The 115,343-nt window shown below is 66.6% G+C and carries 95 protein-coding genes and 1 tRNA gene (2 of these 96 only partly in view); 54 read left to right on the top strand and 42 right to left on the bottom strand.

Annotated elements, in window-relative coordinates:
- A protein-coding gene (locus KF715_04500) for a UDP-N-acetylglucosamine diphosphorylase (protein ID MBX3735930.1) crosses the window boundary here: on the top strand, nt 1–559 show its 3' portion. 122 nt of this gene lie to the left of the window's left edge; only the last 559 of its 681 coding nucleotides appear in the window; its start codon lies off the left edge, out of view; the stop codon is at nt 557–559.
- A gap of 65 nt (nt 560–624) precedes the next feature.
- Nucleotides 625–1,593, top strand: coding sequence for a tryptophan--tRNA ligase (gene trpS, locus KF715_04495; GenBank protein ID MBX3735929.1), 969 nt, complete (start codon nt 625–627; stop codon nt 1,591–1,593).
- 123 nt (nt 1,594–1,716) lie between these two features.
- Here trpS and KF715_04490 read toward each other — a convergent pair whose 3' ends face one another.
- Nucleotides 1,717–2,286: a hypothetical protein gene (locus KF715_04490; GenBank protein MBX3735928.1), complete on the bottom strand. Its 570-nt coding sequence runs from the start codon at nt 2,284–2,286 to the stop codon at nt 1,717–1,719.
- A 169-nt stretch (nt 2,287–2,455) separates the two neighbouring features.
- On the opposite strand from KF715_04490, the gene KF715_04485 reads away from it, so the two are divergent.
- Nucleotides 2,456–3,733: a lactate 2-monooxygenase gene (locus tag KF715_04485; protein MBX3735927.1), complete on the top strand. Its 1,278-nt coding sequence runs from the start codon at nt 2,456–2,458 to the stop codon at nt 3,731–3,733.
- Here the strand turns inward: KF715_04485 and KF715_04480 are convergent.
- The 7 genes from KF715_04480 to KF715_04450 all read right to left on the bottom strand — a co-directional run bounded on the left by KF715_04480 (nt 3,705) and on the right by KF715_04450 (nt 13,128).
- Nucleotides 3,705–5,447 (bottom strand): autotransporter-associated beta strand repeat-containing protein, encoded by a 1,743-nt coding sequence (locus KF715_04480; GenBank protein ID MBX3735926.1) that lies wholly within the window; start codon nt 5,445–5,447, stop codon nt 3,705–3,707. The genes KF715_04485 and KF715_04480 overlap by 29 nt on opposite strands.
- Nucleotides 5,448–5,589: 142 nt before the next feature.
- Nucleotides 5,590–6,315: a response regulator transcription factor gene (locus tag KF715_04475; GenBank protein ID MBX3735925.1), complete on the bottom strand. Its 726-nt coding sequence runs from the start codon at nt 6,313–6,315 to the stop codon at nt 5,590–5,592.
- A gap of 75 nt (nt 6,316–6,390) precedes the next feature.
- On the bottom strand, nt 6,391–9,504 hold the full coding sequence (locus KF715_04470; protein MBX3735924.1) for a histidine kinase: 3,114 nt from the start codon (nt 9,502–9,504) through the stop codon (nt 6,391–6,393).
- Nucleotides 9,505–9,619: 115 nt separating this feature from the next.
- Nucleotides 9,620–10,252, bottom strand: coding sequence for a 1-acyl-sn-glycerol-3-phosphate acyltransferase (locus KF715_04465; GenBank protein MBX3735923.1), 633 nt, complete (start codon nt 10,250–10,252; stop codon nt 9,620–9,622).
- Nucleotides 10,253–10,285: 33 nt separating this feature from the next.
- Nucleotides 10,286–10,942, bottom strand: a complete 657-nt coding sequence (locus KF715_04460; GenBank protein MBX3735922.1) for a (d)CMP kinase — start codon at nt 10,940–10,942, stop codon at nt 10,286–10,288.
- Between the two features lie 7 nt (nt 10,943–10,949).
- Entirely contained in the window at nt 10,950–12,209 is a 1,260-nt protein-coding gene (gene aroA, locus KF715_04455) for a 3-phosphoshikimate 1-carboxyvinyltransferase (GenBank protein ID MBX3735921.1), read from the bottom strand.
- Between the two features lie 64 nt (nt 12,210–12,273).
- Complete coding sequence (locus KF715_04450) at nt 12,274–13,128, bottom strand: prephenate dehydrogenase/arogenate dehydrogenase family protein (protein ID MBX3735920.1); 855 nt, start codon at nt 13,126–13,128, stop codon at nt 12,274–12,276.
- Between the two features lie 62 nt (nt 13,129–13,190).
- Between KF715_04450 and KF715_04445 the strand changes: the two genes are divergently transcribed.
- Nucleotides 13,191–14,828, top strand: coding sequence for a hypothetical protein (locus tag KF715_04445; protein ID MBX3735919.1), 1,638 nt, complete (start codon nt 13,191–13,193; stop codon nt 14,826–14,828).
- 189 nt (nt 14,829–15,017) lie between these two features.
- Here KF715_04445 and KF715_04440 read toward each other — a convergent pair whose 3' ends face one another.
- On the bottom strand, nt 15,018–15,440 hold the full coding sequence (locus KF715_04440) for an EVE domain-containing protein (protein MBX3735918.1): 423 nt from the start codon (nt 15,438–15,440) through the stop codon (nt 15,018–15,020).
- 163 nt (nt 15,441–15,603) lie between these two features.
- Here KF715_04440 and KF715_04435 point away from each other — a divergent pair, with 163 nt between their 5' ends.
- The 5 genes from KF715_04435 (at nt 15,604) to KF715_04415 (ending at nt 20,540) form a co-directional block, all read left to right on the top strand.
- Nucleotides 15,604–16,617, top strand: a complete 1,014-nt coding sequence (locus KF715_04435) for a TRAM domain-containing protein (GenBank protein ID MBX3735917.1) — start codon at nt 15,604–15,606, stop codon at nt 16,615–16,617.
- A gap of 227 nt (nt 16,618–16,844) precedes the next feature.
- The gene (locus KF715_04430) at nt 16,845–17,228 is read left to right on the top strand and encodes a GntR family transcriptional regulator (GenBank protein ID MBX3735916.1); all 384 of its coding nucleotides are present in this window, start codon (nt 16,845–16,847) and stop codon (nt 17,226–17,228) included.
- Nucleotides 17,229–17,235: 7 nt separating this feature from the next.
- Entirely contained in the window at nt 17,236–18,150 is a 915-nt protein-coding gene (locus KF715_04425; protein MBX3735915.1) for an ABC transporter ATP-binding protein, read from the top strand.
- Nucleotides 18,151–18,167: 17 nt separating this feature from the next.
- Nucleotides 18,168–18,857, top strand: a complete 690-nt coding sequence (locus KF715_04420; GenBank protein ID MBX3735914.1) for a hypothetical protein — start codon at nt 18,168–18,170, stop codon at nt 18,855–18,857.
- Nucleotides 18,858–18,944: 87 nt separating this feature from the next.
- Nucleotides 18,945–20,540: a hypothetical protein gene (locus KF715_04415; protein MBX3735913.1), complete on the top strand. Its 1,596-nt coding sequence runs from the start codon at nt 18,945–18,947 to the stop codon at nt 20,538–20,540.
- A 1-nt stretch (nt 20,541) separates the two neighbouring features.
- Here the strand turns inward: KF715_04415 and KF715_04410 are convergent, their stop codons facing one another.
- From KF715_04410 to KF715_04365, 10 genes are all read right to left on the bottom strand, one after another.
- Nucleotides 20,542–23,049 (bottom strand): helicase, encoded by a 2,508-nt coding sequence (locus KF715_04410; GenBank protein MBX3735912.1) that lies wholly within the window; start codon nt 23,047–23,049, stop codon nt 20,542–20,544.
- A gap of 154 nt (nt 23,050–23,203) precedes the next feature.
- Nucleotides 23,204–26,290 carry an efflux RND transporter permease subunit gene (locus KF715_04405; GenBank protein MBX3735911.1) on the bottom strand — a complete coding sequence of 1,029 codons (3,087 nt, stop codon included), beginning with the start codon at nt 26,288–26,290 and terminating at the stop codon, nt 23,204–23,206.
- A gap of 21 nt (nt 26,291–26,311) precedes the next feature.
- Entirely contained in the window at nt 26,312–27,364 is a 1,053-nt protein-coding gene (locus KF715_04400) for an efflux RND transporter periplasmic adaptor subunit (GenBank protein ID MBX3735910.1), read from the bottom strand.
- 13 nt (nt 27,365–27,377) lie between these two features.
- Entirely contained in the window at nt 27,378–28,778 is a 1,401-nt protein-coding gene (locus KF715_04395) for a TolC family protein (protein ID MBX3735909.1), read from the bottom strand.
- Between the two features lie 33 nt (nt 28,779–28,811).
- A complete protein-coding gene (locus KF715_04390) occupies nt 28,812–29,483 on the bottom strand; it encodes a TetR/AcrR family transcriptional regulator (protein MBX3735908.1) in 672 nt (223 codons plus the stop codon).
- 52 nt (nt 29,484–29,535) lie between these two features.
- A complete protein-coding gene (locus tag KF715_04385; protein MBX3735907.1) occupies nt 29,536–30,156 on the bottom strand; it encodes a hypothetical protein in 621 nt (206 codons plus the stop codon).
- A gap of 74 nt (nt 30,157–30,230) precedes the next feature.
- Nucleotides 30,231–30,905 (bottom strand): DUF502 domain-containing protein, encoded by a 675-nt coding sequence (locus KF715_04380; protein MBX3735906.1) that lies wholly within the window; start codon nt 30,903–30,905, stop codon nt 30,231–30,233.
- Between the two features lie 162 nt (nt 30,906–31,067).
- The gene (ybeY, locus tag KF715_04375) at nt 31,068–31,583 is read right to left on the bottom strand and encodes an rRNA maturation RNase YbeY (protein MBX3735905.1); all 516 of its coding nucleotides are present in this window, start codon (nt 31,581–31,583) and stop codon (nt 31,068–31,070) included.
- A gap of 191 nt (nt 31,584–31,774) precedes the next feature.
- Nucleotides 31,775–32,770 carry a PhoH family protein gene (locus tag KF715_04370; GenBank protein MBX3735904.1) on the bottom strand — a complete coding sequence of 332 codons (996 nt, stop codon included), beginning with the start codon at nt 32,768–32,770 and terminating at the stop codon, nt 31,775–31,777.
- A 65-nt stretch (nt 32,771–32,835) separates the two neighbouring features.
- Nucleotides 32,836–33,333 (bottom strand): HIT domain-containing protein, encoded by a 498-nt coding sequence (locus KF715_04365; GenBank protein ID MBX3735903.1) that lies wholly within the window; start codon nt 33,331–33,333, stop codon nt 32,836–32,838.
- Between the two features lie 107 nt (nt 33,334–33,440).
- Here KF715_04365 and KF715_04360 point away from each other — a divergent pair, with 107 nt between their 5' ends.
- From KF715_04360 to KF715_04350, 3 genes are all read left to right on the top strand, one after another.
- Complete coding sequence (locus tag KF715_04360; protein ID MBX3735902.1) at nt 33,441–34,292, top strand: alpha/beta hydrolase; 852 nt, start codon at nt 33,441–33,443, stop codon at nt 34,290–34,292.
- A gap of 136 nt (nt 34,293–34,428) precedes the next feature.
- Complete coding sequence (locus KF715_04355; protein ID MBX3735901.1) at nt 34,429–35,073, top strand: DUF2238 domain-containing protein; 645 nt, start codon at nt 34,429–34,431, stop codon at nt 35,071–35,073.
- Nucleotides 35,048–36,082, top strand: a complete 1,035-nt coding sequence (locus tag KF715_04350) for an exosortase/archaeosortase family protein (protein ID MBX3735900.1) — start codon at nt 35,048–35,050, stop codon at nt 36,080–36,082. Before KF715_04355 ends, KF715_04350 begins: the two co-directional genes overlap by 26 nt.
- Before the next feature lie 156 nt (nt 36,083–36,238).
- On the opposite strand, the gene KF715_04345 is transcribed toward KF715_04350, so the two are convergent.
- The gene (locus KF715_04345) at nt 36,239–39,061 is read right to left on the bottom strand and encodes an insulinase family protein (GenBank protein MBX3735899.1); all 2,823 of its coding nucleotides are present in this window, start codon (nt 39,059–39,061) and stop codon (nt 36,239–36,241) included.
- Between the two features lie 150 nt (nt 39,062–39,211).
- Here KF715_04345 and KF715_04340 point away from each other — a divergent pair, with 150 nt between their 5' ends.
- Nucleotides 39,212–40,261 carry a deoxyhypusine synthase family protein gene (locus KF715_04340; GenBank protein MBX3735898.1) on the top strand — a complete coding sequence of 350 codons (1,050 nt, stop codon included), beginning with the start codon at nt 39,212–39,214 and terminating at the stop codon, nt 40,259–40,261.
- 100 nt (nt 40,262–40,361) lie between these two features.
- A complete protein-coding gene (locus KF715_04335) occupies nt 40,362–41,636 on the top strand; it encodes a 3-deoxy-D-manno-octulosonic acid transferase (protein ID MBX3735897.1) in 1,275 nt (424 codons plus the stop codon).
- A gap of 229 nt (nt 41,637–41,865) precedes the next feature.
- Here the strand turns inward: KF715_04335 and KF715_04330 are convergent, their stop codons facing one another.
- From KF715_04330 to KF715_04320, 3 genes are all read right to left on the bottom strand, one after another.
- The gene (locus tag KF715_04330; GenBank protein ID MBX3735896.1) at nt 41,866–42,999 is read right to left on the bottom strand and encodes a galactosyldiacylglycerol synthase; all 1,134 of its coding nucleotides are present in this window, start codon (nt 42,997–42,999) and stop codon (nt 41,866–41,868) included.
- A gap of 226 nt (nt 43,000–43,225) precedes the next feature.
- A complete protein-coding gene (locus tag KF715_04325) occupies nt 43,226–44,068 on the bottom strand; it encodes a UDP-2,3-diacylglucosamine diphosphatase (protein ID MBX3735895.1) in 843 nt (280 codons plus the stop codon).
- A complete protein-coding gene (locus tag KF715_04320) occupies nt 44,065–45,291 on the bottom strand; it encodes a glycosyltransferase family 1 protein (GenBank protein ID MBX3735894.1) in 1,227 nt (408 codons plus the stop codon). The genes KF715_04325 and KF715_04320 overlap by 4 nt, the downstream gene beginning before the upstream one ends.
- A 197-nt stretch (nt 45,292–45,488) precedes the next feature.
- Here KF715_04320 and ppk1 point away from each other — a divergent pair, with 197 nt between their 5' ends.
- From ppk1 to phoU, 9 genes are all read left to right on the top strand, one after another.
- Entirely contained in the window at nt 45,489–47,648 is a 2,160-nt protein-coding gene (ppk1, locus tag KF715_04315) for a polyphosphate kinase 1 (protein ID MBX3735893.1), read from the top strand.
- A gap of 5 nt (nt 47,649–47,653) precedes the next feature.
- On the top strand, nt 47,654–48,319 hold the full coding sequence (locus KF715_04310; GenBank protein MBX3735892.1) for a metallophosphoesterase: 666 nt from the start codon (nt 47,654–47,656) through the stop codon (nt 48,317–48,319).
- Nucleotides 48,320–48,438: 119 nt separating this feature from the next.
- Nucleotides 48,439–50,991: a DEAD/DEAH box helicase gene (locus KF715_04305; GenBank protein MBX3735891.1), complete on the top strand. Its 2,553-nt coding sequence runs from the start codon at nt 48,439–48,441 to the stop codon at nt 50,989–50,991.
- A gap of 245 nt (nt 50,992–51,236) precedes the next feature.
- Complete coding sequence (locus tag KF715_04300) at nt 51,237–52,496, top strand: porin (protein MBX3735890.1); 1,260 nt, start codon at nt 51,237–51,239, stop codon at nt 52,494–52,496.
- A gap of 32 nt (nt 52,497–52,528) precedes the next feature.
- Nucleotides 52,529–53,344, top strand: coding sequence for a phosphate ABC transporter substrate-binding protein (locus tag KF715_04295; protein MBX3735889.1), 816 nt, complete (start codon nt 52,529–52,531; stop codon nt 53,342–53,344).
- 133 nt (nt 53,345–53,477) lie between these two features.
- On the top strand, nt 53,478–55,124 hold the full coding sequence (gene pstC, locus KF715_04290; protein ID MBX3735888.1) for a phosphate ABC transporter permease subunit PstC: 1,647 nt from the start codon (nt 53,478–53,480) through the stop codon (nt 55,122–55,124).
- Complete coding sequence (gene pstA, locus KF715_04285) at nt 55,121–56,164, top strand: phosphate ABC transporter permease PstA (protein MBX3735887.1); 1,044 nt, start codon at nt 55,121–55,123, stop codon at nt 56,162–56,164. Before pstC ends, pstA begins: the two co-directional genes overlap by 4 nt.
- 11 nt (nt 56,165–56,175) lie before the next feature.
- Complete coding sequence (locus KF715_04280; protein ID MBX3735886.1) at nt 56,176–57,030, top strand: phosphate ABC transporter ATP-binding protein; 855 nt, start codon at nt 56,176–56,178, stop codon at nt 57,028–57,030.
- 29 nt (nt 57,031–57,059) lie between these two features.
- The gene (phoU, locus tag KF715_04275; protein MBX3735885.1) at nt 57,060–57,758 is read left to right on the top strand and encodes a phosphate signaling complex protein PhoU; all 699 of its coding nucleotides are present in this window, start codon (nt 57,060–57,062) and stop codon (nt 57,756–57,758) included.
- A 28-nt stretch (nt 57,759–57,786) separates the two neighbouring features.
- Here the strand turns inward: phoU and KF715_04270 are convergent, their stop codons facing one another.
- Both KF715_04270 and KF715_04265 read right to left on the bottom strand, forming a co-directional pair.
- Nucleotides 57,787–58,857: an inorganic phosphate transporter gene (locus tag KF715_04270; protein MBX3735884.1), complete on the bottom strand. Its 1,071-nt coding sequence runs from the start codon at nt 58,855–58,857 to the stop codon at nt 57,787–57,789.
- A gap of 19 nt (nt 58,858–58,876) precedes the next feature.
- Nucleotides 58,877–59,512: a DUF47 family protein gene (locus KF715_04265; protein ID MBX3735883.1), complete on the bottom strand. Its 636-nt coding sequence runs from the start codon at nt 59,510–59,512 to the stop codon at nt 58,877–58,879.
- 110 nt (nt 59,513–59,622) lie between these two features.
- On the opposite strand from KF715_04265, the gene KF715_04260 reads away from it, so the two are divergent.
- Entirely contained in the window at nt 59,623–61,518 is a 1,896-nt protein-coding gene (locus tag KF715_04260; protein MBX3735882.1) for a hypothetical protein, read from the top strand.
- On the opposite strand, the gene KF715_04255 is transcribed toward KF715_04260, so the two are convergent.
- The gene (locus KF715_04255) at nt 61,497–63,515 is read right to left on the bottom strand and encodes a response regulator (protein MBX3735881.1); all 2,019 of its coding nucleotides are present in this window, start codon (nt 63,513–63,515) and stop codon (nt 61,497–61,499) included. The two genes, KF715_04260 and KF715_04255, sit on opposite strands and share 22 nt — an antisense overlap.
- A 119-nt stretch (nt 63,516–63,634) precedes the next feature.
- Nucleotides 63,635–63,711: transfer RNA gene (locus KF715_04250), tRNA-His, on the bottom strand.
- A 105-nt stretch (nt 63,712–63,816) separates the two neighbouring features.
- Between KF715_04250 and KF715_04245 the strand changes: the two genes are divergently transcribed.
- The 3 genes from KF715_04245 (at nt 63,817) to KF715_04235 (ending at nt 66,529) form a co-directional block, all read left to right on the top strand.
- The gene (locus tag KF715_04245; GenBank protein MBX3735880.1) at nt 63,817–64,611 is read left to right on the top strand and encodes an endonuclease/exonuclease/phosphatase family protein; all 795 of its coding nucleotides are present in this window, start codon (nt 63,817–63,819) and stop codon (nt 64,609–64,611) included.
- Between the two features lie 182 nt (nt 64,612–64,793).
- Nucleotides 64,794–65,603: a tryptophan synthase subunit alpha gene (locus KF715_04240; protein ID MBX3735879.1), complete on the top strand. Its 810-nt coding sequence runs from the start codon at nt 64,794–64,796 to the stop codon at nt 65,601–65,603.
- A 5-nt stretch (nt 65,604–65,608) separates the two neighbouring features.
- A complete protein-coding gene (locus tag KF715_04235) occupies nt 65,609–66,529 on the top strand; it encodes a diguanylate cyclase (GenBank protein ID MBX3735878.1) in 921 nt (306 codons plus the stop codon).
- Between the two features lie 113 nt (nt 66,530–66,642).
- On the opposite strand, the gene KF715_04230 is transcribed toward KF715_04235, so the two are convergent.
- Nucleotides 66,643–67,542: a diacylglycerol kinase family lipid kinase gene (locus KF715_04230; GenBank protein MBX3735877.1), complete on the bottom strand. Its 900-nt coding sequence runs from the start codon at nt 67,540–67,542 to the stop codon at nt 66,643–66,645.
- Nucleotides 67,543–67,611: 69 nt separating this feature from the next.
- On the opposite strand from KF715_04230, the gene miaA reads away from it, so the two are divergent.
- Nucleotides 67,612–68,544: a tRNA (adenosine(37)-N6)-dimethylallyltransferase MiaA gene (gene miaA, locus KF715_04225; protein MBX3735876.1), complete on the top strand. Its 933-nt coding sequence runs from the start codon at nt 67,612–67,614 to the stop codon at nt 68,542–68,544.
- 251 nt (nt 68,545–68,795) lie between these two features.
- Here miaA and KF715_04220 read toward each other — a convergent pair whose 3' ends face one another.
- The 5 genes from KF715_04220 to KF715_04200 form a co-directional block, all read right to left on the bottom strand.
- Entirely contained in the window at nt 68,796–72,137 is a 3,342-nt protein-coding gene (locus tag KF715_04220; protein ID MBX3735875.1) for a TonB-dependent receptor, read from the bottom strand.
- Between the two features lie 210 nt (nt 72,138–72,347).
- Entirely contained in the window at nt 72,348–73,097 is a 750-nt protein-coding gene (locus KF715_04215; GenBank protein MBX3735874.1) for a tetratricopeptide repeat protein, read from the bottom strand.
- A gap of 139 nt (nt 73,098–73,236) precedes the next feature.
- A complete protein-coding gene (locus KF715_04210; GenBank protein ID MBX3735873.1) occupies nt 73,237–74,625 on the bottom strand; it encodes a tryptophanase in 1,389 nt (462 codons plus the stop codon).
- 180 nt (nt 74,626–74,805) lie between these two features.
- A complete protein-coding gene (locus KF715_04205; protein MBX3735872.1) occupies nt 74,806–76,278 on the bottom strand; it encodes a TolC family protein in 1,473 nt (490 codons plus the stop codon).
- Between the two features lie 285 nt (nt 76,279–76,563).
- Nucleotides 76,564–78,231, bottom strand: coding sequence for a peptidyl-prolyl cis-trans isomerase (locus tag KF715_04200; protein MBX3735871.1), 1,668 nt, complete (start codon nt 78,229–78,231; stop codon nt 76,564–76,566).
- A 56-nt stretch (nt 78,232–78,287) separates the two neighbouring features.
- Here KF715_04200 and KF715_04195 point away from each other — a divergent pair, with 56 nt between their 5' ends.
- Both KF715_04195 and KF715_04190 read left to right on the top strand, forming a co-directional pair.
- Complete coding sequence (locus KF715_04195) at nt 78,288–79,556, top strand: sensor histidine kinase (GenBank protein ID MBX3735870.1); 1,269 nt, start codon at nt 78,288–78,290, stop codon at nt 79,554–79,556.
- Nucleotides 79,519–80,169 (top strand): response regulator transcription factor, encoded by a 651-nt coding sequence (locus KF715_04190; protein ID MBX3735869.1) that lies wholly within the window; start codon nt 79,519–79,521, stop codon nt 80,167–80,169. Before KF715_04195 ends, KF715_04190 begins: the two co-directional genes overlap by 38 nt.
- A gap of 178 nt (nt 80,170–80,347) precedes the next feature.
- Here KF715_04190 and KF715_04185 read toward each other — a convergent pair whose 3' ends face one another.
- The 3 genes from KF715_04185 to argS form a co-directional block, all read right to left on the bottom strand.
- A complete protein-coding gene (locus tag KF715_04185) occupies nt 80,348–81,865 on the bottom strand; it encodes a YihY/virulence factor BrkB family protein (GenBank protein MBX3735868.1) in 1,518 nt (505 codons plus the stop codon).
- A gap of 28 nt (nt 81,866–81,893) precedes the next feature.
- A complete protein-coding gene (locus KF715_04180) occupies nt 81,894–82,661 on the bottom strand; it encodes a hypothetical protein (protein ID MBX3735867.1) in 768 nt (255 codons plus the stop codon).
- 225 nt (nt 82,662–82,886) lie between these two features.
- Nucleotides 82,887–84,641, bottom strand: coding sequence for an arginine--tRNA ligase (gene argS, locus KF715_04175; protein ID MBX3735866.1), 1,755 nt, complete (start codon nt 84,639–84,641; stop codon nt 82,887–82,889).
- Nucleotides 84,642–84,845: 204 nt separating this feature from the next.
- Between argS and KF715_04170 the strand changes: the two genes are divergently transcribed.
- From KF715_04170 to KF715_04160, 3 genes are all read left to right on the top strand, one after another.
- Nucleotides 84,846–86,186 (top strand): thymidine phosphorylase, encoded by a 1,341-nt coding sequence (locus tag KF715_04170; protein ID MBX3735865.1) that lies wholly within the window; start codon nt 84,846–84,848, stop codon nt 86,184–86,186.
- A gap of 190 nt (nt 86,187–86,376) precedes the next feature.
- Nucleotides 86,377–87,603 carry a class I SAM-dependent rRNA methyltransferase gene (locus KF715_04165; protein ID MBX3735864.1) on the top strand — a complete coding sequence of 409 codons (1,227 nt, stop codon included), beginning with the start codon at nt 86,377–86,379 and terminating at the stop codon, nt 87,601–87,603.
- Between the two features lie 104 nt (nt 87,604–87,707).
- Nucleotides 87,708–88,136 (top strand): energy transducer TonB, encoded by a 429-nt coding sequence (locus KF715_04160; GenBank protein ID MBX3735863.1) that lies wholly within the window; start codon nt 87,708–87,710, stop codon nt 88,134–88,136.
- A 10-nt stretch (nt 88,137–88,146) separates the two neighbouring features.
- Here KF715_04160 and KF715_04155 read toward each other — a convergent pair whose 3' ends face one another.
- Nucleotides 88,147–89,277, bottom strand: a complete 1,131-nt coding sequence (locus KF715_04155) for a glycoside hydrolase family 88 protein (protein MBX3735862.1) — start codon at nt 89,275–89,277, stop codon at nt 88,147–88,149.
- Between the two features lie 125 nt (nt 89,278–89,402).
- Between KF715_04155 and can the strand changes: the two genes are divergently transcribed.
- Nucleotides 89,403–90,074, top strand: a complete 672-nt coding sequence (gene can / locus KF715_04150; protein ID MBX3735861.1) for a carbonate dehydratase — start codon at nt 89,403–89,405, stop codon at nt 90,072–90,074.
- A 149-nt stretch (nt 90,075–90,223) separates the two neighbouring features.
- On the opposite strand, the gene efp is transcribed toward can, so the two are convergent.
- Nucleotides 90,224–90,781 carry an elongation factor P gene (efp, locus tag KF715_04145; protein MBX3735860.1) on the bottom strand — a complete coding sequence of 186 codons (558 nt, stop codon included), beginning with the start codon at nt 90,779–90,781 and terminating at the stop codon, nt 90,224–90,226.
- Nucleotides 90,782–90,971: 190 nt separating this feature from the next.
- Here efp and KF715_04140 point away from each other — a divergent pair, with 190 nt between their 5' ends.
- Nucleotides 90,972–92,306, top strand: a complete 1,335-nt coding sequence (locus KF715_04140) for a bifunctional UDP-3-O-[3-hydroxymyristoyl] N-acetylglucosamine deacetylase/3-hydroxyacyl-ACP dehydratase (GenBank protein MBX3735859.1) — start codon at nt 90,972–90,974, stop codon at nt 92,304–92,306.
- Nucleotides 92,307–92,309: 3 nt separating this feature from the next.
- Nucleotides 92,310–93,095 carry an acyl-ACP--UDP-N-acetylglucosamine O-acyltransferase gene (gene lpxA, locus KF715_04135; protein MBX3735858.1) on the top strand — a complete coding sequence of 262 codons (786 nt, stop codon included), beginning with the start codon at nt 92,310–92,312 and terminating at the stop codon, nt 93,093–93,095.
- 430 nt (nt 93,096–93,525) lie between these two features.
- Here the strand turns inward: lpxA and KF715_04130 are convergent, their stop codons facing one another.
- The 4 genes from KF715_04130 to KF715_04115 all read right to left on the bottom strand — a co-directional run bounded on the left by KF715_04130 (nt 93,526) and on the right by KF715_04115 (nt 97,369).
- Nucleotides 93,526–93,834: a DUF971 domain-containing protein gene (locus tag KF715_04130; protein MBX3735857.1), complete on the bottom strand. Its 309-nt coding sequence runs from the start codon at nt 93,832–93,834 to the stop codon at nt 93,526–93,528.
- A 153-nt stretch (nt 93,835–93,987) separates the two neighbouring features.
- On the bottom strand, nt 93,988–95,295 hold the full coding sequence (locus KF715_04125; protein MBX3735856.1) for a hypothetical protein: 1,308 nt from the start codon (nt 95,293–95,295) through the stop codon (nt 93,988–93,990).
- A 107-nt stretch (nt 95,296–95,402) separates the two neighbouring features.
- Complete coding sequence (locus KF715_04120) at nt 95,403–96,494, bottom strand: hypothetical protein (GenBank protein ID MBX3735855.1); 1,092 nt, start codon at nt 96,492–96,494, stop codon at nt 95,403–95,405.
- A gap of 65 nt (nt 96,495–96,559) precedes the next feature.
- A complete protein-coding gene (locus KF715_04115; protein MBX3735854.1) occupies nt 96,560–97,369 on the bottom strand; it encodes a polysaccharide lyase in 810 nt (269 codons plus the stop codon).
- Nucleotides 97,370–97,423: 54 nt separating this feature from the next.
- Between KF715_04115 and KF715_04110 the strand changes: the two genes are divergently transcribed.
- From KF715_04110 to ftsA, 18 genes are all read left to right on the top strand, one after another.
- Nucleotides 97,424–98,623, top strand: coding sequence for a hypothetical protein (locus tag KF715_04110; GenBank protein ID MBX3735853.1), 1,200 nt, complete (start codon nt 97,424–97,426; stop codon nt 98,621–98,623).
- 1 nt (nt 98,624) lies between these two features.
- Nucleotides 98,625–99,017: a DUF1573 domain-containing protein gene (locus tag KF715_04105; protein ID MBX3735852.1), complete on the top strand. Its 393-nt coding sequence runs from the start codon at nt 98,625–98,627 to the stop codon at nt 99,015–99,017.
- A gap of 373 nt (nt 99,018–99,390) precedes the next feature.
- Nucleotides 99,391–99,843, top strand: coding sequence for a mraZ (locus tag KF715_04100; GenBank protein ID MBX3735851.1), 453 nt, complete (start codon nt 99,391–99,393; stop codon nt 99,841–99,843).
- A 163-nt stretch (nt 99,844–100,006) separates the two neighbouring features.
- On the top strand, nt 100,007–100,921 hold the full coding sequence (gene rsmH, locus KF715_04095; GenBank protein ID MBX3735850.1) for a 16S rRNA (cytosine(1402)-N(4))-methyltransferase RsmH: 915 nt from the start codon (nt 100,007–100,009) through the stop codon (nt 100,919–100,921).
- A 27-nt stretch (nt 100,922–100,948) separates the two neighbouring features.
- Nucleotides 100,949–101,365 (top strand): hypothetical protein, encoded by a 417-nt coding sequence (locus tag KF715_04090; GenBank protein MBX3735849.1) that lies wholly within the window; start codon nt 100,949–100,951, stop codon nt 101,363–101,365.
- A 3-nt stretch (nt 101,366–101,368) separates the two neighbouring features.
- Entirely contained in the window at nt 101,369–103,174 is a 1,806-nt protein-coding gene (locus KF715_04085; protein ID MBX3735848.1) for a penicillin-binding protein 2, read from the top strand.
- Nucleotides 103,171–104,763, top strand: coding sequence for a UDP-N-acetylmuramoyl-L-alanyl-D-glutamate--2,6-diaminopimelate ligase (locus tag KF715_04080; protein ID MBX3735847.1), 1,593 nt, complete (start codon nt 103,171–103,173; stop codon nt 104,761–104,763). Before KF715_04085 ends, KF715_04080 begins: the two co-directional genes overlap by 4 nt.
- Before the next feature lie 4 nt (nt 104,764–104,767).
- Nucleotides 104,768–104,944 carry a hypothetical protein gene (locus KF715_04075; protein MBX3735846.1) on the top strand — a complete coding sequence of 59 codons (177 nt, stop codon included), beginning with the start codon at nt 104,768–104,770 and terminating at the stop codon, nt 104,942–104,944.
- Complete coding sequence (locus KF715_04070) at nt 104,937–106,307, top strand: UDP-N-acetylmuramoyl-tripeptide--D-alanyl-D-alanine ligase (protein ID MBX3735845.1); 1,371 nt, start codon at nt 104,937–104,939, stop codon at nt 106,305–106,307. Before KF715_04075 ends, KF715_04070 begins: the two co-directional genes overlap by 8 nt.
- A gap of 3 nt (nt 106,308–106,310) precedes the next feature.
- Nucleotides 106,311–107,426 carry a phospho-N-acetylmuramoyl-pentapeptide-transferase gene (mraY, locus tag KF715_04065; protein MBX3735844.1) on the top strand — a complete coding sequence of 372 codons (1,116 nt, stop codon included), beginning with the start codon at nt 106,311–106,313 and terminating at the stop codon, nt 107,424–107,426.
- Nucleotides 107,427–107,439: 13 nt separating this feature from the next.
- Complete coding sequence (locus tag KF715_04060; GenBank protein MBX3735843.1) at nt 107,440–107,619, top strand: hypothetical protein; 180 nt, start codon at nt 107,440–107,442, stop codon at nt 107,617–107,619.
- Between the two features lie 259 nt (nt 107,620–107,878).
- Complete coding sequence (locus KF715_04055) at nt 107,879–108,811, top strand: LysM peptidoglycan-binding domain-containing protein (GenBank protein ID MBX3735842.1); 933 nt, start codon at nt 107,879–107,881, stop codon at nt 108,809–108,811.
- An 80-nt stretch (nt 108,812–108,891) separates the two neighbouring features.
- Entirely contained in the window at nt 108,892–110,103 is a 1,212-nt protein-coding gene (locus tag KF715_04050; GenBank protein MBX3735841.1) for a cell division protein FtsW, read from the top strand.
- Complete coding sequence (locus tag KF715_04045; protein MBX3735840.1) at nt 110,100–111,239, top strand: UDP-N-acetylglucosamine--N-acetylmuramyl-(pentapeptide) pyrophosphoryl-undecaprenol N-acetylglucosamine transferase; 1,140 nt, start codon at nt 110,100–110,102, stop codon at nt 111,237–111,239. Before KF715_04050 ends, KF715_04045 begins: the two co-directional genes overlap by 4 nt.
- Nucleotides 111,239–112,192 (top strand): UDP-N-acetylmuramate dehydrogenase, encoded by a 954-nt coding sequence (murB, locus tag KF715_04040; protein MBX3735839.1) that lies wholly within the window; start codon nt 111,239–111,241, stop codon nt 112,190–112,192. The genes KF715_04045 and murB overlap by 1 nt, the downstream gene beginning before the upstream one ends.
- 153 nt (nt 112,193–112,345) lie before the next feature.
- Nucleotides 112,346–113,278: a D-alanine--D-alanine ligase gene (locus tag KF715_04035; GenBank protein MBX3735838.1), complete on the top strand. Its 933-nt coding sequence runs from the start codon at nt 112,346–112,348 to the stop codon at nt 113,276–113,278.
- Complete coding sequence (locus KF715_04030; GenBank protein ID MBX3735837.1) at nt 113,275–114,276, top strand: FtsQ-type POTRA domain-containing protein; 1,002 nt, start codon at nt 113,275–113,277, stop codon at nt 114,274–114,276. Before KF715_04035 ends, KF715_04030 begins: the two co-directional genes overlap by 4 nt.
- Nucleotides 114,269–115,343 carry the 5' portion of a cell division protein FtsA gene (gene ftsA / locus KF715_04025; protein MBX3735836.1) on the top strand. The gene runs 137 nt beyond the window's last position, so only the first 1,075 of its 1,212 coding nucleotides appear in the window; it begins with the start codon at nt 114,269–114,271; its stop codon lies beyond the right edge, outside the window. Before KF715_04030 ends, ftsA begins: the two co-directional genes overlap by 8 nt.

Here is a 115,343-nt window from a genome sequence, read left to right as displayed (position 1 = left end):
GTTCGGGCACCTCGCGTTGCACGTCCCGGCGGGCGTCCACATCGAGGGCAAGGTCTGGCTCGACCGCACGGTGAAACTCCCGCCCTATGCCACGATCATCGGCCCGGCGTGGATCGGCGCGCGGACCGAGATTCGCCCCGGCGCCTTCATTCGCGGCAACGTCATCGCGGGCGAGGGCTGCGTCATGGGCAACGCCAGCGAGTTCAAGAACTGCCTGCTGCTCGATGGCGTCCAGGCACCGCACTACAACTACGTCGGCGACACCATTCTCGGCAACAAGGCCCACCTCGGCGCCGGCGTCATCTGCTCCAATCTTCGCCTCGACCAAGCCGAGGTGACCGTCCGCCTCCCGTCCGGCCCTGTTGGCACGGGCCTGCGCAAATTCGGCGCGGTGCTCGGCGACGCGGCCGAGGTCGGCTGCAACGCCGTCCTCAATCCCGGCTCCGTGCTGGGCAAACGCGCCCTCGTGATGCCGTGCATGCCGTTCAGCGGCTACCTGCCGCCGGCGACCATTGCCCACGCCCGCACCTCGGTGACGCAGATTTCGCGCCGCGATTGACTGGCGCTGAACAGGGAGCGGCCTTGCTTTCCCCGCGCCGCCTCCCTTTCACTTCTCCTTTTCCCATGCCTCGCGTTCTCACCGGCATCACGCCCTCCGGCACCCTGCACATCGGCAATTACTTCGGCGCCATGCGCCCCGCCATCGAGCTGCAGGCCGGCGGCGATGCGTTCTATTTCATCGCCGACTACCATTCGATGACCGCGCTGACCGACGCCAAGGAGCGCCGCGCGTTCACGCACGGCATCGCGCTCGACTGGCTCGCCTGCGGCCTCGATCCGCAGAAGTCCGTTTTCTGGCGCCAGAGCGACATCCCGGAAGTCTGCGAACTCACCTGGCTGATCGGCTCGCTCACGCCCATGGGCCTGCTCGAGCGCGCCCACAGCTACAAGGACAAGACCGCGAAAGGCATCGAGGCCAACTTCGGCCTCTTCGCCTATCCCGTGCTCATGGCCGCCGACATCCTCCTCTTCGACACGAACGTCGTCCCCGTCGGCAAGGACCAGAAGCAGCACCTCGAGATGACGCGCGACATCGCGATCAAGTTCAACCACACCTACGGCGAGACCTTCGTCATTCCGGAGGAACGCATCAGCGAGAGCCTCGCCGTCATCCCCGGCCTCGACGGCCAGAAGATGTCCAAGAGCTACGGCAACACGATCGAGATCTTCGGCGACGAGAAGGCGCTGCGGAAAAAGATCATGGGCATCGTCATGGATTCCCGCACGCCGCAGGAGCCGAAACCCGATGCCGACAAGAACCTCGCCGTCCAACTGCTCAAGCTCTTCGCGCCGGCGGACGTCGCGACGGATTTCGAAAACCGCCTCCGCGCCGGCGGACTCGGTTACGGCGACCTGAAGAAGGCGCTCTTCGAGCACTACTGGAATTTCTTCGCGCCCTACCGCGCCCGCCGCGCCGAACTCGTCGCGAACCCGGACTACGTCGAGCAAGTCCTCCGCGAAGGCGCCCAACGCGCCCGCGCCGTCGCCGAAAAGACGCTAGCCCGCGCACGGAAGAATTGCGGGCTGAGGTGAATGGCCCTGTGTGCCGGCGCTCGTTAGTGCCTGGCAATCACTGCGCCAGCTGCCAAAAAATCAGTGCACCAAGTCGGTGTTGAGGATCGCCCATGTTCTAGCCCTTTGTTCGCCTGCTTGGCTCTATGGCACAAGGGCATGCGGATGCTGCTGTAACGTGTCGGCGAAAATGTTCCGACCCTTGGGCGCATAGAGCTGTTTATCCAAATATTCCGTGATAATAGCGATCGCGGCATTCAGCTCGTTAGGATCAACTGGTGGGTGACCGCTGCCGCGTGTCGGATGGCTAGTTGCTTTTGTGCAGCCGAGCCAAATGTCGGCGAGCTTCTGTGCCTCAACGCCCGCCAGGGGGAAAAGTGGAGCATCCAACTTATCGATGCGCCAATCATGGGGCTTTTGCGCCGGCCTGCTTGGGCTACCGTTTTTATCTGAGCTGATTCCGAGAAAGTCGATCAGCCACCGTGTTGCGGTTAAGCGACCTTCCCAGACAGCGTTGTCGATACAGAGAAGAGCGACAGAATCAGCAGGTAAAGCGACCCTCGCCTCGTAGCCAGCTGTCCTGACTTTGTCTTTCCCAAATCGTTCCTGAAGCTTTCGAACAAGCATTTCTGTGCCAGCAATGGCAGCCCGAACACGGTGGGGAATATGCTGCATATACCAATCAAGATACGGGTCTGGATTTGGAGTGGTCATATCGAACCTCCTTTTTTGCCGAACAGTGTTTTTCTCGGTAAGTGAAAGCAGTCACTCAACTGTTGGCCCGTGACGTAAAGGGAGAGCGATACGACGTGCAGCAGCAAGACTGCTCTTTGTCGGTCGCGCATCGACAAGCGCGGTGCTCTGAGCTTCTCTTCGCTTCGTCATGAGCCAACCCCACTCGGACATCGGTCGTGCGCGGCAGCGTGAAGTTTACCTCGCTGGTGTCGGTGGACGGCGTCCGCGCGTGCCGGTGGCGTCGGCGGAATTGGAGAAGGCGGCGCAAGGCGTGATCGCGCCGGAGGCGTTCGCCTACATCGCCGGCGGCGCGGGGCGTGAGGGGACGATGGCCAACAATCGCGCGGCGCTCGACCGCTGGCAGATCGTCCCGCGGCGGCTGCGCGACTGTGAAACGCGCGACACGTCGGTCGAGTTGTTCGGGCGCAAGCTTGCGACGCCGCTGTTGCTCGCACCGATCGGCGTGGCGGAGATGGCACACGCCGACGCCGATCTCGCCGTGGCGCGCGCGGCGGCGCGTTGGGACGTGCCGCACATTTTTTCCAACCAAGCCTCGGTGCCGATGGAGGCGTGCGCGGCGGCGATGGGCAATGCGCCGCGTTGGTTTCAGCTCTACTGGAGCAAGTCGAACGACGTCGTCGCCTCGTTCGTGCGGCGCGCGGAGGCGTGCGGGTGCGACGCGATCGTGCTCACACTCGACACGACGATGCTCGGCTGGCGGCCGCGCGATCTCGACCTCGGGTATTTGCCGTTTCTCGAAGGGAAGGGCATCGCGCAATACACGAGCGATCCGGTGTTCATGCGCGAGGTGCGGGAGGCGGGCGTCGAAGCCGCCGCACCGAAGCCGCCGCTCAATCTCCAGACCATCGCCACGGCGCTGGCGCAGAAGGCGAATTTTCCGGGCGGGTTGCTGAAGAATCTCGCGTCGTCCGACCCGCGCGCGGCCGTGGCGCGATTCGTGGCGACTTACTCGCGCTCGAACATCACGTGGGATGACCTGAAGTTTCTGCGCGAGCACACGAAGCTCCCGATCGTGCTCAAAGGCATCCTGCACGCGGAGGATGCGCGGCTCGCGGTGCAGCACGGCGCGGACGGCATCATCGTCTCTAATCACGGCGGCCGGCAGATCGACGGCGAGATCGCGTCGATCGATGCGTTGCCGGGCATCGTGGCGGCGGTCGGCGGGAAGATTCCCGTGCTGTTCGACAGCGGCGTGCGCGGCGGCGCGGACGTGTTCAAGGCGCTCGCGCTCGGCGCGCGCGCGGTGTGCCTCGGGCGTCCTTACGTCTACGGCTTGGCACTGGCGGGCGAAGCGGGCGTGAGCGAGGTGATCGCGAACGTGCTCGCGGAGTTCGACCTGACGATGGGGTTGGCCGGCTGCCGGAGCGTGGGGGAAATCACGCCCGCGGCGCTCGTGCGCGCCTGACGCGGCGGACGAATGCTCCGCCGAGCGCGGCGAGCCCGGCGAGCAGCGCGTAGGTGGACGGCTCGGGCACGGCGCTGGCGCCGGTGTAGGTGAGCGCGAGGTCGTTGCCGCCGTTGGCGAGCGCGAGCGCCCAGGTGCCGTCGAACGAGTTCGCGAAGCCGGACGTGTTGAGGTTGAACTTGTCCGCGGAGAAACCGCTGATGCCGGTCGTGGTGCTGACCAAGGTGAACGAATAGCTGGCGCTGGTGGAAAACCCGGTTGCGAGCCCGGCGACGTTGCCGGAGGTGAGCGAGGTGAGATCGATCGTGAACGGATCGACGTTGGTGGCGCTGATCGTGAGTCCGCCGGTCACGCTCAGGAGGTCCCAGCCGGGATCGGCGCCGGCGGTGCCGTTGACGTTGTTGATTTCCCAGAGGTAGGTGCCGCCGCTCGCGAAGGTCGTCGCGCCCGCGTGCAACGTGCCGGGCGAGTTGCCCGGTGCGATCGTGCCGCCGCTGTCGACCGTGAGGGCGCCGAGCGTGCCCGAGCCAGACAAGGTGCCGCCGGCGACGGTGAAGGCGCTGTTGGCGGCCGAGCCGCTGAGTTTCAGGGTGCCGCCAGAAAGGGTGGTGGCGCCGTTGTAGGTATTGGTGCCGGACAGTGTCAGCGTGCCGGAGCCCAATTTCGTCACGGCGCCGGAGCCGGAGATGACGCCGCTGTAGGTGAGAGCGTCGGAGCGGTTGAAGGCGAGGGTAGCGTTGTTGGTGATGTTGCCGGCGAGGCTGCCGCTGGTGCCGCCGTTGCCGATTTGCAGCGTGCCGGCGGAGACGGTGGTGGTGCCGCTGGCGGTGTTCGTGCCCGAGAGGGTGAGCGTGCCCGTGCCGCTCTTGGTGAGCCCGCCGGTGCCGCTGAGCGCGCCGGAGAGTTCGGAGTTGGTGGACTGGTTCACGGTGAGCGTGGCGCTGCCGAGGGTGACGTTGCCGGCGCCGGAGAGCTGGCCGATGGTGCGGTTGGTGTTGATCAGATCGAGCGTCGCGCCCGACGAAATCGCCACGGTGCCGCCGGACGAATTGGTGTCCGCAATCTTCAACGTGCCGGCCTGCACGTTGATCCCGCCGGTGAAGCTGCCGCTGTTCAGCGTCAGGGCGCCACTGCCGGCCTTGTTGAGCGCGCCGGAGCCGCTGACTAGGCCGACCAGTGTCACATCGAAGCCGTTGGTATCGATCGTGGAATCGGCTCCGTTGAGCATGAAACTGCCGGTCGCGCTGGTGAACGCAGCGCCCGCTCGAAAGGTGCCGCCGGAATTAAGGGAGAAACCTGAGCCGGTGATGGCGGAGGCGGTCGCGACGGCGTTGGTGACGTTGAGCGAGCCCTCCAGCGCCGTCATGGTCACAGCACCTTGGTTGATCGTAAGGGAGCCTGAGTTTTTTCCGCTGAGAGCCAGGGTGCCTGCACCGGTTTTGACGATGCTGGCGGTATTGGTCACGAGGGATTTGTTGCTGGGGTCGATGCCGACAGAGATCGTGTAGCCGTTGGTATCGATGGTGAGTGTGCCGTTACTCGCGACCGAGATGTTACCGCCCAGGCTGAGATTGCCAGTGGCCTGAAGGGTGGCGGTCCCGCCAAACTGGGAGACCGAGGTTTGGAAAGAGCTCCCGCCGATCGTGCCGCTGGTAGCGAGAGTTTGCCCGTTGGTCAGAGTGACTTGGCTGTAGAGCGAGTGAGGAAGAACCACGATCGCGAAAAAGCAGGGCAAGCCGCGAGCGAGCCGAGCGAGGAGGGAGGAGCGGGAGGCGCCGGAGTGCATGGCGCCGAGAAACACGCCGCGAGCGCCGCACGCGATGGGCGGGTGACGAGCGACGCAGCTTTGTGACGAGTTACGACGCGTCCTCGGCTCCGAGATGAGGTTTGAGGTCGGCGGTGAAGCTGCGGCTGACGGGCACGGGCGTCTTCACGCCGGCGAGAGAGAGTTCGAACGTCTCGCGCGTGTCGCGGCGGTGGCTCTCAATGGCGGCGACGTTCACGATCGCCTGGCGGTGCACGCGGAGGAATTGCGCGGGCGGGAGCAGGTCTTCCCAGGTCTTCATCGTGCGACGCGTCAGCAGGCGCTCGCCGCTGCGCAGCAGGACGTCGGAGTAATTTTCGTTCGAGAGGACCGCGCTGATCTCGGCGAGCGGGACGAAGCGTTTGCCGTCGTCGGTCTGGATGAACACGGAGTCGTCGGCGCGGAAGGCGGCGCGCGGCGCGGCGGCGGATTCACCGGTGGCCTTGGCCAGTGCGACGGCGAAGCGCTCGGTGGAGACGGGCTTGAGCAGGTAGTCGAGGGCATTCACCTCGAAGGCGCGCACGGCGAACTTGTCGAACGCCGTCACGAAAATGATGCGCGCGCTGCGGGCGACATGCGGCACGAGGTCGAAGCCGTTGCCGCCGACCAGCTGCACGTCGAGGAAGACGAGGTCGTAGTCGTGCTCCTCGAGCCGCGCGCGGGCCTTGGCAAACGTCGCCGCCTCGCCGACGACCGTGTGGCTGGCGTAAGGCGACAGCAGCCAGCGCAACTCGGCGCGGGCGGCGGCTTCGTCGTCGATGAGCAGGACTCGTCGCATCGGACCGGGAGAGTGGGCGATCGGCGAGGGCGAAGGAAAGCGCACGGTGACAAGCGACGCAGACTGAGTGACGAATTACGCGCCGCCGGCGCTGCCGCCGAGCGGCCGGTGCAGGCGGAGCCGCATCACGACCCACGGGCCGGCGGTCTCCGTCTTGAATTCGTGGGCGCCCGGAAAATAGCGGGCGAGGCGCTGCCGGAGGTTTTCGAGGCCGATGCCGGTGGACGGCGCGGAGTGCGCGCCCGGCTCGAGCCATTCGCCGGTGTTGGCGACCGTAATCTCGATGCCGCGCGCGCCGTCGCGATGCACGGTCAACTTGACGCCGAGTCGCTCGGGGCTGGTGGCGGCGCCGTATTTCACGGCGTTCTCAACCAAAGGCAGCAGCAGGAACGGTGGCAGGGCGAAATTCTCGAGGAACGGATCGGACTCGATCTCGACCTGCATCAGTTCGCCGAGGCGCGCCTGCTCGATCTCCAGGTAGGCGCGCAGCAGGCGCAGTTCCTCGCCGAGCGTCATCGCGGTCTCGGCGTCGCCGGGGCGATGGAGCGTGAGGCGGCAGAAATCGGCGAGGCGCACGACCATCGCGCGCGCGGCGACGGGGTCCTGAATGATTTGGGCGCAGACGGAATTGAGGGCGTTGAAGAGGAAGTGCGGATTGAGTTGGTAGCGCAGCACCTCGAGCCGGGCCTTTTCCTCGGCGAGTTGCGCGGAGGTTTTTTCGTCGAGTTCGAGGCGATGCAGGCGGGCGAGTTCGAGGTTTTGCTCGTGGAGTTCGCGCGTGCGGAGCGCGACGGCGGATTCGAGCTGGGTGTTGCGGCGTCGCAATGCGGCCGTGCGCAGGCGGAACAGGCCGACCACGGCGGCGAGAAAGGCGAGCGCGTAGGCTACGAACGCCGCGCGCGTCAGCCACCACGGCGGCGCGATGCGGAAGGCGAAGGATGCCGGCGGGCTGACGCGGCCGCTCATGTCGCGCGCCTCGACGGAGAATCGCAGGTCGCGGTAGGGCAGGTTGGTGAAATCGCGTCGCGTGGCCTCGCTCCACGCGGTCCAGTCAAGTTCGTAGCCTTCGAGCCGGGTGCGGTATTGGGTGATGGTGCGGCCGCGGTAGTCGGGTTGCAACGTCGGGGCGGCGAAGGAGATCGAGAGGGAATCTTGCGGGGCGGTGAGTTCGCGCGCGGCGCCCACCACGCTCGGATCGAAACGCAGCGTGCCGTCATGCGTGCGGATTTCGCGGACGAAGACCCGCAACGGTGGCGGCGGCTGCACTGGACGCCAGTCGAGCGCGATCGATACGAGCATGCCTTGCCCGGCCAGCCACACGGTGCGCGCGGCGAGGTCGGGATAAAGGCTGTTGGCGATCAAGCCGGTGAGCGCCGGTGCGGACAGCGGTTCGAGTCGCCACGCGTCCGGCGAAACGGGCACGATGCGCGCGATGGTGCGCGTGGGCGGACCGAGGCGGACCCAGAGGTTTCCGTCCGTGTCGCGTTGCGCCTCGGTGACGCCGAGCTGGCGGCCGTCGAGATTCGCGATGCGCAGCTCCGGCTCGAAGCGGTCGCGGGCGGAATCATAGCGGTGGAGCGAGGTTGCGCTGCCGACGACGAGTGCGCCTCCGAGTTCGAACAGGAGCGGCTCGTCGCGTCGACGCACCAGCGGGAGCCCGTCATCGGGACCATAGGCGCGCGCCGGGGCGTCGGGCACGAGGCCGGCGCGAAAATCCACCCGCCATGTCGTGCCATCGGGATTCGTCGCCCAGACGTAGCCGTCGCCTGTGTCGAGCAGGTTGGTGATGGCGCCGCGCACCGCTTTCACGATGCCGAGGGGATTCAGTTTCTCGCCTGCCCGGCGATAGAGCCACAGTCCGGTGGTCGAGCCGCCGATGAGGCAATCGGCCTGGCGGCGCGAGACGATGAGCGGCTGGAGCACTTGGCGGGCGAGCAGGCCCATCGAGCCATCGGGCAGCAGCTGGCGAATCGCGCCGGAAGTGACGAGCAAGCGCCCGTCGTGGACGGCGAAGCGATTGGCACCGGCGCGCATGCCGGGAAGTTCGTGAAATTGCCCATTCTCCTCGAGGACGGCCAGGCCTTCGGAGTGCGCGACGAAAAGACGTCCGTCGTGCCGGAGCAGCGCCCGCGGGCCGCCTTGCAGGCCTTGGGCGGGACCGTGGATGGCGAAGGGACTGTCGAGTTGGATGCGCGTGACGCCGCTGCGTTGCGCGAGCCAGAGTCCGCCTTCGGAGTCCTCCATGAGATGGTCGATGCGGTTGCCGGGCAGGCCGGCATTGCGGTCGACGTGTTGGCGCAGCGCGCCGGAGGCGTCGTAGACGAGCAGGCCCTCGCGCACCGTGGAGCAGGCATAGCCGCCGTCGCGCAACAGGACCGCCGCGGTGATCTGGCCTTCGCTGAACAACTCGCGGGGCGCGAGGAATGTCGCCTCCGCGTGCGCGGCGCCGACGACGGTGGCGAGGACGCCGCGGTTGGTCGCGAGTCGCCAGCGTCCGTCCGCGGCGAGACGGGCGTGGTAGACGATGCGATTGGTGCTGCGCGGCGGCTCATCCAGCGCGAGCGGCAGATGGCTCGGTTCGAGGAGGCGGTCGTGCAGTTCCAGCACTTCGCCGCCGCTGAGCGAGAGATAGACGGTTTCTCCCGCGGCCCACAGGCTGGTGATCGCGGTCGCGGGCTCGATCGAGAACGCTTCGCCGCCGGCCTGCGGAAACACGAACAATGTGCGCGGACTGGCGAAGGCGACGAGTTGCGCCGTCGCCGCCGAAAAACCGATGCTGCCGATCTCGCGATTCGCCGGCGGGAGCCGGTCGATTTGCGAATGCGCGCGCAGCAGGCCGTTCGCGTCCGGCTCCAGTTTCGCGATGTCGTCACCCGCCGCCCACAGGTTACCGCCGTGGTCCAGCACCAGCGTGCGGGCGCGCCCTTCGTTCGGAAACTCGATCAGGCGCCACGCCGCCGAATCGAATTCGAGCACGCCATAGTTGTTGGCGACGTAGATGAATCCTGTCCGCGGGTGTTGGAGAATGTGCCAATTGATGGGCGAGGCGCCGTAGTCTTCACTTGTCCAGATTTTCAGGAACGGCGAACCGGTGCGCTCCGGTCCCGGGACGGTGGCGGCAGCCAAGGCGGTGGCGGCGGCGCAAACGACCAGCCAGAGGCAGGCGAGGCGTGGAGCGGCGAGTCTCACGGGAGGGGCAGGCGCGAACTAGGAGGTAAACGCCGCGTGCGGCGAGTGCGTATTTCGGCGCGGTGCGGCGTGATCCGGGATCGTCCGCGTGCGACACCCGGCAGCGCGCCAGCGCTCAAATCACCGCGTAGTGCGGGCGCGGCAGGGCGGCGATGCGGGCGAAAATGCGCTCGGAGGCGAGCTGATAGCGCTCCTTGCCGGCGGACGGATCGTCGTATTCGGCGGCGGTGATCGGGGGGCCGAACACGACGTCGACGCGCGTGCCGAAGCGCGGCACGGACGCACCGCGGCCGAACGCCTCGAACGAGCCGTAGATGCGCGCGGGCACGACGGGCGCGCCGGTCTTGCACGCCATCAGGCCGACGCCGGCCTTGGGCTTCTGCAATTGGCCGTCGGACGAACGCGTGCCCTCCGGGAAAAGGATGATGCCGCGGTTGTCGTGCAGCGCTTGGAGCACTTTGCGGATCGCGCCGACGTCGCCGCTGTCGCGATCGACCGGGATGCATTCCACGCGATCGAGCCACCAGCTGAAAATTTTCCCGTTCCACAGCGTCTTGCGGGCGAAGGGGCGCATCTGGCGCGGCACCTGGCAGCCGACGAACGGCGGGTCGAGCAGGCTGGCGTGGTTGCCGGCGATGAGGAAGGGGCCGGTCGCGGGAATGTGCTGCGTGCCGGCGACCTCGCCGCGGAACCACATCGAGTGCCACTGCGCCACCCAATAGTGGAAGAACGAGTAGAACGGCCGCATCGTCAGGTGGTCGGTCGTGCGCGGCATGGCGGGTCAGGCTCCGATCTTTTCCGCGATGAGCTTGGCCATCGTGTCGACGACCTGCTCGAGCGTGAGGAACGTGCTGTCGATCGCGATCGCGCCCTGCGCGCTTTGGTTGAGGCGCACGCTGTCGATCGTGTCGCGTTTGCCGATGACATCCTGCCGGCCTTCGGCGGCGCGGCGTTTGGCGCGCTCGGCCGGATCGGCGAAGAGGAAGAAGCGGCAGTCCGCGTCGGGAAAGATCTTCGAGCCGATGTCGCGGCCTTCCATCACGAGGCCGCGGAAGCCGTGCTGCTGCGCGACGTCGGCCTGGCCGCGCTGATAGCCGATGAGCACTTCACGCACCTCGGGCACGGCGGAGTATTGGGCGACGTGCTCGTTCACGGCGGCGCTGCGGATCTCGTCGCCTGCCGGCTGGCCGCCGATGAGCATGCGCGCCGAGCGGCCTTCGAGGCGGGTGTCGAATTTCAGCTCGGGCAACACCGCGCGCAGGGCGGGGAGATCGGTGTGCGGCACGCGGCGGCGCAGCAGCTCGCTCGTGAGGTGCCGGTAGAACGAGCCGGTGTCGACGTGGAGCAGGTTGAATCGCTCCGCGAGGATGCGGGACGAACTGGATTTGCCGGAAGCGGCGCCGCCATCGATGGCGACAATGATGAACGGAAGGCCCATGCGCGTCTCAATGTGAGCCAGCGTGCAGGCGGGCCAGCAAGTCAAAGAATTCCGGGAAGGTCTTTCCGCAGCAGGCTGGGTCCTTGATCGTGAGCCAGGGTCGGCCGTCGCCGTGGAGGTCGTGGCAGCCGAGGATGCCGAAACTCATCGCGAAACGGTGGTCGTGATACGTCTCGATCGTCGCGCCGGAGACGAGCGGGCGCGGGTGGATTTCCAGCGAATCCTCCTGCTCGATGACGTGCTGGCCGAGCTGGCGCAGCTCGCGCGCCATGCCGGCGACGCGGTCGGTTTCCTGTTTTCGCGTGTGGGCGATGCCGCTGATGCGGGTCGGTCCGTCGAGCAGCGGCGCGAGCGCGGCGAGGGTGAGGAAGGTGTCGGAAAACTCGCGGAAGTTCTGCGTCACGCCGTGGTGGCGCGCGCCGTGCGCGGCGGAGCAAGTGAAGACTCCGTCGCGCGCCGCCGTGGCGAGGCCGACTTCGGCGAGGACATCGCGGAACTTGAAATCGCCTTGGAGCGAGCCGTGGTAGTTGGGCAGCGCGAGCTCGCCGCCGGTGACGAGCGGCAGGGCGAGGAAGTAGCTGGCGGCGGATGCATCGCCCTCGATGTCGTAGACGGCGGGCGCGGGCGAAAATTGTTTCACCATCGCCTCGGTCATCACGACGAACGGCTTCGAGCCCGCCTCGCTCGTGAGGCGCACGGTGAGCGGCGTGCGCGCGTGCGGTGCGACCATGAGGAGCGCGGAAAGCATCTGGCTGCTTTCCGAGGCGTCGAGTTCGACCGGGCCGCCGGGCAGGCCCGCGGTGCGCAGCGTGAAGGGGAACGCGCGCGAGTCGGCTTGCGCGCCTTGCAGCGCGAGCGCGTCGAGCAACGCGCCGATCGGGCGGCGGCGCATGGCCTGGTCGCCGTCGAAATGATAGACGCCATCGGGCCGCAGGCAGACGAAAGCCGTGAGAAAACGTGCGGCGGTGCCGGCGTTGCCGATGTGCAGGCGCGCTTCGCGGTTCGGGATTTCGCCGCCGCGACCGGTGATCGTGATCGTCAGCGCGGTCTCGTCGAATTCCACCGCGAAGCCGAGCGCGCGCAGCGCAGCGATCATGATGCGCGTGTCGCGGCTGAACAGCGCGCCGCGCAAGGTGACGGTGCGATCGGACAGCGCGGCGAGGATCAGCGCGCGGTTGGTGATGCTCTTCGAGCCGGGCAGGGTGACGCGGCCGCGCACTGGGCGCGTGAAGGGCGAAATAGGGAGGGAGGGCGGAAGAGGCGGCATGTTTCGTTGCGGGAGCGACCTTGGTCGCGACGGTCGCGTGCCAGCACGCTCCCACAGGTCAGAATCATGGAATCGGGCGGAATTGGTCGCGGTAGGCGCGACCGCGTTCGAGGATGGCCTGCACCTCGAACCAATCGCGGTTGGCGAGTGCGCGCTCCATGCCGTGCAGTTCGTCCTGATAGGCGCGCAGGGCGCGGAGCACCTCGTCGCGGTTCTGCTCGAGGATGGTTTTCCAGAGTTTCGGGTCGCTGCCGGCGATGCGGGTCGTGTCGCGCAGGCCGCCGCCGGAGAAATTGCGCCAGCCGTGCTCGCGCTTCGCGAGTGCGGCGCAGAGCGTGGAGGCGAGCACTTGGGGAAGATGGCTGATGTGCGCGACGATCTCGTCGTGCGCGTCCGGCGCGACAGTGGCGACCTGGGCATCGAGCGCCTGCCAGAACGCCGCGACGCGGTCGGAGGCGACGGGCGCGGTTTCCGGGAGCGGCGTGACGAAGACGACGCGGCTCTTGAAAAGATCGGGGCGGGCGTGTTCCCAACCGGTTTTTTCGGAGCCCGCCATCGGATGCGAGCCGACGAAGGTCGCCCGGCCGGCCAGCGCGGCGGTGGCGTGGCGGCAAATCTCGCCCTTCACGCTGCCGACGTCGGTGACGAGCGTGTGCGGCGCGACGCTGCCGGCGATCTGTTGCGCGAGCGGAACGATTTGATCAACCGGCGAGCAGATGACCACGAGGTCGGCGTCGCGCGCGGCGTCAGCCGGCGTGTCGGCGATGGCGTCGCACCACGGCTGGTCGCGGAGGGCGAGTCGCGTCTCGGGTTTGCGCGACCAGATCGTCACCTGCGTGGCCGCGCCGAAATGTTTCGCCGCCTGCGCGACGGAGCCGCCGAGCAGGCCGGGAGCGAGAATCGCGAGCCGGGTGAACATCCCGGGCACCAAACCGAGGTGACACACGGTTGTCGAGCCCCGCGCCGTCCAATGGCGTTGCCATGACGCGAAAAGCCCGCTGCGCTGGCTCGGTGCGGTTTGAAAAAGAGGCCGAGATCGTGGAGGAAACAGCGGCGCAACGGTGGCGGCGGCGTGCGTGGCTGATTGGCCTGACTTTGGCCGCGGCGGCGGTGGCGGGCGGGATTTGGCTGTGGGGCGAGGAGCGCGAACTCGCGCAGGCGAAGATACAGGAGCGCGCTGCGCTGGCGGTGGTGGAAGAACAGCTGGCGGCGGCGCGGAGCGGCACGCAGGAAGCCGGGTTGACGCCCGAGGAGACGATCCACCGTTGGGAAAAACTGGCCGGCTGGCAGCGCCGGCGCGCCGCGATGCGCCCGGAACGGTTCGCGTCGGAGGTCGAGGAATTGCGCCGGACCGAGCGGCAGATCGAGACGATGCGCGCGGCGCGAGCGCAGAAAGCTTCGGAGGAAAAGGAGACGGCGGCGCGGGCGCGACTGGCGGCCGGCGACGGCGAGGGGGGCATCGCGCTGCTGCGGGAAGCGCTGAAATTGCAGCGCACGGCGGCGACGGCGGACAAAAGCGCGAATTTCGACCGCGAGCTGCGTTTGCAGCGGGAATTGGAGGAGCTCGTGGCTGAGCCGATGTCGAAGACGGTCGCGGCGAAGACCGCGGAGGCGCAGGCGGCGCTTGATGCGGCGCAATGGGTCCGCGCGCTCGCCGCGTTTCGCGAGGCGCGCGACATGCAGGAGCACTTGAATCGGGAGTTTCCGCGCACGCGTTTTTCCGACCTGCCGGCCATCGGGCGCCTCGAGGCAGAGATCGCGGCGCTGATGGCGAGCGAGCTCGATGCGGCGGTGCGCGACGGCATGCGTCGCGCGGAGGAGCTGCGCGCAGCGGGCGACATCGACCGCGCGGTGAAGGAGCTCGTCGCGGCGGCCGATGGACAGCGGCAGCTGAACGAGCGGTTCGCCAAGAGCCGGTTTCTCTCGATGGAGCGGCTCGAGCAGATCGAGGCCGAGCGGCAGACCTTGTTGGCGGCCGAGCCGTTGCGCGCGGCGGTGGCGGCGGAAGAGCGGGCGCGCCATTTCCTGCGCAAGCGGCAGGTTTTTCAGGCGCAGCAAAGCGTGCGCGAAGGTCTCGAGCTCTGCGAGGACGTCGCGAAGCGCTTCCCGAAGCTCAAGCAAACCGACGACGCGGTGCGCACCGCGCTCGCCTACCTCAACGTCCGCTCGGCGGACATCGCGACGGTGCAGGATCGCATCTTCGATCAGCTCGTGCCGTTGAGCGGCGCGCGGGCGCTGTTGAAGACTGAAGTGCTCCAGGCGGATTTCGCGAAGGTGATGAGCAGCAACCCGAGCCGCAATCCGGGGCGCGCGCTGCCGGTGGACTCGGTGACTTTTGCCGAGGCCGAGGAATTTTGCCGGCGGCTGGGGTGGCTGCTCGGCTGGCGCGTGCGGCTGCCGAGCGCCGACGAATTGCGCGAAGGCGCGGCGGACGCGCAGAATGTGAACGGCGGGCTCGAGGAGTGGCTCGCGTCGGCGGGTGGGCGCGAAACCACCGAAGCGAACGTCTGGCGCGGCGAGGGCGGTGTCACCCCGGTGGCGCGCACCGAGCGCGCGCGCACGCGGGGATTCCGCGTGGTGGTGGAAGTGGATTTGACGCGGCTCGACGCGGCGGAGTGAAACGAGACGGCCGGTGCGGGTGCGGTTGTGCCGGTCGTCGGGGGCGGGTTGCTTCGCCGCTGGCGCCCGCAGGCGGAGACCGTGGTGGCGTGGCGTGAGGTTTGGCGCGAGCAAGCTCGCTGCCTACGGCGCGTGTCTGCTGATTCGGTTGCGAGCGATGCGGAGCGAGGCTCGTGCCCTTGCGGCGCGCTATTTCGCGCCGGCGAGTTTGAGGAGGCGGGCGAATTCGGCGGGTTTGACCGGTTGCACGGAAAGGCGGCTGATGCGGACGAGCGCGATGTCCTTGAGCGCGGCGTCGGCTTTCACCTGCGCGAGCGTGACGGGCGAGGGGAGCGGCTTCACCGGGACGAGTTCGACAGCGACCCAGCCTTCATCGGGCGAGTCCGCGGTCGGATCGGGGAACGCGGCGCGCTTCACCTTCGCGAGGCCGACGATGCATTTGTCGTCGCCGCTGTGATAGTAGAACACCTCGTCGCCGGTGCGCATGGCCTTGAGGTGATTGCGCGCGGCGTAGTTGCGGACGCCGGTCCAGGCGGTCGCGCCGTCGCGGACGAAGTCGGCCCACGAGTAGTCCTCGGGTTCCTGTTTCACGAGCCAGTATTGCGTTGTCATGCGTGGAGGAGCGGGGTTTCTTGCGGCCATGGAGGAGCAAGACCCCGAGTTGAAGAAAAAGGCCGAGCGGGCGCAATGGATCCTTTATGGAGTCATGCTGGTCTTTTTGGTCGTGCCGTTCGTGGTGCTGTGGTTCCTCCGGCGGGCACCGGCGCATTGAGCGATGAAAAAGACGCTGCTCACGATTCGGATCTGTTTTCTCGTGCTGTGCGTGCTCGGGTCGTGGCTGTTGTGCTACACGATTCCCGAGTGGGATCGCTATCGCGGGCTCGCGATGACGGTGGGCGGATTGATCGGCGTGCTCGTGGTGTTGGTCGACGTGTTGCTGAAGGGATTTTCGTTGCGCGGGCTGTCGGCGATCACGTTCGGGCTGGCGATCGGCGCGCTCATCGCGTGGCTGCTCGGCACTTCGCCGCTGCTGAAACGGGCGGACGAACAGATGATCTACCTGAGCCAGCTCGCGCTCTTCGTCATTTGCACCTACCTCGGTGCCGTCGTCGCGCTGCGCGGCAAGGATGAGTTCAATCTCGTGATTCCCTATGTGCGCTTCGTGCCGCACGAGGTCGACGTGCCGCTCGTCGTGGTGGACACGAGCGCGTTGATCGACGGGCGCATCGCGCGGATCTGCGAGACGCAGTTCCTCGGCGCGGCGCTCGTGATTCCGTCGTTCGTGCTCACGGAGCTGCAGCACGTCGCCGATTCGACCGATCCCGTGAAGCAGGCCCGCGGCCGGCGCGGCCTCGAAGTGCTCAACGAGCTGCGGCGCATCAAGCACCTCGACATCCGCATCCACCAGAGTGACGTCACGCGCCGGCAGGATTTGGAGGCGAAGCTGGTGTTCCTCGCGCAGTCGATGCGCGCGAAGCTTCTCACGACGGACTATAATCTCGCGAAGATGGCGCAGTTTCACGGCGTGGCGTGGCTGAATCTCCACGCTCTCGACAAGGCGCTGCGACCGGAAATCGTCATCGGCGAGAGCGTCGAGGTCGAACTCAGCAAGCCGGGCAAGGACGAAGGACAGGCGGTCGGCTATCTGAGCGACGGCTCGATGATCGTCGTGAACAACGGCCGCGCCTACCTCGGCAAACGTGTCACGGCGGAGATCACCGGCGTGCTCCCGACGAGCGGCGGCAAGATGATCTTCGCCAATCTGCTGGGCGAAGCCGAGGCGGGCTGAACACTCCGCCGCGCGACGGCGAAGGACCTGAGAGGAGAAAATTGAAATTCGGCTTGCCGTCCTATCTGTCCTAGCTCAACTAGGACGGTATGAGCGCTGCCGTCGGCCTGCTTTTGCTCGGTATCCTGATTTGTGCCTATTCCGCCCAGGCGTGGGCGAAGAAGTGTCACGACGAGTTGCGGGCGATTCGCGAGGAGCTGGAAAAGCGCCGCTGAGAGACGGTCGTCATGCTTGCCTTCCCGGTCGAACTGAAGCCTGGCCTGCCCATCACGGAGCAGGTGCTCTTCGCCGTGAAGAAGGCGGTCGTCGCGGGCCAGCTGAAGCCCGGTGAACCGTTTCCGTCGGTGCGCGTGCTGAGCCAGGAGCTGCGCATCAATCCGAACACCGCGCACAAGATCATTGCGACGCTCGTTGCCGAAGGCGTGTTGGTGACGACTCCTGCGGTCGGGAGCATTGTGGCGGAGCGCGGCGCGACCGATCGCGCCGCGAAGGCGGAGCTGCTCGGCGACGAGCTCGAACGCGTCGTCGTGGAGGCGAAGAAACTCGGCCTGACGCTCGACGAAGTGCAGGGCGGCCTCGCTGCGCACTGGAAGAAACTGGGCCGGAAATGATTTCCCCATGAACCTGATCGAAACCGACCGACTGACGCGCCGCTACTGGCGCACCGAGGCCGTCCACGAGATTTCCCTCGCCGTGCCCGAGGGCAGCGTATGCGCGCTGCTCGGCCCGAACGGCGCGGGCAAGACCACGACGCTGAAAATGCTCATGAACCTGCTGGCGCCCACGTCGGGCAGCGCGCGCGTGCTCGGCGTCGACTCGCGCCAGCTCGGCGAACGCGAGTTCCAGCAGATCGGCTACGTCTCGGAAAACCAGCAGCAGCCGATGTGGATGACGGTGCGGCAGCTGCTGGACTATTGCCGGCCGTTTTATCCGACGTGGGACGCGGCGCTCGAGAGACAGCTGCTCGCGGACTTCGAACTCCCGCCGGAACGCAAACTCGCGCACCTCTCGCGCGGCATGCTCATGAAGGCCGTGTTGCTCTCCTCGCTGGCGTATCGCCCGCGGCTGCTGGTGCTCGACGAGCCGTTCACCGGCCTCGACCCGCTGGCGCGGCACGACTTCGTCTCCGGCTTGATCGAAGCCGCGCGACTCGGCGAATGGACCGTGTTGGTCTCGTCCCACGACATCGACGACGTCGAGCGGCTCGTCGATCGCACGGCGGTGATCGACGGCGGCCGGCTGGTTTTGCAGGAAGCCACCGAAACCCTCGCGCAACGCTTCCGCCGCGTGGAAGTGACGCTCGACGGCGCGGCCCCGTCCGGCGCGGCGCCGTTGCCGGCGTGGTGGGATTTCGAGCAGCGCGGGCCGCGCGTGCAGTTCGTGGACAGTGCGTTTGACACGGCGGCGACGGAGCGCGCCTGCCGCGAGCGCTTTCCGTCTGGCAGCGTCACGGCGCATCCGATGACGCTGAAGGAAATCTTCATCGCCCTCGCGCGGCACGGCCGGCGCGCCGGGAAAGGAGCCGCAGCGTGAACCTTTTCCTTCATCAAATGCGCCACGAAGTGCGGCAACTCGGCGCGGGACTCGTCGTATGGGCGCTCGCCGGCGGCTGCCTGATGGCTGCCGGTCGTCCGTCGCCGCGAGACCAGGGCTTCGGCGCGCTCTTCGTCTACGCGGTCGGCTCGCTTCTCGTGATTCTCCTCTCGGGCGTGCTCGCCGCGAAGGCGATGCAGCAGGACCACCCGACCGAGTCCAACGTCTTTTGGCGCACGCGGCCGGTCAGCCCGGGGCGGCTGCTGGGGGTGAAGCTCGCGCTCATCGGATTCGCCTTCGTGCTCGTGCCGACGGCGGTGTCGCTCTTTCTGTTTCGTAGTGCGGCTGCGATCAGCTTCGAGACGGTCAGCTCAACTCTCTTCGTGTGGCTGACGATCGCCGCCATGAGCGCCGCCATCGGCGCGTGCACCAAGGATCAGGGACGCTTTGTGATCGTGGCCATCGCCTGCCTCTTCGCGTATGTGATCCTGAAAAATGGCGTGAGCTTCTTCAGCGGCGGCGGGAACACGCAGCTCGGGATGAATTTCAAGCCCACGCGCGGCGTGGCCTCCGATGTGTTCTGCGTGGCCTTGGCCGCGCTGGTGATCGCGAACCAATACTTCCGGCGACAAGAGAGACTGTCGCGCGTGCTCCTCGGTGTCGGCGTCGCCGGCGCCGCGCTGATCGCCAACTGGCAATCGAACTGACGCCCTGTTCCACCCATGAAACTCGTCTGGCACATCGTCCGAAAGGATTTCCGGCGGCACTGGCTGGGCTATCTCCTCTGGCTCGGGTTGCTCGCGGCCAAAGTCGCCCTCTGCGCCAAAGCGCTCACGATCGCCAGCGCGGACGCCGAATGGTTCGATCGCCTGCAGCTCTACTACGGACTTACGACGGTCATCGCGGCCGTCACGGGATTCCTGCTGGCCGCGAGTTTCGCGCTCGACGACGAGCTGGTCGGGACGCGGATGTTCTGGGCGACGCGACCGATCTCTGGGCTGCGGCTGCTGGCCGCGAAGAGCATCGGCCTCGCTTTGTTCTTCGTCGCTGTGCCGGTGCTCGTCTGGGTGCCGTGGTGGCTGTATTGCGGTTGCGGTGCGTGGGAGCTGTTCAAAGGAGCGGCAGAAGTCGGAATCGCTCACGGACTGGCGACGCTGATGGCACTGTTGGTGTCGGCGCTGACCGGTAAATCGAGCCGATTTCTTCTTCTGCTGCTTTCTGTGCTGCTGCTGTCCCTGCTCGCGGGAATTCTCGCTGCGGGCCGCACATTCGCCCGTCCGCTGGTATCACCGGATGTCCTGTTGGCGCGCGAAATCCTTGTGCTCCTGCTTTGCGGCAGCGGCGTCCTCGGTGCGATCTGGCTCCAATACCGGATGCGGCGCACCGCATGGAGCACCGCGCTGGTAGTGGCATGGGTTGGACTGGGAATCTGGGCGTTTAAGGCATGGCCATTGGCGTTCACGCAGAGTTGGCGGGGAGAAACTTGGAGCGATGCGGGCCTCGAGTCGGTGGACGCGCGATGGGTATCGCTCGTCCGCTCGACGACGAACGACAGAGTTCAAGTGGCCCCGGGCTACGCGCGTTTCGAGCTGAAGTTCCAAGTGCGAAACGTCCCCGAAACTGTGCGCTTGAGCAGCGGTCAAGCGCGAGTCTCGCTGTTTTGGCCAGACGGAAAGAAAATCGTGCAAGATCCGCGCCTGCGAACCGCCGAGCCCACGTGGATTGCGCGCAGTAAGCTCGGGGTCGGAGCCGACATCCGGGAAACAGATACAGAGACGAAGGCCTTCACGGAGATGAGAATCTCGGAGTTTAGAGCGAAACGCGGTTTCAACGAGAAACCGCGTGCGCCCGACGGAGCCCCCTATATCGAACTCACCGGAGATATCTATCTTCCGCTCGAACTCGCCAACCGACTCGGGGGTGAAGTGCCCAAATCCAACGCAGACGTGCGGCTCGATTTCAGGCGTCCCGCGCTGCATCTGGAGACTCCGTTGGTCGTTGGCGCAGAGGCGGCGGGAGACGGGGCACGCGTTTGCGTTCTGGCCGACATCACTCCGCCGAAGGACAAGAATCCGCACGCGGAAAGGAGTTACTCCGTCGCGCACTACGAGGCTGCCCGAGATAACTGGCTCAACGTGGTCTTCCAGCGCGGGACAGGGGCAATGAATGTTCGGACGAGTCGTTCTCGCTCCGGCAATTCTCCGTTCGGGTTGCTCGCGCCGTTCGCATGGGAAACCCTCTCCCTTCAGGTCCCACGAGTGCGGCGGGGCGACGTGTGGGTGCCGGCTCCCGGTGCGGACGAAGTTCCCACGTTGGTCGTCGCGAGCTACGAGGGAATCACTCGCGCGCAGCGGCAATGCGTGCTGACGAACGAGCCACCGAGTCGCTGATTCACTCGCCGCGCAGCCAGGCGTCCAGATCGGCGGCGGTGGCGAGCTCGCGATACTGTTGGCACTCGGCGTCGAGGAGCGCGGCGTAGCTCGGCTCGGCGAAGCGGCGGCAGTGCAGAAGGATTTTCGCGCGATGGCCGGGGCCGCGCACGAGGCGGCCGAGGGCTTGGTTCACTTTTTGCAGGCCCGGGATTTGATAGACGCGGCGAAACGCCGCGTCGCGGCCGAGCGCGCTGAAGGCATCGAGGCGCGCGCGTTGCACGGCATTCACTTCCGGCAGCGCCGGGCCGACGACCATGGCATGCGAGACGCGTCCGCCGAGCAGGTCGATGCTCTCGGCAAAGCTGCTGCCGAGCACGAGAAACAGCGCGTCGGAGAGCGCGAGGTTTTCCTCGACCCAGGCCGCTTGGGCGGCGAGGTCGGGGAGCTTGGGTTGCAGCGACACGCGCACGACGGAGCCGATTTGCCCGAGCGTGCGCTGGATGGTCTCGGCGTAGGCGTAGGAAGGGAAGAACACGACCACGGCGCGGCCGGCGGTGCCGAAGAGCTGCTCGATCGTCGTGGCGGTCGTTTGGTAGTTCGCCGTGCGCTCGCGCAGTGTCGTGGCTACGCGCAGGTCGACCGCGACGTCGTAGGCGCCGTGGCGCCACGGCGCGGGCGCGCGGAGCGCGGTGTAATTTGTGGGAGCGAGCTTGCTCACGACCGAGGAGCAGTTGCGAGCAAGCTCGCTCCCACAGGTGCCGATCCCGCATGACGCCGCGAATTGATCGAACGGCGCAAGCGTGGCCGACATGAGCAGCGCACCGCCGAAAGCGCCGAGCGATTCGCCGATGGCCTCGGTGGCATCGACGCAGGTGAACTCGAGCTCTCCCTCGCGCCGCGACCAGAGCAGGCGCCGGAGCCGGGTGTCGTGGAGAAAATCGTTCAGCTTGGCGAACTGCCAGAGCGTCTCACTGTGGTGCGGGCCGAGCGCGGCGTAGTCGAGCGGGAGCGTGGTGACGAGTTCGGCGAGCCGGTCGAGCGCGTCGCGCACGTCGGCTTCGAGCGCGCCGTCGAGGATTTCGCAGGGTGAAACGCTCGCGAGCGTGCGGGCCCAGGTTTCGACGGCGAGCAGCAGCGGAGTCGGCGCGCGTTGGTGGTCGAGTTCGGCGAGGAGCGCGCGCACGTCGCCGTCATGGGCGGTGTGCGAATACGCGTCGGCGACGCGCGAGGGCAGGTTGTGCGCTTCGTCGACGATGAGCAGCGTGCGCGCGGCGTTGAAGCCCGGTTGTTCGAAGAAGAGGCCGCGGTTGTCGGGCGCGAAGACGTAGTTGTAGTCGCCGATCCAGACGTCGTTGAAGGCGAGCGCGGTGCGCGTGATCTCGTAGGGGCAGATCAAAGCCTCGCGTCCGGCCGCACGCAGAGTGTCGAGATCGCGCGCTTGCGTCGGATCGCGGTGGAAGCGGGCGAGGCCGCTCGCGGGCCAGCGCTCCTCGGCGCCGGCGAGGTAGCCGCAGTTGTCGCGCACGCAGTGGAATTCGACGTTCACGCAATGCTCGCCCTTGTTGCGCACCTGCCAGTAAGCGAGCGGCGCATTGTAACCTAATAGGTTACAATTGTCGCCGGCTCGCTCGGGAGTGAAGTTGGCATTGTAACCTATTAGGTTACAAGGGCCGGGGAGGGGATGCGTCATGCGGCGCAGGGTTTCGACGACTTGGAGCTGGCCGGTGGATTTGCCGGTGAGCCAGATCAGGCGGTCGTAGTGCGCGGCGCGGAGCTCGCCGAGGGCGAACTCGAGGGCGCAACCGGTCTTGCCGTAGCCGGTGGGAGCTTCGAGCAGGACGACGGGCGAGCGGGCAAAGGCGGCGGCGAGATCGGCGTGGATCGTCTCCTGGCCGGGGCGGAGCGAGGGGAAGGGCGAACGGAAATTCAGCCGGTGGCGGCGCTCGGCGGCACGGCTTTGCAGTTCGAGGAATTCGACGACGGCGTCGAGCTGATGCGTGACGAGCGCCTCGTCGAAGGCGGTGAGCGTGAGGGTTTGCGAGAGGCCGGAGCCGGCTTCGACGAAGATGAGTTCGGCGCGGAGGGGCGGCGAGCGACGCAGAGCGGGGAGCGGGGAGTTGGGAGTGGTCCGGGCGAGAACGACGTAGGTGGCGAGCTGGAGGAAATAGGGACCGTAGTCGGCGCGCAGTTCGGCTTCGTCGGCGGGGAGCGGGCGCGTGACGGTTTTGATTTCCCGCAGCGTCGAGCCGACGAGCTGGTCGATGCGACCGCCGAGGGTGATGGTCCAACCGCGGTGGGCGACGCGGCCTTCGATGGAGACCTCAAAAGCGACGTCGGGTGCGAGGGCGCCGTCGCGGGTGTGGGCGCGCTCGGTCTGAGCGCGGAGCTCGTTGTGCCAGTGCTGGCCGAGTTGGGCGCGCCAGATGCCGGCGGATCCGCCGCCGCCGGCCTCGCGCGGCCCGAGTGCGAAGTCCGAGAATTCGCCCACGCTCAGGCTGGCGGTCCGGGTGGCGAGGGAGAATTGCATCGGGGGAACGAGATGAATTCTCCGCTTCGCGGCGGGGCGCAAGCGAGGAGTGCGGGCGGGCGGCGGGGCATTCGGCGACCGCGCTGACCCGCGCTCGGAGAGCGCGGGCTACCCGGCGACGAGTGTGATGAAACCGACGCGCTGCGGACGCGGGTTACAGCGCGGGATTCGGGGACGGCTTGGCGGGAGCGGTTTCCGTTTCCGGGCCGGGCGGCGGCATGAGGCTGTAGAGCACGGGTGTGACGACGCGCGACAGGAGCAGCGAACTGAGCAGTCCGCCGATAATGACGACGGCGAGCGGCGAGTAGAGTCCGGCGCCTTGGACGGCGAGCGGCACGAGCGCGCCGAGGGCGGTGAGCGTGGTCAGCACGACGGGCAGGAAACGCACTTCGCCGGCTTGCTCGATCGCCTCGCGCAACGGCACGCCTTGGGCGCGGAGCTGGTTGGTGAAGTCGACGAGCAGGATCGAGTTCTTGATCTCGATGCCGATGAGTGCGACGAAGCCGACGGTGGCGGTGAACGAGAGCGAATAGCCGGCGAGCCACAGCGCGACGATGCCGCCGATCACGCCGAGCGGGATGATCGACGCGACGATGAAGGTGCCGCGGAAGCTGCGAAACTCGAGGACAAGAATCGCGAGGATGCCGAAAACCGCGATGAGGATCGCGGAACCGAGGCCGCCGAAGCTTTCCTTGCGGCTCGCGACTTCACCGCCGAACTCGAAGCGGTAACCGGCCGGCCAGTCGCGTTTCGCCAGTTCCGCGGCGACGAGCTCGGTGGTTTTGCCGACGTTGTAGCCGTCGCGCACGTAGGCGGTGACGATGACGCAGCGTTCGCGCAGGTAACGGAGGATGACGGCGGGCGCGGAGTCGAATTCGAGCGTGGCGACCTGGGCGAGCGGAACGAAGGCGCCGCTCGCGGTCTGCACCTGGATTTTCGGCCAGCGCGAGAGATCGGCGTGCTGGCCGCGGGGGAGGGCGAGCTGGATGTTGTATTCGTCGGCATCGTCATCGCGGAAGCGGGCGACCTTGAGCCCGGCGAGCGCGAGACGCACGGCGCGGTCGATCTCCGCGTCCGGCACGCCGAGGAGTGCGGCGGCGGAACGATCAATGCGGACGTGCAGGTCCGTGCGACGCATGCGCACCGGGTTGCCGATATTCTCGGTGCCGGGCGTGCGGCGCAGGACGGTTTCGACGTCGGCGGCGAGCGCGGCGAGGCGGTCGAGATCTTCGCCGAAGACGCGCACGGCGATGGGGGCCTCGATCGGCGGTCCCTGTTCGAATTCGCGCACGAGAATCTGCGCGCCGGCGATGCCGGCGAGTTTCCGGCGCAGGCCGGCAAGGATAACCGGAGTGCGCTGATCGCTGGCGAACTCGGGTTTCACTTGCGCGTAGATTTCGCCGAGGTTCGGCTTCTGCTGTGCGGGGGAAAAGTTGTAGTAGATGAACGGATTGCCGTGTCCGACGTTGGTGAACCACCAATCGATCTCCGGCGTGGTGCGGAGGGCGTCTTCGACTTGGCGCGCGATGCGGTCGGTCGCGGCGAGACCGGCGCCCTCGGGGGCCTCGAGATTGATGATGAACTGCGGCGTGCCGGATTTCGGGAAGAGACTGAAGCCGATCACCGGCAGCAGGGCGAGCGAGGCGGCGAACAGCGTGGCGACGCCGGCGAGAGTGGCCGCACGGTGTTGCATCGCCCAATGCAGGACCGGCCGGTAGGTGACGTGGATGGCGCGTTGCAGCGCGCGCAGCAGCCAGTTGCCCTCCGCGTCCTCGTGGGCGGCGAGAAAACGGCTGGCGAGGAACGGCACGATGGTGAGCGCGACGCCGAGCGAGGCGAGCACGGTGACTTCAACGGCGAGCGGCAGGGCGCGGATGAACAGCCCGGGTCCGCCAGGGAGCAGGAGCAGCGGCAGGAACGCGAACAACAACGTCGCCGTGGTGCCGAGGACGGCCACGGCGATCTGGTTGGTGGCTTGAATCGCGGCTTCTTGCGGCGCGTAGCCGGCGCGGCGGAAGCGCGCGATATTCTCCACGACGACGATGGAGTCGTCGACGAGCAGGCCGAGCGCGATGACAAAGCCGACGATCGAGAGCTGGTTGAGCGTGTGGCCGAACCATTGCAGCGCGGCGACGCCCATCGCGAGCGACAGCGGGATCGAGATCATCACGATCAGTGCGGCCCGGAATCCGAGCGGCGCGACGGTGAGCGCGACCAGTCCGATCGCCACCAGCAGGTCCGTGCGCAGGCGACCGAGACGGCGCTCGATGTTCTGTGCCTGCTCGAAGCCTTCTTCAAGTCGCACGTCGCCGGGCAGGGTGGCGCGGAAGGCGGTGAGGACGGGCTTCATGCCGGCGGTGACGTCGAAGGTGTTCTGGCCCTTTTGCGCCTGCACAGTGACGAAGACGGCGCGCTCGCCCTTGAACCGACCGAGGTGCTCGTGGTCCTCGTAGTCCCAGCTGATCGCGGCGATGTCGCGGAGGCGGACGACGGCCGTGCCGCTGCCCGCGACGGGCGTTTCGCCGATGTCGGCGAGCGAGGCGTAGCTGCCGCTGGTTTTCACCGTGAAACGGCGGCCGCCGGTCTCGACGGTGCCGCCGGGGATATTCACGTTGGCGGCGCCGATCGCGTCGGTGATGCGCGAGATGGAGAGCTGCAACTGCGCGACTTTATCGAGGTCGAGCGTGACGCGGATTTGCTTTTCCGGATAAGCCCATTTCTCGACTTTGCCGACGCCCGGTGAGAGTTCGAGGCGCTTGCGGAGCGTCTCGGCGAGGTCTTGGAGCCGCGCGTAGCTGGCGTCGGCGGAGACGAGCGCGACTTGCAGAATCGCGACGTGGTTCGTCTGCTCTTTCTTCACCTCGAAATCGGTGATGCCGGCCGGCAGCGTCGGCCGCACTTGGTTCACCTGCCGCAGCAGGTCGTCGTATTTGCGGTCGATATCGATGCCGTATTTGAACTCCACCTCGATGTAGACGACGCTGTCGCGGATGGTGCTCTGGAGCTTGGTCAGGTCATCGAGCTCCTTGATCGCGTCCTCGAGCGGACGGGCGACGAGGCGCTCGAGGTCGGTGGGATTGGCGCCCGGGCTCACGATCACGAGGTGATAGCCGGGGAACGAAAGTTGCGGGTCCTCGGTGCGCGGGATGGTTTGGAGCGCGACAACGCCGATGGCGACGAGGAGCAGAAACACGATGATCGTGAACTGGTAGTTCCGAACGGAGAAGTCCGTCAGTTTCATGGCGCGGTGCGGCGGCAGGGGTTAGGGCGTGGCTCCGGCCACAGTGACAGCGCGTCCGTCGGAGAGGAATTCGGCACCGGTGGTCGCGACGCGGCTGCCCGCGGGGAGCGCAGTCCGAAGGTAGGCGCGGTCGCTGCGCAGCGCCTCAACCTCGACTGGCACGCGACGCACGGTCTTTTGGTCGGCCGCGATGACGAAGACGTGTGCGTGGTGCTCACTCCCTTCCACCAGTGCGGCGAGTGGCACGGTGGTGCGCGGCGTGGGCAGCGGTTGGGGAAAGATGCGGGCGTCGACGATGAAACCGCTGCGCGCGCCGACGGGCGCGGCGGCGTCGAGCGCCAGTTCGACTTCCACGGTTCGCGTGGCGGGATCGGTGGATTCGGCAATCTGCGCGACGGTCGCCGGCACGGGCGCGGCGCCATTCCAGGAAATCTCGGCGCGGTCGCCGAGATGTAGGCGCACGATTTCGCGCTCTGTCACGCCGAGGCGCGCGATCCAGCCGGCAGTGTCGCCCGCGAAGACGAGGATCGGGCGGCCCGGTGCGGCGAGTTCGTCCGGCTCGGCGAGACGGCGGAGGATGCGGCCGTCGGCCGGAGCGAGGATGACGGAGTGCGCGCGGTTGAACTCGGCGGCGCGTAACGCGGCCGAGGCGGCGTCGAGCGCACTGCGGGCGTCCTGGAGGTTTTCGAGAGTTGCGACGCGCTCGGTTTGCAGCGCCTGAACGCGCGCGAGATCGCGGCGGGATTTCTCCTCGGCGGTGCGGGCTTGGGCGACGAGTGCGTCGATCTCATCGAGACGGAGCATGGCGAGCGTCTGGCCCGCGTGCACAGTGTCGCCGGCGCGGACGGGGATCGTGGCGATGAGCCCACCGGTCTTGAACGAGAGCGTGGATTCCGCGCGACGACTGACGAGCGCGGTGCCTTCGACGGGGATCGCATCGGTGGTGAGTTGGGCGGGCGCGGCCTCGATCACGAGGGGCGGCAGCGCGGTGGTAGTCGGGGCGGGCGGGCGACCGCAGCCGGCGAGGCTGGCGAGGAACGCGAGGGCGAGGAGGAGGGAAGGACGCGGCGACATGAGAGGAACGGAATCAGGGGAGGGGCGTGAGCGCCGAGGCGCGGTCGAGTTGCGCGGCGGCGATGGCAAGGCGGGCGCGGGTGATGGAGAAATTGAGTTCGGCGGACGTCAGGGTGTGACGGGCGTCGAGCACGGTGAGCTGGTTGGCGATGCCCTCGGCCTCGCGGCGAGCCACGAGGCGGTAGGTGGCGCGGGCGGCGTCGCGACGCGCGACGGCGGAAGCGAGCGCGAGGCGGGCGGTCGAGAACTCGTCGCGCGCCTGCTGGAGCTGGAGGTCGAGCTGCTGGCGGGTTTCCTGCAAGGCGCGGTCGGCCTGCCGCTCGTCGATGCGTGCCTGCGCGACGCGATGGTGGCGTTCGGAGCCGTCGAACAGGTTCCACTCGAGCACGACCGAGCCGATGGTGTAGTTGCTGCCGGCGCCGGTGCGGTAGGACTCGCCTTGAATGCCGGTTTCGACCGCGAGGCCGAGCGAAGGACGCTGACGAGACTGGGCGGCCTCGGTCGTGGCGCGCGCGGCGGTGCGGGCGGAGGAGAGCGCGGCGATTTCCTCGCGGGATTGCGCGTCGAGGGCTGGCACCGCGGCGCGGGCGAGCTCGGCGGCGTAGTGCTCGGCTTCCGCTTCGTCGAGCGGGGCGATGCGCGTGGCGAGCGGGCGGTTGAGCAGGAAATTCGCGTAGCTGCGGGCGAGGGCGCAGTCCTTCTCCGCGTCGGCCAGCTGCTGTTGCACGGTCGCCAGTTCGGCGGTGGCGCGGAGGACGGCGTCGTCGGTGGCTTTGTCGTTGGCGACGAGGACGCGGTTGACGCGCAGCGACTCGGTGACGAGTTCGAGTGCGGAGCGGTAGGTGGCGACGGCGGCGGTGGCCTGCTCGTGGCGGAAAAAGGCTTCGATCACCGCCGCGCGGAGGTGGCGGCGATAGGCGGTGAGCTGGGCTTCGCGGGCGGCGAGTCCGGCGCGGGCGGCGGCGTTGCCGCGTGTGATTTCCGGTGCGTAGAGGGGCTGAGTGAGGCGCAGCTTGGTTTCCTGCTCGCGCGAGCGGAGGAGCGGAATGGATTGGTTGGCGACGGAGGGGAAGCGCGCGGGCTGGCCTTGCGTGGCGAGGAACTGGTTGAGGGTGGCGTAGGCGCCGTTGAGCAGATCGCCGACGGGGAAGTCGATGGTCCGGCCGCCGTCGGCGGCGCTGTAGCGGGCGAGCAGATCGACGCGGGGGAGAAACTGGCTGCGCGCTTCGGCGAGGCGGGCGGCCGCGCGCTCGACCTCGAGCGACTCGCCGGCAAGAGCGAGGTTGGAGTGAAAGGCCTCGGCGACGAGCGCGTCGACGGCGGGTGGTGGCGCGGGCCAGGACGGGATTTCGCTCGCGCCAAGGACGAGCGGAGCAAGGCAGAGCAGAGTGAGCGAGGCTGACGGCCGAAACATGGGCGCTGACAGTTTGTCAGCGCTGACAGGTTGTCAAGAACGCCGTGTGCGCGCCGCGAGGCTGCGGCGGAGGAGGTCCAGGCCGAAGTCGGGCAGGCCGGCCGCGGCGGCGGCACCGAGCTTGCTCTCAATCGTGGGCAGCTGCGTGGTGCTGATTTGAATCAAGCCGTGCGTCAGGCCCCAGAGGCACACGGCGACCTGCGCCGGATCGCCGACATCGGGGCGGATCGAGCGGTCGGCGACGCCCTGGCGCAAGGTGGCGCCGAGGACGTCCATGATGCCGCTGAAGCGAGCGTGGCATTCCTTTTCGAGCGGGTGCTCGGCCTTCGCGGCGGAGTTGGATTTGGTTTCGCGGTGCGCCAAGAGCTGGAAGAGCGCCGGTTCGTCGCGCGCGAATTGCACGTAGGCGGCGCCGAGCGCCATGAGTTGATCGAGGCCTTTCAGACTCGGCCGCAAGGCGTGGACGAAACGCTGCTGAAGCTTGCTGGTGGCGACGACGACCGCTTCGAGGAAGAGCGTTTCGAGGTCGGGAAAATAGAAATACACGAGCGGCCGGCTCAACCGCGCGGAGCGGGCGATGTCGCCGAAGGTGACGTTTTCCATGCCCCGCTCGGCGAAGAGCTGGGTGGCCGCGCGCAGGATTTCCTGCCGACGTTTTTCGCGGTCCGGGGAGGCGCGGCGCGTGGTGGTGGCCCGGTTTTTCATGAGCGCACCGTGGAAGGAGTCTGACAAATCGTCAACTCCGGCGTCGCGCCGTTCAGCGGAGGCGGATCTCGGTGTCGGCGGCGACCCAGGCTTCGAGGCGCTGGGTGAGTTGCGCGACGGACGCGGGTTCGGGGTGCTGGCCGGCGATGGGTTGGTTGAGGATCTGCGCGGCGGCGTCGCGGTCGGCGGAGTCGAGTTGCTGCCACCAGTGCTGTTTCACGGGGTAGCCTTCGTCGCGGAGGAAAATGAAGAGGGACTTGAGCCAGACGAGATCGGGGCGCGCGCCGGTCTCGAGCGAGCCGAGGCTTTGGCGGAGCAGGGCGACGATCGGGGGGCGCGATTCATCGGCGGTCGGGTTGCGGGTGATCAACGTGGCGAGTGCGGCGGCGGCGCGGAGGGCGTCGTAGCTGCGGCCGATGCCGGGGAAGCGGCGAAGATGGCGGTGCTCCTTGATGAACCAGGTGCGGCCTTGCGAGGGAGATTCGAGGGCGAGCTCGGCCTCGTCGAAGAGATCGAGCGGTGGAGCGCTGGTGGCGGCTTTGGTGGAGACGCGACGCAGGCAGAGGAGCGCGCCGTGTTCTTCGCTGAAGGCGGTGAGTTGCTCGAAGGTGTCGGAGCCGGACGCCTGGCGACCGAGGATGAAGGCGACGGTCGTGAGCTGTTGGCCGGGCATGGTGACGGCGAAGGGTGGAGGACGGAGAACTGAGGACGGCGCGGCAGGGAACGGTGGCCGCGAGCGGTCGGTGCTCAGGCTCCGGCGGACCAGGTTTTCAGCGCGGCTTTGGCGGCGGCGGGGTCGTTCCAGTGCGGGAGCACGGCGCCGCAGGAAATCACGGTTTTCATGGCGTCGGAAACGCTCATCTCGAGCTCGACGACTTCGGCGGCCGGGAGAAACATGAAGAAGCCGTTCACGGGGCTCGGGCACGTGGGCACGAAGACGGCCCAGTGGTCGCTCGGGAGGTGCTGGTGCGGTTCGCCGCGGGCGGTGTTGGTGACGAAGCCGATGGTGTAGGCGCCGGGGCGGGGGAATTGCACGAGGACGACTTTGCTGAATTGCGCGCGGTCCTTCGTGCCGAAGGTGTCGATGAACTGTTTGACGCTATTGTAGAAGCTGCCGATGCCGGGGATGCCTTGGATGAAGCGCTCGGTCATCGCGCCGACCCATTGGCCGAGGAGGAGGCGCGAGAGGAAGCCGAGCGCGGTGATCAGGCCGAGCACGATGACGGTCGTGGCGACGTCCCAGACGATCGCGGGCAGATGACTGAGCGCTTCGGGCAGGTAAGGCTGAAAGAGCGGCGTGATCGAGCCGCCAACGAACCCGATGATCAGGCGCAGCGCCCAGATCGTCACGACGAACGGCGCCACCAGCACGAGGCCGGTGAGGAAGGCGTTGCGGAGCGAGGTGAGGCGGGTTTCTGCCATGGGCGGGGCGGATTTGCGCACGCAAAGCCGGCCGGACGCAAAGGCAAATCGGCGCGGCCTGGAGCGCGCGGTGGCACCGGACCGATGTCGGCGAGGTGCGACGATCGCAGAGCGTAGGTGTGGGATGTCGCCGCCGGGACGGCGGCGACCACCTTGGTTGTCTCAGCGCAGCGCGAACGCGGGGATCGCGTCGTGGGCGACGAGCAGTTTCAGGGCGCGGGCTTCGGCGGCGCGCATGCGGCGCTTTTTCGCGGGCTGAAGGTCGTCGTAACCGGCGAGGTGCAGCCAGCCGTGCACGAGGTAGAGAGTGAGCTCGGTGGCGAACGTCGTCTGGTCGGCCGGAAAGGGAGACTGTTTTCTTGGGCGCGGCGCGGCGGTAGCCGCGCCTTCCAGGGCGGACACGTAGCGGGCGGCGGTGTCGGCGGAGACGCAGATTTCGCCGGCGAGTCCGGCGGCAGCGTCGCCTTCGAAGGTGATCACGTCGGTCGTCGACGGGTCGTCCATGAAAGCGGCGTGGAGCTGCGCGAGGGCGGCGTCGGTCAGGAAGACGAGGGAGAGCTCGCCCGGCGGACAGCCGCCGGGCGGGATTTCGGATTTCCGATTTCGGATTTTGGATGGGGTGAAGCCGATGCGCGTCCGCGCACCGCGCGAGAAGGTCGGGAGGTCTGCGGGAAGGATTTGAAAATGCTCGTCGAGCAGCGCGATCACGCGGCGGACTTGCGCGGCGGGGGCGCGGAGTCGCGGGTGGCGGTTTTGGATTTCGATCGGGCGGATGGCGGACACGCGGGAGAATGAGTCGGATGGATGGCCGCGTCGCTGCGCTGCTCGCAATGACAAGGCAAGCGGGCCGGCTGGAAGCCGGCGCTACTCTACGGAGCGGGATGACCGGGGCGCTGGGCGTCTTCGCCGGAGGTCTTGGCGTGCTCGTAGGCGTCGATGATTTTCTGGACGAGCGGGTGGCGCACGACGTCGGTGGCGGTGAAGTGGTGGACCTCGATGCCGGGAATGTTGCGGAGGACGCGGGGGGCTTGGAGGAGGCCGGAGGGCTTGGAGCGCGGGAGATCGATTTGGGTGACGTCGCCGGTGATGACCATGCGCGATTCGTCGCCGAGGCGGGTGAGGAACATCATCATCTGCTCGGGCGTGGTGTTCTGCGCCTCGTCGAGGATGATGAAGGAGTTCGCAAGCGTGCGGCCGCGCATGTAGGCGAGCGGGGCGATCTCGATGATGCCTTTTTCGGCGAGCGTCGTGGCGTCCTCCGGCGAGAGCAGGTCGTGCATCGCGTCGTAGAGCGGGCGGAGATAGGGGAGGATTTTTTCGCGGAGGTCGCCGGGGAGGAAGCCGAGCGTCTCGCCGGCCTCGACGGCGGGGCGGGTGAGGACGACGCGTTGCACCTGGTTTTTCATCAGGGCGGTGATCGCGGCGGCCATGGCGAGGTAGGTCTTGCCGGTGCCGGCGGGGCCGATGCCGAAGACGACGGGGTTTTTCTGGATCGCCTGGAGGTAGAGCTTTTGGCCGATCGTTTTCGGGACGATGGTTTTCTTGGCGGTGCCGATTTGGAGCGGCTCGGAAAAAAGGGCGCGCAGGCGTTCGGGGCCGCCGTCGGCGACGAAGGTTTCGAGGAGGCGGCGGAAATCGGCGGAGCGCATCGCCATGCCTTGGGTGCGGCCTTCGTTGAGGCGCGCGAAGAATTCCTCGGCGCGCGCGACGGCGGCTTCGGGGCCGTCGATCTTCAGCCAGTCGTCGCGGGTGACGAAACGGACGCCGAGCTTTTGTTCGGCGAACGTCAGGTTTTTCTCGTCGTTGCAGTAGAGCTGCGCGAGGTGGCGGGCGTTGGGGAACTGGACGGTTTTCGAGGCGGGCACGGAAAAGCGGGGAGCAAGGAGAATGGAGCTGGGAGCCGGGAGCGAGGTGCTGCGAGCGAGAGCGGCTAGACGCGCGCGGGGATTTTCGGGAGGGTGTCGGTGAGGCGGCGATACATGGCTTCGAGGGATTGCGGGAGGACGCGCGTCTCGCTGATCACGGGCATGAAGTTGGTGTCGCCGGCCCAGCGCGGCACGATGTGCGCGTGGAGGTGCGGGATGGAGCCGCCGGAGGCGGAGCCGAGGTTGAAGCCGATGTTGAACGCCTGCGGGTTGAGCGCGGCCTGGAGGAGTTCCTTGGCGAAAACGATTTCGTCCATCAGGTCGGCGCGTTCGGCGGCGGTGAGCTCGGTGAGGTCGGTGGCGGCGCGGAACGGGACGGCGAGCAGGTGGCCGGCGTTGTAGGGAAAGCGGTTCAGCACGAGGTAACTCAGCGCGCTGCGATGGACGATGAGCGCCTGCGCGTCGTCGCCCAGCGCGGGCAACGCCGTGAAGATGTCGCCGGTGTCGGGCAGGCGCGGCGTCTCGATATACTCCATGCGCCAGTAGGCGTGCAGGTGTTGCATTTCGGGGCGACGGTGGGCGACGCGCGCGGGGTTGTCAAAGCGCCGATTGGCCGGGCGGCCCGGGCTTGCGCGCTGGACAATCGCGCGGCGCGCGGTGTGTTGGCGGGATGTCCGAAATCCTGCTCAAAGCGGCGGCGAAACGCGGCGTGCCGATTCCGTCGGGGCTGCTCGACGAGACGGCGCTGGCGGAATTGGCGGCGGCGATCTTCGTGCGGCCGATGCGCGGGGCGCGGCGGATGCCGCGCGAACTGGGCTATCTCGAAACGGCGCAGCGACGGACGTTGCGCACGAGCTGTGGTGAGTTGGCGGCGTGGGAATGGGGCGCGGCGGACGCGCCGCTGGTCGGGTTGGTGCACGGCTGGGAAGGGCACGGGGCGCAGCTCGGGGCGTTCGCGGCGCCGCTGGCGGCGGCGGGGTTTCGCGTGCTGGCACTGGATTTGCCGGGGCACGGCGACTCGCCGGGCGACGAGGCACACGTGCCGCTGGTCGCGCGGACGCTCGTGGAGATCGAGCGCGAGGCGGGGAAGTTTTTCGCGCTGCTCGGGCACTCGATGGGCGCGGCGGGAGCGGCGATGAGCGCGATGCTCGGCACGACGCCGCGCGGACTCGTCTTGCTGGCGCCGCCGCAGAGCCAACTGGAGCGGTTGGAGCGCGTGGCGGCGCGTATGCAGCTCGCAGACGGGTTGCGCGAGCGGTTCGTCGCGGCGGTGGAGCGGCGGACGAAGTCGCGTTGCGCGGAGGTGGACATGCGCGTCGTCGCGCGGCAGGCGCCGTGTGCGCTGTTGGTTTTCCACGACCCGGCGGATGAGGACGCGAGTTTCGCGGCGGCGGAGGAATTCGTAGGGATATGGCGCGACGCGCGGATGGTGGCGGTGCCGGGGCGCGGGCATTATCGGATATTGGCGACGCCGGAGATCGTGCGGCAGGCGGTGGAGTTCGTAAGCGCGTTGCGGGGATGAGGGCGGATGCTCGGCGGCGAGGCGTGCGTGCTGCGGACCCGCGCCCGGAGGTCGCGGGCTACCTGTCGACTTGTAGATCAGGCGTGGGTGCGCAAGCTGGCGGCGTGCGCGCACAATTCGAATGGAGGGTGAAATGATGGATCGGCGACTGACGGTGTTTCTCGTGTTGCTGCTGCCGGTGCTCGGCTGGTCGGCGGTGCGGCCGCATGATTTTTTCACGTGGTTTCTCGAGGTCGTGCCGGTGCTGATCGGCGTGCCGTTGATCGTGGCGGTGCGGCGGCGGTTTCCGCTCTCGACGCTGTTGCTCGTGCTGGTGTGGCTGCATTGCGTGGTGCTGATCGTCGGTGGCCACTACACCTATGCGCGGGTGCCGATGGGGGAGTGGTGGATGCAGTGGTTCGGCTGGACGCGGAACAACTACGACAAGCTGGGGCATTTTGCGCAGGGTTTCGTGCCGGCGGTGCTGGCGCGGGAGATATTGTTGCGGACATCGCCGCTGGGGAATCGTGGCGATGGGCGACCGAGTCGGTGGACGGCATTTCTCGTCGTGGCGGTTTGCCTGGGATTCAGCGCGTTCTACGAGCTGATCGAGTGGTGGACGGCAGTGGCGAGCGGCGCGGCGGCGGAGGATTTTCTCGGGACGCAGGGTTATGTGTGGGACACGCAGTCGGACATGGCGTGGGCATTGGTCGGGGCGCTGGCCGCTTTGACATTGCTCAGTGGCGCGCACGACCGTTCGATGGCGCGCGTCACGCATGGAAGCCGTCCCGAGTCCCGCTAAACCGTCGAGTGTCCCTGCGCCCGCGCGGGTGCCGGCGCAGTTCCTCGCCGCGTTGGGTTTGGCGGGTGGGTTCGTGGCGTTCGTGGCGTGGGATCAGTCGCATTGGTGGCGGGTGAAGGAGGATTACTCGTTCGGCTGGCTGGTGCCGCTGTTCACGGTCTATGCGGTCTACGATCGCTGGCCGCAGATCGCGGGGCGGATCGCGGAGGCGGAGCGTGCCGGGCCGGCGGCGGGTTGGGTGCGTTGGGTGCTGAATGTCGCGGCGACGCTCGGCTTGGTGAGCGGGGCGCTGTTTTTCCTGCTCGGTGCGTTTTATCGGGCGGGCGCGGGCACGTCGCAGCCCGGGACGTTCGCGCTGACGAGCGGCATGGTGGCGGTGGTGCTGGCGCTGTTGTTTTTCAATGTGCCGACGGGAGCCACCGGGGTTGCTGCGGTTGAGTCGGCGCGTGGCGCGGGCGCGATTTTTGCCGAGCCGCGGTTCCGGGTGGCGGCGCTGTTCATCTTTCCGGTCTGCGTGTGGCTGATCTCGGCGCCGCTGGTGTCGGCGGTGGAGTCGCAGATCAGCCTGTTTCTGCTGCGCAAGGTGGTGACGGTGGTGGCGTTCGTGTTCGACGTGCTCGGTTATCCGGTGGAGCAGCAGGGCAACGTGCTGATGTTGCCGAAGGGACCGGTGGGCGTCGCGGAGGCGTGCTCGGGCATCCGGTCGCTGACGGCGTGCCTGTTCGCGGGGTCGTTTCTCGGAGCGATGTTTTTCGACCGGTTGTGGAAGAAAGTTTTTCTCGTGGTCGCGGCGATGGGGTTCGCGTTCGTGATGAACCTCGTGCGGAGCCTGTTCCTCACGGGCTGGGCCTACGCCTACGGGCCGGAGGCGATCAACGGCACGGTGCACGACACGGCGGGCTACGCGGTGCTGGGGCTGACGTGTCTCGGACTGCTGGCGCTGGTGCCGCTGCTGAATTTGAAGCTGGAGCGCTTCATGGCGCCGGAATCGCCGGAGCGTTCGTCTTAAGCGGCGAGCGTTGGTTGCGGTTTCGCGGGTTGGGTTTCGTGGCAACCGGCTGCGGCATGGTCAGACCGGGGAGCGAGATGCGGCAGGGCAAAAGAAAATCCGCGGCTGGGGGCAGCCGCGGATTTGAATTTTTCGGAACTGGGATGATGCGCGCGCTCAGTTCGCCTTCTTCGGCTCGGGGAGGGAGATGAATTCGCTGGCCTTGGCCGGGTCGAGGTAGAGGTGGGCGAGTTTCGTGAGCTCGGCGGCGGTGATCGACTCGGTGTCGGGGAGTCGGTCGCGCGCCCAGCTGAGGCGCTCGGGGGTTTCCTGCGCGGAGGAGAGGACGCTTCCGAGCCAGTAGGGGTTGGTGCGGAGCGATTGGCGGACGCCGGTGAGGATCGGCTGCTTGGCGCGGACGAGTTCCTCTTCTGTGACGCCTTTCTCGAAGAGGCTGGCGGCGGCGGCTTTCATGGCGTCGGCGACGGCGCGGGCTTTGTCGGGGGCGACGGTGGCTTGGGCGACGAGGTGGCCGTAGCCTTTGTAGGTGTCGCTGAGGCTGGCGCCGGCGTCGGGCGAATAGGTGTCGCCCATTTCCTCGCGGATTTTCACGCGGAGGCGGTCGTTGAGCACGGAGGCGAGCATGCTGAGGCGGCGCGAGAGGTGGGCTTCGCGGCCGTCGGTGGCGGGCCAGAAGATCTGCACCACACCCTTGGGAATTTCGGTCACGACGAAGAACTGCTGCGCGGTGGGTTGGCCGAAGCTGACTTGGCGCTCGGCGTCGTAGGCGGGCTTGGCTTCGCGCGGGGGCAGGGCGCCGAAGGTGGCGGCGACGGCGGCGGTGGCGGCTGGGGCGTCGAAGTCGCCGACGATGGCGATCTCGATGGCGCCGCGGGCGAATTGGGAAGTGAGCCACGCCTTCGACTCGGCGAGCGTGCGGGCCATGGCGACTTCCTTGGGCGGGACGCCGAAGCGCTTGTCGCCGTTGGCGAGGAGGCGCGGGACGTCGGTTTGGAGCGGGCCTTCGACGGTGTTGCCGAGGCGGGTGTAGAATTCGTCCAAGCGTTTGGCGAACACACGCATCGACTCGGGACGGAAGCCGGGGTCGGTGAGATAGGCGGCGAGGAGCTGCAACTGGAGTGTGAGGTCGGTCTTGTTGGTGGAGGCGTTGAAGATAAACGCGTCGCCGTTGATGGCGAAGTTCTGGCCGACGGTCTTGCCGGCGAGGATGCGCTGGAGGTCGTCGATGCCGTGTTTGCCGAGGCCGCCGAGCAGGAAGGTGTTGCTCGAGAGGAATGCGAGGCCGGGCTGGTCGGCCGGCTCGGTGAGGCGGCCGCCGCCGATGCGGAGGCTGATGCGGACGCGGCTGGCCTCGAAGTCGGTGGGCTTGAGGTTGACGCGGACGCCGTTGGCGAATTCGAGGAGCGTGGTGCCGAGGTCGTCGACTTTCTGCTCGTGCTTCACGGTGCCGGGCGTGCCGAAGTTGGTGTAGGCGAAAGACAGTTCCTCGATCTTGGCGGGCGGCTTCACCGCGATGGCGCGGCTGGCTTCATAGGCGGCGACGATCTGGGTCTCGGCCTGGTCGAGCGTGAGGTTGCCAGTGATCCAGAGGCGGCGGCCGGTCTGCTCGGCGAAGGCGGCGCGGAGGGCGGCGAGGCAGTCGGCGACGGTGATCTTGTCCAGCGCGGGGGCGAGGAGTTCGAGCTCGGTCTTCGGATGGGTGAAGACGTTTTGGTCGACGAGAGAATCGACGAGCTGCATGGAGAGGCCCTCGGAGCGGCGCGTGGAGGCGGAGCGGACGGCTTGTTCGAGGGCGTTGCGGGTGGCGGCGACGGCCTCCTTCAGCTCGGGCGCCTGGAAGCCGAATTCGAGGGCGCGGCGCAGTTCCTGTTCGCCGACGCCGAGCGCGGCGCGCCATTGCTCGGGCTTGCAGGTGAGTTCGACGGAGGCGTTGCGGAAGAAATCGAATTGCTCCGTCGCGCCGACCTGGCCGCTGAGGAACGGCGCGCCTTCCTGCTTGGCGAGGATGGAGAAGCGGCGGTTGAGCATGCGCAGGGCGAGCTGGCGCGGGAGGTATTTGAGGCGATTGGCGGCGGTGTCGGGCTCGTAGCTGTAGGGCGTGACGGTCTGGATCGACACTTGCACGGCGCCGGCTTCGGGTTCGGAGAGGAGCTTGGCCACGACGCCGTTGACGGCGCTGACGTGGCCGAACGAGGGCTGGAGCGCGGCGGGGGCGCGAGGGGCGATGGGTGCGAGTTTTTCCTTCAGGACCGCTTCGATGGCGGCCGGATCGAAATCGCCGACGGCGATGACGCTGATGAGATCCGGGCGATACCAGGTGTCGTAGAAATTCACGAAGCGCTCGCGCGGGGCCTTCGTGATGACCTCTTCGCTGCCGATGGGGATGCGCTGGATGAAGCGCGCGTCGGGGAGGAGGAATTCGAATTCGCCGATGAACTGGCGGAACTCGATGGAGTCGCGCGCACGCTTTTCGCTGAGGATGATGCCGCGCTCCTTGTTGATTTCGTCGTCGAGGAGCAACAGGCCGCCGGCGTAGTCGGCGAAGAGCGTGAAGGCCTTGTCGACGGTCTCCGCATGGGTGTCGGGCAGCTCGAGCATGTAGACGGTGCGGTCGAAGCTGGTGAAGGCGTTCGTGTCGCCGCCGAAGCTCATGCCGAGGCGCTGGAAAAACTCGATGAGTGTGCCGGGCGCGTAGTGCTTCGAGCCGTTGAAGGCCATGTGCTCGAGGAAGTGCGCGAGGCCGCGCTGATCGTCGGTCTCGTTGAGCGAGCCGGCGCGAACGACGAAGCGGAGACTGGCGCGGCCTTTCGGCTCGTGATTCGGCATGATCGCGTAGCGGATGCCGTTGTCGAGGCGGCCCCATTTCACCGTCGAATCGACGGGCAGGTCGGACGTCTCGTGGGGGAGTTGCGAAGTGATCGGCGCCGCGACGAGCGGCGCGATCGCCAGGCACAGGAGGAAGGCGATGCGGGACAACATGCCGGCACCATCGCCGAGGAGCCGGGCGGTGGCAAGTGTGCGGCCATAGGCAATTCGGGGGAGATTTCCGACTGGCGCGGCCGCGTCGCGTCGGCCAGCGGGGAGAGATTTTTCGTGACCCGGTCGCGCACCGGCTTTCTACTCGGCAAAATGACCAAAGCCAAACGCCAGACGAAACGTCCCGAGGACATCAACGCGGCCCTCGCGAAGAAGAAGGGACCGGTCTCGAAATTCATCGCGCAAAACTACCGCCACTTCAACGCCGCCGCCTTGCTCGATGCGGCGAAGGGCTACGAGGCGCACCTCGCGGCCGGCGGCAAGATGCTCGTCACGCTGGCCGGCGCCATGTCCACCGCCGAGCTCGGCATCACGCTCGCCGAGATGATCCGTCGCGACAAGGTCCACGCCATCGTTTGCACCGGCGCGAATCTCGAGGAGGACATCTTCAACCTCGTCGCGCACGACTACTACGAGCGCGTGCCGCATTACCGTCACCTTACCGCGGCCGACGAGCAGGCGCTGCTCGACCGGCACATGAACCGCGTCACCGACACCTGCATCCCCGAAGGCGAGGCGATGCGCCGCATCGAGGCCGCCGTCGCCGAGGAATGGGTCGCCGCCGACCAGAGCGGGCAGCGGTTTTTCCCGCACGAGTTCATGTATAAAATTCTCCGGTCGGGGAAGCTCAAGAAGAGCTACCAAATCGACCCGAAGAACTCGTGGATGCTCGCGGCCTGCGAGAAGAACCTCCCGATCATCGTCCCCGGCTGGGAAGACGCCACGCTCGGCAACATGTATGCCGGTCGCTGCGTCACCGGCGAAATCAAGAACGTCCACACTGTCCGCACCGGCATCGAATACATGGTGTGGCTCGCCGAGTGGTATACGAAGACCTCGAAGCTCCTGCGCAACGGCGAGGGCTCGATCGGTTTTTTCCAAATCGGCGGCGGCATCGCGGGCGACTTCCCGATCTGCGTCGTGCCGATGCTGCACCAGGATCTCGGCCGCACCGGCGTGCCGCTGTGGGGCTACTTCGCGCAGATCAGCGACTCGACCACGAGCTACGGCAGCTACTCCGGCGCCGTGCCGAACGAGAAGATCACCTGGGGCAAACTCGGCGAGAAGACCCCGAAGTTCATCGTCGAATCCGACGCCACGATCGTCGCGCCGCTGATCTTCAGCTGGGTGTTGGGACGGTAAGCGGAATGTCTCAACACGGAGATCGCAGAGGAAACCAAGGGCCGCCCAGGAATTCCTCTGTGAACTCTGCGGCCTCTGTGTTTAACCAAAGGGGCGCCTCTTGATCTGGCTTTACCGCATTCTCTTTCTGCCGGCTCTGCTCCTCGCCTCGCCGTATTATCTTTGGCGGATGCGGAAGCGCGGCGGCTACGCGGATGGCTTCGGCGGACGCTTCGGCGAGGTGCCCGAGCTGTCGCCGAAGAGCACGCGCCAGCGCGTGTGGCTCCAGGCGGTGAGTGTCGGCGAGATGCTCGCGATCGGGCCGCTGCTCGAAGGACTCAAGCGCGACGGCTGCGAAACCTATCTCACGACGACCACGAGCACCGGCTACGCGCTGGCGAAGGAAAAATACGCCCTGCTCACGATTGGCATCGGCTACTTCCCGCTGGATTTCTGGGCCTTCAACGCGCGGGCCTGGCGCCAGGTGCAGCCCGATCTCTGCATTCTCATGGAAGGCGAGCGCTGGCCGGAACACATCCGCGCGGCCCACGCGCGCGGCGTGCCCGTGCTCTCCGTCAACGCGCGACTTTCCGATCGCAGTTTCCGCCGTTCCGCGCGTTTCAAGTGGGCGGTGCGCTCACTCGCACGTGGCATCACCCGCATCCTGTGCGCCGCGAAGCGCGACGAACAGCGCTTTCGCGCGCTCGGTTTTCCCGCCGACCGCCTCGCCACCACCGGCAACCTGAAGCTCGATGTCTCCATCCCGTTGCTCGACGAAGCGACGCGCAGGACGCTGCGTCGCGAGGTGGGCCTGCCGCCGGACGGTCTCGTGCTGCTCGGTTCGTCAACCTGGCCGGGCGAGGAGGAAGCGCTCGTCGAGGCGCTCAAGACGGCTCGCGCGCATGGGCACCGCGTGTCGCTCCTGCTCGTGCCGCGCCACGCCGAGCGCCGCGATGCGCTCCGCACGATGCTCGCGGGCAGCGGATTGACGTATCACTTCCGCTCCGAGGGCAACGCGTCCGCCGCCGTCGACGTGGCCGTCGGCGACACAACCGGCGAGTTGCGCAAGCTCACGCAGCTGGCCGATCTCGTGTTCGTCGGGAAAAGCCTGCCGCCGCACGATGGCGGCCAGACACCGGTCGAAGCCGCGATCCTCGGGAAGCCGGTGTTGCACGGTCCGGCGATGACGAATTTCCGCGACATCGTCCGCTCGCTCACCGAGGCCGATGCGGTGCGCCGCGTCGAGACGCATGCCGAGCTCGTGCGCACAGCCGTGGAGTTGTTGGAGAACGCCACCGCGCGCGAGCAGCTCGCCGCCGCCGCGCGCGCGTGGAGCGAAGCGAATCGCGGCGCCACGGAGCGCACGCTGGCGGAAATCAGGCGACTGCTCGGTTAGCCCGTCTCCGTTGCGCAAGCGTGCTGGCAAGGTCGCCCGCGACTTCCGGGTGCGGGCGCTTGGGACTCGCCCTCGCGGTGGCCGGACCGCCTCGCGTTTCCCGAGTGAAAAATGACTGCCTGACGGAGTCGTGCGAGAGTGTCGCGCGAGAGACGTGTTGCCGCGCGGGCAGCGGTTGCGCGGCGCCGCGCTCCCGCGAAGCGGGCATGGGGAAGAGTAGCCTAATAGGTTACTCTCTGCCCGACACTGCGACGGCGGGAGCGTGCACGGCGGCGAGGACTTGCGTGGCGATGTCGCGGGCGGCGGTGGGGCGGGCGATGCGGCGGAGTCCGGCGCGCATTTCGCGCCAGCGTTCGCCGTCGTGTGCGAAGATAGTGTGCAACGCCTGGGAAATTTCGTGCGGCGTCTCGGCGAGCGCGCCGGCTCGGTGCGAGCGGAGGAGCTGCCAGTTGCCTTCCTCCTGGCCGGGCACGACCTGGTTCACGACCATCGGGCAGAGTGCGTTGATCGCTTCCTGCGTGGTGGCGCCGCCGGCTTTGCTGATGACGACGTGGTGTGTCATGAGGAGTTCGGGAATGCGGTCGGTCCAGCCGAGAATCTCGCAGTGGGCGGGCGCGGTCCGGACGAGGTGTTCGAGTTGCCGCTTCAGCACGGCGTCGCGGCCGACGGTGAAGGTGATGTGCCAGCTCGACCAGAGCGTGAGGGCCCGGGCGGTCTCCAGCGCGCGCGTGCGGCCGGAGTTGATCATGTAGAGAATGCGGCGCTGGCGCGTGCGTGCGGGGTCGGGCGGCTGGAGCGTCGGGTCGCGGTCGGCAAATGCGGCCGCGACGGGAAAGCCGGAGACGTGGACCTTCGCGGCGGGGACGCGCGCGCGGTGCAGGTAGCCGGCGGACGCGCTGTCGGTGACGAACCACCCGTCCGACGGCGCGCGATACCAGAGCGAGTTGATGGTGAGCGCGTCGGTCACGACGGTGTAGAGCGGCGGCAGCGCGTAGCCGCTGGCGCGGAGCTGCTGCAGGAGCCACGCGTAGACGGGATAAGTGCTGACGAGCACGTCGGGGCGACGGGCGCGGAGGGTTTGCGCGAGCAAGCGGGCGTGGCCGCGCAGCGCGCGCAGCAGGAGCGGGGCGCGCGGCGAGCGGTCGAGCCATTGGTAGAAACTGCTCCAGAGCAGCGGCGCGTGATTGATGACGCGCAGGTAGGCGCGGCGCGAAATCTTGTCGAGGCGCGGGGCCTTCTGGGCGAAGAGGTCGAACACCTCGACCTCGACGCCGGGGTGCTCGGCGAACGCGGCGCGGAGCGCGCGGGCGGCGCTGTTGTGGCCTTCGCCGTAGCTGGCGCTGAGGATGAGGATGCGGCGCATCGGGAAGCGGCGCGCGGCGCCGCGAGTTGAAGTTGGAAGTTTAAGTTGAAGTGGAGCGGGCGGAGGGGGCGGAAATAGTGAGCTGTGAGCGGGTGTGTAGCGTCGTGGCTCGGGTTCTTTCCTCTTCTCTTAATCTTTATCTTTCTCTCGGAGTTGGTTTGCAGCGGCGCAGGGCGACTGGGGGAGAAAGATTAAGAGAAAGAGGAAAGAGAAAGAGTCGGGGCGGTTAGGCGGTGAAGGCGGCGAGGGCGATGGGGGCGGGGAGTTCGGTGAGGTCGGAGTCGTCGGCGGTGGCTTCGGGCTGCGGCATCGGGAACTGGGTGAGGAAATCCTTGAAGTAGATCAGCTCGAAGCGGCCGTCCTGATGTTCGACGATGGCGCTCATCGTCTCGACCCAGTCGCCGGAGTTGAGGTAGTGGATGCCGTCGATCTGCTTGTCGGCCGGCGTGTGGATGTGGCCGCAGATGACGCCGACGCAGCCGCGCGAGCGGGCGAGGGCGGCGACTTGGTCCTCGAATTTGCCGACGAAGGAGACGGCCTGCTTCACGCGCGCCTTGATCGCCTGGCTGAGCGAGAAGTATTCCTTGCCGCGGACCTTGCGCCACCAGTTGTAGACGCGGTTGAGGCGCAGGAGCAGCGAGTAGCCCATGTCGCCGAGGTGGGCGAGGAAGACCATGTTCTTGATCACGCCGTCGAACACGTCGCCGTGGAGCACGAGGTAGCGGCCGCGCGGCGTCTCGAGCACGCAGTCCTCGACGAGCTGGATGCGCTCGAAGGTCATCGGGAGGAGGCGGGCGAGGAAGTCGTCGTGGTTGCCGCGGAGGTAGACGACCTCGGTGTCCTTTTTCTGCACGAGGGTGAGGACGCGGCGGATGAAGCGCGTGTGGGCCTTCGTCCAGCGGCCGTCGCGGGCGAGGCGCCAGCCGTCGATGATGTCGCCGTTGAGGATGAGGCGGTCGCAGCGGACGTGCTTGAGAAAGTGCGTGGCCTCGTCGGCCTTCGAGTGCGGCGTGCCGAGGTGGACGTCGGAGAGGATGGCGGTGCGGACGCGGAGGGTGGCTTTGCTCATGGGCGGGAGGGAGCGGGCGAGGGAAATTCCGGGTTTTGAATTTTCGATTTTGGATGGGCCGGAGCAGTGGCGTGCGTGGCGCGATGCTCGTCGATGGCTTCGGCGAGGTCTCGGGCGAAGCCGTCGACGACGGCGTCCCACGAGAGGCGCGCGGTGGTGGCGCGGCCGGCGCGGGCGAGGCGGGCGCGGAGCGCGGCGTCGTCGGCGAGGCGCACGGCGTGGGCAATGAAGGCGCGCTCGTCACCCGGGGACGCGACGAGGCCGTTTTGCTCGTGGCGGATGAATTCGTGCGCGGCCGCGTAGTCGAAGGCGCTGACGGCGAGCCCGCTGGCGAGTGCCTCGGTGACGACATTGCCGAACGTCTCGGTGTAGCTGGCGTGCAGGTAGAGGTCGCCGCTGGCGTAGTGGCGCGCGAGGTTGGCGCCGGTGTAGAAACCGGTGAACACGGCGTCGGGCCGCTGGCGCTGGTAGGTGGCGAGCATCGGGCCGTCGCCGACGAGCACGAGGCGGGCGCGGGGTTGGGCGGCCTTGATGGCGTCGAAGGCGCGGAAGAGCAGCGGGTAGTTCTTCTCCGCCGCCATGCGACCGACGTGGACGACGACGAGGTCGCCGGGACTGGCGCCCCACGAGGTGCGGAGCTCGTCGTCGCGGCGTGTCGGCGCGAAGAGCTGGGTGTCGACCCCGCGCGAGAGGAGGCGGAGATTCGCGTAGCCTTCGCGCGCGAGCCGCTCGCGCAGGTCGTGCGTGGGCACGAAGGTGCGGAGCGTGCGGTTGTGCACGCGGCGGAGCCAGGCGGTGACGAGCGGCTTGAGAAAACCGAGGCGGTAGTCGCGCGCGTATTGGTCGAAGTTGGTGTGGAAGCTCGAGGTGACGGGCAGACCGAGCCCGAGCGCCGCCGAGATCGCGGAGGAGCCGAGCGGGCCTTCGGTGGCGACGTGGACGAGGTCGGGCGGGTTGAGCGTCCAGAGTTGGCGCAGCCGACGGCGCGCGGGGAAGCCGACGCGCAGTTGCGGGTAGCCGGGCAACGGAAAACCGGGCAGGCGCACCTGGCGGCAGGCGAGGCGCTGGGTCGTGGTGTAGCGCGGCGATTCGTGGCGCTGGCGCGGGCGGACGACGGTCACGCGATGACCGCGCGCAGCGAGGCCGTCGACGAGGCGGCCGAGCGTCATGGCGACGCCGTTGATTTCGGGAGCGTAAGTTTCGGTGACGAGGACGAGGTGCAAAGAGAGGCGCCCGGTCGACGGCGCGGCCGGTCGTCGAGCGGCGGCAGGTTCCCATGCGGGTGTGAAGATCCCGCGGCGGACGCGTGACGAATGCGTGAACAACGCCGGCGCGCCGCGGTCGAAAGTGACAATCGGGTGACGCGAAGGGTTGCCGCTGGCCGAGGGTGCGGCACCCCGTTACCAATGAGGCCCAAGCCATGACTTCCGCCAAACGCCCGAAGCGTTCCGTCAAAATCACCGCCCCCGTCGGTCGCGCGCTCGCCGGGAGCGGCAGCCGGCGGCAGTATTTCAACCGCGAGTTGAGCTACCTCGCCTTCAACCGCCGCGTGCTCGAGCAGGCGCAGAGCCCGGCGAATCCGCTGCTCGAGCGCGTGAAGTTCCTCTCGATCGTCAGCTCGAATCTCGACGAGTTCTTCGAGATCCGCGTGGCCGGCCTGCAACAGCAGCAGGACTCGGCCGGCGGCGAGCCGAGCATCGACGGGCTCACCCCGCGCGAGCAGCTGAAACAGATCCGCGCCGGGGTGGAAAAGCTCGTGCGCGACCAATACCGCTGCTGGCACGAGCTGCTGGTGCCGGCGCTGGCGAAGGAGGGCATCGGCTTCGTCACGCCCGCGCAGCTCGACCCGAAGCAGCGCGCTTGGGTGGAAAACTACTTTGCCACGAACGTCCTGCCGGTGCTCACGCCGCTCGCGATCGACCAGGCGCATCCATTCCCGCAGCTCGGCAACAAGACGATGAACGTGCTGCTCACGCTCGATAATCCAGAGACGCCGGAGATCGAATCGCTGCTCGCCATCCTGCCGGTGCCGCGGAGCCTGCCGCGCCTCATCCTGCTCGACGGCGACGCGAAGGTGCAGCGCTTCGTCTTCCTCAGCGACATCATCAAGCTCTGCGCCGGTGCGCTGTTCCCCGGCTACACGATCCGCAGCGCGCACGCCTTCCGCGTCACGCGCAACAGCGATCTCTACATCGACGAGGAGGAGGTCGAGAACCTGCTCAAGAAGATCGAGGACGAGCTGCGCAATCTTCGCCGCGGCGCCGCCGTGCGCCTCGAGATCGAGGACGGCGTGGACGAGGAGACCTTCGAGACGCTGTGCCGGCATCTGGCGCTGCCGCCGGGCGAGAACATTTTTCGCACGCGCGGACCGTTGAACCTCCTGCGCCTGATGAGCCTCTGGGAGCGCACCGACCGGCCCGACCTGAAATACACGCCGTTCGTTCCGGCGGAGATGCCTTTCCTGCGCGCCAAGCCGCTGCTGTTCGACGTGGTGCGCGAGCGCGATGTGTTGCTGCACCATCCCTACGAGTCGTTCACGCCGGTGGTCGATTTCATCGAGCAATCGGCGACGGACCCGCAAGTCCTCGCCATCAAGCAGACGCTCTATCGCACCAGCGGCGATTCGCCCATCGTCCGCTCGCTCATCGAGGCCTCGCGCCGGGGCAAGCAGGTCACGGCGCTGGTGGAGCTGAAGGCGCGGTTCGACGAGGCGAACAACATCAAGTGGGCGCGCGAGCTCGAGGAGGCCGGCGTGCACGTGGTGTTCGGCCTCGTGGGACACAAGACGCATTGCAAGTGCAGCCTCGTCATCCGGCAGGAGTCCGACGGCCTGCGCCGCTACGTGCACCTCGGCACCGGCAACTACAACCCGAAGACCGCGCGACTCTACACCGATCTGAGCCTGCTCACGGCCAACGTCGATCTCACGACCGAGGTGGCGCAGCTGTTCAACGCGCTCACCGGTTTCGGCCGCACGCCGGAGTTCAAGCACCTGCTGGTCGCGCCGTTCAACTTCCACGCGCGCGTGCAGGAGCTCATCGCCGCCGAGGCCGCGCACGCCGCCGCCGGCCGCCCGGCGCGCATCATCGCGAAGATGAACAAGCTCGTGGACCCCGTGACGATCGACAACCTCTACGCCGCGTCGCAGGCCGGCGTGCAGATCGACCTCATCGTGCGCGCGACGTGCTGCCTCGCACCCGGCATCAAGGGCCAGAGCGAGAACATCCGCGTGCGCAACCTCGTCGGGCGCTACCTCGAGCACGCGCGCATCTACTACTTTGAGAACGGCGGCTCGCCGCACCTCTTTGCCGGCAGCGCCGACTGGATGACGCGCAATTTCTTCCGCCGCGTCGAGGCGCTGTTCCCGATCTACGATCCGGACCTGCGCCGGCGCATCGTGGACGACATCCTCCCGGCGGAACTGCGCGACAACGTCGACGCCCGCCGCCTCCAGCCCGACGCGCTCTACGCGCCCGTGCCGCGCGGCGAGGGCGAGATGGCGTTTTCCGCGCAAACCTACTTCATGCAGGAAGCGACCGCGCGCGCCGAGTCGGCTGTCGAGGTGGCGCCGCAGCCCTGATCCCGATGGCCGGACGACTCATCGCCATCGGCGACATCCACGGCTGCGCCGACGAGTTCGAGGAACTCCTCGATAAGCTCGCCCCGCGCGACGACGACCGCGTCGTGCTGCTCGGCGACTTGATCAATCGCGGTCCGGACAGCGCGCGCGTCATCCAGCTCGCGCGCCGGCATGCGACGGCGTCGCTGCTCGGCAACCACGAGTTGCGGCTGATCAATTACCGGAAGACCGACGACCCGAGCCATCTCAAGAAATACGACTACGCGACGCTGGAGCAGATCAACGGCAAGGCGTGGGACTACCTCGAGGCGATGCCGCTGACTTACGAGGACGCGGAGCACGAGACGGTGTTCGTGCACGGCGGCTTTCTGCCCGGCACGCCCTGGAAGAAACAGCCGGCGCGCGTGGTGACGCGCATCCAGGTGGTCGACGAGGACGGCGAGCCGCGCAAGCGCTCCGAGGCGCCCGGCGCGCCGCATTGGTCGGAGTTGTGGAAAGGACCGCCCTTCGTCGTCTACGGCCACACGCCGCGCGAGAAGGTGGCGGAGACGAAGTGGACGCTCGGCATCGACACCGGCTGCGTGCTGGGCGGGGCGCTCACGGCGGTGATTTTTCCCGAGCGCAAACTGGTCCAGGTGCGGGCGCGCCGGCGTTATTACACGAACGGCTAGGGCATGGGGCGCCGCGGCCGTTTCGCTCGGAGCCGGGAGACTTTCCTCCTCTCGGAAAAACCGGAAAATAAGGGTTGCCGGTGGCGGGCGGCGCTTTTTAACGGATAGCTTTTATCCGCATGAGTTCCCACGGGCCGAAGCGCGTCTACACTCCCCAGTCTCTGGAATTCTGGTTTGAGAGACTGGCGGCCGATTGGGAGCAGTTCTTCGAGTCCGGACCGGTCGAACGCGGCCACCAGATGTATCGCGACAGCGAAATCCGCGAGATCGAGCTCGGCGCGAAGGACGCCATCATCCACCGGAAGGTCGACAAGAAGGAGGAATACGCCGTCATCGAGTGGGAAGGGGACCAGCTGCGCGTCCGCTCCTCCACCACGGACGCCACGCTCGCGCACGCGATCGCAGTCGCCGGCCTGCACGAGATCGAGGAACTCGTGGCCGACGAGATGTCCGGCAAGCTCGCCGTCGGCAGCACGCCACCCATGCCGATGACCCGGAACGGTCACGCGAACGGCGAGACCAACGGCCACGGCGTGAAGTCCGAGCCAAACGGCAACGGCAAGGATCGCGACCTGCTGCTCAGTTTCACCGCGACCGGCGAGGGGCTGGTTTTCCTGGCTTATTGGAAGCAGGGCAAGAATCGCATCCCCGCGCTCGGCAACACCGCGATCCACCCGACCGCCGCCGAGCGCGCGAAGCTCATCGCGCTGGCCACCTACGCGCGCAAGGCGCACTTCCGCTACAACCAGGCCACGCACGCCTACGCGATGGAGTCGCTGGCGGATATCCCCGGCTTTCTCAAGGACGTGCTGCCGCACTGGAAGAAACACTTCGGCGTCGAGGTCGATGCGAAGGTCGACTCCCTCAAGCTCGGTGCGCGCACGGTCGAGATCGAGGCGGTCGCCGAGCGCAAGGCCGCCCGCGGCAGCGCGGGCGCGAACGAGGCGGGCGGGCTGAACCTCCGCTGGATTTTCCGCGCGGGCGAAAAGCTCCTCACCGACGAGCAGGCCGCCGCGCTGTTGAAGCACGGTCGCACGCCGTTCCTCGTGCCGGACCTCGGCATCGTCACGATGGCGCAGGAAAAGTGGGACAGCCTCCAGCAGTGGCAGAAGAATCTCGAGGAGGCCGAGTCGACCGGCGATGTGCCGCCGTATCTGATTTTCTCCCTCTTCAACGACAGCCGCATCAAGGTCACGCTCGGGTCCGAGGTGGAAGCCTGGCGCCAGAAGGTGCTCACGCCGCCCGCGGAGCCGCCCGCGCTGCCGGAGTATTTGCGCAACTACCAGCGCCGCGGCGTCGAGTGGATGCACCACCTCTGCGAGACGGGCTGCCACGGCCTGCTGGCTGACGAGATGGGTCTCGGCAAGACGGCCCAGGTCATCGCGCTGCTCAAGGCCCGCCCGATGGCGGAACTGCGCCACATCGTCGTGTGCCCCGCGAGCGTCGTGCCGGTGTGGCGTGAGGAGATCGCGCGCTTCTTCCCCGAGGCGAAGGTCGAGACGCTGAAGTCCGGCCATGATTTCAACAACACCAAGGGCGCCTGCATCTGGCTCGCGAGCTACACGCAGCTGCGCAAGCACCGCGCCCTGCTCGACGCGGCGAGCTTCGGCTACGCCGTGCTCGACGAGGGCCAGTTCATCAAGAACCCCGATGCGAAAGTCACGCAGGCGTGCTTCGCGCTGAAGGCACAACACCGCCTCGTGCTGACCGGCACGCCGCTCGAGAACCGCCAGCTCGATCTGTGGTCGATCTTCCGCTACCTGCTGCCCGGCCTGCTCGGCTCGCGCGCCGGGTTCGAGTCCGCGCTCGCCGCCGATCGCGACGCCACGATCCAACGCCTGCGCGCGCAGATCGAGCCGTTCAAGCTCCGCCGCACGAAAAACGAGGTCGCGACCGAGTTGCCGCCGAAGGTGGAAATGGATCTCCTTTGCCCGCTCACCGAAGTGCAGCGCGCCGAATACGCGCGCATCTGCTCGGAAGGCCTGCAACGCCTCGGCGAGGACATCACGGTCGCGCTGCGCGAGAAATCCTTCGGCTTCCTCGCCCTGCTCACGCGCCTGCGTCAGGTGTGCTGCGATCCGGATTTGCTGCCGTGGCTCAACGCCCCGCTCAGCGACTCCGGCAAACTTCAGCTGCTGATCGAGAAACTCACCGAGGTCGTCGGCTCCGGACACAAGGTCGTCATCTTCTCGCAATTCGTCACGCTGCTCGACCGCGTGCGCAGCGCGCTCGCGGCGCATTACCCGGATCTGCCGCGTTACGAGATCACCGGCATGACGGTCGACCGGCAGAAGCCGGTGAAGGATTTCCAGTCGGCGCAGGGCGCGGCGGTCATGCTCGTCTCGCTCAAGGCCGCAGGCACCGGTATCACGCTGCATGCGGCGGATTACGTCTTCCTGCTCGATCCGTGGTGGAATCCGGCGGTCGAGGACCAAGCCATCGACCGTGTGCACCGCATCGGCCAGACGAACACCGTGTTCGTCTACCGCATGGTCACGGCGGGCACGATCGAGGAGCGCATCCAGGCGCTCAAGGCCGACAAGAAAGCACTCTTCGACCAGATCGTCGGCGGTCACGCGGGCGACTTCGAGTGGACGAAACACTTCTCGTCGCTGAACAACCTCATCCAACTCACCGCCGTCGCGGCGGAATCGGCCGAGACGAGCGGTTGATGGCCTGAGGTGGGCGTCGCTGTCCCCAGCGACGCCGAGACATTCGCGCGCGGCACGGGTGGGGGACCTGCTTTGTCGTCGTAGGAACAGTGACGACTCTCCCGGTCGCGTTCACCGTGGCTCCGCCGCGCCGTTTGGTTTTCCGCGTTCGTCACACGGGCGTCACGAAAGCGTAACAATCGCCCGGTATTCTGCGCGGACGCGTCGGGCACTTTCCGATGCGCCAAACCCGGAACACCGTAACCATGCTGAACCTGAAATCCAAACTGCTCGCGACTGCCGCCGCGCTCTTCGCCGCCAGCGTCGCGCTCGCTCAAGATAGCGGTCCCTTGATTGATCTGCTGGTCAAGAAGGGTCTGATCCAAGACCAGGAGGCGGAAGAGCTCCGTGCCGAACTCGCGCGCGACGCGAGCGCCGGCATCCTCTCCACGATCTCCGGCGGCAAGAGCACGGTCGGCCTGTCGCTCAGCGGCCGCCTGCAAATCCAGTATGCCGGTCTCGGCACGGATATCGACGGCGCCGCCAGCCAGCCGGCTCCCACCAGCCACTTTTTCCTTCGCCGCATTTATTTTGGCGTGAAGGCCAATCTCGGCAACGGCTGGAGCAGCACGTTCAACTACGACTTCGCCGGCTCGACCTTCGACCAGGCCTTCGTCACCTGGCGCAAGGACGACGCACTCTCCGTCGACGTCGGCTTCCGCAAGGCTCCGATCGGTCTCGAGGAATGGTATACCTCCAGCGGCAGCCTGAAGGCGATCGAGCGTTCGCCCGCCACCCGCTACTTCGTCGAGAGCAACAACGGCCGCCGTCTCGGCGCCGGCAGCTATCGCATCGGCGTGTTCGCCAGCGGCAAATTCGACAACGGCGTCTTCTACACCGTCGCCGCCACCAATCCCGAGCGCAACGAGGACGGCACCGCCGGCGTGACCAGCGCGGGCAGCAGCGCGAACAACAGTCTCTCCTACTGGGGTAATCTCGGCTACACGAAGAAACTCGAGAGCGGCCTGACCTACACGGTCGCCGGCTCGTTCGGCCTCCTGCCCGACCAGGGCGGCCCGTCCAACACCGGCCTCGGCAAGGGCGATGACATGGCGGTCTACTCGGTCTGGGGCACGGTGGCCAACGGACCGTTCGAGGTCATCGGCGAATACTTCTGGGGCACGGTCGATCACGGCATCAACGCCTCCCGCGACGCCGAGCCGAAAGCCTATTACCTGCAGCCCTCCTACAAGATTTCGGACACCCTCGAAGCCACCGTCCGCTACACCGAAGTCAACGCGGGCGCTCGCGGCGTGAATCTCAGCGACGGCATCCGCTCGGCTCCGGGCGGCGGCACGATGAAGAACATGACCGAGTGGTATTACGGCCTCACTTGGTTCTTCCGCGGCAACGACGCCAAGCTCCAGCTCGGCTACATCCACGGCGAGTCCAAGGACACCGTCACCGGCGCCTCCGCCAAGGCCACCACCGACGGCATCCGCTCGCAGATGCAGATCAACTTCTAACGGTCTCCGACCCTCATCGACATCCTCCCATGATCAAAAAATCGATTCTCCTCCTCGCCGCGGTCGCCACCGCGGCCACGCTCTCCGCCCAGAAGATCGTCATCAAGGGCTCCGACACGCTCGGCGCGAAGCTCGTGCCGATGCTCGCCGAAGACTACAAGGCCAGCCACCCCGGCGTGGCCTTCGAAATCGCCGCTGAAGGTTCGACCACCGGCATCGCCGCCATCATCGACGGCACGGCCCAGATCGGCATGTCGTCCCGCCGCGCGAAGCCGACGGAGCTTTCCGCCGGCACCGCGAAAGGCGTCACGATGAAGCCCACGATCGTCGCTTACGACGGCATCGGCGTCATCGTCAACCAGGGCAACTCGGTCGGCACGCTCACCAAGCGCCAGGTCGAACAGATCTTCACCGGCGAAATCACCGACTGGTCCCAAGTCGGCGGTAACCCGGGCAAGATCTCGATCTACACCCGCAACACGTCCTCCGGCACCTACTCCGACTTCAAGGAGCTCGCGATGAAGAAGCGCGACTACGCCGGTTCCTCCCAGAAGATGGCCGGTAACGAGCAGATCGCCGCCGAAGTGGCCAAGAACCCGAACGGCATCGGCTACGTCGGCCTCGCCTACCTCCACGACCCCGGCATCAAGACCGTGTCGATCGAGGGCGCGCTGCCGACCGAGGAGAGCGTGATCGCCAAGAAGTATCCCTACGCCCGCCCGACGTTCTACTACACCAACGGCGAGCCGAGCGGCGAAGCGGCCAAGTTCCTCGAGTTCACCCTCAGCGACGAGGGCCAGAAGACGGTCCGCAAGGTCGGCTTCGTGCCGGTCCGCGCGCTCAACTGAGTTTGCCTGTAAGTCTGTGCTGACTTCACGCCCGCAGTCGTCCCTCGGCTGCGGGCGTTGCTTTGTCACAAAACCGTAACCTGGCCCGGTTGCGCGCGCCACGCCCCGCGCCCGACCATCGCCCCCACTTTTCATGGCCGAAACCGCCACCGCCGCCCGTCCCACCCGTCTCCCGACCAGCGAGGCACTGCTGCGCCGTCAGCGCGGCTGGTTCTTCGGGTTGAGCGGCGATCGCGTCGCGAAGGTCGTCTTCCAAAGCAACGCGGCGATCTCGATCCTCGTGCTGGCGCTGATCACCTTCACGATCTTCCGCGATGCCGTCGGCTTCGTGCCGCAGAACCGGCAAAACCTCGAGATCTACCGCCTCGCCGGCCTCGAATTCACCGACCACCTGCGCCGCGAAGTGGAGGACTATTCGGCTTTCAATCGCTACCTCGGCGCGATCCGCTCCGACCGTTTCGCACAACTCCAGCGCTCCGGCCTGTCCATCGCCGCCGCACAGGCGCAACTCGCCGACTTCGACGCCTACGCGAATCGCGTCGCCGACGCGATCTCCGCGCACGAGACGATCCTCGGCACGCTGACCGACACCGCGACCTCCCTCAAGGAACGCCAGAAAGTCGCGCAAGACACCGCCCACGCCCGCGCCGACCTCGAACGCGCGCTGCCCACCGCCACGCCGGCGCACGCCGCGGAGTTGCGCCGCCAGATCGAGACCCTCGTCCCCGAGACGATCAACTTCCGCACCGAAGTGCAGGCGATGAAGGACCAGCTCCCGGAGATGAAGACCGCCAACACGGCCCTCGCCGCCACGCTCGCCGACCTCGCCGCGCACGCGCCGCGCTTCAGCGACGCCGCGCTCGATGCGCGCCTCGCGCATTTCACCGAGCTGATGCAGCAGTTTCCCGCGCAGCTCGCGGCCGCCACCAAACGCATGGAAACGTGGGACCAGCTGAAGCCGGTCTCGTTCGCGGAATCCCTGACGGCATTCGCGTTCGGGCGCGACTGGATCACGGCGAGCTTCTGGCAGGACTGGTATGGCATCCTGCCCCTGTTCTTCGGTTCGCTGCTCATCTCGATCATTGCGCTGGCGATCGCCATTCCGCTCGGCATCGCGGCCGCCGTCTACGTCAATCAAGTCGCGCGCCCGGTGGAGCAGCGCTTCATCAAGCCCACCATCGAATTCGTCTCCGCCATCCCGAGCGTCGTGCTCGGCTTCTTCGGCATCGCCGTCCTCGGCGAATCGTTGCGCAAGCTCTCGCAACTGCCCGCGCTCGATTGGGTGCCGGGCTTTCCGTTCTCCGAGCGCCTGAACGCTACCACCGCCGCGTGCCTGCTCGCGCTCATGGCCGTGCCGACGATCTTTTCGCTCGCCGAGGACGCGATCAACAACGTGCCGCGCTCCTTCAAGGAGGCGTCGCTCGCGCTCGGCTCCACGCGCCTGCAGACCATCGTGCACATCATCATCCCGTCCGCGCTGTCGGGCATCATGGCCGCCATCCTCCTCGGCCTCGGTCGCGTGATCGGCGAGACCATGGTCGTGTTGCTCTGCGCGGGTAACCGGATTCAGATCCCCGACTTCACCGCCGGCATCGGCACGGCGTTCCAACCGGTGCACACGATGACCGGCATCATCGCGCAGGAGATGGGCGAAGTCGTCCGCGGCAGCCTGCACTACCGCGCGCTGTTCATGGTCGGCGTGTTGCTCTTCCTGATTTCCCTCCTGATCAACTGGCTCGCGCAGAAAATCGTGCGCCGCTACCGCATCGCCGCCTCATGACGCAGCCCAGCGACCGACTCTTCACCCAGCCGACTTTCGCCAAGCGCGCCGAGGCGACCGTGTTCTGGCTGTTGCGCGCCGCGACGTATTTCGTGCTGCTGTGCGCCGCCGTGATCTTCCTCGATATCGGCGTGAAGGGTGGGGCGGTGATCTTCAAGACCCACGCGCCGTTCATCAACACGACCTTCCTCACCGAGTCGCCGGAGACGCTCAACGTCTTCGAGCTGCACGGCGAGAAACGCCAGATGGGCGACCGCGATTTCCGTGCCTTCAAGGCCGAGCACGCGGCCGAGCTGAAGGACGTCCGCGTCGAGACCTACGTCTATTCGGCCGGCGGCATTTTCCCGAACATCGTCGGCACGGTGCTGCTCGTGGTCGGCTCGATGACCATCGCCCTGGTGCTCGGAGTGATCAGCGCGATCTATCTCAGCGAATACGCGACCGACGGCCCGTTCATCCGCTTCCTGCGTCTCGCGATCGTCAATCTCGCGGGCGTGCCGTCGATCGTCTACGGCCTGTTCGGTTTCGGCCTGTTCGTCATCGGCCTGAACATGGGCGTGTCGCTCCTCGCCGGCTGGCTGACCTTGGCGTTCATGGTGTTGCCGATCATCATCACGGCTTCGGAGGAAGCGCTGCGCGCCGTGCCCAAGGGTTACCGCGAAGGCTCGCTCGCGCTCGGCGCGACGAAGCTCCAGACGATCTTCACCAACGTCCTGCCCTACGCGCTGCCGGGCATCCTCACCTCGTCCGTGCTCTCCATCGCGCGCGTCGCGGGTGAGACGGCGCCGATCATGTTCACCGCGGCGTTCGTCGTGCGCGACGAGATGCCGTGGCAGGTGAAGCACGCCATCGACTTCGTGTTCCAGGGCGTGATGGCGCTGCCGTATCACATCTACGTCGTCGCCTCCAAGATCCCCCAAAACGATTACACGCGCGACGTCCAATACGGCACCGCGTTCGTCTTCCTCTTCACCGTGGCGGCGATCGCCGCGACCTCGGTCGTGCTCCGCGTTCGCCTCCGCAAGAAATACAAATGGTAAGAGCCACTCTCATGTCCGAACCCGCTTCTCCGTCCCCTTCGCTCCGGTCGATCAGCGTGACGGGCCCGACGCCTGCCAGCGCCACCGTGAATGGCGCCGCGCCCTCACCGCGCGCGCTGATCGAGATCGACGACGTCGATTTCTGCTACGGCGCCTCGCAGGCGCTGCACGACATCACGCTGAACATCCGCGAGCGCGAGGTCACCGCCTTCATCGGCCCCTCCGGCTGCGGCAAGAGCACGCTGCTCCGCTGCCTCAACCGCATGAACGACCTCATCGACGGCGCGCGCGTGACCACCGGCCAGATCCGCATCGACGGCGTCGACATCCACGACCCGCGCGTCGACGTCATCGAGTTGCGCAAGCGCGTCGGCATGGTCTTCCAGAAGTCGAACCCCTTCCCGAAGTCGATCTACGAGAACATCACCTACGGCCTGCGCATCCAGGGCGTGAAGAACAAGGCGCGCCTCGACGAGGTGGTGGAAAAGAGCCTGCGCGGCGCTGCGTTGTGGGACGAGGTGAAGGACCGCCTCCACCAGAGCGCGCTCGGCCTCTCCGGTGGCCAGCAACAGCGCCTCTGCATCGCTCGCGCCATCGCCGTCGAGCCCGAGATCATCCTCATGGACGAGCCGTGCTCGGCGCTCGATCCCATCGCCACGGCCAAGGTCGAGGAGCTGATCCACGAGTTGAAGTCGAAGTTCACCATCGTCATCGTGACGCACAACATGCAGCAGGCCGCGCGTTGCTCCGACCGCACCGCGTTCTTCTATCTCGGCCGCCTGATCGAATACTCCGAGACCCGCACCATCTTCATGAACCCCGCCAACCCGCAGACCGAGGCCTACGTCTCGGGACGCTTCGGCTGATCGATTACCCAACCCCCGCCCGCACCGACATGAAACGCTTTTTCGACGCCGAACTCGAAGCTCTCCGCACCGACCTGCTCCAGATGGGCGATCGCGCCATCGACCAGACCCGCCGCGCCGTGCGCGCGCTCGCCGAGGGCGACCTCGCGCTGGCCGACAAGGTCATCGCCGCCGACGACGAGATCGACAAGTTCGAGGTGAAGATCGACGAAGAGGCGATCCGCTACATGACCCTCCGCGGACCGATCGCCTCCGAGCTGCGCCTGGTCATCGTCGGCATGAAGGCTTCGCACGACCTCGAGCGCGTGGGCGACGAGGCGACGAGCATCGCCCGCCGGGCCCGCAAGCTCGCGATCGAGCCCAAGGTCGAGCTTTACGCCGACATCCCGCGCATGGCCAACATCGCGCTCGAGATGCTGCGCGATGCGCTCGACTGCTTCGTCCACGAGGACGAGCAGAAGGCCCTTGCGGTCATCCGCCGCGATCCGGAGGTCGATAACATCAACCGCCTCGTTTACCGCCGCCTCACCAGCTACATGATCGAGAAGCCCGAGACCATCGCCTGGGCGCTCGAGCTGATGTTCGTCTCGAAGTCGATCGAGCGCATTGCCGATCACGCCACGAACATCTCGGAGGAGATGATCTACCTCGTGCGCGGCAAGGACGTCCGCCACTCCGAGGAGATCAAGCAGGCGGTCCAGCAGCAGACTCCGCCCGCCGGCAAGTGACCTGACGCGGCTCGACACGCCAGCCGGCTCACTTGTAGCCGAAATGCCGGAGCGTCATTTCCGCGGCGTAGCCGAGCAGGCCGCACACGGGGAGCGTCAGCACCCAAGCCCACACGATGCGCTCGACGACGCCCCATTTGACGGCGCCGAAGCGCTTCACCGCGCCGACGCCCATGATGGAGGTCGAAATGACGTGCGTGGTGGAAACCGGAATGCCGAGGCCGGAAGCGACGTGAATGATCGCCGCCGCCGTGGTTTCAGCGGCGAAGCCGTGCACAGGCTGCAGTTTGACCATCTTGTGGCCCATCGTGCGGATGATGCGCCAGCCGCCTGCCGCGGTGCCGGCGGCCATGGTCAGCGCGCAAACGACCACGACCCACATGGGGATTTCCTTGAACTCGGCGACGCGGAGAAAGTCGGCCCACGGCGGCAGATCCTTGAAGACGCCCTGCGCGGTGCCGGTGGCGAGCGCGAGCGTGATGATGCCCATCGTCTTCTGCGCGTCGTTCGAGCCGTGGCTGAAGCCCATCATCGCGGCACTGGCGAGCTGCGCCTTGCCGAACCAGTAGTTCACGAAGCGCGGTGTCCAGTGTTTCACGACGAGCAACAGGAGAAACATCAGGATCGCGCCGCCAATGAAACCCGCGACCGGCGAACTGAACATCGGGGCGACGACCTTCGGCCAGAGGCCGGCCGCCGCGCCCTTCTTGTCGACGGTCGACCAGACGAGCACGGACCAGTTGTCGTTGGCAGTGGCCAAGGCCGCACCGCAGAGGCCGCCGATGAGCGCGTGACTGGAGCTCGAGGGCAGGCCGAGCCACCAGGTCAGCAGGTTCCACACGATCGCGGCGATCAACGCGGCGAGGATCGTCACCATCGTGACGACGCCGCCCTCGACGATGCCGCCGCTGATGGTTTTGGCGACGGCGGTGCCGGCGAGGGCGCCGACGAGATTGAAGAACGCCGCCAGCATGATGGCCTGGCGGGGCGTGAGGACCTTGGTCGAGACGACGGTGGCGATGGCGTTCGCGGCGTCGTGAAAACCGTTGATGTATTCGAACACCAGCGCCGCGCCGAGGACGATCAGGAAGATGGTCATGACCTGCGTCGGCGGGGGCTCAGGAGTATTTCAGCATGATCTGGAACACGACCTGGCCGGCGTCGCGCGCGCGGTCGACGGCCGTTTCGACGAGATCGTAGAGCTCCATGAGTATCACGATTTCCTTGGCGTCGTAGGGGCCGTTGTAGAGGTCCTTGACCAGCGAGAGCATCACCTTGTCGGCCTCGCCCTCGGCGAATTGCAGACGGGAGTGCGCGTCCTGGATGCGCTCGATGTTCGTGCCCTTGCGCAGCTGCGTGACCATGAAGTGCACGCTCTCGACCGCTTCCTCGAGCAGCACGACCTGACGCTGCATGCTCTCGCGCGGCACGCGGGCGGGGCAGATGGTCAGGCGTTCGACGATCTTTTCGACGGTCTTCGGGATGCGGTAGAGCGCCAGCGAAAGCGCCTCGATGTCCTCGCGTTCGAGCGGGGTGACGAAGGTCTTGCAGAGTTCCTCGGTGATCTGCTGGGTGATGCGCTTGTCCTTGCGGCGCGTCTGGATGATGTCGTGGATGCTCGAAGCCTGTGCGGCGCTCTCGTTGACGAGGATTTTGGCCAGCAGGCCGGCGGCCAGTTTGGCTTCCTCCGCGCTCGCGTCCAACAGGTCGTAGAACTTCTCCTCTTTGCCCAGGAGCTTCTTGAAAGAAATCATACGTGCTCCAGCGATACCCGTGGCACCTCGGCAGGCGAGGGTTAATTTACAAAGGTCACGATTTCCGGCGGCAGGGAGCGACGATGTTACGATTAGAGCGCGCGCATTAATTGCCGTCGCGGCCGGCCGATGAGGGGGACCTTATGGCATCGAGGAAGCGAATCGGAGTCTCCCTGCCTGCGCAGATGCGCTGGCTCTTTGTGAGCATGGGGGTGGCCAGCCTCCTGGTATGCGCGGCAGCGCTGGGGCTGATGTGGCGGGTCAATCGTCAGGTGGCGGGCGTCGCGCAGGCCGTGGGCGGCGAAGCGATCCCGGCGACCGAGGTGTTGCGTCTGGTGGACGCCGTGGCGATGCACGTCGCGCAATACAACCGCACGCGCACAGACGAGGACCGGCGGCAGGCAGTCGCGGAATTCCAGCGCGCGCGGCATGCGCTGGCCGTCACCCGGGTCCAGTTCGCCGCCGGCGCGGAACCGCCGGAACTCGTGGCCACCGCCGAGCGCTTGAAGCGCTGGCAGACCGCGTTCGAGCAACTCGCCGAGGCCAATCTCCGCAACGAGCGCTCCGTCCGTGGTCTCGCGGCCCAGGCGTCCCTGCTCTCCACCTTGTGCCTCCAACTGGCGACCGATGACGGCACGCAGATTCCCGGTGCCCGTGCTCCGGGGCATCGCGAGGTGTTTGCGCGCGGTCTGGGGGCGCTTGCCGAGATCCAGAACAACGTGCTGTTCGCGAGTTCGCTGCTCGATCCGGAATTCGCCGGCCGCGCCAGCCAGAAGCAGGCTGCGCTGTTGCCGGAGATCGCCGGTCTGTTGCCGGCCACGCCTCCCTCGGACCTCCGCGATTTCATCGAGGACGTGCAGGGGCGCCTGCGCGACCTGGGTGACGAGCTGGCCAACTTGAAAATTTCCATCCACGAACGCGTGCGCTTGGTTCAGGTGGTTTCCGGACTCGGTTCCGAGACCGCCGACCGTCTCCAGCCGGTCTTGGAAAGCACGATGCAGGCGACCTTGGTCTCGGCGCAGGAATCCGCGACCCGCCTGAACTCCACGGTGCTTATCGTCGGCGCCGCGGCGTTGCTGCTGCCGGTCGCCGGGCTCGCCATGACCCGCGCGTTCTCGAATCGGGTCAGCCACCGCCTCCAAGCGGTTGCGTCGCGCATGGGGGCGGGAGCCGATCGTTTGCAACGGGAGACTGCCGCGGCGGGCGACCAAGCCGGGCAACTCGCGGCCGCGGCCGAAGAGGAAGCCGCGGCGTTGCAGGAGACGGCGGGCAACGCCTCGCGCGTGGCGGAGGCGGCGGATGAGACCCGCGGGCGCGTGCAGTCGATGGGCCAGCTCATCCTGCGCACCTCGCGCGAGACGGAGCAGGGCGGACGGAGCGTCGGCGAGCTCAGCGCCGCGATGGCGGACATCGCTTCCTCCGGAGACAGCGTCCAACGCGTCATCGATTCGATCGAGGAGATCGCGTTTCAGACCAACCTGCTGGCGCTCAACGCCGCCATCGAGGCCGCGCGGGCGGGCGAAGCGGGCCGCGGCTTTGCGGTCGTGGCGGACGAAGTGCGGCGCCTGGCCTCGCGCAGCGCGGAGGCGGCGCGGCAATCCGAGAACTTGATCAATGCCTCGCAGCAGACGAATCGCCGCGGCAGCGCGGTGGCATCGGCGGTGGCGTCCAACTTCGCCGCCATTGCCCGGGCAGTGGCCGAGCTGCATGATTTGCTGGCCGTCGCCGAAACGGCGTCGGTGCGGCAGGTCGAGGCTGCGGCGGCGATCCACACCGCGCTGCGGAGTCTCAGTGGTCGCGGTGCGGCGTCCGCCGATCAGGCGCAACGGCAGGCTCAGTTCGCCACGGAGCTGCAGGGATATTCGAGCCAGCTGGCGGAGGACGCGGTGTGGTTGCGGGACTTCTCGGGTGGGAGCACGGTGAGGGAGACCGCGGTCCAGCACACAGCTGCCGTCGTCGGGTTGCGCGACGGCGCGCCGAAACTTCAGGCCGCCGAAACGAGGTAGGGACGACAGGCGCCGATGATGGCGTCGACCGTGAACGGCTTGCGGATCACCGCGGCGCCCGGGATGTGGGCGAGTCCGGAGTCGAGGTCGAGCGCGCCGGCGTTGCCAGTGACAAAGACGACGCGCTCCGCCAGTTCCGGCCGGTTTTCCTCGATCCACCGGCGCAGCTGCAGGCCATCCAGTCGCGGCATGCGGATGTCCGTGAGCACCAGGTCGAAGGTCGCGGTCCGTAGTTTTTCGACCGCCTCGTGCCCGTCGGCGGCGATCTCGATGCGACAGGAAAACCCTGCGCGGAGCACTTCCTGCATGAACTGGCGCACGAATTCCTCGTCATCGACGATCAGGACACTGCGCCGCGAAGCGTCGTAATGCGCCGGCCGGACACTGCGCCCCTCCGCCGGGCGCGCGCGCGTTTCCGATACTTGCACCGGCAGCCGCAGGGAGAAGGTCGAGCCGACGCCCACCACGCTTTCGACGGCGATCTCACCGCCATGTTGACGCACGATGCTGGCCGAGATGCTGAGGCCCAGCCCGGTGCCGCGCGGGCCTTTGGTAGTGAAGAAGGGGTCGAAGATCCGCGAGAGATGCTCGGGCTTGATGCCGGTGCCGACGTCGCGCACGCGCAGCCACGCCCCCTCCGGGCTGGTCTCGACGGTGAGCGTCAGCTCGGGATGGGGAACCTGTTCCATCGCGTGGAGCGCGTTCAGGATGAAATTCATCAGCACCTGCTTGAGCTGGGCGGCGTCGCCCTTGATCCAGACGGCGTCGGACGGGAGCCGGAGGTGCATCTCGCAGCGATGCTCCTGCAACTGGTAACGCAGCATCTGGGCGGCCTCGCGGCAGAGTGCGGCGAGGTCGGCCAGCGCGAAGTCGGAGTCGGCGGGCCGGGCGATGTTGAGCAGCTGCTTGATGATCTGCGCCGCCTCGTGCGAACTCTGGCGGATGCACTGCGTGTGCGGGCGCAGCGACGGTGGCGCCACGACCTCGAGAAGCTCGGCAAAGCCGAGGACCGGCGTGAGTTTGTTGTTCAGTTCGTGCGCGACGCCCGCGACGAGCGTATCGAGCATGTTCTGCTTTTCCTGCCGTGCGAGCTGCTGTTCCAGCGCGTGCTGGTCGGTGATGTCCTCGAGAAAGGCGCAGACCTGGCCGGTCTCCGCGACCCAGCTGCAGTGCAGCTCGATCATGCGGGGCGCGCCGCCTGGGAACTCGAACAGAAACTGACCGATGGTGGGCGCCGAAGCGGAGCCTTGCCGCTCGAGGGCGGCGAGCAGTTGCCCCAGGCGCCCGCGCTCGGGCGGGACCAGCCACTCGCCCAGCTCGAAGCGCGCGGGGCTCGGTCGGGCCTCGAGTCGCAGAATCTGCTCGAAGCGACGGTTGTGCGCGACGACGGCGCCGTGCGGGTCGAGCAACGCCACGCCCAGCGCGTTGTTTTCGAACAGCGCCTTGTAGCGCCCCTGCGACTGGCGCAGCTGGTGATTGATCTGAAAGAGCTCGAGATTCTGCTGCCGCAGGGCGTCGTCCTGTTCGATCGCCCGCTTCAGCTGGTGACCGAAAAGCTGGAGCTGCAGGCGCGCCAGGCGCGGCACGGGGATCAGGCCCAGCAATTCCTGCGCCTCGTCGACGAGCACGACATCTTCGAAGAATTCCGAGCCGCACCGGGAGAGCGCGCCGTCGAGCACCTCGCGGAGCGGCGCGTCCGGACGGCAAATGAGCGGGCGCGGCGCCCGGGCTGCTGCGACCGGAGTCGAGCCATAGAGAGCAAAGCCGTAACGGGACCCGAGCATGAACCCGACTGTCGCGCGCGAGCAGAGTCCCGTCACTTTGCCCGTTTCGGTGATGGCGAAAAAGTCCTGCGGGATCTGCTGAAACAGCTTCTGCACTTCGGCGAGCGGAGTCCGGCCCTCCACGCATTGGCGATGATGCACGAGATGGGCGAGGTCCACCTTGAAGGCGGTGGCATCCTCCGCCGACTCGGGGCCGGGTATTTCGTGGGTCAAAGAGGAGGCATGCAGCATGGGAAAACTAGCTGCCTGCTAACATCGGCTCGGGCAACGGATCGGACGTTACGTTCCCGTTAACAGCATCCCTGCGGGAGTCGGTCCTGCCTTCGCTAAAATGGGGCGGCCAACGGGACTCGAACCCGCGACCCCAAGATCCACAATCTTGTGCTCTAACCAACTGAGCTATGACCGCCGTGAAAAATCGAGCGGTGAAGTTCCCCAGCGGCCCGGTCGCTGTCAATCCTTCTCTCGTTATTTCCCCGTTGCGCCCGGAGTGGAGCGGGCTTGGCTTCACAACATGGCGCGGATCCGGCTGTTGACCTACAACATCGCCCACGCCCGCGGGCTCAGTCTCCACCAGACGCTGCGGTCGCGCGCGCGGATCCGGGCCCAGCTGGTCAACATCGCGCACCTGATCAAGCGCCTCGATGCGGACATCGTCGCCTTCCAGGAAATCGACGAAAACTCGCGTTGGAACGGCAGTTTCGACCACCTCGCCTTTCTCGCGGAGCACACCGGTTTGCCGCATTTCGTCCACGGCGTAAACAACCGCCTCGCGCACTTCGGCGGGCACCTGCACCTCGCCTACGGCAACGCCGTGCTCTCGCGCTACCCGATCGCGCATCACGAAAACGTGCCGTTCGGCCGCCGGTTGCTCGGGGAGAAGGGCGCCCTGTTCACCGAGATCGAGACGCCCGCCGGCCTCGTGCCGGTGATGAACGTTCACATGCACCATCGCTCGCGGGCGTCGCGCCTGAAGCAGGCGGCGAAGCTGATCGAGTTTCTCGACCACCAGCGCGTCCACCGCGGGGCGCAGTGGCGCGCGCGGCCGATCGTGTGCGGCGACATGAACAACCCCTCGCATACGCCGGATGCCACCGCGATGCTGCTCGGCTACTTCGAGGAGTTCGACAACTACACGCTCCTGCCGAAGGGGCTCGCCGGGCGCGCGCTGCACACGTTCCCGTCGTTTTTTCCCAGCCGCGCCCTCGACTACATCTATCTGCCGAGCCAGTGCTGCGATCCGGACGTCACCGTGGTGCGCAGCTATCTCTCGGATCACCGGCCGGTATTCGTGGAGTTCCGGCTGTAGCATTTCGCACTGCCATTGCGAGGAGCCCAGCAAAGCAAGGCGGCGAAGCAATCCGGCGCATTGGATCGCACACCCGACAAGGTCTGTCGTGCGATGACAGGGCGGATATGCGTTCTACGGCGGCGGCCTGACGCAATTCCGCGTTGCGCCTCGCCGGAGGCGTGTGCTCTGTTCGCCACTCCATGGATCGCATCGCCGACGCTTTTGCCCGCTGCCGCGCCGAGAAACGCGCGGCTTTCGTCTCGTATTTGTGCGCGGGCGATCCGGATTTCGACACCTCGCTCGCCGCCTGCCGCGCCGTGATCGAGGCGGGCGTCGACGTGCTGGAACTCGGCGTGCCGTTCTCCGACCCGCTCGCGGACGGCCTCACCAACCAGCTCGCGGCGCAACGCGCGCTCGAGAGCGGCATGACGATCGCGCGCGTGCTGGAGCTCGTGCGCCGCGTCCGCGAATTCAGCCAGGTGCCGGTCGTTTTCTACACCTACTACAACCTCGTGTTCGCGAACGGCGTCGACGCCTCGGTGCGCGCCGCCAAGGAAGCCGGCGCGGACGGCATGCTCGTGCTCGACCTTCCGCCGGAGGAAGCCGGCGAGTTCGGCGCGGCGTGTCGTGCGCACGGGATGAAGAGCGTTTTCATCGTCGCGCCGACGACGCCCGATGCGCGCCTCGCGAAGATTTGCGGCGCGGCCACCGGCTTCATCTACTACGTGTCCCGCGAGGGCGTGACCGGCGAGCGCGGCGAAGTCGCCACCGGCATCGGCGAGGCGGTGGCGCGCATCAAGGCGCGCACGGCGCTGCCGGTCGTCGTCGGTTTCGGCATTTCCAATCGCGAGCAGGTCCGCGCCGTCGCGGCTTCGCGGACGGATGGCGTGGTCGTCGGCTCGGCGCTGGTCAACGTCATCAAGGCCAACCTCGCCGCGCGCGACACGATCGCGCCGCAGCTCAAAGCCAAAGCCACCGACCTCGTCGCCGGCGTGCGCGGCGCCGCTTGAACGCCATGGTCACCCGCGCGCGCCGGATTCTGCTGATCGACGACGATCGCCTGCAGCATCACCTCGTGCAGGGCTTCGTGGCAAAGTTCCGCAGCGGGCCGTGGGAACTGGAGGTGGCGGGGGACTACGACAGCGGGCTGAAGAAACTCCTCTCCGGCAAATTTTCCGTCTGTCTGCTCGACTACCGTCTCGGCGAACGCGACGGACTCGAGCTGCTCCGCGAGGCGCGATCGACCGACAGCGCGACGCCCGTGGTGTTTTTGACCGCCGATGCCAGCGACGAGATCGACGACGCTGCGATGGAAGCGGGCGCGATGGATTATCTGGTCAAGGGCGAGCTCAACGCACGTATCCTCGAGCACTCGATCCGCTACGCGCGCAAGCTCGGCGAGACGATGGGGCAGCTCAAGCTGCTCGCGACGCGCGATGCGCTCACCGGCCTGCACAACCGCCGCGAGTTCGACCGCATGGTCGCCGAGGAATGTCAGCGCGCCACGCGCTTCGGGCACCCGTTCGCGCTCGTGATGGCCGACATCGATTTCTTCAAGAAGATCAACGATACGCACGGCCATCAGGTCGGCGACGAAGTGCTGAAGCACGTCGCAAGTCTCCTCGCGGGGCAGTTGCGGGTCGTCGACCGCATCGCGCGCTATGGCGGCGAAGAGTTCGCGATCCTGATGGTCGAGACCGATCGCAAACAGGCCGTGGAAGGCATCCAACGCCTCTTCGCCTTGCTGGCGGAGACGCCCTGCCAGCCTGCCGGCACGGACCTGACGCTGAACGTCACGCTCAGCGCCGGCCTCGCCATCATGCCGGACGATGCGGCGTCGTGCGACCAGTTGATTTCCGCGGCGGACAAGGCGCTCTACGCGGCGAAGCACGCGGGGCGCAACCGCGTGGTGACGGCGCACAGTTTGAAAGATTGAGCGGCTGACAGTTGCCGGTAGACCGCGACCTCTGGGCGCGGGAAGAGATTCGTGAGCCGAGCACCCGCGCCCGGAGGTCGCGGGTCACCTTGATGCGGTCGCAGGAGCGAAGCTCAGGCTTTCGTCTCGAGCGCTGCGGTGCGCGGCACCATCACGCGCAGGCTGCGCGGGAGCACGGAAACTTCGATGCGCGAGGTCTCGGCGCGCGGCTCGCCGTCGGTGTGCATCCAGCCGGGTTTCGCGCGCTCGATGACGAACTGGCTGCCTTGGAAATGCCGGACATCGGGCACGCGGTTGATCGAGCCGTGGAAAAGTCGGATGGCCAGCGGCACGGCGCGAAAGGCGTTCACGTGCGGCACGGCGACGACGTCGAGCATGCCGTCGCTGACGGACGCGTCGGGCGCGATATAGGCGTTGTTGCCGTATTGGGAGGAGTTCGCGATCGCGAGGGTGAAGGCCTCGACGGCATCGCGACCGCCAGGATGGTGAATCGTATAGCGCTCGGGCCGGTAGCTCCACCACGCCTTGGCGCTTTCCTTGAGGTAGCCGGCGAAGCCGCGCGACGTGAGCAGCGCGAAGCGCTCGGCGATGAGCGCCTCGAAGCCGGTGCCGGCGGCGCAGAAAAAGAGATGCTGGTTCACTTTGCCGGCGTCGATGGTCGTCACAGCACCTTCGGCCAGCGCGCGGAACGCGCCCCGGCCGGCGCGCGGGATGCCGAGGTGGCGGCCGAGGCCGTTGCCGGAGCCGCAGGGAATGAGGCCGAACGCGGCGGGCGTGTTGACGAGCGCGCTGGCGACCTCGTTCATCGTGCCGTCACCTCCGATGGCGACGACGAGTTCGCAGCCCTCGTCGACCGCGGCGCGGGCGAGTTCGGTGGCGTGGCGCGGGCGCTCGGTCGAGACGACTTTGCCGTCCCAGCCGCAGTGCGCGATGAACTCCGCCGCCTTGTCGCGCAGGTGCGGGTTGCGGCGATTGGAACCGGAGTGAGGATTGAAGATGAACCGGACTTTCAAGGGGGCGTGCGGAAAGCAGAGCCGAAAGGGGCAGGCGGTTGAAGGCAAAAGGAGTTTGGCAACAATCGCGTGACGCCGTTCTGTGGCCGCGTGAACGGCGTCATCCAGGTGCTCACGGGTTGCACGGCGGTCGGCAAGACCGAGCTGGCGCTGCGCTGGGCGGAGGCGAACGGCGCCGAGATCGTGTCGTGCGATTCGCTGCTGTTCTATCGCGGCATGGACATCGGAACGGCGAAGCCGACGAAGGCCGAGCTCGCGCGCGTGCCGCATCACCTGATCGACGTGTGCGACGTGCGCGAGCCGATGAACATTACGTATTACGTAATGAAGGCGCGGGCGGCGGTGGAGGATGTTTTGGCGCGGCGGAGGCGAGTTTTGGTCACGGGTGGGAGCGGGTTTTATCTCGCGTCGTTCTTCGGGCCGGTGGCGGACGAGGTCGACGTGCCGGCGGCGTTGCGGGAGGAGATTCGGGCGCGGTTGGAGCGTGACGGACTGGCGGCGTTGGTGGAGGAGCTGCGGAAATTAAATCCGGCGGGGCTCGGTGCACTCGACATCGCGAATCCGCGGCGCGTGACGCGCGCGCTGGAGCGTTGCCGGGCGAGTGGACGGCCGCTGGCGGAGTTGCAGGCGGAGTTTGCGGCGCGGCCGGGGCCGTTTGCGGATTTCGAGGTGAGGCTGTGCGAGCTCGTGCGTGAGCCGGTGGAGCTCGAGGAGCGTGTCGAGGCACGCGTGCGGCAGATGCTGCGCGATGGCTTGGTCGCGGAAGTGCGTGGACTGCTCGCGGGCGGGTTGAAGGAGAATCCGAGTGCGGCGAAGGCGATCGGGTATCGCGAGACGATCGATTTTCTCGAGGGGCGGCTGGCGGAGGCGGAATTGCGGCCGGCGATCGTGAAGAATACGCGGGCGCTGGTGAAGAAGCAGCGGACGTGGTTCAAGACGCAGCTGCCGGAGCATCGGCGGGTGGCGGCGGCCGTGGCGCGGGTGGAAGAGCTGTTTGGGTGAGGCGCTTTTGGGGAGGCCACAAAAAGCACAAGAAGCGCAAAGGGGCTGAGGTTGTGATGGAGGACGTGTTGCGAGCGCGATGGGCTCGAGGTGGTCGCCGCCGTCCCGGCGGCGACGCGATGCGGGCGTGAGGTGCGGTGCGTTTGGGGCGCGCGCGAGCGCGCTGACCCACAAGGAACGTGTTCACGAAAAAGGCGGCTCCGGTATGGGAGCCGCCTTGAAGAGGGAGCGTTCGGTGGGCCGTGGCTCGCTTAGAAGCGGAGGCGGGCGCCGATTTGGATGCGCCAGCGCGAGGCGAGCGGGTTGACGGTCGCTTCGCCGGGGACGTAGTTGCCGCTGGAGTTGAGCGTGATACCGCTCGGCTTGATCTGGCCGGTGGAGGTGTAGGCGGCGCTGCCGGCGAGGCGGCGGGCGTAGACGCCGTTGTTGTTGCCGAGTTCCTCGACGTAGCCGAAGGTCTGGCGGCTGAGCCAGTAGCCGAAGTTGATGAAGTCGGCGAAGAGCTCGAGCTCGGCGGGTTTGTAGAGCGGGATCTTTTGGCTGAAGCGGAGGTCGAGCCGGTTCTGCCAGGGCAGGGTGAACTTGTTGCGCGGGGCGTAGCCGCCGGCGTATTTGCCGAGCTCGCTGTTCGCGAAATAGTTCACGTAGGCCTGGGCTTGCGCGGCGGTGAGGCCGGAGAAGTCGACCTTCGAGTCGCTGAGGCCGGTGGGCACGTAGACGAGGTCGTTGCCGGAGACGCCGTCGGTGTTGAGGTCGTTCGAGTAGGCGAAGGAGTAGGGGTTGCCGGTGCGGCCTTCGTAGTAGAGCGAGGCGTAGGATTTCCAGTTCTTGAGGAACTCGAATTCGCGGGTGAGGGTGAGTTGGACGCGGTTCTTGACCTCGAAGTCGGAGGTGGAGACCTCGACGGCGTTTTGGTTGAAGACGGCGTTGCGGGTCCAGCCGTCGACGGCGACGGTCTGGCCGGTGGATTGCGCCTCGGTGGAGCGGCCCTTGGTGAAGGCGAGGTTGGCGGCCCAGTGGTTCTTCATCGGGCGGTCCCACATCAGGGTGGCGTAGGAGCTCTCGCCTTCGGAGACGTTGCGGACGCGGATGACTTCGTTGAAGGCGGTGTTGAAGGCGGCGGCGCTGTTCGAGCCGGCGGAGATGCTGCCGTTCGGGTTGACGACGAAGTTGAAGCGCTGGCGGCCGTCGAGGCCGATGGCGGGGCCGCTGGTGGCGGTGACGACGAGCGGCTTGATGTTCAGGTTGTCGGAGAAGAGCGCGTTGTCCTGCTTGGTGTAGACGTATTCGACGGTGAAGTTGCCGCCGAGGAAGTTGGCCTTCCAGTCGAGCGCGAGGTTGCCGCGCACGACGGCGGGCAGGTGGATTTTGTCCTGTAGGAGGTTGATCGTGCGGCGGGCGTTCGGGTCGCCATCGGTCGCGGCGACGCCGATGGGGCTGGCCGGATCGAACTGGTTGTTGATGTAGCTGACGAGGCTCGGGGGCGGCGTGGCGGTGCTGAGGGTGTTGGTGATGCCGAAGCGGCCGACGCCGGGGTTGGAGAACGAGTTCGAGAAGAACACCCACGGCGCGCGGCCGAGGAACCGGCCGAGGCCGCCGCGGAGTTGCACGGTGCGGCTGTCGTCGATGGACCAGTTGAAGCCGGCGCGCGGCGAGAACTCGGTGACGCCGTCGGGGAGGCCGTCGTTGCGCAGGCCGAAGGCCGACTGGAACGCGGTGTTCAGGATCGGGCGGATGCTGGAGCCGACGAGATCCTCGCGGACGCCGAAGGTGAAGTTGAGGCGCGGGGTCGCGTCCCACTTGGCCTGCGCGTAGAGGCCGGTGATGTCGAATTGGGAGACGTCGGCGACGGGCGTGCCGTTGACGTAGTATTCGCGGCGGAAGGCGTTGGGCGTGTCGGCGAGGAACGAGGCGATGTCGGCGTATTCGAAGAGGCCGTAGGAGCCGGCGCGGAAGAGGTTGAAGAAGTCGCTGTCTTCGCGGTCGAGGCCGGCGGAGAGCGTGAGGTTGTTCAGGAAATAGTCGGCGTGCGCGGCGTAGCTCTTGGTCTCGACGCGGATGATGTTGCCGTGGCGGAACTGCTCGGTGCCGAAGAAGAGGACGCCGTTGTTGATCGCGGCGCCGGCGTTGTTGATGCCGGAGACGCCGAAGATGCGGACTTCGGGGAAGTCGATCGGGCTGGTGGTGAGCTGTTCGTAGGACGTCTTCGCGTAGCGCAGCTCGGTCTTGAGGTCAGGCGTCCAGCTGGAGAAGAGCGTGCCGGCCCAAACTTTTTCGGTGCGTTGCTGGGTGTAGAAGTTCGAGGAGAGGTTCGTGCCGCGGGAGGCGGTGTTCACGAGCGAGGTCGACGGCGCGAACGTGCTCGTGGTGCTGAAGCGGCCGAATTGCGGGAGCGTGCCCTTGGTCTCGTTGTAGCGGACGGAGAGGCGGTGATCGGCGTTGATGCGCCAGTCGATCTTGCCGAGGCGTTTTTCTTCCTGCGTCTCGAGCGGGGAGCCGCCGAAGGTGCCGAAGTCGGCCTTCTTGGTGCCGAGGGCGGTGTTGATCGCGGCGAGCCGGTTGTTGATTGCGGTGAGATCGGCCGAGGCGGGCGTGAAGCCGGGGACGCTGGCGGCGGATTCGCGGTCGAATTTCTCGTAGTTGAGGAAGAAGAAGAGGTGGTCCTTCCAGATCGGGCCGCCGAGGGTGGCGCCCCAGGTTTTCTGGGTGTCGAGCGGCTTGATGCCCTCGATCGGGGCGGAGGAGGTGCCGGAGACGTCCTTTCCGGCGAGATTCTTCGAGGTGTAGTAAGTGTAGACGGAGCCGGAGAACTTGTTGGTGCCGGACTTGGTGACGGCGTTGATCGCAGCGCCGGTGAAGCCGCTGTTGCGGACGTCGTAGGGCGAGATGGAGATCGAGAACTGTTCGACGGTGTCGAGGGAGATGGGATTGAAGAACGACTGGATGCCGGAGGCGTTGAGGCCGAACTGGTCGTTGATGCGCGCGCCGTCGAGGAGGATGGAGTTGTAGCGGTTGTTCTGGCCGACGGCGGTGATCATCTGGTCGTCGCGGTCGGTGATGGCCTGGCGGAAGGTGACGAGCGGGTTCGTGCGGGCCATGTCGCCGATGGAGCGCTTGGCGGAGGGCTGCGCGGCGAGGCGGGCGGAGGTGAGGACGGAGCCGGCGCCGTTGGCGGTGGAGTCGAGGTCATCGTTCGTGGCGGTGACCTTGAAGGCGTCGAGCTTCACGATCTCGGAGTTGAGGGTGAGGTTGACGTCGATTTCGCGACCGAGCTCGGTGGTGACTTCACTGACGCTGCCGGTGGTGTAGCCGGCGGCGGTGGCGGTGACGGTGTAGGGGCCGCCGGGCGGGAGGCCGCGGAAAGTGAAATGGCCGTTGGCGCGCGTGGTGGCGGTGAACACGGCGTTGGTGGGGACGTGCGTGGCGACCACAGTCGCGCCGGCGAGCGGTGCGCCGGCCTTGTCGGTGACGGCGCCCGTCATGCCGGAAGACACGATGCCTTGGGCAAACGCGTTCGGCTGGAGCCCGAGCGCGGCGATGAACAGAAACACCGGCAGAAGGAATCTGCCGAGGAGGGGGGACTTTGGCTTCATTGGTGCAGTGCGCCGTTCGGTGCACGGCCCATGCCACGGCAGTGGGTATCACGGCGTGGCGTGGGGCGCGTCGTGTCCGGCGATTAAGTGCGTGCGGTGATAGGCACGCGCTTCGACTGCGTCCAGTGGAGTTTTGCGCCAAATGGGAAAAATAGGTGACCCATTCGCCCGGATTTTTGCGTCCGGGGCGCGCGGCGACGAAGCGTTAAATCACGGCTTTTTCGGCGCGCTGTTGACCAGGTCGAACAGGCGCTGATCGGCGGCGTTCGGGCCGGGTGACGCCGAACTGCCCGGCGCGTTCGATTGCGGCAAGGCGCCGACCGGCATCATCGGTGCGGGCGCGCCCGAGGCTTGGGCGATGAGGTTGCGCGCGGCGGCGGCGTTGGTGCCGTTCGGGAAGCGCGCGAGGTAGGCGGTCCAGGTTTCGATCGCCTTGGCGGGATTCTTGAGGTCCTCAAGGTAGAGGCCGCCTTGGTTGAAGAGGCTGAACTCGTGCTGCGGGTTCATGCGCTGGGCGAGCTCGTATTGGGTGAGCGCGTCCTGCGGGCGGCCGGTGAAGCGGTAGGCGTTGCCGAGGTCGGTGCGGATGTCGGCGTCGTCGTTGCCGAGTTTGATGGCGGACTCGTAGCGGCGGATGGCTTCGGGCCAGTTTTGGTGGTCGTAGTAGAAATTGCCCAGCGTGCGCTCGGCTTGCGCGGGCACCATGCCGGCGGTGAGGTCGGCGGGCGGCGGGTGATTGATGTCGGCGGGCGTGGCGCCCATCCCGGTGCCGGCGGCGTTGGCGTTGTTCATCGCGGCCATCGCGGATTGGAGTGAGGCGGCGCGATCGAGCTGGGGGCGCAGGGCGAGGTAAGTGATCGTGGCGCCGAGCAGCGCGCCGACGATGCCGACCATGAGGAACGGAATCCAGAACGACGGTTGCGCGGGCGGCGGCGTGGAGGGCGCGGACGGTTTGGCCATGGCGATGAAGCTGGCGCGAGCGGCGCGCGGCGTCGAGCGCGGGCGCGTGGCGTTTGTTGGCGAAGATGTCGCGGGTGTTGCGCGAGGTGCGCGGCGAGGTGACCGCGATTCGGGCCGCGTCCGGAGGTCGCGGGCCAGCTTAGGCGAGCAGGGCGCCGCCGATGGGGGCGAGCTTGGCGGTGAAGTGGCGGAGCAGCGGCGGCGCTTCGACGAGGCGCATGCCGCGGATGCGCGATTTCAAGGTGTTCACGTGGACGAGCACTTCGGCGAGGTAGTCGACGTGGCTCTGCGTGTAGACGCGGCGCGGGAAGGCGAGGCGGACGAGTTCCATGGGAGACGGTTTCTCAGTGCCATCGGGCTGGCGGCCGAACATCACGGAGCCGATCTCGACGGAGCGCACGCCGCCTTCGAGGTAGAGCGCGCAGGAGAGTGCCCAAGCGGGGAACTCGCTTTGCGGGATGTGCGGGAGCATGCCTTTCGCGTCGATGTAGATCGCGTGGCCGCCGGTCGGCTGGACGATCGGCACGCCGGCGGCGGTGAGTTTTTCGCCGAGGTATTCGACGGAGCGGATGCGGTAGTGGAGGTAGTTTTCGTCGAGCACTTCGCGCAGGCCGACGGCGAGAGCTTCGAGGTCGTAGCCGGCGAGGCCGCCGTAGGTCGGGAAGCCTTCGGTGAGGATGAGATTGTTGCGGCACTTCGCGGCGAGGGTGTCGTCGTTGAGCGCGAGGAAGCCGCCGATGTTCACGAGGCCGTCCTTCTTCGCGGACATCGTGCAACCGTCGGCGTAGCTGAACATCTCGCGCGCGATCTCGAGCGGAGTGCGGTCGGCCTGGCCGGGCTCGCGCTGTTTGATGAACCACGCGTTCTCGGCGAAGCGGCAGCAATCGAGGATCAGCGGCACGGCGTGGCGTCGGCAGATCGCGGCGGCGTCGCGGATGTTGGCGAGCGCGACGGGTTGGCCGCCGCCGGAGTTGTTCGTGACGGTGATCATGGCGAACGGCACGCGGCCGGCGTTTTCGGCGAGGCAGCGTTCGAGCGCGGCGAGGTCGATGTTGCCCTTGAACGGCGCGACGAGCGCGGGTTGCGTGGCTTCGGCGCAGCGCAGATCGACGGCGCGGACGCCGAGCGCTTCGAGGTTGGCGCGCGTGGTGTCGAAGTGCGTGTTGTTTGGGACGACCTGGCCGGAGGCGCAGGCGCTGGAGAACAGGATGCGTTCGGCGGCGCGGCCTTGGTGCGTGGGGATGATGTGCTTGAGGCCGGTGATGTCGCGGACGGCCTGCTCGAATTTGAAGAAGGAGCGCGCGCCGGCGTAGGACTCGTCGCCTTGCATCATGCCGGCCCATTGGGCGGCGGACATGGCGCCGGTGCCGGAATCGGTGAGGAGGTCGATGATGACGTCCTCGGCGCGGAGCTTGAAGAGGTTGTAGTCCGCGGCCGTGAGTGCGGCGACGCGCTGCTCGCGCGTGGTGAAGCGGATGGGCTCGACCGCCTTGATGCGGAACGGCTCGATGATGGTCTTGAAGTGCATGCGGGGTTTTTGCCCGCAGGATATCGCCGCGCACGACGCGCGTGCCAACGGAAAGTAGGTAGGCCGTTTGGGCTAGCGCGTCCGCGGATCGGTTCGGAGCCGGGTCGGGGAAAAGAAAAAAGCCCCGCGGTGGGCGGGGCTTGGCGGCCCGCGGGGACGCGGACCCTCCGGCAAAAGTTGTTACTGGAGCGACAGGCCGTAGCGCTGGAGGGCGCTGCCTTCGAGGCGGTAGAGCGCGGTGTAGGAGTTGCGGAGCGCGACTTTCGATTGGAGCTCGGCGACTTTGGCGGACTCGAGATCGTTCTGCGCTTCAAGGACGCGGCGGGAGGTGGAGAGGCCGGCGCTGAAGCGGGCTTGCTCGAGCTCGTATTGCTTCTCACTGAGCGCGCGGGCTTGCGCGGAGATTTTCACGGTTTCGGTGTTGGTCTCGACGGCGCGGACGGCGGCGCGGACTTGCACCTCGATGCTTTGTTCGAGGGAACGGACGCTGATTTCCTGCTGGTTGACCGTGGCGAGAGCCTGGCGGTAACGGGCGCGGTCGGCTTTCTGGCCCCAGGGCACGTTGACGGTGAGGTCGACTTGCCAGGAGTTGCTGTCGCGGTCGAGCGCGCTGCTGACGGCGGACGAGTAACTGGTGGCGGAGGGATAGGAATTGAAGCCGACGGCGCCGCCGACGCTGACGTCGGGGAGGCGGTTGCTCTTGGCGACGCGGGCGTCGAGCTGGAGCTGGTCGAGGAGGAGTTTGGCGGCGATGTAGTCGGGCTGGTGGAGTTTCGCGGCGTTGTAGGATGAGGCGAAGGTGGGCATCTCGGGCGTGGCGGACGGGAGGGCGACGGTGCCGACGGCGGAATCGAGTTCGAATTGGCCGATGAGGGCGAGGAGAGCTTCCTCGGAGTCCTTCACGTTTTGCTCGGCAAGGAGGACGCTGCGGCGGGCGTTGGCGACGCCGACGTCGGCTTGGAGGACGTCGAGGTCGGTGGCGACGCCGGTCTGGCGGCGGGTCTTGGCTTCGTCGAGCAGGCGTTCGGCGAGCGCGAGGGAGAATTTGAAGACTTCGCGTTGTTCGCGGGCGTAGGCGAGGGCGTAGTAGGCGTTCTCGGTGCGCTGGATGATGTCGAGGACGTCGGCTTCGTAGCCGAGGTTGGCGCGTTCGAGGCCGATTTGGGCGCGCTTGATGGTGGCGCGGTTCACTTCGAGGCCGGCGCCGGCGAGGAGCGGCTGGCGGAGAGAGACGGTGAGGTCGGCGTTGTAGGCCGGGTTGACGGCGGAGAGGTAGGAGGTCTCGGTGCGATCGAGCTTGGTGCTGACGGACGCGGTGGTGCCGGTTTGGAAGACTTCGCTGACGCTGAGGCGCGTGTCGCCGGTCTTGACCTTGGTGCCGGGGGTGGTGCCGTCCTGCGTGGTGCGGGAAATGCCGCGCGAGGTGCTGAAGGAGAAGTTCGGCAGGTAGGCGCTCTGCGCGATGTCGATCTGGTCCTTCGCGATTTGCGGGCTGAGGCGGCCGGCTTCGAGGGTGAAGTTGCGCTGGAGCGCGCGCTTGATGGCGGCGTCGACCGTGAGGCTGTCGGAGGCGGGCGCGGCGGTTTGCGCGGCGAGACCGAGGGCGGAGACGAGAAGGGCCGTGGAGGCGAGGGCGAGGCGGCGGAGGTTCATTCGGTTATCGGAAAGGAGTGGAAAAAGGACACGCGGGCGGCGCGAAAGTTGGATGATTTTGCGGGTGATACGTGCGATGGCGCGCGATCCCTGCGAGGTCAGCGAGTATGCGGGTGGCGAGCGGGGCGGCAGGGGGATTGCGGGCGGGCGGTCATTCGACGGGATAGACGGCGTGCTGGCCAGCGAGTTACGCGTGAGACGCGAATCGAACGGTGGGAAAAAACGAAGGGGCGCAGCGAACTGCGCCCCCGGGGGAATGCGACGCGACTTGCGCGAGGCGCGTGGTCAGGGCGCGGCGTTCTTCGCGGGCGCGTGCTTCTTCAGCTCGGCTTCGACGAGGGCGGAGAGCGTGGCGCTCTCGTTTGCGGCCGCGGTGTATTGCGCGAGTTGTTTCTGAATCTCGGCGTAGCGCGGGTTGGCGGTCGAGGTGTCGGGGAGCTTGCGATCGACGACGAGCGTGAAGACGCCCTTGTCGCCGGTGGCGACCATCTCGGAGACTTCGCCCTTGTCGAGGAACGACTGGATGGCGCCGTAGGCGGCGTAGGGGAGATCTTGCGGGGGCTGGCGGACCGAGAAGTTGGCGTAGGATTTGACCTCAAGCTTTTCGGCTTTGGCGACGTCCTCGAATTTGCCGGACTTGGCGGCGGCTTGGAGTTTGGTGCGGAGAGCCTTGCCGGCTTCGACGAAGCGCTTGCGCTTCTCGGCTTCCTTGTAGTCGGCGGCGACCTTGTCTTTCACTTCGCCGAGCATCGGCTTGTGGCCGGGCAGGGAATCGTTCCAGAGGAGGACGATGTAGCCGTCGGGCGAGGGGACGGGGTCGGAGAAGAAGCGGTCCTTGTCGAGGCGCGAGATTTGTTCGGCGTAGTTCGCGAGCCACGGACGGTCGGCCGGCGGGTTGTCGAAGGTGAAGGCCGGGAGCTGGATGGCGGTGCGGTGTTGCGCGGCGAGGAGCGCGGTGAGGTCGGCGGAGTTGGCGGCGACCTTGCGCTCGTAGACGGCGACGGTGAAGTCGTTGGCGGCTTTCGAGGCGCGGCTGCGGCCGGCGGCGTCCTTCATGACTTGCTCAACTTGGGCGCGGACTTTCGGGAAGTCGTCGGTGGGAGTCTTCGACGCGTCGGCGAGTTTGGTGGCGTCCTTCTTGTCGTCGGCGGGCGTGGGGAAACGATTTTTGTTGGCCTCGTAGAACGCGCGCATTTCCGGCTCGGTCGGAGCGACGGGCGGGACGAACTCGGCGGTCTTGAACTCGACGAGGCTCAGCTTCGGGCGGGCGGGCACCTCGTAGCGAAATGCGTTTTCGTCGAAGAATTTTTGGAGCGCCATGTCGTTGACCTGCACACCGGCGTCGAAGGACGCGTAGTCCCACGAGGCGACGGCGAGCGACCAGGTGGCGTCGGAGCGTTTGAGCTGCTCGGCGACGTCGGAGGGCAGCACGTAGCCGGGGCCGGAGATGATCTTGCCGAGGGCTTCGAGGCGCGCGTCGTCGCGGAAAACGCGGTTGGCGTCAGCGATGGTGAATTCGGGCGAGGTCTTGAGACTGTCTTCGAATTGCTTGTAGCGGGTCTGGTCGAAGGCGCCTTGCTCGTTCTTGAAGGCGGGGAGATTGCCGATGAAGGCGCCAAGTTCCTTCTCGGTCGGCGCGGGGACATGGAGATCGTCGGCCAGCGCGAGGCCGGCGATGCGGCCGAGCGAGTATTCCTGGAGCTGCGCGTTGGAGGCCTGATAGGCGCCGCGGAGCTGGGCGGAGAAGTTGCCGTCGCGGAAGATGCGACGGGCTTCCTGCTCGCTGCCCAGGTTGTGGCCGTAGAACGGCTGCTCGAGGAGCTTGTTGCCGGCGCGGCCGATGCCGGGGGCGGCGCCGATCGTGAAGATGAACGAGATGATGGTGACGCCCAGGAGCACCGCGAAGACAGTCCGGAAGTGCTTCTGGAAGTAGATTTGAATCCAGGAAATCATGGAATGGAAACGTTCTGGCTAGGGCGCGCCCGGGGGGCTGTCAACCGCGGGTTCCGGTGGAGGCGCGTCAGGATAAATCCGCGCGGGCGGTCGGGCGGCAGCGGACAGATTTTCACTCAGAAAACAATTGGCGGCGCGCGGCGGCCGTCATGCAATCGGACATGGTCTCATCGCATCGCGACTCCCGTTCCGCCGCGGTGCGCGTGTGGGAGCGCCTGACCGATTGGACGATGCGGCGCTTGACCGCAGTGCCGCAGGGAGGCCGGCGCGCGGCGATCGGCTGGATCGTCTTGCTCCTCGCGGCGATCGGCTGGGTCGACTACGTGACCGGCACGCGGGTCTCGATGGGGTTCTTCTATCTGTTCCCCGTCGCATTGTCGGTGCTCTGGCTGGGGGTCGGTGCGGGGGCGACGATGGCGATCGCGAGTTGGCTGGTGCGCGTCATGGCCGATCTGACGAACGATCTGGGAGCCTGGCACCAGACGTGGCTGTGGTGGAACTCCGCGACGGCGCTGCTGATATATTTCACCGTGATCTGGATTCTGCACACGCTGATCCAGCTGCATCGCCAGCTCGAGCAGCGCGTGGCCGAGCGCACGGCGGAGCTCGAACTCGAGACGCTGAAGCGACAACAAGTCCAACGCGAGCTGCTCGAACTCAGCGAGAACGAGCGCAGCGCGATGGGACGGGAATTGCACGACCAACTCGGGCAACACCTCGTGGGCACCGCGATGGCGGCACAGGTGCTCGCGCAGCGACTGCACGCGCATGACGAGAACGGCGCACGCGAGGCGCGCAAGATCGCCGATCTCGTGGAGCAGGGGATCGCCCAGACGCGCCAGCTCGCGCGGGGCTTGCTGCTCGAACGGATCGAGCCCGAGCGGCTGGCCTCGGAACTGGTCGAGCTGTGCGCGGGCTTGCGGCAACAGTTCCCCAAGGTGAATTGCGGGGCGAGCGTCGAGACGCCGTCAGGGCTGGCGGACGCGGCGGTGGCCGCGCAGATTTTCCGGATTGCGCAGGAGGCGGCGCGCAACGCCTGCCGGCACAGCGGCGCCACGCGCGTGACGGTGACGTTGCGGCAGGTGGGGCCGGACCTGTTGGTCTCGGTGGAGGACGACGGGCGCGGGTTGCGGCCGGACGACGGGCGGACGGCGGGAATGGGGCTGCGCATCATGCGGCATCGCGCGGAGCACCTCGGCTCGCGGTTGCTCATCACCTCGCAGCGCGGGCGCGGCACGCGGATCATGTGCGCGGTGCCGCTCACGGGCGGAGGCGGCAGAATTTCCCATGAAAACAGAGACGATTCGAATCTTTCTGGTCGATGATCACCCGTTGGTGCGCGAGTGGCTCGAGCAGCTGCTGCGCGGCGAGCCCGGTTTCGAAGTCGTCGGGCAGGCCGAGGATGCGGCGAGCGCGCTCGCCGCGATGCGGGCATCGGCACCGGACATCGCCATCGTCGATCTCACGCTGCGTTCGGGCACCGGGCTCGATTTGATCAAGGATCTGCGGGCGCAGCTGCCGGCAGTGCGGGTCATCGTGCTGTCGATGCACGAGGAGCTCGCGCAGGTGGAACGGGCGCTGCGCGCGGGCGCGGCCGGCTACGTGATGAAGCGCGAGTCGACGACTCGCATCGTGGAGGCGATCCGCACGGTGCGCAGCGGCAGCGTCTACGCGAATCCGGAAGTGCTGTCGCGGCTGGCCGAGCGCATGGTGGGCCGGCGCAACGCACCGGGCACGGTCGATGCGTTGAGCGATCGCGAGCTCGAAGTGTTTCGGCGGATGGGCGAAGGTCACGCGACGAAGCGCATCGCGACCGATCTCGGCGTGAGCATGAAGACCGTGCAGGAGTATCAGGCACGCATCAAAGACAAGCTGGGTCTCGCCGATGCGACGGAGCTCATGCGCGCCGCGGTGCGTTGGACCGAGGGAGTGTTGTGATCGGACGCACGTCCGGGCGAGTCTGACAGAAGGATTATGCCCGGTCCTACAGACGAAAAATCCCCGATGCGGTAATCTCCCGCCCGCGTGTTGGGTTTTCAACTCGACTTAGTTTAGCACTACGTGCCGCTCGCTTGGGTGTTCAACCAAGCGAGCGGTTTGCTTTTGGCGGGGCGCGTCAGTGGCTATCGGGCGCGACGAAGGGCGCGCGAGTGACCTTTGACTCGAAGCTTTCGAGCAGTTCGTCGAGTGTCTGGCCGCCGATCGCTTCCGGAAGGACCGCGGCGAGCCGTGCGTGATAGTGGGCGAGGATGGGATCGACGCTGTCGAGCATCTCGCCGCTGGGCGATTCGCCGTAGTGGACGAAGAGTTGCTGGAACTGGAGCAGCGTGACCTTGTTGAGCGGCCGCGCGGGTTGGTAGCGGTAGTCGTTCGGATCCTTGTCCTCGGCGGAGGGGAGCTGCGCGATGAGCTGGAGATCGCAGAGGCGGTTGAGGCTTTCGTTGAGGACCTGCGAGGGCACGCGGATGCGGTGGGCCAGTTGCGTGACGGAGTAGGGCGCGAGGCACTCCTTGAAGCGCCGTGCGATGAGCAGGAGCACGAGGAGCGAGAGGCTTTCGCGGGCGAAGTGATTCAGGCTGTGCCACGCGGTCTGGCTGCTGCGATAGTGGACGTTCTGCACCGCATAGGTGATCTGGCCGCCGACGAGCACGAAGAACCAGAAAATGTAGAGGCCGAGCATGAGCACGATCGGGAGCGCGACGGAGCCGTAGAGGCTCTTGGAGAGAACGACGCGCTTGAAGTAGAGGAACGCGAGCGTGTTGTTCAGCAGCAGGAGTGCAGTGACGACGATCGCGCCGATCAGCGCGGCGGTCCAACGCACACGGGTGTTGGGAATCGCGCGGTAGAAGAGCGTGAGGACGATCACCAAAAGCACGGCCGACGAGGAGGGCAGCATCCAGGCGAACAGCGCTTTCAGGTGTCCGCCCATCGGGAGCTTTTCGAGAAACACGCCGATGAACGTGCCGGCGGACAGCAGCGTGAACGACGTGAAGAACAGCAGCGCGCCGAGCGTGATGACGGTCCAGTAATATACGATGCGCGTCAGCCAGCTGCGGCCGCGGCGCACGCCCCAGATGTCGTTGAAGGCATTCTCGACCGTTGTGAACAATTGCACGGCGATGATGAGCAGTGTCAGCAAGCCGAGCGCACCCGCCGCGCCGGAGCGCGAGCTCTCGATGAGATGCGTGATGAATTTGACGAGTTCCGGATCGGGCTGGGCTGTCGCCGCGGCGCGCGGGCCGGGTGGCGCGGCCTCTCGCAGCTCGGGTGGGGCGTCGTCCTCCGGTTCGGTGACGGTGGCGCGATCGTATTGCGCCACCTGCGGGGCGACGAACGAAATGATGTTGTTCAGGCTGCGCGCGAGGATCACCGGATCGCGATCGCCGAGCGCGAAGCCGGCGATGAGCACCGTGAGCGCGACGAGAGGGCCGAGACCGAGCAGCGAACTGTAACTGAGCGCGGCGGCGCGCGCGGCGACCTTGAGTTCCTGCAGGCCGGAGATCGTGATCGAGATCACACGGAGCACCGCGTAGGCGCGGCCTTTGAAAGAGCGATCCCGCGCCGTGGCGGCGGCCCAGATGTCGGTGTGCCAGAGCCGCTGGAGACGGGCGGCGAGTTGTTTCAGCCAGTTCATGCGGGCGCGGCGCGGGCGGCCGCGGTGTTCAGAGCAGATTCATCGCCGCCAGCGCGCCCATGCCGCCGATGCCGGCGAGCAGCGCGACGCCGAGCGGAATGTAACTGAGGAAGATCGTGCTGAAATAAAGTCCCGCTGAGCCGGCGGCCAGCGCGGCGATCGCGACCGGTTCGCCTTGGGTCCAGAGGATGAAGCCGAGGAAACCGAAACCGAACACGGCGCGGAAGCGCACGAAGGGGTAGAGGCTGATGACGCCGAGCAGAAGCAGAAGACCGAGGAAGAGATCGAGCGCGCCGAGGAAGACGAGCGGCTTGTCGAGCAGCTTGCCGAAATCCAGCGCGGTGAGCGCCTCGAGGCCGGGCAACATGAGCGCCACGGCGCTGACGAACATGATGACCGCGGCACCCTTGGTGCCCCACATGGCGGCCTTCATCATGTCGAGAGACTTGTCCTTCTTGCCCTTCGTGTCGTCGGTTTTGCCTTCGGCGGCGTCGAGGAATTGCTGGACGGTGATGGCGGGGGCGTTGTCGCCGGCTTGGTTGACGGTCTTGAATTCCTTCTCCTTGAAACCGAGCTTCTTTTTCTCGGGCCAGATGGAGGCTTTCAGCGACTCGTTGCTGCCGAAGGTGAGCCACTGCTCGCTGGCCGGATCGTAGTAATAGGTGTCGACGGTGACCTGGCCGGCCTCGGCGAGCGAGGCGAGTTGCTCGACGGTGAACGGGCCGCGCGCCTCGGCGTCGTTGATGCCGCGGACGTAGTAATCGGGGCTGGAGGAGGGGGAAGCGCCGCTCGACATAGTGGCGGGAATGTTGGGCTGGCTCCGGACACCGGCAAGAGTGAATTGGTCCGCAAACGGCCCGGAGTGCGACCGAGAGGAAAGCTTACGCGGATTTAAAAAGTTGGGGCGAGCTCCGCACGCGCGTTGACCCCGTCGTCCGTGGCGGGAGCATCTTGCTCCCGGTCTGCCACACGTGAGCTGGAAGCTCCCGCTACCTTTTGCGGCCGGCTTCGTGAACGATGCTCACATGCGCTCGAGCGTGCGGAGGCCGAGCAGGTGCAGGCCGGTTTCGAGCACGATGAGCGTGCGGTGGCAGAGCAGCAGCCGCCGCGCGCGCACGGCCGGATCGTCGACGATAACCTTGTCGGCGGCGTAGAACGCGCTGTAGGCGCCGGCGAGCTCGAAGAGATACAGGCAGAGGAAGTGCGGGCGCAGTTGATTCGTGGCGAGCTGCACGGCGTCGGCGAATTGCACGAGCTTGCGGGCGAGGGCGAGTTCCTGCGGCGTCTCGGGCGCGGACGCGCCGGCAGTCGGCGGCTGCGTCGGATCGAGCTCGGCTTTGCGGAAAATGGAGCGCACGCGCGCGACGGCGTAGAGGAGATACGGCGCGGTGTTGCCGTCGAGGGCGAGCATCTTGTCCCAGGAGAAGACGTAGTTGCTCGAACGGTTTTGGGCGAGGTCGGCGTATTGCACGGCGCCGACGCCGACAGCGCGGGCGATGTCGCGGCGCTCGGCTTCAGGTAGCTCGGGGCTTTTTTCCGTGACGAGAGCGAAGGCGCGTTCTTCGGCTTCATCGAGCAGCGCCTTGAGTTTGATCACGTCGCCGCTGCGCGTCTTCAGGGCCTTGCCGTCTTCGCCGGTGACAGCGCCGAAGGTGACATGGTGCAGCTCGGGCACGCGGTAATTTTTCGCCGCGAACCATTTTCTCACCGTGAGGTAGAGTTGTTCAAAGTGGTCGGCCTGGCGGAAGTCGGTGACGACGACGATGCCGTCGGCTTGGAAATGCTCGGCGCGATACGCGGCGGTCGCGAGATCGGTAGAGGCGTAGTTCGACGCGCCGTCGGCTTTGCGGATGAGGAACGGTTGCGTCTTGAAGCGCGGATGCTCGGGATGGAAGACGACGAGCGCGCCTTCGCTTTCCTGCGCGAGGCCGGTTTCGGTGAGCTCGCGATAGATGCGCTCGACCTTGTCGTTGTAGAACGATTCGCCGAGGTTGTGGTCGAAGGTGATGCCGAGGCGGTCGTAGATCTGCTGGAACGCGGCGAGGCTGACCTCGGAGAATTTTTTCCAGAGCGCGACGTTCTCGGGATCGCCGCTCTGGAGTTTCACGAGTTCGCGGCGCGCCTCGTCGAGTTCGGGCGAGCCATCCGGCGTGGCGTTGTTGCCGAGTTTGTAGAGGCGCTCGAGTTCCTCGATCGCGTCGGTCGCGAGCGCGGCAGGATCGGCCCAGCGCTTGTAACCGTAGATGAGTTTGCCGAACTGCGTGCCCCAGTCGCCGAGATGGTTGTCGCGAATCACGCGCGCGCCGGTGAACGCGAGCAAGCGGCAGATCGCTTCCCCGATGACGGCCGAGCGGAGGTGGCCGACGTGCATTTGCTTCGCGGTGTTCGGCGACGAGTAGTCGACGACCCAGGTTTGCCGCGCGTGCTCGGTGGCGGCACCGGAGTGCAGGTGTTCCTCAGAGTCATAGCGTGCGAGCCAGGCGAGAAGCGTGGCGGGCTTGAGGCGGAAGTTGATGAAGCCCGGACCGGCGAGCGTGATGTCGAAGGCTGCGCGGGTGTCGGCGTCGAGCGCGTCCACGACTTGCTGGGCGAGCGCGCGCGGGTTTTGCTTCTCGCGCTTGGCGAAGGCGAGGGCGCCGTTGGCTTGGAAATCGCCGTGGGCCGGATCGGCCACCCGAACCTCCGGCTGGAAGCCGCGCTCGGCCAGCCCCAAGCGGGCGGCGGCAGCCCGGAGGGCCGCATCAACGTGGCTGGCGACGTGAAAGGGGAGGTCCATCCGGGCATTGAGAAATTGCGCTTGGCCCTGAGCAAGAAGGATTTTTGCGGCCTGCCCCGTCCGCGGATTTACCAAGCGGGTCGCCGCCGGAAATCGCGTGCTATCGCTACTTTAGACTTGCTTAAACACGCGAAACTCTTTGTCTTTGCGGGCTTTGCGCCGCCCGGCCCGGCCGGGATTCTTTTATCCACCGTGACACATTCCATGAGAAAACGTCCCATTCCGACGCGCCGATTCATCAAGCCGTCGTTCACCTCGTTGATCGAGAAGAAACGCGATAATGGCGAATTCACCCAAGAGGAGATTCGCTATCTGATCGACTCGACCCTCGACGGTGAGATGCCTCAGCACCAGCTCGCTGCGCTCCTGATGGCGATTTATTTCGCCAACATGTCCGCGCAGGAGACGGCGATTCTCACGGAGGAAATGATGCTCTCTGGCGAAGTGATCGATCTCTCGCACATCACCAAGCCGAAGATCGACAAATACTCGACCGGCGGCGTCGGCGACAAGACCGCCCTCGTGCTCGCCCCGCTCGCGATGGCCAGCGGCGTCGTCGTCCCGATGATGGTGGGCGTCGAACAGCAGTTCGTCATCAGCGCGCTCGACAAGCTCGCGGCCGTCCCCGGCTTCAAGAGCCACCTGAGCATCCAGCAGTTCACCGACCAGCTCGCCCGCGTCGGCGGCGCGATCGTCGAGCAGAGCAAGGAGCTCGCCCCGGCCGACCAGAAATTCTACGATCTCCGCCTCGACACCGGCACGATCCCGAGCCTCCCGCTCATCACCGGCAGCGTGCTCTCCAAGAAGCTCGCCGAGGGCGCCGAAGGCCTCGTCATCGACGTGAAGTGGGGCAACGGCTCCTTCATCAAGGACCTCGAGCAGGCCAAGCAGCTCGCACGCTCCATGACCCGCGTCGGTCGCTCGATGAAGCGCCGCTGCGTCGCGCTCGTCACCGACATGAACCAGCCGCTCGGCGACTCCGTCGGCACCGCGCTCGAAATCAAGGAAGCCATCCAGCTCCTCAAGGGCGAAGGCCCTGAGGACATGAAGGAACTCGTCCTCAAGCTCGGCATGGAAATCGTCCGCCTCGCCGGCGTCGCGGGCTCCACGCTCTCCGCCAAGCAGACGGTGCAGCGCCACCTCAGCGACGGCTCCGCGCTCGAGAAGTTCAAGGACATGATCCGCGCCCAGGGCGGCGACACGTCCTTCATCGATCATCCAGAAAAATTCCCGACGGCCCGCCACATCCGCAAGCTGCCCGCCCCGAAGCGCGGCTACGTGCACACCATCAATGCGGCCTTCATCGCCAAGGGCGTCTCCATCCTCGGCGCTGGCAAGGACTCGCACGGCAAGGTCGACCACGCGGTCGGCGTGTCCGAGATCAAGAAGGTCGGCACGCAGGTGAAGCAGGGCGAGCCGCTCATGATGATTCACTACAACGACGAATCGAAGCTCGAGCAGGCGCTGGACTACTTCAAGGAAGCCTACCGCCTCGCCCCGAAGCGCCCGATCCCGCCGCCGCTCGTCGTCGAGCGCGTCGCCTGACGCGAGAAAGTTTTGCCGCCGTTGCTTTCGGCACCCCTGGCCGGTCCTGTGCACACGGGACCGGCCTTTTTTGCCCGCGAGAAATGAGTCGCGCGCCGTGACCCTCCGCGTTTCCGTGGAAGCGATGGCCGAAGAATTCGACGACGAACTCGAGAACCAGCCCGCTGCCGCGCCGGAGCCGAATGCGCTCATGCGCGAGAAGGCGCGCCCTGCCACGCCCGAGGAGAAGGCGCTGTGGCCGCGGCCGTGGGCGCAGCTGAAGTTCGTCACGTTCCAGCCGGCGATCTTCCCGCGCATGCTCGGTGACGTCTCGCGCGACGCGCGGCCGGGCGACTTTGTTTCCGTCTACGACAAGTTCGGCAATCGCATCGGCGCGGGGCTTTTCAACCCGCGCGCCAAGATGCCGCTGCGCGTCGTCACCCACACCGCCGAGGCGGTGGGCGAGGAGTATTTCGAGACGGCGTTGCGCCGCGCGGTCGCGTTGCGCCGCGACATGTTCAAGCTCGACGAAGTCACCGACGCCTACCGCGTTGTCGGTTCCGACGGCGACGGCATCAGCGGACTCACGATCGATCGCTACGGCGACACGCTGTTCTGCGACGTCTACTCGCTCGGCATTTTCCAGCGCCTGCCGAAGTGGCTGCCGCTGCTGCACGAGCTGCTCGGCACGAAGCACGTCCGCGTCCACGTCGATCACGACCTCGGCAGCCTCGAGGGCATCAAGCCGTCGATGATGCGAGAAATCACCGCGAGCGCGCCCGACAAGGTGCGTGTGCGCGAACACGGCGTGCGCTTCGAGGTGGACTTCGCCGAGGGGCACAAGACCGGCTTCTTCTGCGACCAGCGCGACAACCGCCGGCGCTTCGGCCAGCTCGCGAAGGGGCTGCGCGTGCTCGATCTGTGCAGCTACACCGGTGGCTTCTCGATCAACGCCGCGCTCGGCGGTGCGACGGAGATCACCGCAGTCGACCTCGACGAAAAGGCCGTCGCGCAAGGCCGCCGCAACGCGAACCTCAATCAGGTTTCCCCGAACAAACTGAAGTGGGTGCACGCCGACGCGTTTGCTTACGCTCGTCAGATGCAGAAGAACGGCGAGCAGTTCGACCTCGTGCTGTGCGACCCGCCGAAGTTCGTCATGACGCGCGAGCCGGCCGGCGCAGCCGAGGGCATGAGGAAATACGCCGACCTGAACACCATCGCCGCGAGCCTCGTGAAGCCTGGCGGCCTTTTCGTCACGTGCTCGTGCTCGGGCTTGGTTTCACTCGAGGATTTCGAGCAGGTCGTGATCAAGGGCGTGCACCGGCTGAATCGCCGCTTGCAACTCTTCGATCGCACCGGCCCGGGCGTGGACCATCCGGTTTATTCGAACTGCCTCGAGAGCCGTTACCTCAAGGTGCTCTGGGCGCGAGTGGTATAAGAAGCTGAAACCAGTCAGCGGCGAAAGACCGCTGCGCCGCCGCCCGAAACGGCTTGCTCCAGCTGGGAGTGGCGGCTGGCTTTTCGACGCGGGCCAACCTAACCATGAAATCGATCCTCCCTTGCCAGTTGATTGGCCTTGTCTTGGCGGCCTTCACCGTCGCGCTCAGTTCGTGCGCAAATTCCGCCGGCTCCAGAGTCGTCCCTCATCCCGTGCACAATGCCCTCCATTTTTCCGGCGACTATGTCGAGGTGTCAAAGTGCGACGTTCCTCCGCATGCGATACGCCAGGCCGTGCCTCATTACCCGGCGGAGCTGCGACGCGCGGGCTACAGCGGAGAGGCGCGCCTGTGGTTCATCGTCGAAACCGACGGACGTGTGATCGAAATCCAGATCGAAGACGCCTCCAGCGTGGAATTCGGTGAAGCCGCGCGCGCGTCGATTTCGCAGTGGAAGTTTTCGCCTGGGATAAAATCCGGTCAGGCGGTGCGCACACTTTGCCAGATAGTCATGCCGTTCACGCTCATGGAGTGAGCGGGACGCGTCACCGCAGCAGCGCCGCGGCGCACCAGAGCAGCGGCGCTTGGCCGTGGAAGTCGCCGGTGATGCGCGGGCGCTTCAGATAGTGCTCGCGATCGGCGCGGATGCCGGTGCCGGCGCAGACTTCGCGGAGATTGGCGTCGGCGTCGAGGTAAGTGAGCAGCGCGAGCCAGCCCTTACGCGCGGCCGGGCCATAGGTTTTTTCGTCGAGCACGCCGAGTTGCACGCCGGTGATGAATGCGTAGGTGAACATCGCCGTGCCTGACGTTTCTGCGTAGGAGTCCGGGCCGTCGATGAGCTGGTGCCACATGCCACTCGCGTCCTGTTGGGCAAGGAGTGCAGACATCATCAGCTGAAAACCGGCGAGGACGCGCGGGCGGTGCGGGCTGTCCTTCGGCATGATGCGTAGGAGTTCGGCCATGCCGACGGCCATCCAGCCGTTGCCGCGCGCCCAGTGATGCTTGGCTTCCGGCGCGTGATAGAAAAGGCCGTTCGGCTGCTGGAGGCGATTGAGGTAGGCCACGGCTTCAAGGGCGGCGCGGTCGATGTAGCGGCGCTCGCCGGTGGCGCGGTAGGCCTGTGACTGCGCCATCGTGATCATGAACATGTCGTCGATCCAGAAACGCGTCTGCCACGAGAGTCCGGCGGCGACGTTTTCCTTCCAGGCTTTGTCGCCGTCTTTCGCGAAACGCGGGCCGTAGGGTTCGCCTACCCACTGGCGATCGGCCATGTGCTTGCCCACCTCGAGCGCGCGCGGGTCGCGCGTTTGGATGTAAGCTTCGAGCGGCACGATGGCGAAAACGGTGCCGTCGACGTGATACGGTTCGGGGATGAGATTTTTCTCCGGCCCGAAGAGCGGCTCGAGGCGCGCGACGAGTTGCGTGCGCAGCGCGTCGTCGTGGGTGACCTGGGCGAATTGAAATGCGCCATACCAGGCGCACGCTTCGGCGTAGTGGATGAATTTGGGCTCCCACATCGGCATGTGCGGACGGGCGACGAAGTTCGCGGCGACACGCCGGCCGATTTCCTGCGGCGACTGGCCGGCGGACCACGGGCCGAAGTCGTAGCTCGCGACGGCGAGCGGGACGGCGGCGAGAGCGCAGGCGAGGGCGAGGCAGCGGGCAGGGGAGGTCATGCCGGGAGACTACGGATGGGTGGCGGGGCGACAAGAGCGGCCCATTCGGAGCGTCCGCGTGGTGGCGATGCGTGGTGGCGGATAGGCTTCACACGCGGGCGCTCTTCGCTCAACTTCGCCGCCGCATGCATCAGCTTCCACACCTGTTTGCACAAAACCAAGCCTGGGCCGAGGCCATCAAGCAGCGCGATCCGGAGTTTTTCCAGAAGCTCTCGCGCCAGCAGAGCCCGGAATATCTCTGGATCGGCTGCTCGGACTCGCGCGTGCCGGCGAACGAGATCATCGGGTTGCTGCCCGGCGAGGTGTTCGTGCACCGCAATGTCGCCAACGTGGTCGTGCACGCGGATCTCAACGCGCTCTCGGTGATCCAGTTCGCCGTCGAGATGCTGAAGGTGAAACACATCATGGTCGTCGGCCATTACGGCTGCGGTGGCGTCAACGCCGTGCTGCGCTGCCAGCGCGTCGGATTGGCCGACAACTGGCTGCGCCATGTGCAGGATGTGAAGGTGAAGCACGAGAATTGCCTCTGCCAGCTGCCGGACGACTCGGCGCGCAGTGCGCGGCTTTGCGAACTGAACGTGATCGAGCAGGTGGCCAATGTCTGCGCGACGACTGTGGTGCAAGACGCCTGGGCGCGCGGGCAGGATCTCACCGTGCACGGCTGGGTTTACGGACTGCGCGACGGATTGATCCGCGACCTGCACACGTCGGCGAGCAATCCCGACGAGGCCACGGCGGCCTACAAGCAGGCGATTGACGCGCTCGACCGTCGCGACGCGACCTCGGTGCCGTGGTGAGGCGCGGCGCGCCGCACGGGGGGAGTGAGCGATGGCGCGGCTACGCAATTCCGCCGCTCGCGCCCAAAGAAAAACCCGCGGCGCGTGCCGCGGGCTCGATTTTAGAAGGCTGAGACCTGACAGCAGATCGCTGACAGCTGCTTCCTCGCTCAGGCGCGGCCCATGTAGGTGCCGTCGAGCGTGCTGACGCGGACGAGTTCGCCTTCCTTGATGAAGAGCGGAACCTGGATTACGAGGCCGGTCTCGCAGGTGGCGGGCTTTTGGACGTTGGAGGCGGTGTCGCCCTTGATGCCCTCGGCGCTCTCGGTGATCTTGAGCGTGACGGTGGAGGGCAGGTCGATCGTGACCGGATTGTCGTTGATGAAGAGGACTTCGGCTTTGCCGCCGGCGACGAGGTAGTTCTTGGAGTCGCCGATCATGGTGGCGGTGAGCTCGAAGGTCTCGAACGTCTCCGGGTCCATGAAGGAGAAATTTTCGCGGTCCGCGTAGCTGAACTCGAGCGTGCGGCGGTCGGTCGGGAGCACCTCGACCGGGTCGGGCGAGTTGAAGCGCTGTTCGAGCGACTTGCCGTAGCGCAGATTGCGCATCTTCACCTGCACGAAGGCGCGGAGGTTGCCCGGCGTGCGATGCTGGGTCTCCATGACGAGGTGGGGCTCGCCGTTGAACTTGATGACTTGGCCTTTGCGGAGGTCGTTGGCTGCGGGCATGACGATTTCGGAACGAAGTTGAGTTTGGAAAGGTTAAAGGAATACCCAGCGGGTTTTCACTCTGTCAACAGCCGTCTGGGCGATTTTTCCGCCGCGCCTGCCGTCGGGGCTGCGAGCGGACGCGTCGGCGCCGGAATCATCTCCAAGCTTGTCATTTCCAACGCCCTCCGGACACTCCGCCGACACACCCATGAAGCAGCGCACCCTTCTGCGCGAGGTCTCCATCAAGGGCAACGCCCTGCATACCGGAGACGCCGTGCACATGACCTTCAAGCCCGCGCCCGTGAACCACGGCATCGTGTTCAAGCGCGCGGACCTGCACGGCCACCCGGAAATCAAACCCCGGGTCGATCTCGTCACGGACCTCGTGCGCGCCACGACCATCCAGCAGGGGCACGCCAAGATCCACACGGTCGAGCACGTGCTCAGCGCTCTCAGCGGCTGCGGCATCGACAATCTCCTCATCGAAATGGACGCCGGCGAGCCGCCGATCATGGACGGATCTTCGCGTGAATTCGTGAAGATGATCCAGCAAGGCGAGCCGGTCGAACAGGACGCCGAGCGCGAATACTTCACCCTCACCGAGCCGATCTCCGTCTCGCGCGGCAACTCCTCCGTCATCGCGTTGCCCTACGACGGCCTGAAAATTTCCTGCACCAGCGCCGATGATCGCGGCATCCACACGCAGCACCTCTCGCTCACGATCGACCCCGACGTCTACGTCACGCAAGTCGCCGCTTCGCGCACCTTCACGGTTTACGAGGACATCGAGGGCTTGCTCAAGATGGGCAAGATCAAGGGCGGCTCGCTCGACTGCGCCGTCGTCATCAAGGGCGACAAGATCATCTCGAAGGAGCCGCTGCGCTTCGCCGACGAGTTCGTCCGCCACAAGATCCTCGATATCATCGGCGACATCACGCTCCTCGGTGTCCCGCTGAAGGCTCACATCGTCGCTACACGCCCCGGCCATGCCATCAACGCCGAGCTGACGAAGCTCCTCCTCGAGAAATACGATGCGTGGAAAAAGGGCGGCAAGAAACCCGCCAAGCCCGCCGCGCCGAAGGCCGAGATCACCACCGAGACCACGCTCGATATCCGCCGCGTGCTCGACACGATCCCGCACCGCTATCCGTTTGTCATGATCGACCGCGTCGTCGAAGTCGGCGACGACACGCTCACCGCGATCAAGAACGTCACGATCAACGAACCGTATTTCCAAGGACACTATCCGGGTAATCCCGTCATGCCCGGCGTCCTCCAGATCGAGGCGATGGCGCAGGCCGCCGGCATTCTGCTCATCCGTCGCACCAGCGACATCGAGAACAAGACCGCGCTCTTCATGAGCTGCAACGCCGTGAAGTGGCGCAAGCCCGTGCGTCCTGGCGACCAACTCAACATCAAGGTCAAGATGACCAAGGCCCGCGGCACCATTGCGTGCGCCGAGGCCGAGTGCTCCGTCGGCGGCCAAGTCGTCTCGTCGGGCGAACTCATGTTCGCGCTCGTCGACACCAGCGCGATGGACTGAGCCATGGCGTCGAACATACACCCGACCGCCATCGTCGAACCGGGCGCGCAGCTCGGCGCCGACGTTACGCTGGGCGCCTATTCCTTCGTCGGATGCGAGTCGACGATCGGCGATGGCACCGTCCTGCATCATCACGCGACCGTCGAGGGCTACACCGTCGTCGGCCGGCAGTGCGAGATTTACCCGTTCACCTGCATCGGCACGAAGACGCAGGACCTCAAGTATCGCGGCGGCCGCCCCGGCACGCGCATCGGCGACCGCAACGTCTTCCGCGAATACACCAGCGTGCACGCCGCCACGAACGACGGCGAGTTCACCACCATCGGCCACGACAACCTGCTGCTCGCCTACTGCCACGTCGCGCACGACTGCCAGATCGGCAATCACCTCATCGCGAGCAACTCGGTCGGCCTCGCCGGCCATGTGATCGTCGACGACCACGTCACTCTCGGCGCGAAGTGCGGCGTGCACCAGTTCTGCCGCGTCGGCTCGCACGTGATGGTCGGCGCGATGTCGAAGGTCGTGCAGGACGTGCCGCCCTACATCATCGCCGACGGCAACCCCGCGATCGCGCGCTCGATCAACAAAATCGGCCTCGAACGCCACGGCTTTTCGCCGGAGCGGCTCGATGCCGTGAAGCACGCCTTCCGCCTTTTCTACCGCGCCGGCTACAATCGCACGCAGGCCCTCGACGCGATGAGTTCGCACGCGCTCGCCGCGACCGAGGAGTTCAAGGCGTTCCTGAAATTCGTCACGTCCAGCGACCGTGGCCTCGTCGCCGGCCGCTGAGGCGTAGCGCAGGCGTCCCGCCTGCCTGCCTTCAACCTGCGCAGGTGCGAAGCCTGCGCTGCACCGAGCCTCGTTCAGCCGGACTCACGCAGTTGGGCGCGCATCTCGACTCTAGCGATCCGCACTGAACCTAGAAAACGCCGTTGGAACCACGGATTTCACGGATGGCACGGATACTCGATCCGTCGGCCAAGCCTTGCCGTTCACCCCGCCCGTGAACGAATCAGGCGTAACGAGCTTCGCGTAGTCTCATTCATCCGGGTGAGCGGTGTAATCCGTGGTGGGGTAGTTCGGCGTAATTTAGGATGAAGCCATCGATTTCCAGTGCGCCTCGAGCGCCGCCGCGCTGGAACGACGTGATGGACTCCGCCTGCGGAAATTCGCGTCGATTCGCGCGATTCGCGGGAGTCCTCTGGAGGATGATCCCGCCTCAGCTCGCGCCCAGCTCCCGCAGCAGCGCGTAGCTGTAGAGTCCCGTGCGGTGTCCGTCGCTGAAATCGAAGCGGATTGCGTAATTGCCGACTTGTTCCCAGCCGGTCACCTCGACGCCGGCGTGGCTCTTCCGTGCCTCGCCGCCGTATTGGTTGCCGAAGATGTCCTGTTCGCCTTTCACCTCCGCGCTCGGGGAATTCGCGCGGAGTTTCTCCACGCCGATGTAGCTCTCTGCGCCGTCGCTCCAGCGAATGGCGACCTCGGGGCCGATGAGTTGCACGTCGAGCGGGCGAAGAGCGTCTTGCATGGGTCGTGAACTAGACGCGAATCCGGCGCGCTGAAAAGTCCCGAAATTCCGCGCGCGATCTCCGGCGTCCCGCCCCTGACGAAACGTGCGCCGCGAACGCGCCGCCCACGTGAGCGTCGTCACCCGCCTGCGCGGCACCGCACGGCGTCCGCGTCACCAGACCTCCGGCTCCGCCGGCGGCGGCAACTTCTTCGCCGGCTTCTTGAGCCGGCCTTCGTAGCTGCGGTCGATTTCCTCGATCTCCGGCTCAGGAATGCGGGTGAAGGCGATGCGCATCGGCGCGTCCTTCGTCGCGCCGTGCGCGCCGCCGAGATAGACGGTGTTTTTGCCGAAAACCTTGTTGAGATGATCGACCGCCTTGAAGAGTTCGCTGCGCGATTGCTCCGTTTTTTCCTCGAACAGATCGGGCGTGTGCAGCTTCAGGTCGATGAGGTGCGTGAGATGCACGCCGACGCGGAGCGGTTTCAGGCGGGCGAACTTCGCCGGGCGTCGCGTCCAGAGTTCGTTCAAGGCATGGGTGAGTCGCAAGGTGTCCTGCGTCTCCGTGAGCGTCATTTCCTCGGCCCAGCTCCGATCGCCGAGGTAGTCGATGGATACGCTGAGCGCGCCCGCGTAGAGCTGCGAATGCCGCAGGCGCATCGCGGCTTTTTGCAACAGGCGGTGCAGCGCCGCGAGCGCGGCGTCGTGGTTGCGCCGCTCGGGCGGGAGCACGTTGCCATGGCCGATGGTCTGGCCGGTTTTCTGTTCGAAGTAGGGGAGGTCCTCGCCGTGGAGCAGCCGCCAGATCTGCTCGCCGCGCACGCCGCCCCACACGCCGCGAAACACCTGGTGGTTCACCGCCCAAAGCTGCTCCATCGTCGTGATGCCGTGCTCGGCGAGGCGGCGTTGGATGTTCGGACCGATGCCGGCGATGTCGCCGGGTGCGAGGTGGAGCAGCCGCGCGGGCAGGTCATCGTCGTCGAGGATCACGAGGCCGTCGGGCTTCTGCATGTCGGAGGCGACCTTCGCGAGCAGCCAGGTCGGCGCGATGCCGATCGAGCTGCGCAACAGCGGACCGACTTCGCGCGTGATCTTGGCCTTGATGGTGTGCGCGAGTTTTTCCGCGTCGGCGCGGGTGTTGATCAGGCCAGCCACGCACGCCGTGACTTCGTCGATCGACTGCACGGTGAGTTCCGGAGTGCACGACGCGATCACGTCGCGCAGGCGACGGTGGTAGTTGATGTAGACCTCGGGCCGCGCTTCGACGACGACGAGGCCGGGACAGATTTGGCGCGCCTCGGCGATGCGGGCGTTGCGTTTCAGGCCAGCCGCCTTCGCCTCGAGGCTCACGGCGACGCAGCCGGTCGTCTCCGCCATCACCGGCACGATGCCCACGGGTTTGCCGCGCAACTCCGGTCGCTCCTGCTGCTCGATCGAGGCGAAGAACGAGTTGAAGTCGATGGTGAGGTAGCGCAGCGCCACGCGGGGAAAATTGCCGTCCGCCGCGCCGAGTCAAAGCGCTTAGCGGGCAAACCCGTGTGGTGGTCCGAAATTCGTCCTCGGCGCGCGACCTCCGGATGCGATTGCACTCAGAGGGCGGCGAGCACGGCGTCGTCGATCGCGATCGCGTGGCGCTTTCTCAGGTCGCGTGTCGCCTCCGCGCGGAAGCGCTCGCACAGGTCGACGGAGAAGTCGGCGAGCACCCGCTCGCGCACGGCCGAGAAATCGGCCGGCTTGACGCCGCCTTTTTCACCAGGCGTGGCGTAGGCGTCGGCGTGCTCGCGATACCACGCTTGCAACGTCGCGCTGAGTTCGGGGCTGCGCAGGATTTCGTTCGCCCGCGCCTCGATCGCGCCTTGGGCGTGGAAGCGCAAGAGCGCGTTCCGGTTTTGAATGAGCTTGTTTTGAAATTCGGGTTCATCGGCGATGCCGCGCCTCACCGCTTCGAGCGCCATCAGCTCGGGCGTGATGAGCGGTTTGATCAGCGCGACGAATCCGTCCTGCGTCTGCACGTCCGGTCGCCGCGCCGGCAGACCGGAGTAGATACTCAGGATTTCATGAATGGAGAGCGTCCGGCCTGCATATCTCACGGCCACCGCTTCGGGCGCGGCTGAAATGATTGCATAGAGCTTCGCCGCCTTGTCCTCGGGCGACGGGAGGACCGGACCGGGACGCGGCGCGGAGTTGGTTGCGTCGATTGCTCGCGCGGCGCGCTTGATGACGTCGTAGGCTTCGTTGGAGATGTCGATCGTCGCTGCCTCAAACAGGCGGTCGGCGAGCGCGACGGCGGCGTCGCCCGATTCGCCGGGCTTCTTTTCCTGCTGCGCACGGGTCGCCATGAAGTCGGAGAGGATGAGCGTGCGCGTGGCCTCCATTTGCTTCGCGAAGCGCGGCGACAGCGCGACGCCGGTGCGATACGTCTCGTGCACAAGGAGGTATTGGTCGAGCAGGTCCTCGAGCAGCGCGCGTTTTTCCGCGGGCGACGCGACGGACGACCGGAGGCGTTCGCCGTGGCGATAAGCGCGCAGTTCGCTGAGTGGGATTTCGATCGCACCGTCGATCGTGGCGACGACCGGGTTGGCCGCGGAGACCGGCGTGAAATCGAACAGCCGGCGCGATTCGTTTGCCGGCGCCAGCGCGCACGAGATCGCGACGAAAAACAGCGACAAGAAGGGACGCATGAGAGGAAGCGGGCGGCGACCTGACGGCCGGCCGCCCGCGGGAGATCAGGCTTCGTTCGGTGCGCTCACCACTGCGCGGGATCGGCGTCGGCGAAAACCGTGCCCTTGCCGACTTTGCTGAACCACGCGATGCGCTGCGTCGACCCGGTGCAATAGCCCTGGTCGTGCCAGCTGTTCGCATAGATGCCGACGTCCATGCGGTATTGCACGGGACGGTTGATGGTCACGGCTTGGTTCAGGAGTTCGAGGACCTTCGTGCCGTCGAACCATACCTTGTAGTAACCGGTTGAGTCGTTGGTCCAGTGCGCCTGCGTGACGATGCGGTGCCACACGCCAGCGCTGACGCCGGCGAGGCCGGTGTAGGACTGCGTGGTGCGATGGCACTCGTCGCTGCCGTAGTTGCGGCGCGAGGCGAGCTGGTTGCCTTGCACCCAAATCATCGCGCTCGGCTGCCAGTCTTCGCCGCAGGTGTTTTTGCTGTCGCCCGCGTAGTTCGCGATCATCTGGAAGAGCTGGTATTGCTGCGAGCCGGAGAAATCCCACGCGCTCTGCAGGTAGAATGCGAAGCCGTAGAAGCCGGTTTCGCCGTAGGTGTAGCCGCTGTTGTGCGTCTTCATCGCATGGTAGCGTCCGGTGTAGCCGCTGCCTTGGTAGTCGGCCTGGCACTTGATGGAGCTGCTCGTGCCGGGGTAGAGCACGCTGGTCGACTGCGTGATCGCGCACGGCGAGTCGAGATTCGAGCCGTCCCAATTCGAGAAGCCGCCGCCGTTGGCGATCGTGCCCGAGTTGTGGAAGCTCGCGGTGGCTTGCGAGGTGGTGGTCGCGGCGAGGCAAGCCAATGCCGCCAGCAGACCGGTCGTGAGACGCGATTTCATGGGTGTTCTTGAGGTAGTGCCCGCCGGTAAGCGCTGCGTCGGGTCGCTGATGGGGTGCGACGCGGAATCGAAGCAGCAGGGTGCTTCCGGGGTATCGACAGCGTAGCGGGAACATGTCGCCGGCTCATCCCTCTTCCGAGGGGAGGGAAATTCCCGACCTCGAAAGAGGGATGCGGGACGGATCGCGCTCGGGTAGGGTGCTCGCGTCGCCAGCTACCCCTTTCGCTGGCGACTGCCCCTATGTTCACGCCAAGGAATCTGCTGCTGCTGATCTGCGCGCTCGGCGTTGGCCTGCTGTTTTGGCGAGCGACGAACGCGATGCCGAGGCCGGTTCATGTTGTTTCGCACGCAGTCGCTCGCGGCGATGAGCCGCGACCGCTCGACGCGCGGCCGATGGCGTTCGCACCGGCAGCGGCACCGGGACTTTCGCGCCACGAATTCGTGGCGTTCGTTCGTGCGCAGTATCGGCAGGAACAACTATCGCGCGAACTCGACCTCGAGCAGCGGCGCTACGCGGGCAACTACTGGGAGGCCGGATCCGACGGACGCGAGCTCGCCGCGTTGCAGCGCGCGCGGGAGACGATGATCCAGGAGCTGACCGGCGAAGCGAATCAGGTCCTGCGCGAACTGTTCTCCGGAGAGGATGGCGAGGTCGTGAGTTTGCCGGGCTTTTTCGCCGCCGACCGTCCGGGTCCGAACTTGAGCTTCCTCTCGGCTGCGTCGCGCGCGCGATTGGAGGCGGATATTCTCGCTCACGCGGGCGAGCCGGCGGACGGGGCGGACTGGCTCGCGCATGCGGCGGAGCGTGTGTTGTCGCCCGCCGAATTAACGACTTATCGTCAGTGGAACGATTCCGCTGCGGCTGCGTTGCGGGAACGGCTTGCCGGTTTCGATCCGACGGAAGCGGAATTTCTCGCGATCCAGCGCAGCACGACGCAGGCGGACGACACTGATTTGGCGGCGCAGCTGGGCGCGGAGCGGTTCGCGGAATTCAGCGCGACCCAGGCGCCAGCGGTGCAGACGGCGCTGCATGATTTGCGGCGTCACGGTCTGCCGCTCGAAAACGTGGGTTGGCTGGCCATCACGCGAGCGCAGGCGATCGAGTCGATTCAGGCTGTGTGGCAAAATGCCGCCGGGTCGGATCGCGACAAGCGTGCGCAGGTCGAGCGGCTCGAGCGCGCTTACGGAGCGATGATCGCCGCGCGGTTGTCACTGCCGGCGGGCGCGCTCGACGGGCTTTCTTCCGCTCTCTGACATGAAAAATCGGATCCTCGCCTGGATATTGTCCTTCCTGGTTAGTGTGACTTCGACCTGCGCGCTCGAATGGAAGAAAACCGAATTGTTTCTCGTGGCGGATCCGGGCGTGGAATTCGTGCGCACGAAATTCGAATTCACGAACACGGCGAAGAGATCCGTGCGCTTGCTCGGCGTCACCACTTCCTGCGGATGCACGGAAGCGTGGCCTTCAGCGAGTGACTTTCGCGCGGGCGAGAGCGGCGTGCTGCATGTGCTCTTCACTGTGGGCAAGCGCAGCGGGCTGCAGGAAAAGGAAATCGTCGTGACCACCGACGAGTCGCAGGAGCCGACGCGTCTGGTGCTGAAGATCAAATTGCCCGACGCGCCCGCTGCCGCGGCTGAGGCGCACTAGCGCGAACCGAGGCGCTCTCGCGCGTCGGAGGTGAGTGAAACGACGGTGGTGCCGCTGCGTAGTGCACGTGTCCGTTGGGGCACCGATGCGGCTGAGCGGATGCTTGGTCACGCGCCGGTGGCACCGCGCTGTCTTGCTTCGATTAGCGCGGTAGGGCACCAGTTCGGACGTCGAGCGATGCTTCGTTTTAACATCAAAACATGATCTGTGGCGACCGGCTGCCGTGCCATCGCCACCTTTGCGCCTGTCAGGGGTTTGTGAATAAGTTTCGGGAAATCTACGTGGGTTTTTACTTGTAGTTTGGGAGGAAAATGGGGATAAATGGGGCGTTCTGGGGCGCACCACACGAAGCGCACAGGACTTCACCCGTTTCATGGCGCAGTCAGGCACAACCGTTTATTCCGGCCGTTTTGAGCACACGCTCGACGACAAGAATCGTCTCACGATTCCGTCGCTCTGGCGTTGGGTTCACACGGACGCGGAGACGTTTTTGGCCATGCCGCACCCGGATGGTTACATCGCCGTGCTACCGCCGGCCCGGGTTGAAAAACTCCTCGCGCAGATCGGCGAGATGAAGCTCTCGGATCGCGACGCGCAGGCGGTGAAGGCGCGCATCTTTTCGTCGGCGCTCCAGTTCACGTTCGACAAGCAGGGTCGCTTCGGCGCCTCGGCCGACCTGCTCAACCATGCCGGCATCGCGAAGGACGCGGTGCTCGTGGGCATGGGCGACACTTTCAACATCATGAGCCCGTCGCGCTGGCAGGACATGCAGCGCGCCACGGCGGGCGAGAACTTCGGCGACATGATGCGCCGCATCGGCCTCTGAGCCATGACCACCACGACCATGCACACTCCGACTGTTCGTCCTCAGCCTTTGCCCAAGCTTGCCATGGTCCGTTGCGCCAACCGGCGCGATGCGAGCGGAGCCTTTTCGCTCCGCCGGAAGAAGACCCATGTGCGCCGCGCTGCTTGAGCTTCCGACCCGGACCATGACCACGGGGCACCAGCCGGTTCTCCTGCACGAGGTCCTCGCCTACCTCGCGCCCGAGAGCGGCCGGGCTTACCTCGATTGCACTTTCGGCGGTGGTGGCCATACGCAGGAAATTCTGCGCCGTGGCGCCAGTGTTGTAGCACTGGACCGGGATCCATCCGCCCAACCCCGGGCTGCGTCGGTGCAGGCGCAGTTCCCGGGCGCCTTTCGCTTCGTCGACATCAACTTCGGCGAACTCGCCTCGCTGCCCGATCGCGACTTCGCGGGTATCCTGTTCGACCTCGGCGTCTCGTCCTTCCAACTCGACGAGGTCGAGCGCGGCTTCGCCTTCCGCCACGACGCGCCGGCCGACATGCGTATGAACCCGCGCGAAGGCCAGCCGGCCACGCGCTGGCTCGAGATCGCATCGCACGACGCCCTCGTGCGCGCCATCCGTGACTACGGCGAAGAGCAGAACTGGCGCCGCGTCGTCACCGCGATCGAAGCCGCCCGCGGCACCGGCCGTCTCGCGCGCACCGCCTCGCTCGCGCAGGTGATCGCCGACGCGATCCCCGCCGCGGTGAAGCGCGACAGCAAGATCAACCCTGCCACGCGTTCGTTCCAAGGCATCCGCATCGCCGTGAACGACGAGATCGGCGCCATCGAGCGCGCGCTGCCCGCCGCGTTCGAGCGCCTCGTCTCGGGCGGCGTGCTCGCGGTCATCAGCTTCCACTCGCTCGAAGATCGCCCGGTGAAGCAGTTCTTCCGCCGCATGTGCGGCCTGCCGGTCGACGAGAACGACTCCACGCCGCAGCAGCTCCGCGCGAAGCACGCCGAGTTGCTCACGCGCAAGCCCGTCGTGCCGACCGACGCCGAAATTTCCGCCAATCCCCGCAGCCGTTCCTCGAAGCTGCGCGTCCTCCGCAAACTCTAGCCGCTCCTGTCCAACCTGTCCCCCCCGATGAAGCCGCCTCCTCCCAACGCGCTCGTCAACAAGGTCGTCCTCCTGACGCTCGTGCTCCTCATGTTCGCGGGCACCCTCGGCCTCGGTGCCGTGTGGGTGCGCCAGGAAATCTTCGCCACCGCCAACCGCATCCGCGTCCTCGAGGGCGAGAGCGCGGACATCGACCGCAAGCTCGATGAGGTCGGCGCGCAGATCGCCACCGCCGAGAGCGTCGCCGCGTTGCTCCAGCAAAACGACTCTCTCCACCTCGGCCTCGCCACCGCGAAGGAAGTCCAGGTCGTCCGCGTCGAACGCGATCCGGTCCTCGAACTCGGCCGCAAGCGCTCCGCCGAAGCCATCTTCAACTCGGCCGCCGCCGCGCAGAACGCGAACGCCTTCGCGTTTCGCGTCATCCCCGCTTCTTACCAGCGCTGAGCGATGTCCAAGGGCTTTGCCTCCAACTTCCGCATGACGCTCCTCGCCGTGGGCGTGCTCGGGTTCTTCGCCGCCGTCGGCGGACGACTCGTCTACCTGCACGTGCTCCATCGCGACGAGTTGCTGAAGTTCGTGAACAAGGCCCGCCGCCAGATCGTCGTCGAGCACGCCCGTCGCGGCGCGCTCCTCGACACCAAGGGCAACGTCCTCGCCACCTCGCGCTCCTACATCGTCCTCGGCGCCGACCCGGAGATGCTCAAGGACGCCGACAGCGCCAGATGGGCCGACCTCGCGCGCCTGCTGAACACCAATTACCTCGAGCTCGACAAGACGCTCCGCAAGTCCATCGCCGCCTCGCAGCTCGCGCTCGCCTCGCGCGACGAAGCGGTGAAGGACAAACGCGTCCGCTACGTGAAGCTCGCCGACGAGGTCGACGAAGCCGTTTACGACAAGATCATGGATCTCAAGATCCGCGGCATCTACGGCTCCCGCGGCTACAAGCGCGTCTACCCGGGCAACCAGCTCGCCGCGCACGTCCTCGGCTACATTAATAAGGAGAACATTCCCGTCACCGGCGCCGAGAAGCACCTCGATCTCTATCTCAAGGGCCAGGACGGCTGGATCGAGTCCGAGAAGGACGGCGCGCGCCGCGAGATGGCGCAGTTCCGCACCCGCGAGGTCGATCCGCAGGACGGCAACGACGTCGTCCTCACCATCGATTCCGTCATCCAGAACATCATCGAGCGCGAACTCGAGACCATCGCCGGCAAATACAACCCGAAGTTCGCCACCATCATCGTCAGCGACCCGCAGACCGGCGCGATTCTCGGCATGGCCAACTGGCCGAGCTACAACCTCAACGAGTTCTTCAAGGCCCCGCTCGACGTCCAGCGCAACAACGCCGTCACCGACATCGTCGAGCCCGGCTCCACCTTCAAGATCGTCGCCGCCGGCGGCGGCCTGAACGACGGCACCGTTCAGCCGACCACCACCTTCGACTGCGAAGCGCCCACCGTCATCATCGACGGCAAAGAGCGTCGCCTGCCCAAGGAAGACCACACGATGGGCACGCTCTCCGTGCGCGAAATTGTCAGCCATTCTTCGAATCGCGGCGCCGCGCACATCGCGATGGCGATGGGCGCCCAGCGCTTCTACGAATACGCCAAGCTCTACGGCTTCGGCGAAGCGACGAAGTTCGGCCTCGGCGGCGAAGTCCGCGGCATCCTCGAACCGCCCGCCAAGTGGGACGGCCTCACCATCACGCGCATGCCGATGGGCCACGCCGTCGCCGCCACGCCGCTCCAAATCCACATGGCCATGAGCGTCGTCGCCAACGGCGGCACGCTGCTCCGCCCGCAAATCATCAAGGAAATCCGCGACCCAGAAGGTAAAATCGTCCGCGGCTTCGAACCCGAGAAACGCACCCAGGTCCTCAAGCCCAGCACCGCCGCCACGCTCGCGCAGATGCTCCACGGCGTCGTGCAGGAAGGCGGCACCGCCGCCGGCTTCGACATCGAGGGCTTCGAAGTCGCCGGCAAGACCGGCACCTCGCAGAAAATCATCGACGGCGTCTATTCCAACAGCCGCTACGTCGCCTCCTTTGTCGGCTTCTTTCCCGCCAGCCGCCCGCAGGTCGTCCTCTCCGTCATCGTCGACGACGCCAAGGTCACCGGCGGCCGGGCCTACGGCCGCGCCGTCTCGGCGCCGTCGTTCAAGCACGTCGCGGAACAACTCATCCAATACCTTGACATCAAACCCGTGCGCACGCCGTCCCGCCTCGCGCTCGCGCTGACCGGAGCCGCCCAATGATCGGCTATCTCACGCCCAACTATCCGCTCATCGCGGCCTTCCGCTCGCTGCCGGCCACCCGCCGCCGCCCGGTCGACCGCGTGTCCCAACAAATCTTCAAGATGGCCCCGCAGCTCTCCGACTTCCTCAACGACGATGAAATCGTCGCGAGCAAGGGCGATCTCGACCGCCCCATCTCCGGCCTCGCGCTCGACAGCCGCCGCGTGATGCACGGCAACCTCTTCTTCGCCATCAAGGGCCGCCGCGCCGACGGCAATCTCTTCATCGACGAAGCCGTCAATCGCGGCGCCGTCGCCATCATCGCGGAAAAAATTCCCGCCATCACCTCGCAGCGTGTCACCTACGTGCAGGTCGCCGACGTCCGCCGCGCCCTCGCGCGCGTTTCGCAGCGCTTCTTCAAGTTCCCGGATCGCTCGCTCGATCTCGTCGGCGTCACCGGCACCAACGGCAAGACCACTGTCGCCGCGCTCGCGAAGCACCTGCTCTCCACCGACCACCAGCGCGTCGGCCTCATCGGCACGGTCAACTACGACCTCGGCGCGCGCGTCGTGCCGTCGTATCGCAGCACGCCGGAGGCGCTCGACCTCTTCGGCATGCTCGCGCAAATGCGCGACGCCGGCTGCCGCCAGGCCGTGATGGAGGTCAGCTCGCACGGCCTCGATCAGCAGCGCGTGCTCGGCATGCAGTTCGGCGTCGCGGTGTTCACCAACCTCACGCAGGACCACCTCGATTACCACGGCTCGATGGACGCCTACTTCGCGGTGAAGGCGCGCCTCTTCCGCGGCGAGACCGCGCCCGCGCCGCGCGCCGTCGCGATCAATCTCGACGACGCCCACGGTCGCCGCCTCGCGGGTGAAGTTCCCGCCGGCATGAAGCTCGTCACCTTCGGCGAAGCATCCGACGCCACCATCCGCGCCGAGAACGTCCGTCTCTCGTTCCAAAGCGCCACCTTCACACTCGTCTGGCCCGAGGGCCGCGCCGAGATCGAGAGCCCGCTGATCGGCCGCTACAACGTCTCCAATCTCCTCGCCGCCTTCGCCGCCTGCTACGCGCTCGGCCGCGATCCGCAGATCGTCGCGAAGCGCCTCAAGTCCTTCGCCGGCGTTTCCGGCCGCATGGAACGCATCGATGCCGGCCAGCCGTTCAATGTGCTCGTCGACTACGCGCACACCGACGACGCCCTCCGCAACGCGCTGAGCATGCTCAAGGCGATCACGCCGGGCCGGCTCTTCGTCGTCTTCGGCTGCGGCGGCAACCGCGACCGCGCCAAGCGCGCGCTCATGACCGCCGCCGTGCAGGAGTTCGCCGACGCCGCGTTCGCCACGGCGGACAACCCGCGCAACGAGCCGCTGCTCCAGATTTTCTCCGACATGAAACCCGGCGTCACCGCGGCCGCGAAGATCACCTTCGTCGAGGACCGCCGTCGCGCCATCAGCCTCGCGCTCGACGCCGCACGCGAGGGCGATTGCCTGCTCATCGCCGGCAAGGGCCACGAAACTTTCCAGGAACTCGCGGATACTGTCGTGCCGTTCGACGACCGACAGGTCGCCCGCGAACTGATCGGCATCAAGCAGCTGAAGCCGGTCTGAGCCCGTGAACCACGCCAAAGACAATTCTTCCCGCTCCGCGCCCAAGGCCGGGGCGACCGACACCGTCAAACCGGCGGCGACTTGGGTGCGCGGACAACGCGCGCCACGTCGCAAACGAACCGACCGCGCGAGCGCCTTGCAGCTCGGCGCCATCAACCTCGCGAGCAATCACCATGCGTGAGTTCAACCCGCAGTCGCTCGCGTCGTGGACCGGTGGTCGTTGGACAACGATGCCGGTCTCGTCGCTTTCGGGCTTCAATCAGGACACCCGCACGCTGACGGTCGGTCAGGTTTTCGTCGCGCTGAAGACCGACCAGCGCGACGGCCATGACTTCCTCGCCGCTGCCGCCGCGCGTGGCGCCGCCGCCGCGCTCGTTGCGCGCGAGATTCCCGACTCCGCGCTCCCGCAACTCGTCGTCACCGATCCGCTGCGCGCGTTCCAAGCCATCGCCGCCGCGCATCGCCGCGCGTTCCCCGGGCGCGTCATTGGCATCACCGGCAGCGCCGGCAAGACCTCGACGAAGGATCTCGTCACGCTGCTCCTCGGCGGCGCGCCGTCGGTTTTCGCGACGCAGGGCAACCTCAATAATTTCATCGGCGTCCCTCTGACGCTCACGCAGCTCGATCCCGCCGCGCACGGCGCCGCCGTGATCGAGGCCGGCATCAACATGCCCGGCGAAATGCGCGATCTCGCGGACATGATCCAGCCCGACCACGGCATCGTCACGTTCGTCGGCCCCGCACACCTCGAGAGACTCGGTTCGCTCGAAGGCGTCGCGGCGGAGAAAGTCCAGCTGCTCACTCAGGTTCGCGCCGGCGGCTTACAGGTGTTTCCCGTGTCGTGCTGGCAATACGAGCCGTTCCGCCATCTCGCGCACCCGCTGGTGCTCGTGCCGGCCAACGAGGCGATGGTGCGCGTCGACGGTCGGACGCTGGTCTTCACGGTCCTCCATCGTCCCGACCGCACCGAGGTCACGCTCGGTGCGAAGCGCACGTTCATCCTGCGCCGCGTCTCCGGCGGCATGGCGCAAAACGCCGCGCTCGCGCTCGCGCTCGCCTCAGAGCTCGGCGTCGACGACGCCACGCTGCAGCAACGCCTCGCGACGTGGCAGCCGTCGAAGTGGCGCGGCGAGATGCAGCGGGTGGGGGAGGCCGAGGTTTACTGCGATTTCTACAACGCCAATCCCGCCTCGATGGCCGACGCCATCGCGGCGTTCGCCAGCCTCGCGCGGCCGGAGCTCCCACGCCTCTACGTTCTCGGCGGCATGGAGGAACTCGGCCCGCAGGCGGCGGAGTTTCACCAGCAGCTCGGTCGCACGATCCTGCTCCGCCCGGGCGATTTTCTCTTCACGATTGGCACACACGCCGCCGCGCTGCGCGAAGGGCTCCTCGAAAACGGCAACGACCCCGCACAGATCGCGGTCGTCACCGACGTCGCCTCCGTCCGCGCGCGCCTCGCGACTTTCAAGGGCGCCGCGTTCCTCAAAGGCAGCCGCCGCTATCGCCTCGAAACCATCCTCGATCCCCACGCCGCCACGCACTGAGCCATGTTGAGCTACCTCGCCGACTACGAGCAATACTTCGGACCGCTGCGCCTGTTCGCATCGCAGACGTTCCGCATCATCATGGGTTCGGCCACGGCGCTGCTCATCGGCTTCATCATCGGGCCGCTGCTCATTCGCAAATTCCGCGAGCTGAAATTCGGCCACGGCTACATCGACGAGCGCACGGGCGCGCTCGGTGCGACTTACTTCGACAAGAAGCACACGCCCACGATGGGCGGGCTCATCATCTTTCTCTCCGTCTTTCTCAGCAGCGCGCTCTGGGCGCGGCCGAACATCTGGGTCTTCGTTGCGCTGTTCGTCTACGCCGCGCTCACCGTTCCCGGCTGGCGCGACGACTACCTGAAGGTCGTTCACAAGAACAAGGACGGCATCAAGGCCTGGGAAAAGATCGGCTGGCAGTCGCTCGCCACCGGCGTCGCGCTCGCCGCACTGCTCTGGCATCCGACCAGCGCCCAAAAAATCCGCGAGCTGTGGGTGCCGTTCTTCAAGGACGCCATCATCGCGCACATGCCGTGGTGGCTGCTGCTGGTGCTGATTTACCTCTGGATCGTCGGTTTCTCGAACGCGATCAACCTCACCGACGGCCTCGATGGCCTTGCCGTCGGTTGCACGATCACGGTCGCGCTGGTGCTCGGCATCATGGCCTACATCGCGGGCAATCACATCTTCTCCGAATACCTGCTGCTCAGCCACGTTCCCGGCGCTGGCGAGCTCACCGTCGTGTGCGGCGCGTTGATCGGCGGCTGCATGGCGTTCCTGTGGTTCAACTCGCATCCAGCCGAGGTGTTCATGGGTGACACCGGCTCGCTCGCACTCGGCGGCCTCATCGGCGTCATCGCGTTCATGATCCACCAGCCGTTCACGCTCGTGATCATCGGCGGCGTGTTCGTCATGGAACTGCTGTCGGTCGTTTTCCAGGTGAGCTGGTTCAAGTTCACCAAGCGCCGCTTTGGCGAGGGCCGCCGGCTCTTCCGCATGGCGCCGATTCACCACCATTTCCAGAAGCTCGGCTGGCCCGAGACCAAGGTCGTGCTGCGCTTCTGGGTGCTCTCCCTCGGCTTCGCCCTCGTCGGCCTGGCCACGCTGAAACTCCGCTAACCCCCGAAAAACCATGCCCGTCGACTTCAGCTCCGATCTCTCGCCCAGCTTTCGTGAAATTTCCCACGCCGGTCTTTTGCTTCTCCATAAGCCGCTCGTTCGCTCGGCCGCGAAGCTCCGCCGCCTCCGCCGCGGCGTGACGCTGCCCGAGCTGCCGCTGAAGACCGCCCGCACTTTCGCAGGAGTCCGCTGACAGGTTCTTTATCCATCACCTTAACCGGAACCAACCACTGCTGTTAACGGACACCTGCTCGTTTTCCATGACCCTCGTCCTCGTCATCGTCGCCCTCCTCATCGTCCAGGCGCTGCTCACCCTCGACACGCCGCGCAACGACCCGTGAGCGCCCGCGTCGCGGCGGGTCTCGCGAGCGATTCGTCAATCGCCCGCAAACCTCCGTCCGCGACCCATTTTTAGATAGCAAATCGCCGAATCCCAGACCCATACTTCGCCCATGAAAATCCTGCAGATCTTCGGAGCAGTCGTCGCCGTGCACCTGCTCGCGTTTATCTTCATTTTCGCCAGCCCGGGTTGCCAATCGAGCCCGCGCAATATTCCGACGCCGGACGCCACCGTGCCCACCGCCAGCGGTGAGACGGGCGCCCCCGTCGCCTACAATCCCGCGCCCGCCGACACCAGCGGCATCGCTTACGCGCCCGCGACGCAGCCCGGTCGCGCCGAGCCCACGCGCCCCGGCTCGCCCAACGCCGTTGCCGTGACGCCCGCGAAGCCCGCCGAGGAAGTCGCGCCCGTCAGCACCTACAGCGTCGGTCGCGGCGACAGCCTCTGGAGCATCGCGAAGAAGAACCACATGACCGTCGCCGAGCTCGCCAAGGCCAACAACCTCGCCGTCGGCGCGACCTTGAAGCCCGGCCAGAAGCTCATCATCCCCGGCAAAGTTGTCCCGAAGGACCTCGCCGCCGCACCGGCTCCGAGCATGTCGGCCGCCACCACACCCGTCGCGCCCGCGCCGACGCGCAGCTCCGACGCCGTCACGCACGTCGTGCAATCCGGCGAAAGTCTCGGCACGATCGCGCGCCGTTATCAGGTGACCGTCGGCGAACTCGCCGCCGCCAACAGCATCACCGACCCGACCAAGGTTCGCGCCGGCCAGAAACTCGTCATCCCGGGCTTCAAGTCGGTCCCGCAAAAATCGACCGCGGCGAAGACTTCGGCTCCGAAGACCAGCGCCCCGAAGGCCGCGGCTGCGGCCAACACGCCCGCGACGCAGCCCGCCGCCGAGCCGACCGTGAGCACCGCACCGCATTTCGAAATCGCCCCGCCGCCTCCCGGCCAGGACCTCGACGCCGGCTTGAAGGACCAACCGGCTGACGTGCCGACGATCAAGGTGGACGACGCGAAGACGCAAACGCCGCCGAAGGGCTGATCAAGCGTTGTGCGTCGTGGCCGCTCTCTCGCCAATTTTCGGAGTAGGGGCGCAGTCTTGCTGCGCCCGTTGGACGCGCGATGCATTCGGGCGCAGCAAGACTGCGTCCCTCCAAGCGTGATTCCGTGAGTTCGAGCGACGCGCCACCTTCCTCTCCCCGCCGCCACCTCACGATCACTCCCGCGAGCGTCATTCTCGTGTGTGTGGCCGCGTTGTTGGCCATGGGACTCACGGTGCTGTTCAGCGCCAGCTCGCGTGCGCTCGGCGGCCCGCAGTCGTATCTGTTCAAGCAACTCATCTTCCTCGCGCTCTCCATCGGCATCGCGTGGGTCGTGGCGCGACTCGATCTGGAAGGCATGCGGCGGTTCGCGTGGATCCTCGCCGGCGCGACCCTGTTTGGCCTGGTGCTCGTGCGCATCCCGCACATCGGCGTCAACGTGAAGGGCAGCTGGCGCTGGCTGAACCTCGGCTTCACCCGCCTGCAGGTCTCGGAGTTTGCGAAGCTCGCGATGGTCTTTGCGCTGTCGCATTACCTCGCGCTCAACCAGAACAAGATGGAGGACATCAAGCGCGGGTTCATCTACCCGTGTCTCGGCATCGGACTCTTCGCCGGCCTGATCATCATCGAGCCCGATTTCGGCACCGCGTTTCTCTGCGCGAGCGTCGGCATGATTCTGCTCTTCCTCGCCGGCGGGCGCCTCAAGTTCATCCTCCCGAGCGTCGCGTTCGCGCTCATGGGTTTCGTGTTGCTCGTGCTGCACAACCCGAACCGCCTGCGCCGCATCACGGCGTTCATGGACGTCGAGGCGAATCGCAGCGAAGGCGCCTATCAGCTCTGGCAGGCGATCCTCGCCTTCGCGGCCGGCGGCGTCGACGGCGTCGGCATCGGCAACGGCCGGCAACAGCAGTCGTTCCTCCCCGAGGCGCACACCGACTTCATCTTCGCCATCATGGGCGAGGAAATGGGGCTGATCTTCACGCTGCTCACCGTGATTCTTTTCGTCGCGCTGTTCGTCGCCGGGCTGAGGCATGTGCGCCGCGCGCCGAATCTGTTCCAGTTTCTCCTCGTGACCGGCTGTCTCCTGCTGATCTGTCTCCAGGCGATCATCAATCTCATGGTCGTCACCGGCATGATGCCGACGAAGGGCATGTCGCTGCCGTTTATCAGCGCCGGCGGCTCCAATCTCCTGCTGATGGGTTTCCTCATCGGCGTCATCATCAACACCGCGCGCACGTGGGAACGGCCGAAGCCGCTCGAGCGCAAGCGCGCGCTGGCGGAGATCGAAGCATGAGCCGTTTCCTCATCGCCTGCGGCGGCACCGGCGGACATCTCGCGCCGGGCATCGCGCTCGCGGAAGCCCTCCGCGCGCGCGGCCACGACGTGCGCCTCTTCATCTCGCACAAGAAGGTCGATTCGCGGCTCGCGGAAAAATACCCGCATCTCACGACCGCCGCCGTCCCCGGCGCGCCCTTCGGCCTGCGGCCGGATGTGCTCGCGCGCTGCGTGTTCAAGCAGACGCACGGGTTGGTCTTCTCGCTGAAATACCTTGCGGCGTTCCGGCCGCACGCGGTCGTCGGCTTCGGCGGTTTCACCAACGCCGGCGTCACGCTCGCGGCGCGGTTTCTCGACATTCCCGTCGCGCTCCACGAGGCGAACCGCATCCCCGGTCGCGCCGTGCGCCTGCTCTCGCGTTTCGCCCAGCGCCTCTATCTGCCGCCCGGCGTGCGTTTGCCGGGCCGCCTCGGCTTGCTCGTGCGCCACACCGGTCTGCCGGTGCGCCCGGAAGTCGTGCGCCTCTCGCGCGCTGACGCGCGCGCGCAGCTCGGCGTCGACGCGACGCAAAAATTGCTCGTGATCGTTGGCGGCAGCCAAGGCTCCGGCAATTTGAACCAATGGGTGCTCGACAATCTCGACGCGCTGGCCGGCGAGGGCGTGCAGGTTTGGTGTGTCACTGGCCTCGGCAAGGGCGAGGCGTCCGTGCGCGAACTGCGCTCCAAAAAAGGCGAAGTCGTCCGCGCCTGGTTCGAGCCCTTCACCGATCGCGTCGGCACGCTGCTCTCCGCCGCGGACCTTGTCGTCAGTCGCGCCGGCGCCGGCACGATCGCGGAACTCGTCCGCTGCGAGGCGCCCGCGGTGCTCATCCCGTATCCTTTCGCCGCCGACAACCACCAGTGGGCCAACGCGCGCTATTTCGAGCAGCAGGGCGGGGGACTCGTCGTTGATCAGAACGCGCTGTCGCTGCTGCGACAGGAAGTCTTCGACGTGCTGTTCAACGACTGGTTGCTGAACAAATTTCGCGAGAACCTGCACCGCATGGCGCACGAGGACGCCGTCGCGACGATCGTCACGGACCTCGAGGAACTCGCCCAACGCCTCCCGCCGCGCCGCCACCTGCGGCACACGCCGGCGCCGGCGTCGCATTCCTGATGAGCACGGGCGTCTCCGCTTCCTGGTCCGACTTCCTCGCCGCCGTGCGTCCTTCGCTCGACAGCGCGACGAAGCTCGTCGAACGCGAACCGCTCGCGCCGAAGACCACCATGCGCGTCGGCGGCCCGGCCCGCGTCTACGCCGAGCCGGCGAACGCGGCGGACCTTGCCACCTTGCTCGCGACGGCGCACGCGCGCGGCCTGCCGGTTTACCTGCTCGGACGTGGCTCGAACCTCATCGTGCCCGACGAAGGCGTCGACGGGCTCGTGATCAGCCTCGCGCACCCGAATTGGCAGGCCTTCGAACCGCAGCCGGACGGCCGCGTTTGGGTTGGCGCCGGACTGCGACTGAAAAATCTCTGCGGCCTCGCGGCGAAGGCCGGCCTCTCGGGCTTCGAGTTCATGGAAGGCATCCCCGCGAGCGTCGGCGGCGCGCTGCGCATGAACGCCGGCGCGATGGGCGGTTGGACGTTCGATGTCGTCGACGAGGTTCACCTCATGACGCTCGCCGGCGAAAAGCGCGTGATGAAAAAGGCCGCGATGCACGTCGACTACCGGCATTGCGCGGAGCTCGAGACCGCGGTCGCTCTCGGCGCCTTCCTCCTGCCGCGTCAGCACACGGATGCCGCGGCGATCAAGCAGCAGATCGAAACTTACACGAAGAAACGCCAGGAATCGCAGCCGCGCGAGCCGAGCGCCGGTTGCATCTTCAAGAACCCGCCCGGCACTTCAGCCGGCAAAGTCATCGACGAGTGCGGACTCAAGGGCGAGCGCGTCGGCGGCGCCGAGGTCTCGCGCGTGCACGCCAATTTCATCGTCAACCGAGACAGCGCCACCGCCGCTGACATCGTCGCGCTCGTGCGCGTCGTCCGCGCCCGCGTGAAAGCCGCGCGCGGCATCGACCTCGAGCCCGAAGTGATGCTGTTCGGCGGAGATTGGAGGAAGGTGCTGTGAATTTTGGATTGGCTGGCGTGTGTGCGATTTGCTGCGACTTCGTTGGTCCGATTCGATTCGCGAATTTCCAAGCCCTATCTTCCTGCGACGCGCGTTTGCCGCGCTGACCGTCCGTTGCACGACCAATCCAAAATCCGAATTCCAAAATCCAAAATGAACTCCTCTCCCACCATCGCCGTCTTCGCGGGCGGCACTTCACCTGAACGCGAAGTCTCCCTCGGCTCCGGCAAGGCCGCCGCGCTGGCCATGGCCGCGTCGTTCCCGACGCAGTTGTTCAACATCGAGGCCGACGCACTGCCGGCGGACCTCGATCCGCGGCGCCACGTCGTGTTCTCGACGCTGCACGGCGTGTTCGGCGAGGACGGCGGCATGCAGCGCCTGCTCGAGCAGGCGGGCGTCGCCTATGCGGGTTGCGATGCGAAGAGCAGCGAACTGTGTTTCGACAAGTGGCGCACGCGTCAGGCGGTTTCGGCCATGGGCGTGCGCGTCGCGCCGGGCCGCGCCTTCGATGTCACCAGCAAGCCGAAGGCGTCCGTGTTGTCCGACGAACTCGGCGAACAGGTCGTGTTGAAGCCGAACCGGCAGGGCAGCAGCGTCGGCTTGCAGATGATCACGACGCGCGCCGGTCTCGAGATCGCGATCGCCGGCATTCGCCACGGCGACTGGGTGATCGAGAAACGCATCGCCGGCCGTGAGCTCACCGTCGGCCTCCTCCGCGGCCGCGCCATGGGCGTGGTCGAGATCACGCCGAAGTCGGGCGTGTTCGACTACACGAGCAAATACACCAAGGGCATGACCGAATACACCGCGCCGGCGCCGCTCTCGTCGGAACAGACCGCCGAGGTGCAGCGCGCGGCGGAGACGGCGTTTGCCGCCTGCGGCTGCCGCGACTACGCGCGCGTCGACTTCATCCTCACGCCGGACGGCGAACTTTATCTGCTGGAAATCAACACGCTGCCCGGCATGAAGGAAACGAGCCTCTTGCCGATGAGCGCTCGTTGCGTGGGCCTCGATTTCAACGCGCTTTGCCGCGAGTTGGTCGCGCCCGCCCTCGAGCGCCTCGCCGGCGCCACTACGAAGAAATGAGCGAGGAAAAGGACAACGCCGCGTCCGAGCGTTCCTGGCGCACCATTCGCCAGGACGTGACGCCGCGCGCGATGTCCGCCCGCGGTCGCCGGCGGCGCCAGATCGCGTGGTTGAAAGTCGTCTCTCTCGTTGCGCTCACCAGCGCAGCGGGCTGGGGCATCTACGAGATGGTGCATACCTGGGAAAACGATCGCGCCGCCATCGCCTCCGCCGTGAAGAGCGAGCCGGTGAAGGATATCGTGGTCGTGACCGACGGCGTGCTCGGCAAGGACTGGGCCGCACGCCTGCTGGCCCTGCCGCGCAACACGACCCTCATGGCCCTCGACCTCGCCGCGCTGCGCGAAAAGCTGATCGCCGTCGGCCAGGTGCGCGTCGCCGTGCTCACGCGAAACTTCCCGGATACGCTCGTCATCAATCTCCAGGAGCGCACGCCGGTCGCGCGCATCCAGGTCGAGGATCGGCTCGAGAAAAAGCAGCTGCTCGTCGCCAAGGACGGCGTGGTCTACGAAGGCGTCGGCTACGACAAGGCGCTGCTCGCGACGCTCCCGTGGCTGGCCGATTTCCGCCTCCGCCGCACCGAAGACGGCCAGGGCTACGCGCCGATCGACGGCATGAAGCAGGTCTCCGATTTGCTCACGACCGCGCAACTGCAGGCGCCGCACCTTTATCGCGAGTGGCTCTTCGTTTCGCTCGCGCGTCTCGCCACGCACGAGGAGATCGCGGTCAAGGCACAGGACATTCCCGAGATCGTGTTCAGCGCAAAGCAGGATTTTTTCCGCCAGATCGCGCAGCTCGACATGATCGTCGACGAGACCAAGCGCACGCTCACCGATCCGCAGATCCAGTCGGTCAACCTCGCGCTCGGCCCGCAGGTGCCGGTGAAGCTCGCGCAGACGCCCGAGCAACTTACGAAACAGGCGCAGGCCGGCACGTTCGCGCCGGCGTTCCAGATTTCTCCCTCTTCCTCTCCGAAACGGAAACCTTCACGTGATCTCTAACGGCAGCAGAATCATCGGTGCGGTCGAAATCGGCACCGGCAAAATCGCGGTCCTCGTCGGCGAAATCGCCCGCGGCCGCGCGCTCAACATCATCGGCGTCGGCCTCTCCCAGTCGCGCGGCGTGATGAAGGGCGAAGTCGTCGACTACAAAGCCGCCTCCGAAGCCGCGCACCACGCGCTCGAGATGGCCGAGAAGAAAGCCGGCGCCCGCCTCGACGAGGTCTGGCTCGCGCAGACCGGTCCGCACTTGGACGGCTTCTACAACGAGGCCTCGGTGAACGTGAAGTCGGCCGAAAACACCGTCACGCAGCTCGACATCTCCACCGTCTGCGATCTCGCGAAGGAGAAGGAACTCCCCGCTGGCCGCACGCGCATCCATGAACTGCGCCGGCCGTTCCGCCTCGACGGCCGCGTCGTGGCCGATCCCGAGCATCTTTCGGGCAACCGCCTCGAAGTCGGTTACTGGATCGTGCACGGCCAGGAGAGCAAGGTGAGCGACAACATCCACGTCGTCGGCGGCTATCACCTCGAAGTCCGCGAACTCGTGCTCTCCTCGCTCGCTAGCGGCGCGCTGCTCACGACGCAGGAGGAGCGCATCCACGGCGCGCTCGTGCTCGATATCGGCAAGGGCATCACGGATTACGTCCTCTATCGCGACGGCCACGTCGCCGCGACCGGCACGCTCCCCGTCGGCGGGGAGCATGTGACGAACGATCTCGCGCTCGGTCTCCGCGTCACCACCACGCAAGCCGAGATGCTGAAACTGCGCCACGGCCGCGGCACGGTGCAGACCCGCGACAAGGCCGACAAGGTCTGGCTCAACGGCGACATGTCCTTCGGCGACCGTCAGATCGCCCGCGGCGCGATCGAGACGATCGCGAGCGCGCGCGTGCAGGAGATTTTTGAAATCGTGCAGAAGAAGCTCGGCCCGAAGCTCTCGGTCGAGCACTGCGGCGCCGGCGTCGTCCTCACCGGCGGCACGGCCAAGATGCCCGGCATCGACGAAGCGGCGAGCCGCGTGTTCGGCCTGCCCGTGCGGCGCGGCGAAGCACCGTCGTGGGTGAAGG

Source organism: Candidatus Didemnitutus sp. (genome assembly GCA_019634575.1).
GTDB lineage: Bacteria > Verrucomicrobiota > Verrucomicrobiia > Opitutales > Opitutaceae > Didemnitutus.
The sequence above is the reverse complement of the archived record's forward strand: the minus strand, read 5'-3'. Positions and strand labels throughout refer to the sequence as shown.

Coding starts and splice junctions, on each gene's coding strand:
- trpS (MBX3735929.1), top strand. CDS start 625: ATGCCTCGCGTTCTCACCGGCATCACGCCCTCCGGCACCCTGCACATC.
- KF715_04490 (MBX3735928.1), bottom strand. CDS start 2,286: ATGACCACTCCAAATCCAGACCCGTATCTTGATTGGTATATGCAGCAT.
- KF715_04485 (MBX3735927.1), top strand. CDS start 2,456: ATGAGCCAACCCCACTCGGACATCGGTCGTGCGCGGCAGCGTGAAGTT.
- KF715_04475 (MBX3735925.1), bottom strand. CDS start 6,315: ATGCGACGAGTCCTGCTCATCGACGACGAAGCCGCCGCCCGCGCCGAG.
- KF715_04465 (MBX3735923.1), bottom strand. CDS start 10,252: ATGCGGCCGTTCTACTCGTTCTTCCACTATTGGGTGGCGCAGTGGCAC.
- KF715_04460 (MBX3735922.1), bottom strand. CDS start 10,942: ATGGGCCTTCCGTTCATCATTGTCGCCATCGATGGCGGCGCCGCTTCC.
- aroA (MBX3735921.1), bottom strand. CDS start 12,209: ATGCCGCCTCTTCCGCCCTCCCTCCCTATTTCGCCCTTCACGCGCCCA.
- KF715_04450 (MBX3735920.1), bottom strand. CDS start 13,128: ATGTTCACCCGGCTCGCGATTCTCGCTCCCGGCCTGCTCGGCGGCTCC.
- KF715_04445 (MBX3735919.1), top strand. CDS start 13,191: ATGACGCGAAAAGCCCGCTGCGCTGGCTCGGTGCGGTTTGAAAAAGAG.
- KF715_04440 (MBX3735918.1), bottom strand. CDS start 15,440: ATGACAACGCAATACTGGCTCGTGAAACAGGAACCCGAGGACTACTCG.
- KF715_04435 (MBX3735917.1), top strand. CDS start 15,604: ATGAAAAAGACGCTGCTCACGATTCGGATCTGTTTTCTCGTGCTGTGC.
- KF715_04430 (MBX3735916.1), top strand. CDS start 16,845: ATGCTTGCCTTCCCGGTCGAACTGAAGCCTGGCCTGCCCATCACGGAG.
- KF715_04425 (MBX3735915.1), top strand. CDS start 17,236: ATGAACCTGATCGAAACCGACCGACTGACGCGCCGCTACTGGCGCACC.
- KF715_04420 (MBX3735914.1), top strand. CDS start 18,168: ATGCGCCACGAAGTGCGGCAACTCGGCGCGGGACTCGTCGTATGGGCG.
- KF715_04410 (MBX3735912.1), bottom strand. CDS start 23,049: ATGCAATTCTCCCTCGCCACCCGGACCGCCAGCCTGAGCGTGGGCGAA.
- KF715_04405 (MBX3735911.1), bottom strand. CDS start 26,290: ATGAAACTGACGGACTTCTCCGTTCGGAACTACCAGTTCACGATCATC.
- KF715_04400 (MBX3735910.1), bottom strand. CDS start 27,364: ATGTCGCCGCGTCCTTCCCTCCTCCTCGCCCTCGCGTTCCTCGCCAGC.
- KF715_04395 (MBX3735909.1), bottom strand. CDS start 28,778: ATGTTTCGGCCGTCAGCCTCGCTCACTCTGCTCTGCCTTGCTCCGCTC.
- KF715_04390 (MBX3735908.1), bottom strand. CDS start 29,483: ATGAAAAACCGGGCCACCACCACGCGCCGCGCCTCCCCGGACCGCGAA.
- KF715_04385 (MBX3735907.1), bottom strand. CDS start 30,156: ATGCCCGGCCAACAGCTCACGACCGTCGCCTTCATCCTCGGTCGCCAG.
- KF715_04380 (MBX3735906.1), bottom strand. CDS start 30,905: ATGGCAGAAACCCGCCTCACCTCGCTCCGCAACGCCTTCCTCACCGGC.
- KF715_04365 (MBX3735903.1), bottom strand. CDS start 33,333: ATGCAACACCTGCACGCCTACTGGCGCATGGAGTATATCGAGACGCCG.
- KF715_04360 (MBX3735902.1), top strand. CDS start 33,441: ATGTCCGAAATCCTGCTCAAAGCGGCGGCGAAACGCGGCGTGCCGATT.
- KF715_04355 (MBX3735901.1), top strand. CDS start 34,429: ATGGATCGGCGACTGACGGTGTTTCTCGTGTTGCTGCTGCCGGTGCTC.
- KF715_04350 (MBX3735900.1), top strand. CDS start 35,048: ATGGAAGCCGTCCCGAGTCCCGCTAAACCGTCGAGTGTCCCTGCGCCC.
- KF715_04345 (MBX3735899.1), bottom strand. CDS start 39,061: ATGTTGTCCCGCATCGCCTTCCTCCTGTGCCTGGCGATCGCGCCGCTC.
- KF715_04340 (MBX3735898.1), top strand. CDS start 39,212: ATGACCAAAGCCAAACGCCAGACGAAACGTCCCGAGGACATCAACGCG.
- KF715_04330 (MBX3735896.1), bottom strand. CDS start 42,999: ATGCGCCGCATCCTCATCCTCAGCGCCAGCTACGGCGAAGGCCACAAC.
- KF715_04325 (MBX3735895.1), bottom strand. CDS start 44,068: ATGAGCAAAGCCACCCTCCGCGTCCGCACCGCCATCCTCTCCGACGTC.
- ppk1 (MBX3735893.1), top strand. CDS start 45,489: ATGACTTCCGCCAAACGCCCGAAGCGTTCCGTCAAAATCACCGCCCCC.
- KF715_04310 (MBX3735892.1), top strand. CDS start 47,654: ATGGCCGGACGACTCATCGCCATCGGCGACATCCACGGCTGCGCCGAC.
- KF715_04305 (MBX3735891.1), top strand. CDS start 48,439: ATGAGTTCCCACGGGCCGAAGCGCGTCTACACTCCCCAGTCTCTGGAA.
- KF715_04300 (MBX3735890.1), top strand. CDS start 51,237: ATGCTGAACCTGAAATCCAAACTGCTCGCGACTGCCGCCGCGCTCTTC.
- pstC (MBX3735888.1), top strand. CDS start 53,478: ATGGCCGAAACCGCCACCGCCGCCCGTCCCACCCGTCTCCCGACCAGC.
- pstA (MBX3735887.1), top strand. CDS start 55,121: ATGACGCAGCCCAGCGACCGACTCTTCACCCAGCCGACTTTCGCCAAG.
- KF715_04280 (MBX3735886.1), top strand. CDS start 56,176: ATGTCCGAACCCGCTTCTCCGTCCCCTTCGCTCCGGTCGATCAGCGTG.
- phoU (MBX3735885.1), top strand. CDS start 57,060: ATGAAACGCTTTTTCGACGCCGAACTCGAAGCTCTCCGCACCGACCTG.
- KF715_04270 (MBX3735884.1), bottom strand. CDS start 58,857: ATGACCATCTTCCTGATCGTCCTCGGCGCGGCGCTGGTGTTCGAATAC.
- KF715_04265 (MBX3735883.1), bottom strand. CDS start 59,512: ATGATTTCTTTCAAGAAGCTCCTGGGCAAAGAGGAGAAGTTCTACGAC.
- KF715_04245 (MBX3735880.1), top strand. CDS start 63,817: ATGGCGCGGATCCGGCTGTTGACCTACAACATCGCCCACGCCCGCGGG.
- KF715_04240 (MBX3735879.1), top strand. CDS start 64,794: ATGGATCGCATCGCCGACGCTTTTGCCCGCTGCCGCGCCGAGAAACGC.
- KF715_04235 (MBX3735878.1), top strand. CDS start 65,609: ATGGTCACCCGCGCGCGCCGGATTCTGCTGATCGACGACGATCGCCTG.
- KF715_04220 (MBX3735875.1), bottom strand. CDS start 72,137: ATGAAGCCAAAGTCCCCCCTCCTCGGCAGATTCCTTCTGCCGGTGTTT.
- KF715_04215 (MBX3735874.1), bottom strand. CDS start 73,097: ATGGCCAAACCGTCCGCGCCCTCCACGCCGCCGCCCGCGCAACCGTCG.
- KF715_04210 (MBX3735873.1), bottom strand. CDS start 74,625: ATGCACTTCAAGACCATCATCGAGCCGTTCCGCATCAAGGCGGTCGAG.
- KF715_04205 (MBX3735872.1), bottom strand. CDS start 76,278: ATGAACCTCCGCCGCCTCGCCCTCGCCTCCACGGCCCTTCTCGTCTCC.
- KF715_04200 (MBX3735871.1), bottom strand. CDS start 78,231: ATGATTTCCTGGATTCAAATCTACTTCCAGAAGCACTTCCGGACTGTC.
- KF715_04190 (MBX3735869.1), top strand. CDS start 79,519: ATGAAAACAGAGACGATTCGAATCTTTCTGGTCGATGATCACCCGTTG.
- KF715_04185 (MBX3735868.1), bottom strand. CDS start 81,865: ATGAACTGGCTGAAACAACTCGCCGCCCGTCTCCAGCGGCTCTGGCAC.
- KF715_04180 (MBX3735867.1), bottom strand. CDS start 82,661: ATGTCGAGCGGCGCTTCCCCCTCCTCCAGCCCCGATTACTACGTCCGC.
- argS (MBX3735866.1), bottom strand. CDS start 84,641: ATGGACCTCCCCTTTCACGTCGCCAGCCACGTTGATGCGGCCCTCCGG.
- KF715_04170 (MBX3735865.1), top strand. CDS start 84,846: ATGAGAAAACGTCCCATTCCGACGCGCCGATTCATCAAGCCGTCGTTC.
- KF715_04165 (MBX3735864.1), top strand. CDS start 86,377: ATGCGCGAGAAGGCGCGCCCTGCCACGCCCGAGGAGAAGGCGCTGTGG.
- KF715_04160 (MBX3735863.1), top strand. CDS start 87,708: ATGAAATCGATCCTCCCTTGCCAGTTGATTGGCCTTGTCTTGGCGGCC.
- KF715_04155 (MBX3735862.1), bottom strand. CDS start 89,277: ATGACCTCCCCTGCCCGCTGCCTCGCCCTCGCCTGCGCTCTCGCCGCC.
- can (MBX3735861.1), top strand. CDS start 89,403: ATGCATCAGCTTCCACACCTGTTTGCACAAAACCAAGCCTGGGCCGAG.
- efp (MBX3735860.1), bottom strand. CDS start 90,781: ATGCCCGCAGCCAACGACCTCCGCAAAGGCCAAGTCATCAAGTTCAAC.
- KF715_04140 (MBX3735859.1), top strand. CDS start 90,972: ATGAAGCAGCGCACCCTTCTGCGCGAGGTCTCCATCAAGGGCAACGCC.
- lpxA (MBX3735858.1), top strand. CDS start 92,310: ATGGCGTCGAACATACACCCGACCGCCATCGTCGAACCGGGCGCGCAG.
- KF715_04130 (MBX3735857.1), bottom strand. CDS start 93,834: ATGCAAGACGCTCTTCGCCCGCTCGACGTGCAACTCATCGGCCCCGAG.
- KF715_04120 (MBX3735855.1), bottom strand. CDS start 96,494: ATGCGTCCCTTCTTGTCGCTGTTTTTCGTCGCGATCTCGTGCGCGCTG.
- KF715_04115 (MBX3735854.1), bottom strand. CDS start 97,369: ATGAAATCGCGTCTCACGACCGGTCTGCTGGCGGCATTGGCTTGCCTC.
- KF715_04105 (MBX3735852.1), top strand. CDS start 98,625: ATGAAAAATCGGATCCTCGCCTGGATATTGTCCTTCCTGGTTAGTGTG.
- KF715_04100 (MBX3735851.1), top strand. CDS start 99,391: ATGGCGCAGTCAGGCACAACCGTTTATTCCGGCCGTTTTGAGCACACG.
- rsmH (MBX3735850.1), top strand. CDS start 100,007: ATGACCACGGGGCACCAGCCGGTTCTCCTGCACGAGGTCCTCGCCTAC.
- KF715_04090 (MBX3735849.1), top strand. CDS start 100,949: ATGAAGCCGCCTCCTCCCAACGCGCTCGTCAACAAGGTCGTCCTCCTG.
- KF715_04085 (MBX3735848.1), top strand. CDS start 101,369: ATGTCCAAGGGCTTTGCCTCCAACTTCCGCATGACGCTCCTCGCCGTG.
- KF715_04080 (MBX3735847.1), top strand. CDS start 103,171: ATGATCGGCTATCTCACGCCCAACTATCCGCTCATCGCGGCCTTCCGC.
- KF715_04070 (MBX3735845.1), top strand. CDS start 104,937: ATGCGTGAGTTCAACCCGCAGTCGCTCGCGTCGTGGACCGGTGGTCGT.
- mraY (MBX3735844.1), top strand. CDS start 106,311: ATGTTGAGCTACCTCGCCGACTACGAGCAATACTTCGGACCGCTGCGC.
- KF715_04060 (MBX3735843.1), top strand. CDS start 107,440: ATGCCCGTCGACTTCAGCTCCGATCTCTCGCCCAGCTTTCGTGAAATT.
- KF715_04055 (MBX3735842.1), top strand. CDS start 107,879: ATGAAAATCCTGCAGATCTTCGGAGCAGTCGTCGCCGTGCACCTGCTC.
- KF715_04050 (MBX3735841.1), top strand. CDS start 108,892: ATGCATTCGGGCGCAGCAAGACTGCGTCCCTCCAAGCGTGATTCCGTG.
- KF715_04045 (MBX3735840.1), top strand. CDS start 110,100: ATGAGCCGTTTCCTCATCGCCTGCGGCGGCACCGGCGGACATCTCGCG.
- murB (MBX3735839.1), top strand. CDS start 111,239: ATGAGCACGGGCGTCTCCGCTTCCTGGTCCGACTTCCTCGCCGCCGTG.
- KF715_04035 (MBX3735838.1), top strand. CDS start 112,346: ATGAACTCCTCTCCCACCATCGCCGTCTTCGCGGGCGGCACTTCACCT.
- KF715_04030 (MBX3735837.1), top strand. CDS start 113,275: ATGAGCGAGGAAAAGGACAACGCCGCGTCCGAGCGTTCCTGGCGCACC.